At 70.1% G+C, this 115,343-nt stretch carries 88 protein-coding genes, 5 tRNA genes, 1 other RNA gene and 7 pseudogenes (1 of these 101 running past the window's edge); 41 read left to right on the forward strand and 60 right to left on the reverse strand.

What is annotated here, in order from left to right:
* Positions 1–129 precede the first annotated feature (129 nt).
* Entirely contained in the window at positions 130–1,062 is a 933-nt protein-coding gene (locus AB0M26_RS16135) for a metallophosphoesterase (protein WP_365260790.1), read from the forward strand.
* 176 nt (positions 1,063–1,238) lie between these two features.
* A tRNA-Pro gene (locus AB0M26_RS16140) sits at positions 1,239–1,312 on the forward strand.
* A 604-nt stretch (positions 1,313–1,916) separates the two neighbouring features.
* Here the strand turns inward: AB0M26_RS16140 and AB0M26_RS16145 are convergent.
* Positions 1,917–2,360, reverse strand: a pseudogene (locus tag AB0M26_RS16145) (globin domain-containing protein); the annotation flags it as partial.
* Positions 2,361–3,088: 728 nt separating this feature from the next.
* Between AB0M26_RS16145 and argG the strand changes: the two are divergent.
* The 3 genes from argG (at position 3,089) to AB0M26_RS16160 (ending at position 9,893) form a co-directional block, all read left to right on the forward strand.
* Positions 3,089–4,519, forward strand: a complete 1,431-nt coding sequence (argG, locus tag AB0M26_RS16150; RefSeq protein WP_365260793.1) for an argininosuccinate synthase — start codon at positions 3,089–3,091, stop codon at positions 4,517–4,519.
* A gap of 552 nt (positions 4,520–5,071) precedes the next feature.
* Positions 5,072–9,070 carry an AAA family ATPase gene (locus AB0M26_RS16155; RefSeq protein ID WP_365260796.1) on the forward strand — a complete coding sequence of 1,333 codons (3,999 nt, stop codon included), beginning with the start codon at positions 5,072–5,074 and terminating at the stop codon, positions 9,068–9,070.
* A 400-nt stretch (positions 9,071–9,470) separates the two neighbouring features.
* Positions 9,471–9,893 carry a VOC family protein gene (locus AB0M26_RS16160; RefSeq protein WP_365260799.1) on the forward strand — a complete coding sequence of 141 codons (423 nt, stop codon included), beginning with the start codon at positions 9,471–9,473 and terminating at the stop codon, positions 9,891–9,893.
* 305 nt (positions 9,894–10,198) lie between these two features.
* On the opposite strand, the gene dacB is transcribed toward AB0M26_RS16160, so the two are convergent.
* The 3 genes from dacB to AB0M26_RS16175 form a co-directional block, all read right to left on the reverse strand.
* Entirely contained in the window at positions 10,199–11,617 is a 1,419-nt protein-coding gene (gene dacB / locus AB0M26_RS16165; RefSeq protein WP_365260802.1) for a D-alanyl-D-alanine carboxypeptidase/D-alanyl-D-alanine-endopeptidase, read from the reverse strand.
* A 270-nt stretch (positions 11,618–11,887) separates the two neighbouring features.
* Positions 11,888–14,377, reverse strand: a complete 2,490-nt coding sequence (locus AB0M26_RS16170) for a SpoIIE family protein phosphatase (protein WP_365260804.1) — start codon at positions 14,375–14,377, stop codon at positions 11,888–11,890.
* Between the two features lie 216 nt (positions 14,378–14,593).
* A complete protein-coding gene (locus AB0M26_RS16175; RefSeq protein WP_365260807.1) occupies positions 14,594–17,077 on the reverse strand; it encodes a SpoIIE family protein phosphatase in 2,484 nt (827 codons plus the stop codon).
* Between the two features lie 336 nt (positions 17,078–17,413).
* Between AB0M26_RS16175 and AB0M26_RS16180 the strand changes: the two genes are divergently transcribed.
* Complete coding sequence (locus tag AB0M26_RS16180) at positions 17,414–18,601, forward strand: amidase (protein ID WP_365260809.1); 1,188 nt, start codon at positions 17,414–17,416, stop codon at positions 18,599–18,601.
* A 348-nt stretch (positions 18,602–18,949) separates the two neighbouring features.
* On the opposite strand, the gene AB0M26_RS16185 is transcribed toward AB0M26_RS16180, so the two are convergent.
* Both AB0M26_RS16185 and AB0M26_RS16190 read right to left on the reverse strand, forming a co-directional pair.
* Positions 18,950–19,180 carry a hypothetical protein gene (locus AB0M26_RS16185; RefSeq protein ID WP_365260812.1) on the reverse strand — a complete coding sequence of 77 codons (231 nt, stop codon included), beginning with the start codon at positions 19,178–19,180 and terminating at the stop codon, positions 18,950–18,952.
* A gap of 121 nt (positions 19,181–19,301) precedes the next feature.
* A complete protein-coding gene (locus tag AB0M26_RS16190) occupies positions 19,302–20,150 on the reverse strand; it encodes a methyltransferase (protein WP_365260815.1) in 849 nt (282 codons plus the stop codon).
* Between the two features lie 203 nt (positions 20,151–20,353).
* Here AB0M26_RS16190 and AB0M26_RS16195 point away from each other — a divergent pair, with 203 nt between their 5' ends.
* A complete protein-coding gene (locus AB0M26_RS16195) occupies positions 20,354–22,267 on the forward strand; it encodes a prolyl oligopeptidase family serine peptidase (RefSeq protein ID WP_365261048.1) in 1,914 nt (637 codons plus the stop codon).
* A 501-nt stretch (positions 22,268–22,768) separates the two neighbouring features.
* On the opposite strand, the gene AB0M26_RS16200 is transcribed toward AB0M26_RS16195, so the two are convergent.
* The 10 genes from AB0M26_RS16200 to ffs all read right to left on the reverse strand — a co-directional run bounded on the left by AB0M26_RS16200 (position 22,769) and on the right by ffs (position 33,146).
* The gene (locus AB0M26_RS16200) at positions 22,769–23,656 is read right to left on the reverse strand and encodes an SURF1 family protein (RefSeq protein WP_365260817.1); all 888 of its coding nucleotides are present in this window, start codon (positions 23,654–23,656) and stop codon (positions 22,769–22,771) included.
* Positions 23,657–23,893: 237 nt separating this feature from the next.
* On the reverse strand, positions 23,894–25,033 hold the full coding sequence (locus tag AB0M26_RS16205; RefSeq protein WP_365260820.1) for a hypothetical protein: 1,140 nt from the start codon (positions 25,031–25,033) through the stop codon (positions 23,894–23,896).
* On the reverse strand, positions 25,030–25,671 hold the full coding sequence (locus AB0M26_RS16210) for a SigE family RNA polymerase sigma factor (RefSeq protein WP_365260823.1): 642 nt from the start codon (positions 25,669–25,671) through the stop codon (positions 25,030–25,032). Before AB0M26_RS16210 ends, AB0M26_RS16205 begins: the two co-directional genes overlap by 4 nt.
* Positions 25,672–25,982: 311 nt before the next feature.
* Complete coding sequence (locus AB0M26_RS16215) at positions 25,983–27,056, reverse strand: aspartate-semialdehyde dehydrogenase (RefSeq protein WP_365260826.1); 1,074 nt, start codon at positions 27,054–27,056, stop codon at positions 25,983–25,985.
* A complete protein-coding gene (locus AB0M26_RS16220; protein WP_365260829.1) occupies positions 27,053–28,339 on the reverse strand; it encodes an aspartate kinase in 1,287 nt (428 codons plus the stop codon). The genes AB0M26_RS16215 and AB0M26_RS16220 overlap by 4 nt, the downstream gene beginning before the upstream one ends.
* 236 nt (positions 28,340–28,575) lie before the next feature.
* Positions 28,576–29,244: a DUF5063 domain-containing protein gene (locus AB0M26_RS16225; protein WP_365260832.1), complete on the reverse strand. Its 669-nt coding sequence runs from the start codon at positions 29,242–29,244 to the stop codon at positions 28,576–28,578.
* On the reverse strand, positions 29,237–29,836 hold the full coding sequence (gene recR / locus AB0M26_RS16230; RefSeq protein WP_365260835.1) for a recombination mediator RecR: 600 nt from the start codon (positions 29,834–29,836) through the stop codon (positions 29,237–29,239). The genes AB0M26_RS16225 and recR overlap by 8 nt, the downstream gene beginning before the upstream one ends.
* A gap of 120 nt (positions 29,837–29,956) precedes the next feature.
* Positions 29,957–30,292, reverse strand: coding sequence for a YbaB/EbfC family nucleoid-associated protein (locus tag AB0M26_RS16235; protein WP_365260837.1), 336 nt, complete (start codon positions 30,290–30,292; stop codon positions 29,957–29,959).
* Positions 30,293–30,453: 161 nt separating this feature from the next.
* A complete protein-coding gene (locus tag AB0M26_RS16240) occupies positions 30,454–32,889 on the reverse strand; it encodes a DNA polymerase III subunit gamma and tau (protein WP_365260840.1) in 2,436 nt (811 codons plus the stop codon).
* Positions 32,890–33,051: 162 nt separating this feature from the next.
* Positions 33,052–33,146, reverse strand: an RNA gene (ffs, locus tag AB0M26_RS16245) — signal recognition particle sRNA small type.
* 119 nt (positions 33,147–33,265) lie between these two features.
* Between ffs and AB0M26_RS16250 the strand changes: the two genes are divergently transcribed.
* Positions 33,266–33,350 (forward strand) — tRNA-Ser (locus tag AB0M26_RS16250).
* Positions 33,351–33,430: 80 nt separating this feature from the next.
* On the opposite strand, the gene AB0M26_RS16255 is transcribed toward AB0M26_RS16250, so the two are convergent.
* The 10 genes and pseudogenes from AB0M26_RS16255 to AB0M26_RS16300 form a co-directional block, all read right to left on the reverse strand.
* On the reverse strand, positions 33,431–34,669 hold the full coding sequence (locus tag AB0M26_RS16255) for a tyrosine-type recombinase/integrase (protein ID WP_365260843.1): 1,239 nt from the start codon (positions 34,667–34,669) through the stop codon (positions 33,431–33,433).
* 10 nt (positions 34,670–34,679) lie between these two features.
* Entirely contained in the window at positions 34,680–34,916 is a 237-nt protein-coding gene (locus tag AB0M26_RS16260; protein WP_365260847.1) for an excisionase family DNA-binding protein, read from the reverse strand.
* A pseudogene (locus AB0M26_RS16265) lies at positions 34,909–36,203 on the reverse strand (replication initiator). The gene AB0M26_RS16260 and the pseudogene AB0M26_RS16265 overlap by 8 nt, the downstream one beginning before the upstream one ends.
* Positions 36,204–36,357: 154 nt before the next feature.
* Entirely contained in the window at positions 36,358–36,600 is a 243-nt protein-coding gene (locus AB0M26_RS16270) for a SpdD protein (protein WP_365260850.1), read from the reverse strand.
* 25 nt (positions 36,601–36,625) lie between these two features.
* Positions 36,626–36,820 (reverse strand): hypothetical protein, encoded by a 195-nt coding sequence (locus tag AB0M26_RS16275; RefSeq protein ID WP_365260853.1) that lies wholly within the window; start codon positions 36,818–36,820, stop codon positions 36,626–36,628.
* Between the two features lie 13 nt (positions 36,821–36,833).
* Positions 36,834–37,025, reverse strand: coding sequence for a mobile element transfer protein (locus AB0M26_RS16280; protein ID WP_365260856.1), 192 nt, complete (start codon positions 37,023–37,025; stop codon positions 36,834–36,836).
* 12 nt (positions 37,026–37,037) lie between these two features.
* Positions 37,038–37,661, reverse strand: coding sequence for a DUF2637 domain-containing protein (locus AB0M26_RS16285; RefSeq protein ID WP_365260859.1), 624 nt, complete (start codon positions 37,659–37,661; stop codon positions 37,038–37,040).
* 84 nt (positions 37,662–37,745) lie between these two features.
* Positions 37,746–39,122, reverse strand: a complete 1,377-nt coding sequence (locus AB0M26_RS16290; RefSeq protein ID WP_365260862.1) for an FtsK/SpoIIIE domain-containing protein — start codon at positions 39,120–39,122, stop codon at positions 37,746–37,748.
* Positions 39,122–39,478, reverse strand: coding sequence for a hypothetical protein (locus AB0M26_RS16295; protein WP_365260865.1), 357 nt, complete (start codon positions 39,476–39,478; stop codon positions 39,122–39,124). Before AB0M26_RS16295 ends, AB0M26_RS16290 begins: the two co-directional genes overlap by 1 nt.
* Before the next feature lie 154 nt (positions 39,479–39,632).
* Positions 39,633–40,418: a GntR family transcriptional regulator gene (locus AB0M26_RS16300; protein WP_365260868.1), complete on the reverse strand. Its 786-nt coding sequence runs from the start codon at positions 40,416–40,418 to the stop codon at positions 39,633–39,635.
* Positions 40,419–40,525: 107 nt separating this feature from the next.
* On the opposite strand from AB0M26_RS16300, the gene AB0M26_RS16305 reads away from it, so the two are divergent.
* Positions 40,526–40,933, forward strand: coding sequence for an NUDIX hydrolase (locus tag AB0M26_RS16305; protein ID WP_365260871.1), 408 nt, complete (start codon positions 40,526–40,528; stop codon positions 40,931–40,933).
* A 45-nt stretch (positions 40,934–40,978) separates the two neighbouring features.
* A complete protein-coding gene (locus tag AB0M26_RS16310) occupies positions 40,979–41,407 on the forward strand; it encodes an ATP-binding protein (protein WP_365260874.1) in 429 nt (142 codons plus the stop codon).
* A gap of 767 nt (positions 41,408–42,174) precedes the next feature.
* Here AB0M26_RS16310 and AB0M26_RS16315 read toward each other — a convergent pair.
* The 3 genes from AB0M26_RS16315 to AB0M26_RS16325 form a co-directional block, all read right to left on the reverse strand.
* Positions 42,175–43,995, reverse strand: a complete 1,821-nt coding sequence (locus AB0M26_RS16315) for an IS481 family transposase (RefSeq protein WP_365260877.1) — start codon at positions 43,993–43,995, stop codon at positions 42,175–42,177.
* Between the two features lie 605 nt (positions 43,996–44,600).
* Positions 44,601–46,652 (reverse strand): hypothetical protein, encoded by a 2,052-nt coding sequence (locus AB0M26_RS16320; protein ID WP_365260880.1) that lies wholly within the window; start codon positions 46,650–46,652, stop codon positions 44,601–44,603.
* A gap of 519 nt (positions 46,653–47,171) precedes the next feature.
* Positions 47,172–47,693, reverse strand: a complete 522-nt coding sequence (locus AB0M26_RS16325) for a toll/interleukin-1 receptor domain-containing protein (protein ID WP_365260882.1) — start codon at positions 47,691–47,693, stop codon at positions 47,172–47,174.
* 852 nt (positions 47,694–48,545) lie between these two features.
* On the opposite strand from AB0M26_RS16325, the gene AB0M26_RS16330 reads away from it, so the two are divergent.
* The gene (locus AB0M26_RS16330) at positions 48,546–49,070 is read left to right on the forward strand and encodes a hypothetical protein (protein WP_365260885.1); all 525 of its coding nucleotides are present in this window, start codon (positions 48,546–48,548) and stop codon (positions 49,068–49,070) included.
* 588 nt (positions 49,071–49,658) lie between these two features.
* On the opposite strand, the gene AB0M26_RS16335 is transcribed toward AB0M26_RS16330, so the two are convergent.
* Entirely contained in the window at positions 49,659–50,579 is a 921-nt protein-coding gene (locus AB0M26_RS16335; RefSeq protein ID WP_365260888.1) for a hypothetical protein, read from the reverse strand.
* A 480-nt stretch (positions 50,580–51,059) separates the two neighbouring features.
* Entirely contained in the window at positions 51,060–52,097 is a 1,038-nt protein-coding gene (locus AB0M26_RS16340) for a hypothetical protein (protein ID WP_365260890.1), read from the reverse strand.
* Positions 52,098–52,828: 731 nt separating this feature from the next.
* Between AB0M26_RS16340 and AB0M26_RS16345 the strand changes: the two genes are divergently transcribed.
* Entirely contained in the window at positions 52,829–53,650 is an 822-nt protein-coding gene (locus tag AB0M26_RS16345) for a MerR family transcriptional regulator (protein ID WP_365260893.1), read from the forward strand.
* A gap of 34 nt (positions 53,651–53,684) precedes the next feature.
* Here the strand turns inward: AB0M26_RS16345 and AB0M26_RS16350 are convergent, their stop codons facing one another.
* From AB0M26_RS16350 to AB0M26_RS16370, 5 genes are all read right to left on the reverse strand, one after another.
* Positions 53,685–55,193 carry an SDR family oxidoreductase gene (locus AB0M26_RS16350; protein ID WP_365260895.1) on the reverse strand — a complete coding sequence of 503 codons (1,509 nt, stop codon included), beginning with the start codon at positions 55,191–55,193 and terminating at the stop codon, positions 53,685–53,687.
* Positions 55,194–55,430: 237 nt separating this feature from the next.
* Positions 55,431–55,745, reverse strand: coding sequence for a hypothetical protein (locus AB0M26_RS16355; RefSeq protein WP_365260898.1), 315 nt, complete (start codon positions 55,743–55,745; stop codon positions 55,431–55,433).
* A 267-nt stretch (positions 55,746–56,012) separates the two neighbouring features.
* On the reverse strand, positions 56,013–56,381 hold the full coding sequence (locus AB0M26_RS16360) for a molybdenum ABC transporter substrate-binding protein (protein ID WP_365260901.1): 369 nt from the start codon (positions 56,379–56,381) through the stop codon (positions 56,013–56,015).
* Between the two features lie 87 nt (positions 56,382–56,468).
* A complete protein-coding gene (locus AB0M26_RS16365) occupies positions 56,469–57,371 on the reverse strand; it encodes an adenylate/guanylate cyclase (protein WP_365260904.1) in 903 nt (300 codons plus the stop codon).
* Positions 57,368–58,057 carry a hypothetical protein gene (locus AB0M26_RS16370; RefSeq protein ID WP_365260907.1) on the reverse strand — a complete coding sequence of 230 codons (690 nt, stop codon included), beginning with the start codon at positions 58,055–58,057 and terminating at the stop codon, positions 57,368–57,370. Before AB0M26_RS16370 ends, AB0M26_RS16365 begins: the two co-directional genes overlap by 4 nt.
* A 113-nt stretch (positions 58,058–58,170) precedes the next feature.
* Here AB0M26_RS16370 and AB0M26_RS16375 point away from each other — a divergent pair, with 113 nt between their 5' ends.
* From AB0M26_RS16375 to AB0M26_RS16390, 4 genes are all read left to right on the forward strand, one after another.
* Positions 58,171–58,854: a cyclic nucleotide-binding domain-containing protein gene (locus tag AB0M26_RS16375; RefSeq protein WP_365260910.1), complete on the forward strand. Its 684-nt coding sequence runs from the start codon at positions 58,171–58,173 to the stop codon at positions 58,852–58,854.
* A gap of 699 nt (positions 58,855–59,553) precedes the next feature.
* The gene (locus tag AB0M26_RS16380; RefSeq protein WP_365261051.1) at positions 59,554–61,092 is read left to right on the forward strand and encodes a M28 family metallopeptidase; all 1,539 of its coding nucleotides are present in this window, start codon (positions 59,554–59,556) and stop codon (positions 61,090–61,092) included.
* 231 nt (positions 61,093–61,323) lie between these two features.
* Positions 61,324–61,620, forward strand: a complete 297-nt coding sequence (locus tag AB0M26_RS16385) for a type II toxin-antitoxin system VapB family antitoxin (protein ID WP_003986294.1) — start codon at positions 61,324–61,326, stop codon at positions 61,618–61,620.
* A gap of 127 nt (positions 61,621–61,747) precedes the next feature.
* Positions 61,748–62,395 (forward strand): LytR C-terminal domain-containing protein, encoded by a 648-nt coding sequence (locus tag AB0M26_RS16390; RefSeq protein ID WP_365260913.1) that lies wholly within the window; start codon positions 61,748–61,750, stop codon positions 62,393–62,395.
* 253 nt (positions 62,396–62,648) lie between these two features.
* Here AB0M26_RS16390 and upp read toward each other — a convergent pair whose 3' ends face one another.
* Positions 62,649–63,284 (reverse strand): uracil phosphoribosyltransferase, encoded by a 636-nt coding sequence (upp, locus tag AB0M26_RS16395; RefSeq protein WP_365260916.1) that lies wholly within the window; start codon positions 63,282–63,284, stop codon positions 62,649–62,651.
* Between the two features lie 173 nt (positions 63,285–63,457).
* On the opposite strand from upp, the gene AB0M26_RS16400 reads away from it, so the two are divergent.
* The 10 genes from AB0M26_RS16400 (at position 63,458) to AB0M26_RS16445 (ending at position 71,961) form a co-directional block, all read left to right on the forward strand.
* On the forward strand, positions 63,458–63,655 hold the full coding sequence (locus AB0M26_RS16400) for a hypothetical protein (protein ID WP_365260919.1): 198 nt from the start codon (positions 63,458–63,460) through the stop codon (positions 63,653–63,655).
* A gap of 170 nt (positions 63,656–63,825) precedes the next feature.
* Entirely contained in the window at positions 63,826–64,347 is a 522-nt protein-coding gene (locus tag AB0M26_RS16405) for a hypothetical protein (RefSeq protein ID WP_365261054.1), read from the forward strand.
* A 79-nt stretch (positions 64,348–64,426) separates the two neighbouring features.
* Positions 64,427–64,948, forward strand: a complete 522-nt coding sequence (tadA, locus tag AB0M26_RS16410) for a tRNA adenosine(34) deaminase TadA (protein ID WP_365260922.1) — start codon at positions 64,427–64,429, stop codon at positions 64,946–64,948.
* A gap of 10 nt (positions 64,949–64,958) precedes the next feature.
* Positions 64,959–65,045, forward strand: a tRNA-Ser gene (locus AB0M26_RS16415).
* A 583-nt stretch (positions 65,046–65,628) separates the two neighbouring features.
* Positions 65,629–67,848 carry a hypothetical protein gene (locus tag AB0M26_RS16420; RefSeq protein WP_365260925.1) on the forward strand — a complete coding sequence of 740 codons (2,220 nt, stop codon included), beginning with the start codon at positions 65,629–65,631 and terminating at the stop codon, positions 67,846–67,848.
* A gap of 674 nt (positions 67,849–68,522) precedes the next feature.
* On the forward strand, positions 68,523–68,687 hold the full coding sequence (locus AB0M26_RS16425) for a hypothetical protein (protein WP_365260928.1): 165 nt from the start codon (positions 68,523–68,525) through the stop codon (positions 68,685–68,687).
* Between the two features lie 29 nt (positions 68,688–68,716).
* Positions 68,717–69,010 (forward strand): Dabb family protein, encoded by a 294-nt coding sequence (locus AB0M26_RS16430; protein WP_365260931.1) that lies wholly within the window; start codon positions 68,717–68,719, stop codon positions 69,008–69,010.
* 190 nt (positions 69,011–69,200) lie between these two features.
* Positions 69,201–70,037, forward strand: a complete 837-nt coding sequence (locus AB0M26_RS16435; protein ID WP_365260934.1) for an RNA polymerase sigma factor SigF — start codon at positions 69,201–69,203, stop codon at positions 70,035–70,037.
* 177 nt (positions 70,038–70,214) lie between these two features.
* On the forward strand, positions 70,215–71,045 hold the full coding sequence (locus tag AB0M26_RS16440; RefSeq protein ID WP_365260937.1) for an RNA polymerase sigma factor SigF: 831 nt from the start codon (positions 70,215–70,217) through the stop codon (positions 71,043–71,045).
* Positions 71,046–71,112: 67 nt separating this feature from the next.
* Complete coding sequence (locus AB0M26_RS16445) at positions 71,113–71,961, forward strand: hypothetical protein (RefSeq protein ID WP_365260940.1); 849 nt, start codon at positions 71,113–71,115, stop codon at positions 71,959–71,961.
* Between the two features lie 146 nt (positions 71,962–72,107).
* Here the strand turns inward: AB0M26_RS16445 and AB0M26_RS16450 are convergent, their stop codons facing one another.
* The gene (locus AB0M26_RS16450) at positions 72,108–72,299 is read right to left on the reverse strand and encodes a hypothetical protein (protein WP_365260943.1); all 192 of its coding nucleotides are present in this window, start codon (positions 72,297–72,299) and stop codon (positions 72,108–72,110) included.
* A gap of 147 nt (positions 72,300–72,446) precedes the next feature.
* Here AB0M26_RS16450 and AB0M26_RS16455 point away from each other — a divergent pair, with 147 nt between their 5' ends.
* The 3 genes from AB0M26_RS16455 (at position 72,447) to AB0M26_RS16465 (ending at position 76,594) form a co-directional block, all read left to right on the forward strand.
* Positions 72,447–72,896 carry a MarR family transcriptional regulator gene (locus tag AB0M26_RS16455; RefSeq protein WP_365260946.1) on the forward strand — a complete coding sequence of 150 codons (450 nt, stop codon included), beginning with the start codon at positions 72,447–72,449 and terminating at the stop codon, positions 72,894–72,896.
* Between the two features lie 127 nt (positions 72,897–73,023).
* The gene (locus AB0M26_RS16460) at positions 73,024–75,642 is read left to right on the forward strand and encodes an MFS transporter (protein WP_365260949.1); all 2,619 of its coding nucleotides are present in this window, start codon (positions 73,024–73,026) and stop codon (positions 75,640–75,642) included.
* A 103-nt stretch (positions 75,643–75,745) separates the two neighbouring features.
* Positions 75,746–76,594, forward strand: coding sequence for a YceI family protein (locus AB0M26_RS16465; protein WP_365260952.1), 849 nt, complete (start codon positions 75,746–75,748; stop codon positions 76,592–76,594).
* 188 nt (positions 76,595–76,782) lie between these two features.
* Here the strand turns inward: AB0M26_RS16465 and AB0M26_RS16470 are convergent, their stop codons facing one another.
* Together AB0M26_RS16470 and AB0M26_RS16475 are read right to left on the reverse strand one after the other, a co-directional pair.
* Entirely contained in the window at positions 76,783–77,610 is an 828-nt protein-coding gene (locus AB0M26_RS16470) for a TetR/AcrR family transcriptional regulator (protein ID WP_365260955.1), read from the reverse strand.
* A gap of 68 nt (positions 77,611–77,678) precedes the next feature.
* Positions 77,679–78,032: pseudogene (locus tag AB0M26_RS16475) on the reverse strand (MFS transporter); the annotation flags it as partial.
* A gap of 186 nt (positions 78,033–78,218) precedes the next feature.
* Between AB0M26_RS16475 and AB0M26_RS16480 the strand changes: the two are divergent.
* On the forward strand, positions 78,219–79,094 hold the full coding sequence (locus AB0M26_RS16480; RefSeq protein WP_365260958.1) for an endonuclease/exonuclease/phosphatase family protein: 876 nt from the start codon (positions 78,219–78,221) through the stop codon (positions 79,092–79,094).
* Between the two features lie 460 nt (positions 79,095–79,554).
* Here AB0M26_RS16480 and AB0M26_RS16485 read toward each other — a convergent pair whose 3' ends face one another.
* From AB0M26_RS16485 to AB0M26_RS16505, 5 genes are all read right to left on the reverse strand, one after another.
* Positions 79,555–81,882 carry a glycosyltransferase family 39 protein gene (locus AB0M26_RS16485; RefSeq protein ID WP_365260961.1) on the reverse strand — a complete coding sequence of 776 codons (2,328 nt, stop codon included), beginning with the start codon at positions 81,880–81,882 and terminating at the stop codon, positions 79,555–79,557.
* Complete coding sequence (locus AB0M26_RS16490; RefSeq protein ID WP_365260964.1) at positions 81,879–83,561, reverse strand: bifunctional glycosyltransferase family 2/GtrA family protein; 1,683 nt, start codon at positions 83,559–83,561, stop codon at positions 81,879–81,881. The genes AB0M26_RS16485 and AB0M26_RS16490 overlap by 4 nt, the downstream gene beginning before the upstream one ends.
* Before the next feature lie 25 nt (positions 83,562–83,586).
* Positions 83,587–85,089 (reverse strand): ATP-binding protein, encoded by a 1,503-nt coding sequence (locus tag AB0M26_RS16495; protein WP_365261057.1) that lies wholly within the window; start codon positions 85,087–85,089, stop codon positions 83,587–83,589.
* Positions 85,090–85,359: 270 nt separating this feature from the next.
* A complete protein-coding gene (locus AB0M26_RS16500; RefSeq protein WP_365260966.1) occupies positions 85,360–86,097 on the reverse strand; it encodes a response regulator transcription factor in 738 nt (245 codons plus the stop codon).
* A 200-nt stretch (positions 86,098–86,297) separates the two neighbouring features.
* A complete protein-coding gene (locus AB0M26_RS16505; RefSeq protein WP_365260968.1) occupies positions 86,298–87,242 on the reverse strand; it encodes a DUF2797 domain-containing protein in 945 nt (314 codons plus the stop codon).
* A gap of 457 nt (positions 87,243–87,699) precedes the next feature.
* On the opposite strand from AB0M26_RS16505, the gene AB0M26_RS16510 reads away from it, so the two are divergent.
* A complete protein-coding gene (locus AB0M26_RS16510) occupies positions 87,700–88,254 on the forward strand; it encodes a GNAT family N-acetyltransferase (RefSeq protein ID WP_365260971.1) in 555 nt (184 codons plus the stop codon).
* A 39-nt stretch (positions 88,255–88,293) separates the two neighbouring features.
* Here AB0M26_RS16510 and AB0M26_RS16515 read toward each other — a convergent pair whose 3' ends face one another.
* Together AB0M26_RS16515 and AB0M26_RS16520 are read right to left on the reverse strand one after the other, a co-directional pair.
* Positions 88,294–88,707, reverse strand: coding sequence for an SSI family serine proteinase inhibitor (locus AB0M26_RS16515; protein ID WP_365261060.1), 414 nt, complete (start codon positions 88,705–88,707; stop codon positions 88,294–88,296).
* Between the two features lie 108 nt (positions 88,708–88,815).
* Positions 88,816–89,329: pseudogene (locus AB0M26_RS16520) on the reverse strand (hypothetical protein); the annotation flags it as partial.
* A 315-nt stretch (positions 89,330–89,644) separates the two neighbouring features.
* On the opposite strand from AB0M26_RS16520, the gene AB0M26_RS16525 reads away from it, so the two are divergent.
* The gene (locus tag AB0M26_RS16525; RefSeq protein ID WP_365260974.1) at positions 89,645–91,591 is read left to right on the forward strand and encodes a S53 family peptidase; all 1,947 of its coding nucleotides are present in this window, start codon (positions 89,645–89,647) and stop codon (positions 91,589–91,591) included.
* 847 nt (positions 91,592–92,438) lie between these two features.
* Here AB0M26_RS16525 and AB0M26_RS16530 read toward each other — a convergent pair.
* Positions 92,439–92,804, reverse strand: coding sequence for a hypothetical protein (locus tag AB0M26_RS16530; RefSeq protein ID WP_365260977.1), 366 nt, complete (start codon positions 92,802–92,804; stop codon positions 92,439–92,441).
* A gap of 2 nt (positions 92,805–92,806) precedes the next feature.
* The gene (locus AB0M26_RS16535) at positions 92,807–94,075 is read right to left on the reverse strand and encodes a helix-turn-helix transcriptional regulator (protein WP_365260980.1); all 1,269 of its coding nucleotides are present in this window, start codon (positions 94,073–94,075) and stop codon (positions 92,807–92,809) included.
* Positions 94,076–94,239: 164 nt separating this feature from the next.
* On the opposite strand from AB0M26_RS16535, the gene AB0M26_RS16540 reads away from it, so the two are divergent.
* Both AB0M26_RS16540 and AB0M26_RS16545 read left to right on the forward strand, forming a co-directional pair.
* The gene (locus tag AB0M26_RS16540) at positions 94,240–94,479 is read left to right on the forward strand and encodes a hypothetical protein (protein WP_365260983.1); all 240 of its coding nucleotides are present in this window, start codon (positions 94,240–94,242) and stop codon (positions 94,477–94,479) included.
* A gap of 25 nt (positions 94,480–94,504) precedes the next feature.
* Positions 94,505–95,147: pseudogene (locus tag AB0M26_RS16545) on the forward strand (transcriptional regulator); the annotation flags it as partial.
* Positions 95,148–96,052: 905 nt separating this feature from the next.
* Here the strand turns inward: AB0M26_RS16545 and AB0M26_RS16550 are convergent.
* A complete protein-coding gene (locus tag AB0M26_RS16550) occupies positions 96,053–97,126 on the reverse strand; it encodes a hypothetical protein (RefSeq protein ID WP_365260986.1) in 1,074 nt (357 codons plus the stop codon).
* Between the two features lie 474 nt (positions 97,127–97,600).
* On the opposite strand from AB0M26_RS16550, the pseudogene AB0M26_RS16555 reads away from it, so the two are divergent.
* From AB0M26_RS16555 to AB0M26_RS16565, 3 genes and pseudogenes are all read left to right on the forward strand, one after another.
* Positions 97,601–97,882, forward strand: a pseudogene (locus AB0M26_RS16555) (cell division protein FtsK); the annotation flags it as partial.
* Between the two features lie 353 nt (positions 97,883–98,235).
* A complete protein-coding gene (locus AB0M26_RS16560) occupies positions 98,236–98,559 on the forward strand; it encodes a helix-turn-helix domain-containing protein (protein WP_365260989.1) in 324 nt (107 codons plus the stop codon).
* Positions 98,511–99,603, forward strand: a pseudogene (locus tag AB0M26_RS16565) (site-specific integrase). The gene AB0M26_RS16560 and the pseudogene AB0M26_RS16565 overlap by 49 nt, the downstream one beginning before the upstream one ends.
* An 81-nt stretch (positions 99,604–99,684) precedes the next feature.
* Here AB0M26_RS16565 and AB0M26_RS16570 read toward each other — a convergent pair.
* Together AB0M26_RS16570 and AB0M26_RS16575 are read right to left on the reverse strand one after the other, a co-directional pair.
* Positions 99,685–99,757 (reverse strand) — tRNA-Arg (locus tag AB0M26_RS16570).
* A gap of 180 nt (positions 99,758–99,937) precedes the next feature.
* Positions 99,938–100,027, reverse strand: a tRNA-Ser gene (locus AB0M26_RS16575).
* 471 nt (positions 100,028–100,498) lie between these two features.
* Between AB0M26_RS16575 and AB0M26_RS16580 the strand changes: the two genes are divergently transcribed.
* Positions 100,499–100,984 (forward strand): SSI family serine proteinase inhibitor, encoded by a 486-nt coding sequence (locus AB0M26_RS16580; protein WP_365260992.1) that lies wholly within the window; start codon positions 100,499–100,501, stop codon positions 100,982–100,984.
* Positions 100,985–101,489: 505 nt separating this feature from the next.
* A complete protein-coding gene (locus AB0M26_RS16585) occupies positions 101,490–105,950 on the forward strand; it encodes a PAS domain-containing protein (protein WP_365260995.1) in 4,461 nt (1,486 codons plus the stop codon).
* Positions 105,951–106,089: 139 nt separating this feature from the next.
* Here AB0M26_RS16585 and AB0M26_RS16590 read toward each other — a convergent pair whose 3' ends face one another.
* The 7 genes from AB0M26_RS16590 to AB0M26_RS16620 all read right to left on the reverse strand — a co-directional run bounded on the left by AB0M26_RS16590 (position 106,090) and on the right by AB0M26_RS16620 (position 112,599).
* The gene (locus AB0M26_RS16590) at positions 106,090–107,739 is read right to left on the reverse strand and encodes a long-chain fatty acid--CoA ligase (protein WP_365260998.1); all 1,650 of its coding nucleotides are present in this window, start codon (positions 107,737–107,739) and stop codon (positions 106,090–106,092) included.
* Between the two features lie 127 nt (positions 107,740–107,866).
* Positions 107,867–108,397, reverse strand: a complete 531-nt coding sequence (locus AB0M26_RS16595; protein ID WP_365261001.1) for a SigE family RNA polymerase sigma factor — start codon at positions 108,395–108,397, stop codon at positions 107,867–107,869.
* 209 nt (positions 108,398–108,606) lie between these two features.
* A complete protein-coding gene (locus AB0M26_RS16600; RefSeq protein WP_365261004.1) occupies positions 108,607–109,473 on the reverse strand; it encodes a DUF1906 domain-containing protein in 867 nt (288 codons plus the stop codon).
* Positions 109,474–109,536: 63 nt separating this feature from the next.
* Entirely contained in the window at positions 109,537–110,703 is a 1,167-nt protein-coding gene (locus AB0M26_RS16605) for a lipid-transfer protein (protein WP_365261007.1), read from the reverse strand.
* Positions 110,700–111,197, reverse strand: a complete 498-nt coding sequence (locus tag AB0M26_RS16610) for a MaoC family dehydratase (protein ID WP_365261010.1) — start codon at positions 111,195–111,197, stop codon at positions 110,700–110,702. Before AB0M26_RS16610 ends, AB0M26_RS16605 begins: the two co-directional genes overlap by 4 nt.
* A gap of 4 nt (positions 111,198–111,201) precedes the next feature.
* Positions 111,202–112,110 carry a bifunctional MaoC family dehydratase N-terminal/OB-fold nucleic acid binding domain-containing protein gene (locus tag AB0M26_RS16615; protein ID WP_365261013.1) on the reverse strand — a complete coding sequence of 303 codons (909 nt, stop codon included), beginning with the start codon at positions 112,108–112,110 and terminating at the stop codon, positions 111,202–111,204.
* Positions 112,111–112,287: 177 nt separating this feature from the next.
* The gene (locus AB0M26_RS16620; RefSeq protein ID WP_365261016.1) at positions 112,288–112,599 is read right to left on the reverse strand and encodes a hypothetical protein; all 312 of its coding nucleotides are present in this window, start codon (positions 112,597–112,599) and stop codon (positions 112,288–112,290) included.
* A gap of 299 nt (positions 112,600–112,898) precedes the next feature.
* Here AB0M26_RS16620 and AB0M26_RS16625 point away from each other — a divergent pair, with 299 nt between their 5' ends.
* Positions 112,899–113,891: a bifunctional DNA primase/polymerase gene (locus tag AB0M26_RS16625; RefSeq protein ID WP_365261019.1), complete on the forward strand. Its 993-nt coding sequence runs from the start codon at positions 112,899–112,901 to the stop codon at positions 113,889–113,891.
* Positions 113,892–114,153: 262 nt separating this feature from the next.
* Here the strand turns inward: AB0M26_RS16625 and AB0M26_RS16630 are convergent, their stop codons facing one another.
* Positions 114,154–114,576 (reverse strand): MarR family transcriptional regulator, encoded by a 423-nt coding sequence (locus AB0M26_RS16630; protein ID WP_365261022.1) that lies wholly within the window; start codon positions 114,574–114,576, stop codon positions 114,154–114,156.
* Between the two features lie 128 nt (positions 114,577–114,704).
* Here AB0M26_RS16630 and AB0M26_RS16635 point away from each other — a divergent pair, with 128 nt between their 5' ends.
* Positions 114,705–115,343 carry the 5' portion of an aldo/keto reductase gene (locus AB0M26_RS16635; RefSeq protein ID WP_365261025.1) on the forward strand. It continues 345 nt past the right edge of the window, so 639 of the gene's 984 nt are visible here — the first part of the coding sequence; the start codon lies at positions 114,705–114,707; its stop codon lies beyond the right edge, outside the window.

Here is a 115,343-nt window from a genome sequence, read left to right on the forward strand (position 1 = left end):
TAAGTTGCACCTGCGTCATGCATGACGATCTACAGGAACCCGCCCCGCTGCGGGAGCGGAGCCCACAGATTGATCACAACTGGATACGCCCCCTAACGGCCTCGGCGCGGGTCTGCCACGATGGATGCCATGCGCGCGCGATACGCAGTACCCCTGGGCATCACGGCAGTCGGCGCGGCCGGCATCGGATACGCGGCGGGAATCGAGGCCCGCTCCTTCCGGCTGCGCCGGGTCACGGTGCCCGTACTGGCTCCCGGCATGCGGCCGCTGCGCCTGCTCCACGTGTCCGACGTCCACATGGTGTGCGGCCAGGACAAGAAGCGGCGCTGGCTGCAGTCCCTCGCCGGTCTGCGCCCCGACTTCGTCGTGAACACCGGGGACAATCTCTCCGACAAGAACGGCGTGCCCGAGGTCCTGGACGCGCTCGGCCCGCTGCTGGAGTTCCCCGGGGCTTACGTCTTCGGCTCGAACGACTACTACGCGCCCAAGCTCCGCAATCCTGCCCGCTACCTGCTGGAGAAGGTCCGGGGACAGCACGGCCTCAACGGCAAGAACGACCCGGCGATCGGCGTCGAGCGCAACCCCTGGGAAGGGCTGCGGGACGCTTTCGACGCGGCGGGCTGGGTCGGGCTCAGTAACACCCGGAGCCGCCTCAAGCTGGGCGACGGCACCGAGATCGCCCTCACGGGACTGGACGACCCGCACATCAAACGCGACCGGTACGCGCGCGTGGCGGGTGGGCCGGAAGCGGACGCGGACCTGTCCCTGGCGGTCGTCCACGCCCCGTACTTGCGCGCCCTCGACGCCTTCGCCGCCGATGGCTACCCGCTGATCCTGGCGGGCCACACGCACGGCGGCCAGCTCTGCATCCCGTTCTACGGTGCCCTGGTCACGAACTGCGACCTGGACACGGACCGTGTGAAGGGCCTGTCGACGCACCGGGCGAAGGGCCGTACCTCCTACCTCCACGTGTCGGCGGGCTGCGGCGCCAACCGCTACACCCCGGTCCGCTTCGCCTGCCCCCCGGAGGCGACGCTGATGACCATGGTCGCGCGGGACTGACCACGGCTGGTGGCCGGGCGGTCCGGTGGGACGGCCGACCGGGTCGAAGACCGCTCGGACGGGTGAGTCGGGAGGAGGGTCGGGACGACGGCCGGGACCGGTCGTACGGCCCTGTGAGGCCCCGCTAACCGATTTCGTCTGCGGCAGAGGGTCGGCTACAGTAGTCCTCGTTGCTTCGGGGTGTGGCGCAGCTTGGCAGCGCGCTTCGTTCGGGACGAAGAGGTCGTGGGTTCAAATCCCGCCACCCCGACTGAAGAAACACCAAGTCAGGCCCGGTGCTGAGGGATCAGCACCGGGCCTGAGTCGTTGTCCGGGGCGCTCCTGGGAGCTGTCCGGGAGAAGATCTTGGCATTCCTCTCCTGGAGGGCCCTCTGTCGACGCGCTCTGGGACGCTTTCGCAAGAGGTCATTGGGCAGAGCAACCGGTGACTTGGGACACATGGCCGGGCCGCGTCAACGGGTGCCTCCCACTGGGCAGTGAGGTGAGGCAACAGCTCGCATTTCTGTGCATCCCCCTGGCGACAATGGCCGCGAAATGGCAGGGAGTTGGTCGGTCCCGGGGGTCTTTCAGACCCCAAGCCCGCGCGTCTTCGCTTCTTCGGCGTCGGCTGACTGTTCAGCTTCGCGCTTCGAGCGAAGCTGATGGAGTTCCCGTTGTCACCAGCGACGGTGCCGTACTTGCCTGTTGAGATCGCGTATCGGCCACGCCAGTATGTGCGCGGTCTTCCGCGAAGCCCATGCCTCCTCCCGTTTGCGCCCGGGCGGGACGACGCGGCAAAGGTGCCTGCCTCGCGGCTCGGAAGGGAATTCCGGGCTGTTCTGCGACTACCGGTGCCGGATGCCGCCCGGCCGCACGCCCGCTTCGTAGTAGGCGTACGTCTCCCGGGCTATGAGTGCACGGGCCATCAGCCAGTAGACCTCGTCCCAGGCAGCCGCCACCTCGGGGGTGACCGCGTCCCCCAGCACCTGGCCGATCGCTTCGAAGAGGTACTTGTGGACGAGGGTGTACTGGTCCTCGGTCACCCCGACGGCGGTGTGCTTGTGGGCAATCCGGGACAACAACGCGTCGGGATCGGCGTCGGGATCGGCAAGCAGGGCCGTTGCGAAGCCCGCGATGGAGCCCGCCAGGGCTCGCTGCTGAGCCCCGTTCGCCTGATGGTCGCGGTCGAACATGCCGTCGAGCAGTTCCGGGTGGTCCTGGAACATTGCTCTGTAGAAACGCGTGGTGATCTCGTTGAGCGCCCCCTTCACCGCGGGCAGCGTGGCCCGTACAACAGCGGCGGACTCTGCGGACAGCATGAAGCCTCCCCAGGGATAGAAGCAGAACCTGGATGGAATTCGGCTGGCGCCCGGGACAGCACAAGAACCTGTATAGCAACCTGGGGCGGAATGGGTACAGCAATCGGACATCACTGTTTTTGTCGGAAACGCTAACGCTGCCCCGGCAAATCCATGTTTGAACGCCCGGTAGTGGCTTGTTCACCCTCGGGCAGGGGCCTTGTCAGCAGATCCTCGCCATCACGCAATGGCCGAGGAAGGGCCCGGCCGGCCCCTTTCCTCTCTCCGTTCGCTGAGCAATTCCAGGTTCTTGTAAGCAGCTTCGGGCATCGCGGGGAGGCTCCCGGGCACTATCGTGGCTGAACTCGCGGTAAAGCTGGGCGAGTTTCACCTCGATTGCCTTGCAGGACTCGGCACACCGCCTTTCGTCCGCAGCCGTTTCCGCGCATCACGGAACGAGAACGGCATCGGAGCCGCTCGCTGGAGATTTCGGCCCCCGGCACGGCACTTGGATCCGGGCGCGGGCATCGGTCGAGCACCCGGCGCTCCCGCGCCGTGACCCAACTGCCGCATCGGCCGGAGACTCGCCCCACGTCGGTACTGACGCGACGGCAACGCCGCGGATACCGCATGGCCATGCAGTGGCTTTGAGAGCTGCCACTCTCGGCCCACTGGCGGATCTGACCATCGAACGCCTGACAGGGCCCAGAAGTACGGTCATGGAGAGGGACGCCCGCTACAGTGAATACATGTCGAAAGTTCTGCATAAGCTTCCAGTAGGTGAGCGCGTCGGCATTGCCTTCTCCGGCGGGCTGGACACCTCGGTCGCGGTGGCGTGGATGCGCGAGCGCGGTGCGCTGGCCTACGCCTACACCGCCGACGTCGGCCAGTACGACGAGCCGGACCTGACGGACGTACCGGAGCGCGGCCTCGCCTACGGGGCGGAGCGCGCCCGGCTGATCGACTGCCGCGGCGCGCTGGTCGAGGAGGGCCTTGCCGCATTGGCCTGCGGCGCCTTCCACATTCGTTCCGCCGGGCAGGCGTACTTCAACACCACCCCGCTGGCCCGTGCGGTGGTGGGCACGTTGCTGGTGCGGGCGATGCGCGAGGACGACGTGTCCATCTGGGGCGACGGCTCCACCTACAAGGGCAACGACATCGAGCGCTTCTACCGCTACGGCCTGTTGGCCAACCCGGGGCTGCGCATCTACAAGCCCTGGCTGGACCAGGCGTTCGTGGCGGAGCTCGGCGGCCGGCACGAGATGTCCGCCTGGCTGGCGGAGCGCGATCTGCCCTACCGCGACTCCGCCGAGAAGGCGTATTCCACGGATGCGAACATCTGGGGCGCCACGCATGAGGCCAAGCGGCTCGAACACCTCGACACCCCACTGGAGATCGTCACTCCGATCATGGGCGTCCCGTTCTGGGACCCGGCGATCGACATCCCGGCCGAGGACGTCACCATCGACTTCGAGGAAGGACGTCCCGTACGGATCAACGGGCGGGCGTTCTCCTCCGACGTCGAGCTGGTGCGCGAGGCCAACGCCATCGGCGGCCGGCACGGCCTCGGCATGTCGGACCAGATCGAGAACCGCATCATCGAGGCCAAGAGCCGAGGCGTCTACGAGGCCCCCGGCATGGCCCTGTTGCACGTGGCCTACGAGCGCCTGCTCAACGCCATCCACAACGAGGACACCGTGGCGATGTACCACGTGGAGGGGCGCCGCCTGGGGCGGCTGCTCTATGAGGGGCGCTGGTTCGACCCGCAGGCGCTGATGCTCCGGGAGTCCCTGCAGCGCTGGGTGGGCTACCCGGTCACCGGCGGTGTCACGGTGCGCCTGCGCCGCGGGTGGGACTACACCATCCTGGACACCCGTGGGCCGCAGTTGAGTTACCACCCCGACAAGCTGTCCATGGAGCGCAGCCAGAACCAGGCGTTCGTCCCGGATGACCGCATCGGCCAGCTGACCTTGCGCAACCTCGACATCGCGGACTCGCGCGCCAAGCTCGAGCTGTACGCACGAGGGGGTCATGGCCGGCACACCGCGTGGGGCGGGCTCCTGGGCGAACTGCCGCAGGGCGGGGCAACGGCCATCGCCGCGGGGAGTGTTGAGAGCGAGGCCGTGCCGGTGGAGTCCGATGCCCTCGACCACGCGGCGATCGAGTCCGGCACGGACTGACTTCATGTCAGTCGGTGTGCACCATCCAGACCCACCGTCGACGCCGCGCGGCCGTGTCGAGGTGAGCGACGGCGCCGCGCGCACATCCGGCCGACGGCGGCTCCAGCTGCTGGTCACCGATTGCCCGCCTCCGCCCGCCGCATCGTTCGGCACCGGTCCCTCCCCTCGTGGGGACCGGTGCCGAGCGATGCGGGCGTGTCGATCCGCGCCGTACGGCGGGGACCGAAGTGGGCCGGACCCGTGGTCGATGCGATGGCGGTCCGGTGGGACCTCGCTCCACGGATCTCTCGCGCTCACGCACCGGGACCGCCGCCACCGTCTCGTGGATCCAGCGGAAGCCGACCGGGCTCGTGCGGCGTCATGCGTTGTCTCTCCATGCGCTGAGCTTGTGGCCGGCCGGGCGGGGCGCGGTTGATGCGCTGTTGCGTCATGATCCTGCCACCAGGAGCTCCCGCCGAGGAGGTTCCGGCCCCGGGTCAACGTCTAAGCCGCAGGTCAGCCGTATAGAGTGAGTTTTCCGGTCCGGACGTCCAGACGCGGGGGAAGTAAGGGGTGGAGACCTTGAGTTCCGACTCAGGGGCACGCACAGCCTTCGCGGAACGGCTCGCGCTGCTGTACAAGGAGGCCGGTAATCCTCCCCTCAAGCGCGTGGCCGAGGGGGTCGTCCAGCTTCAGAAGGTCGACGAACGAGGGCGGCCCGTACGGGTGTCCGCACAGCGGATCAGCGACTGGCGACGGGCCAAGAACGTACCTGCCCAGTTCACCGCCCTCGCGGCGGTCCTGCACATCCTGATCCCCCATGCACGGCGCCTCCGGCCCGCTCCGGTGGCCACGGGGCTGTACGACCTGGCCCAGTGGCAGCGCCTGTGGGAGCGCGCGGTGGCCGACCCGGTGGGCGACCGCACGGCTGCATCCACGGAAGAGGAGGAGGGTCTCCCGGTCGAAGCACCGGCAGTCCCCGGTGGGGTCTGCCCGTACCGGGGGCTGTCTCCGTACCGTCAGCGGGACGCCGGGTGGTTCTTCGGCCGGGAGCGGAGCACGGAAGCCCTGGTCGCTCAGCTCCGCGAAGTGGAGAAGACGGGTGGCCTGGTCATGCTCGTGGGGGCCTCGGGGGCGGGAAAGTCCTCCCTGCTGAACGCCGGCCTGGTGCCCGCATTGCGGGGCGGCGCACCGGGTGAGGAGGACAACCGGGCGAGAGAGGTGCTGCAACTCGTACCGGGAGGCGATCCTCTCGCGGAGCTGACCCGCCGGATCCCCGAACTCGCGGACGTGGTCTCCGCCGCTGAGGGGCCGGTCGAGGCCGGTCGATTCGCGCACCGGGTGAGGCAGGCGGTCACGGCATGGTCACACCGTCGGGCCTCCTCCCCCGCCCGTCCGGTCGTCATCGTGGATCAGTTCGAGGAGGCGTTCACGCTCGGCTCCGACGAGGCGACCAGGCGCACCTTCGTCCAGCTCCTCCACGCCGCGTGCACACCCGCCGCCCCGGGGGACCCGGCACCCGTACTCGTCGTCCTCGGCATACGCGCCGACTTCTACGATCAGTGCCTCCCGTATCCCGAACTGGCCGACGCGCTGCAGCACCGGCACATGGTCCTCGGACCGCTGACCACAACGGAGTTGAGGGAGGCGGTGACCGGCCCGGCGAAGGCCGTGGGCCTGGAACTCGAACCGGGCCTGGCGGAGCTGATCGTCCGCGAAGTGACCGCCGACGGCCCACGCGGGGCGCACGACGCGGGGGTGCTGCCGCTGCTCTCCCACGCCCTGCTCGCCACCTGGCAGCGGCGGAAGGGCGGGCGGCTGACCCTGGCCGGCTACCGTGCGGCGGGCGGAATCCAGGGAGCGGTTGCGGCGACCGCCGAGCGGGCCTGGTCCAGCCTCGACCCGGGAGCGCGCACAGCCGCGAGACTGCTCCTGCTCAGGCTGGTCCGGCTGGGCGAGGACACCCAGACCACCCGTCGGCGGGGGACGAGGCGTCAACTGGCGGAGGAGTCGAACGATCCCGACAAGACGGAGCAGTCGCTCGAAGCACTGGTTCGCGCCCGATTGGTGACACTCGACGCGGAGACTGTGGAGATCACCCATGAAGCGCTGCTGCACGCCTGGCCACGCCTGCGCGACTGGATCGACGAGGACAGGAACGACAACCTGCTGCGGCAGCGGCTGGAGGACGACGGCAGGGCATGGGAGGGCTCGAATCGCGATTCGTCGCTCCTCTACCGGGGTTCCCGCCTGGAACAGGCCCACGGCTGGGCACAGTCGGCGGGTAACACCTTTCTGACCCGGAGCGCGGTGGAGTTCCTGGCCGCTTCGGTCAGGCTTCGCAAGCGCACCGTGTGGATCAGCCGCGGTGCCGTGTCGGCTCTGGTCGTCCTGGCGATGCTGGCCGTCGGTTCGGCGGTGGTCGCGTGGCAGCAGCGGGACGACGCCGTGTTCGAGCAGGTGCTCGCAGAAGCCGATCGCGTCCAGCACACGGATCCGTCGTTGTCCGCTCAACTCGACCTGGTGGCACACGGCTTGCGGCCGGACGACGAAGGCACGAACAACCGGCTGGTGTCGATCGTCAACGCGCCGCTCGCCACGCCGCTTCTCGGCCACTCCGGCGCCGTCTACCTCACCTCCTTCAGCCCCGACGGCCGGATCCTGGCCACGGCCAGCTACGACCGGACCGTCCGGCTCTGGGACGTGTCACACCCGTCCCGCCCCGAAGCGCTGGGCAAACCCCTCACGGGTCATACGAGTTGGGTGAGCACCGCAGTCTTCGGTCCGGACGGCCGCACCCTCGCCACCGCTTCGGACGACGGCACGATCCGGCTGTGGGACGTGCGGGATCCACACCGCCCACGCCCGCTCGGCTCCCCTTTGACCGGCCATGACGGCACCATCTACTTGCTCGCCTTCAGCCCGGACGGACACACTCTGGCCTCCGCCACCGAGGACAGGACCGTCCGCCTGTGGGACGTACGCGACCCTGCTCGGCCGAGGGCGCTCGGCGGTCTGACCGGCCACCGTGCAGACGTGCGCTGCGTGGCGTTCAGCCCCGACGGACGGACACTGGCAACCGGTGGCGACGACGACACGATCAGGCTGTGGGACATGACCGATCGGCGTCACCCTGCGCCGATCGGCACCGTGCTCACCGGCCACAAGGACACGGTGCACTCCGTGGCGTTCAGCCCAGACGGCCGCACCCTCGCCAGCGGCAGCGCGGACGACACCATCCAGCTCTGGAACGTGGCCTCGCCACGTCGCGCGAGACCGCTCGGCGCGCCGCTCACCGGCCACACCGGTCCCGTGTGGTCGGTGGCCTTCAGCCCCGACGGAACCATGCTCGCCGCCGCCAGCGCGGACAGCACGGCGAGCCTGTGGAACGTCAGCGATCCGGCATACGCGTCGCAGGTCGGCGAGCCACTCGCGGGGAGCGGCGGCGAGATGTACGCCCTGGGCTTCAGCCCTGACGGCCGGACCCTCGCCACCGGGAGCGGGGACAACAAGGTCCGCCTGTGGTCGATCCCGACTTCGGACATGATCGGGCGGATCGGAGCGTTCCGCCCCGATGGGCGGGTACTCGCCACGGCCGCCCGCGACGGAAGGATCCGGTTGTGGAACGTGAGCACTCCCAACCGGCCTGTGTCGCTGGGCGAGCCGTTCACCCCTGGGGCGGGCGAGGTGCGTGCGCCGGCTTTCTCCCCCGACGGCCGCACGCTCGCGGTGCTGACCGGAAGTCGAGCGGTGCAGCTGTGGAACGTCACCGACCCGGCCCGGCCCGTCGCCCACGGCGCGCCCGTCCCGCTGCGGACACGGTTCGCGGCTGCGCTGGCCTTCAGCCCGGACGGACATACGCTGGCAACGGCCTACGACGACCGCACCATTCAGTTGTGGGACGTCAGCGACCCCTCCCGCCTTCGAAGGCTCGGCGCGCCCCTGACCGGCCACAAGGGATACGTCAACGCCCTCGTATTCAGCCCGGGCGGCCGCACCCTGGCCAGCGGCAGCGCCGACGGCTCCGTCCGGCTCTGGAACGTGGCCGACCCGCGTCATGCGGCCGGGCTCGGCGCACCTCTCAAGGGGCATCTGGGCCCCGTCAACACGCTGGCCTACAGCCCGGACGGCCATACGTTGGCCAGCGGCAGCGACGACAACACGGTCCGGCTCTGGAACGTCACCGACTCCCCCGGGGCAACGCGGCTGGGCTCCCCTCTCACCGGCCATACCGACGCCATCGTGTCGCTGACGTTCAGCCAGGACGGCCGCACCCTGGCGAGCGGCGGCAACGACAACACGGTCCGGCTCTGGAACGTCAGCCGCCCGTCCAAGGCCGCTCCCATCGGCCAATCGATGAGCCCCAACGCCAAGACGGGCAACTTCCTGTCCTTCAGTCCCGACAGCGACATGCTCGGAGTGTCGAGCGGCACCGATACCGTCCGGCTGTGGAATTTGGACGTCGACGCGGCGGTTCGCCGTATCTGCTCCATCACGCGAGGCGTTCTCACACCGGAGAAGTGGCACGAATACCTGCCCCGTCTTTCGTACGAGCCTCCATGCGACCGTTAGCGGAGCGGGGCCACGCTGCGTGATCCCGATCACAACTCCCTGTTGCAGCTGATCAGTTGTCCCGGTCGCCCGGGCAGCTTGTTAGGCTTGGCGGAAGCCCGATCGTTGGTGCATCCCCCGTCGCCAACGGTCGGGCATTCTCATGGCCGGGGCCGTCCGGGCCGCCGGCTCGCGCTTCCGCGTACGGCGGGAACGGACGCACATGCGGGGTGGTGCTCCTCGGCGTGCATCCGACGCGGTCCCGAGCTTGCATCCGACGCGGTCCTCGCCGGTGGACGGCCCGGGGCCGGAGCGGGCGTGCTCCCGCGCGGTTCTCAGCAATTGTCGGTACCGGGTGACACAGTCGTCCCGTGGGCCGCGGAACCGACCGAGCCGGGTCATCACAGGAGAAGAGGCCAGCATGGAGTACACGCTCGAGGTCCTGTCCGTCCCCGTCACGGATGTCGACCGGGCCAAGGAGTTCTACGCAGACAAGTGTGGCTTTCATGTCGACCTCGACACCGAGGTGGCGCCGGGGGTCCGCATCGTGCAGATCACCCCGCCGGGGTCGCGGTGCTCTATCGCGTTGGAGCAGGGCATGCCGCCCTCCCCGTCGCAGCGGGCCATGAAGCCGGGCACGCTGCACGGCGTGCAGGTCTGCGTGACCGACATCACCGCGGCCCACGAGGAGTTGTCCGGGCGCGGCGTCGACATCAGCCCGGTGCAGCACGTGGGTCCCTCGGGCTGGGAGGAGGGCAAGGGCGAGACGTGGAACTCGTTCGCCTTCTTCACCGACCCGGACGGCAACGGCTGGGTGCTTCAGGAGGCGCCGTCGCCGCTGTGAGAGCGCTAGGGCCGCGGAGTTCGGCCCAATGGACCAACGCGCCGGAGGGCCGGCAGAACAACAGCTGCAGCAACCCCAGCAACCTGGACCTGGATCTGGATCTGGACCTCTCCGGGTCCCGAAACACGCCCCACTGCCTCGCTGTTGACGCCTCGCGCAACATTGGATCGGTCAACCGGTAAGCAGGAGCCACCACCGGTCCTACTCCCCGCCGAACGAGCCGGCCCCCGGGGACCAGGGTCACGCCCCTCGTCCCCGGGCCCGGTTCGTACTCGGGGATCGGCGTATCCCGCAAGGGGATCGCTCTACGACCAGCAGCCGTTCACCGTCGCCGCCAGTCCGTCCATCGCGTCCTTGATGGCGGCCGGGTCGGCCGTGGAGTCGTTCTCCACGAACGAGAAGACCTTCCACCGGCCGTCTTCACTCTTGGTGAGGCCGCTGAGCGCGATACCGCCGGTCAGCGTCCCCGTCTTGGCGCTGACCTCGCCGACCGCGCACTGCGAGTGGGCGTCGTCGAAGCGGCCCCATTCGGGGCCGAGGGTGCTGCCCGCCTCGCCCGCGACCGGCAGGCCGTCCCGGACCGGTCCGAGCCTGTACGCGTGGCGGGGGTCGGTCGCCAGATCGAGGATGCGGGCGATGGTGACGGCTGGTATGCGGTCGGCGCGGGAGAGGCCGCTGCCGTCGAACTGCTCGAAGCCGTCGAGCGGGACGCCGTACCGCTCGGCCAGGATCTCGCGGACGGCCGCCGTGCCGCCTTCGAAGGTCGCCGGGCGACCGGTGGCGAGGGCCGTCATGCGGAACAGGGTCTCGGCGATGTTGTTGTCGCTCTTCTTGAGCATCCGGTGGACGGTCTCGGACAGCTTCGGCGAACGGTGCCGGGCCACCGGGACATCGGTCGGGCGGCTCTGCCCGCGCGTGACCTCGCCGTCGACGGTGACGCCCTGGTCGGCGAGCCGGTCGGCGAAGACCTTCCCCGCGTCGACGGAGGTGTCCATGACCGCGTGTCCGTCGACGACGAGTGGGCGGACGGGGGCGACGTCCTCCGGGAAGTACCCGTCGTTCCAGCCGTTGGCCAGGGACGGTTCCGGGAAGAGGCCGTCGTCGACTCGTACCTTGACGGTGCCGACACCCGCGTGGGACAGGCCCGCGGCGGCGGTCCTGGCCAGTTCGGCCACATCGTCACCGGTCAGCAGCCGGTCCCCGCCGCCCACGAGTGTCAGCGTGCCGTCGCCGTATACGACCCTCGTCGTGAACCGGTGGTCCGGGCCCATCGCGCCGAGGGCGGCCGTGGCGGTGGCCAGCTTGGCGTTGGAGGCGGGCATCAGCGCTCTCCCGGCGTTGTGCCCCCATATGACCTTGTCGGACTCGGCGTCCATGACGAATCCGCCGATGTTCGTGCCCAGGCGCGGGTCGTTGACACGGGAGTCGAGGTTTTCGGAGATCTCCTCGTCCGGGCTGCCGCTGTCCGCGTCGGGGGCGTCTGCGGCCGTCGCGACGGTGGCCCGGTCCGCCGCGAACGCCGACCCCGCGGCCGTGGCACCGACGGTGCCGGCGACCGGAACGGTGACGGCAAGGACGAGCGCGCGCCGAGCGGCCAGGCTCAGCGGAGCGGTCCGCGTTCCGTTCTTCCTTCTGTGTCGCGGTCCACGACTCTGGGGGCCGTGACTCTGCGGGGCGGCGGCGGGTGCGGGCGCCGGTGGAGGGATGGGCGATGCGTGGTCCATACGGGGACGTGCTCCACGGGGTGAGGTGGCGGGCGGCGGCGGTCACACTCGGTGCGACCACGACGGCCCTACGCGCCGTGGGGCAAGGCCGGTTCATCGTCGGGCGCACAGCGGCCAATCCTGCCACCCGCCGGTGCCGGGAAAACCCTCGGACCCTTCAGGGTACGCGGCAACGGCCGGGCAGTGCGGCCAAGTCGGGGCGGCGCGGCCTGGCGCCCTGCCTGAGGCCCGGCACGGCGCCCTGCCTGAGGCCCGGCCTGGGGCACGGCCTCAGAAGGTCTCTCCCGCACCGTCCCCGTTCTCCCCGTACCACGCGCCCAGTTCGCCCGTGGCGGTCTCGCCGCCCTCGGGGAGCGGCTGTTCGCACCAGATGGTCTTGCCGCCCGGGCTCGGGCGCGTGCCCCAGCGGCGGGTGAGCTGGACGACGAGCAGCAGGCCGCGTCCGCCCTCGTCCAGGGCCGGGGCGCGGCGCAGATGCGGGGCCGTGCTGCTGCCGTCGGAGACTTCGCAGATCAGGCTGGACTCCTTGATCAGCCGGAGCTGGATCGGTGGGGACCCGTAGCGCAGGGCGTTGGTGACCAGTTCGCTCACCACCAGCTCCGTGACGAAGCCGGCCTCCTCCAGCCCCCACAGCGCCAGCCGTTCGAGCGCCCACGTACGCGTCTCGGCAAGAGCGGCCGGGTCCATGGGCACGTCCTTGACGGCGACGCGGTCCGCGTGCAGGGCATGGGTGCGGGCCACCAGCAGGGCCGCGTCGTCGGCGGCCCGGTCGGGGATCATCGCCTCGATCACGGTGTCGCACATGGAGTCGAGCGAGTTAGAGGGCTTGGCGAGGACGGTACGCAAATGGTCCAGCCCCTCGTCGAGATCGCCGGCGCGCGAGCCGAGAAGGCCGTCGGTGTACAGGGCGAGCACGCTGTCCTCGGGGAGTTCCATCTCCCGCGATTCGAAGGGCAGTCCGCCGAGTCCGAGCGGCGGTCCGGGCGTAACGGGGACGAAGTCGACCTGGCCGTCCGGGGCGAGGACGGCGGGGGGCGGATGCCCGGCGGAGGCGAAGGAGAACATGCGGGTGACGGGGTCGTAGATCGCGTACAGGCACGTGGCCCAGTGCCCCGAGATCTGCGCGTCGACCGATTCGGCGCCGGACTCGGCGTCCTCCCCGGCCCCGAGGTGGGTGACGAGGTCGTCCAGGTGCGTGAGCAACTCGTCGGGCGGCAGGTCCACATCGGCGAGGGTGCGTACCGCCGTGCGCAAGCGCCCCATGGTGGCGGAGGCGTGGAGTCCGTGTCCGGCCACATCACCGACGGCCAGGGCCACGCGGGCTCCCGAGAGCGGGATGACGTCGAACCAGTCGCCGCCGACACCGAATTGGGAGTCGGCGGGCAGATAGCGGAAGGCGATGTCCAGCGCGGGCTGCCGGGGGAGCTCCTGCGGGAGCAGGCTGCGCTGGAGCGCGAGGGCGGTGGTGTGCTCGCGGGTGTAACGGCGGGCGTTGTCCAGGCAGATGCCGGCCCGCCGGACCAGGTCCTCGGCGAGGACCGCGTCGTCCTCTCCGAAGGGCTCCTTGCTTCCCGAGCGGATGAACATCGTCACACCCAGAGTGACGCCGCGTGCGCGGATGGGGGCCAGCATGAACGAGTGGAAGCCGTACCGTCGGGCGCTCTTTGCCCGCGCCGGATCGTCCTCGAACCACTGGACGACGCTGGGGTCCGTCACCTGGAGGACGACCGGGCGCCGCGCGGTCAGACTGCGGACGGGGGGCGCGCGGTACGGGTAGACGTCGACGTAGCCGACGTCGACCACCGACTCGGGGGCGCCCTCGTTGACGGAGCGGTGGGCGACGCGGCGCAGTTCCGCACCGCCGGTGGGCGGTCCCGGCTCATCGCCGTGGAGGAAGGGTTCGAGCAGGTCGACACTGGCGAAGTCGGCGACGCCGGGGACGGCGATGTCGGCGAGTTCCTGTGCGGTCCTGGCCACGTCGAGGGTGCTGCCGATACGGAGGCTGGCCTCGTTCAGGACGGCCAGCCGTTCCCGGGCGAAGTGCTGTGCGGTGACGTCGCCGACCGTGGCGCAGACGCCGAGGACACGCCCCGCGCGGTCCCGCAGCAGCGACGCGTCGGCCGAGAACACGTGGTCCTGGTCCGGGTCGGCGGGAGTGCGTCCGCGGATCCGGAAGCCGACGACCGATTCGCCGGTCCCCATCACCTCGCGCATGCGGTTCTCCCAAGCCAGGGTGTCGGGTCCGGTGAGGAAGTCGTCCACGCGGGCCCCCATGCGTTGCTCCTGCGTCACGCCCATCACCCGGCTCATCGCCTCGTTCTGACGCACGCAGCGCAGGTCCGTGTCGTAGACGGTCAGGGCGACCGGTGATTCGGTGAACAGCCAGTCCAGCAGGGCGTGTTCGTCCACCGGGGTGCCGCCTCCGGGGTGACCCAGCGTCAGGATCCGTTCGGTGCCGGCGCCATGTCGCGTGAAGTCGCTGACGCGCACCGGGAGACGCAGACGGCGGCCGTCCTCGTGGCGCATGGTGAGCTCACCGCGCCATCCGTCGCGGACCGCGGAGAACGAGGGGGAGGCGCTGGATGCGAGGAGGCCGGAAAGCGGACGGCCCATGACGGCGGCGGGGGCGTAGCCGAGGAGCCGGTGGGCGGCGGGGCTCCATCCGGTCACGATGCCGCGGCGGTCGATCATGATCGCGGCGTGGTGGGAGCCGGGGAGGCTGGGGAGCCGGTCGCGCGGTGTGGCATCGTCGGCGTCCATGTGCCAGCCCTCACTCGGCGGAATGGCCTGAATTCTCCGCTCGGTCTCTGGTCGACGGTTGATTCCTGTACCACGGTGATTCCCGCTCAGAACAGAACAAATCCGCCTATATCACCCTCGCTGGCCGTGGCGGTATGCGGAGCCGGTCCCACGGCCCGGTGACCCGGCCGGGTCCCTCGGCCGGGTCACCGCGGGATCATGGGGACACCAGCGCCGTCACGGCGCCGTACTCGTGAGGAGCAGGGCGATGTCGTCGGCGCGATAGGCGGAGCGGCGGGCCCCGACGAGCAGCCGGTCCGCCAGTTCGTCGAGCGAATCCGCACGGGCATGGGCCAGGGACGCCCGGAGCCGGTCCACCCCGAGATCGATGTCCGCGCCGCGCTCCTCCACCAGACCATCCGTGTAGAGGGCGAGAACCGAGCCGGGCGGAAGGCTGATCAGGGTCTCCGGATAGCCGCTCGCCCGGTCGACGCCGAGGAGCGGCCCGACCTCCAGATCCAGGACGTCGGCCGTCCCTTCGGGATGGCGCAGGAGCGGCGGGGGGTGACCGGCCCGTACGGCGTACGCATGGTGCTTGCCGGGTTCGAGACGGACGTAGCAGCAACTGGCGAGGAGGCCCGGGTCGAGGTCGATCAGGGTCTGGTTGGCACCGGCCACCACGTCGCCCGGCGTGTGCCCGACCGCGGTGAACGCCCGTACGGCGCTGCGGAGCTGGGCCATGGTGGCCGCGGCGCTGACGCTGTGCCCCTCCACATCCCCGACGACCAGGGACACCGCGCTCCCGGCGGGAATGACGTCGTACCAGTCGCCGCCGATCTCCATACCGCTCGTGCCGGGCAGGTACCGGGCGGTGCTGCTGAGGCCGGGAAGAACGGGCAGGCTGTGCGGCAGCAGCGCCTGCTGCAGACCGCGGGCGAGGGCGAACTCCGCATCGTAGAGACGGGCCCGTTCCAGGGCCTGCGCGATCAGACCGGCGAGGGCGGTGAGCACGCTCCGGTCTGTCGTCCCGAAACGGTGGGGCTCGTCGAAGCCGAGCACACACGTACCGACGGGGCGGCTGGAGGCGATGAGCGGCAGATACGCCCAGGAACCCACCTCGCCGGCGGGCACGCCCGGATAGATCTGCGCGAGGTCCTTCTGCGACTCGAGGAACAGCGGGACCCCCGAGGTCAACGCCTCCGTCCCGGGCAGATGCGCCTGGAGCCGCTCACCCTCCAGCCATTCCAGGAAGTCCTTGTGGCGGCCGGCCCTGCAGAGCAGGTGCATCTTGCCCTCCCGGGCCACGAAGACCGCAAGCTCCTGGCCGCCGAACGCCGGGAGCAACTGCTCGGCGACGGCCGTACAGACCTCCCGTACGGTGACGGCTTCGGTGAGTGCACTCCCGAGCTGCAATACGTGGTACATCACGCCCAGCCGCGCCGGTGCGGTGACGGCGGGGGCGGTCGCCGCGGCCGCCGTCTCCGCCGACGCGGCGGGTGCCGTCGCGGCCGCCGGCAGCCGCCCCACGGGGACGGCCCGGCCCGTCACCCCGTTCGCGTCGGGGTGGAAGGAGAAGGCGATCCACTGGTCGGGCGGACGGCGGGCCAGGAACGAGGCAGGCTGCTGGGTGACCATCGCGGAGCGGTGACGGAACTCGAAGGCGGGGTCGGACAGCCACGGCAGGACGTCCCACAGGCTCCGGCCGAGCAGGTCCTCGACCCCGACGCCGAGCAGATTGACAAGGCTCGGGTTGGCGTAAGTGACCCGGCCGTCCGGGGTGAGCGAGAAGAGCCCGTCCCGCAACCGCTCGACGGCCGCGACGGCGGCGGTCCCGACCCTCGCGTCGACGATCGCCCCCACCACATGGGCACGCCCGCCCGCGTCGGGCGGATCCGGTGTACGGCCCCACAGCTCGATGACCCGGTACGTCTCGCCCCCGGGGCCGCCGCCTCCGGTGTCCCGGACGCGCAGGCGCTGCGCGACGACCCGGCCCTCGGCCGCGGCCCTGCGGCCCGCGGCACGGAAGGCGGCCAGGTCGCCGGGGTGGAGGTGGGCGGAGAGGGTGTCGAGGCGTCCGTCGAAGGACGCGGGGTCGATACCGAAGATGGAGCAGAGCTCTTCGTCCGCCACGAGAGTTCCCTTTGCGAGGTCCCAGTCGAAGATGCCGACCCGGACCGCGGGCGCCGAGACCGCGGGAGCCTCGACAGGGGTCGTCGACGCGTCGCACTCGACGGGATCTCCCGTACGGTCGCTCAGTTCGGCGAGGGAGACCCCGAGCCGGAAGGCGATGGTGCGCAGCTGGCGGCGCCGGACCTTGGGGAGACCCCGGCTGCCATTCGGAGCCGACCAGACGACCGCCATCGCGCCGAAGGTCTCCTCGTCCGTGCCCACGGGCACCGAGCACGAACCGAACGCGTACGGCAGGGCCACCGCCAGCTGCGGATAGCGGCGCATCGTCTCGTCGCCGTCGGCCAGGTGGATCGTGCGGCGGGAACTGTAGGCGGCGGCAACGGGGATGGGGCTGCCGACCGCGATGAGGTGCCAGCCCCCGAGCTGGGACGGCGGCATCCCGCAGGTGGCGGCCAGCACGATCGAGCGGCGGTCCCGCGAGCGCAGGAAGATGCTGCCGGAGTACGCACCGGACACCTCCACAGCCCTCACGACGGCCGTGGACAGCAGGTCCTCGCGCTCACCGGCCCCGCTGACGATCGCACCGGTCATACACCCAGTGTGCGCGGCCCGGCCCGTACTGCCCAGCACTCCCGAGACCTGGCAGGACATCACGCGGCAGATCGGAGGGCGCGGGGCGTGGGCCGGGGAGTTCGCGGGAAGGAAAACCCGCGTCGCACGGGTGATCACGAGCGCCTGGGACCCATTGCGGACGGTGCCGCCGGGGAGACAGCCGGGTGGGGCGAGTCGACGAGTGAAGGCGGGCCGACGAGCAGGGGACGGGCCGAGGAATGAAAGCGGGCCGACGGGTGGGGCGGGCCGACGAATGAAAGCGGGCCGACGGGTGGGGCGGGCCGCTTGCGGAGAGGTGCCGAGAAGGGAGTCACCATGCGACCGACCCCGGCCGGTGAGCCGGACACCGCGATCTGGCGGGTTCGAGGTGCACCTCTGGTGCCCGGATCCGGCAGTGGACCACTCCGCGGCGTACGTCTGGCGGTCAAGGACCTGTTCGCCGTGGCCGAGCACCGGATCGGCGCCGGAAACCCGGCATGGCTGGCCGAGGCGGCCCCGGAGCAGGAACACGCCTGGGCCGTACGCGCCTTGCTCGAGGCGGGCGCCGACATCACCGGCATCGCGCAGACCGACGAGTTCGCCTACAGCCTCAACGGCACCAATGCGCACTACGGCACTCCGCCCAACCCCGCCGCCCCCGGCCGGATGCCCGGCGGCTCCTCCAACGGTCCGGCGAGCGCGGTGGCGCTCGGGCAGGCGGACGCCGGTCTGGGCAGCGACACGGCGGGCTCCATCCGCGTACCCGCCTCGTACTGCGGGCTCCACGGCATGCGGCCCACGCACGGGGCCATCCCCGTCGGCGGCCTGCTGCCGTTGGCCCCGGCCTTCGACACGGTCGGGTGGCTGGCACGGGACGCCGAGCTGCTCGGGCGGCTGGGCGATGTACTGCTGCCCCCCGCACCGGACATGCCCCCGCTACGCGTCGCGCGCATGGTGACGGACCTGGTGGGCCTGGCGCGTGAACCGGTACGCGAGGCCTTCCGCCCGGAGGCCTCTGCGCTGGCCGCCCGGACAGGACTGCGGATCGAGGAGACGCCCGCTCTGCACGGGGACCATACGGCGTGGGCGGTGGCGTTCACCACGGTTCAGCTCACGCAGGCCTGGGAGTCCGACGGCGCGTGGGTCAGCGCCCACCCCGGCGCACTCGGGCCCGGAGTGGCCACGCGCTTCGAGCGCGCGGCGGCGGTGACCGCGGAGGAACGGGCCGCGGCCCAGAAGGTCCTGGACGGTGCCACGCGCACACTGCTGGACGCCGTGCCGCCGGACACCGTGCTCCTGCTGCCCACCACCAGCGCCCCCGCCCCGCGGGCAGACGCCGACCGCGAGGGTATGACCGCCACCCGGCAGGCGACCGTGCGGCTCACCTGCCTGGCCTCCCTCTCAGGGCTGCCCTGTGTGTCCATGCCCTTGATGACGGTGGGCGGCCTGCCGGTGGGGCTGTGCGCGATCGGGGCACCCGGCAGCGACCGTGCCCTGCTCCGGCTCGCACTCGCGTCGGCCTGATCGCGTCGATGTGAACGAACCGGCAGGTGCCCGGCTTGATGCGGTCGCCCAGCACCGAGGTCGTGGCCCTGACCACCTCCGGCAGCTCGTCGTGGAAGGCCTGATGGTTCTGCTCGAACGCGACGCGGGTGACGGAGGCGTAGGCCTTGCGGGCGCCTCGGCGCGTTGGACTCGTCGGGCGCGGCCCGTCGAAGAGATCGCAGACCGCGAAGCGCTCACCGGCACCCTCGAGGGTGCCGGTGAAGATCTCACAGGTCCGCGGGAACAGGGCGGGGATCCGCGATCATGCGTCCGCCGGGAAGTACGGGGGTGTCCACCACAGGGCCGCAGGGAAGCGGCGGGAAGCGGTCATTCCTCGGGCAGGCTCTCCCACGCCTCGCCCTCGCCGAACAGCTCGTAGCCCTTGTCGGCGGCGATCTCCGCCGCGTGGGCCCGGCTGCGGACGGGCACCTCGTGCCTGCGGCTCCTCACCGCGGGCTCCGGTCCGTCCGCCTTCTCCATCGCCACGATCTTGTATGTCTCGTAGACGACCTGGCCGGGCTCCTTCTTACTCCAGACCACATGCATGCTGGTTCCCATCGGGATCACTCCCAACCGGACGAGTCCCCTCACATCAGGTTCTCACCTGGAGGAGTGATCGGCGCGGGAGAGGACACCGGTAGTCTTCCCGGCACGGTGCGTCACCAGCGGCTGTGCAGGATCAAGGGCGAAATGCGCGCACGCTGTACATGAGCGGGATCCGCGGGCGGTCCTGCGGGCGGCGGAACAGGCCGTCGCCGCCGCGCGAGGACGTCAACCGCTGGAAGACCGTCGCGTCGTGCTCGTGCACGAAGTCGATCCGCAGCCCGGCCGCCGCCAGCGCGGAGACCAGCTCGCCGACCGGGTGCCCCCACCCGGCACCGTCAGCGGGCACAACTGGGGCGTCGAGACCGGCGTACGGGTCCGGCGACTCGTCGGCCCAGGCGTCGGCGCCGAAAGAGTCGCGGACGAGGCGGGCACCGGTCTCGTCGTCGAGAGTGTCCGCGAGGGGATGGATCTCGGCGAGATGGAGGAAGCCGCCCGGAGCGACGAGGGCGGCGGCGATCTCGGCCCAGCGCGGGATGTCGGGCAGCCGGGACAGGGCGCCCGGGCCCGCGACGACGATGTCGTACGAGGCGTCGGGAACGGCTTCGGCGGCGTCGTAGAGATCGGCGGCGACGAATGCGGCGCGATCGGCCGTGAACCCGGATTCGGCGGCCAGTTCGCGGGCGGCGTCCACGGCCGGCTCGGAGATGTCGAGGCCGACGACCGGGTGCGCGCCGCGCCGGGCCCAGGAAAGGGTCTCCACACCGATGTGGCACTGGAGGTGGAGCAGGGACTTACCTGTGACGTCCCCCACCTCGGCGGCCACGAAGTCGCGGATGGTGTCCTCGCCCCGGCGGAAAGCGCCGAGGGCGGCGAGGGCATGATCCTCGCCCGCCCTGTCCATTGCGCCCCTTTCGCCCCACACGGCGCGGTTGGACTGGAGCCAGTCGTCGCCGGGAGAGTCCGGGCCGTCGGATTTCTGCATGGGGTCGGAGGTTATCCACAGGCTGAGGGCTTCGCCACCGCGTTGTCCGCAGGTCTGCGCAGAATGGGGTCATGACTGATGAGAGCACCGGGCCCGCGGGGTCCGCCGGGCCCACGGGGGCCACCCAGTCCACCGGGTCCACGGGAACCACGAAGTCCACCGGGTCCACGGGGTACACCGGGTACACGGGAGCCACGGGATCCATGCCGGACTGGGAGAAGCGCTTCAGGGCACCGCGGGTGGGGCTGCCGGACTGGGCAGAGGACGCCCCCGACCGGTCGCTGTTCGTGTCGAACGCCACGGGGACGTACGAGTTGTACGCCTGGGACCGCACGACCGGCGAGCAGCGGCAGGCCACGGACCGGCCGAACGGCACGACGGACGGCGCCCTTTCCCCCGACGGGGCGTGGCTGTGGTGGTTCAGCGACACAGACGGCGACGAGTTCGGGGTGTGGATGCGGCAGCCCTTCGGGGGCGGTGAGGACGAGCCCGCGACACCCGGGCTCGACCCCTCCTACCCGGCGGGCCTGGCGCTCGGGCGGGACGGCACGGTGGTCGTCGGCCGGTCCACGGACGAAGACGGCTCGACGATCCATGTCCTTCGTACGGCGATTGGCACCGCCGCCGAGCCGACAGGAGCCGTGACGTCGGCGGAGACCTCGAAGCCGGCCGAAACCCCGAAGCCGGTCGAAACCCCGAAGCCGGTCGAAACCCCGAAGCCGGTCGAAACCCCGAAGCCGGTCGAAACCCCGAAGCCGGTCGAGATCTACCGGCACCGCGAGTCGGCGGGTGTCGGCGATCTGTCCTACGACTCCTCGCTGATCGCGATCGAGCACACCGAGCACGGCGACGCTATGCACTCCGCGCTGCGCGTGGTCCGCCTGGACGGCTCGGTCGTGGCTGAGCTGGACGACACGAAGGGAGGCACCAAGGAACTGGGCCTGGCGTGCCTCGGTTTCGCACCTGTCGACGGCGACTCCCGGATGCTCGTGGGACACCAGCGCGGCGGGCGCTGGGAGCCGATGATCTGGGACCCGGTGACGGACGAGGAAACCGCCCTGGCCATCGACCTGCCCGGCGATGTCGGCGCGGATTGGTATCCGGACGGGTCGGCGCTGCTCATCGACCACAGCTACCAGGCACGCAGCGAGCTGTTCCGCTACGACCTCGCCACCTCCGCGCTGATACGGCTGGAGACCCCCGCGGGCACGGTGTCGGGGGCGACGGCGCGCCCCGACGGGTCGGTGGAATACCTCTGGTCGTCCGCCGAACAACCCCCTGCCGTCAGGGCGACGACGGGGCGGACGGTTCTCGACCCGCCCGGCATGCGGGCCCCGGGATCCGTACCGGTCACGGACGGGTGGGTGGACGGCCCCGGCGGCAGGGTGCACGCGCTGGTGCAGAAGCCGGAGGGCGCAGGCCCTTTCCCCACGGTCTTCGACATTCACGGCGGACCGACCTGGCACGACAGTGACGCCTTCGCCGCGGGTCCCGCAGCCTGGGTCGACCACGGCTTCGCCGTCGTACGGGTCAACTACCGCGGTTCGACAGGCTATGGGCGGGAGTGGACGGACGCGCTCAAGCACCGCGTCGGGCTCATCGAACTCGAGGACATCGACGTGGTGCGGGTGTGGGCCGTGGAGTCCGGCCTCGCGGACCCCGCCCGGCTGGTGCTCGCGGGCGGTTCGTGGGGCGGCTATCTGACACTGCTCGGACTCGGCACGCAGCCGGATGTGTGGGCCGTGGGCCTGGCCGCGGTGCCGGTCGCCGACTACGTCACCGCGTACCAGGACGAGATGGAAGCGCTGAAGGCGATGGACCGCACCCTGCTGGGCGGCACACCGGAAGAGGTACCGGAGCGGTTCAAGGCCTCGTCGCCGCTGACGTACGTGGACCAGGTGCGAGCGCCCGTGCACATCTCGGCGGGCATGAACGACCCGCGCTGCCCGATCCGCCAGGTCGAGAACTACGTCCGCAGGCTGGAGGAGCGGGGCGCCCAGCACGAGGTGTACCGGTACGACGCGGGGCACGGCTCCCTCGTCGTGGAGGAGCGCATCAAGCAGCTGCGGATGGAGATCGACTTCAGCGAGCGGCATCTGCCGGCGGCGACCGGCTGAGGCGGCTGCCCGGGACGAACTCGGGCGGCCACGCACTGCCGGCCGGCCCGAAGGACTGCGTGGCCGGGAAGGAGACGTGGCAGAGAAGGAGACGTGGCAGGGGAGGTCGGTACGGCGGGAAATTCGGTGCGGCAGGGCTGAGGTCGGTCCCGCGGGGGGAAGTCGGTGCGGCAGAGCTGAGGTCGGTCCGACCGGGGAAGTCGGTGCGGCCAGGGGAGGTCGGTACGGTTCGGGAAGTCGGTGTGGCCAAAGGCGGTGGGTGCGCCAGGGGGAGACCAACGCTGCCGATGAGGTTGGTGCGGCCGGGCTGATGCGCTGCCGCGCAGCACCGTCGCCGGGCCCGTCGGCGTGGGCAGCTTGTGGGCGCGCGGGCCCGGAGCGGAGGGCGCCCGAGCGGGGGGCTCCGTGGGGTGGGGGGTGGGGGTGGGGGAGGCCCCCCGGAGCCCCGCCGAACTCAGCGCGATCAGCACAGCCGTAGCCCACCCGCCCGCCACCTGACCGTCAGGGACGGGCACCCGTGGAGTCTGCCTGCTCCTGCGGCGGTTCGGTCCGTTCCTGTGCCGGTTCCGTCTGCTGCTGTGGCGGCGCCGACGCCGACGATTCGGTCTGCTCCGGCAGGAGGCCCAGAGCGATGTCACGCTGGGCCTCCACCTCACGGCGGAGGAGGCGGAACCACATGAAGAGGAAGAAGCCCGCGAAGACGAACCACTCACCGGTGTAGCCGAGGTTCTGGAACGCCTTGACGTCGAGGCCGGTGCCCTCGACAGCGGCTGGGGGCACGGCTCGCAGGGCGCCCGGGGTCTCGCCTTCGGGAAGGGTGATCCAGGCGTTGTGCACGGGGTAGGGCACGAGGTTGACCAGAGACGCGGCGCTGATCATGCCGACTTGGCCCTGACGCAGGCCGCCGGCCGCATGTGCGCCGTCGGTGCCCTGGTTCTCCGAAGCCTGGAGCGCTCCGGTCACAGTGACCTCGCCGCGCGTCGGCGCGGGCACGCGGGCGCGGTCGGCCGCGGTGTCCGCATCGCCGGGCAGCCAGCCGCGGACGACGGGAAGCGCCTTGCCCCCGTCCGTACGGAGGAGGGTGAGGACGTAGAAGCCGGTCTTGTCGTCCAGCCGCCGGTCCGGGACGAGCAGTTGGTCGTTCTCGTAGTGGCCGGTCGCGGTGGCGAGCCGGCCCGAGGTTTCCTTGGTGACGGGCAGCAGGCGCTCCAGCGGTTCGGCGGCCTGCGAGGCGTGAGCGTCCTCGTCCCGCTGCTGTTCCTGGTGCGATTCGACGCGCGCCTCGAAGCGACCGAGCTGCCAGCTCCCCATGAGCAGGCAGAAGGGCACGCCCAGCGCGACGAACACGTTGATGCCCCACCAGCGGGGCGTCAGCAGGAATCGGTACACACCGCCACGGTACGGGCCTGCGGCCGGGGTGCCCGCGTCGGGGTGCCTGCGGCCGGGCCGCCCGCGTCGGGGTGCCCGCCGGACGCCGCGGGTGCGTCAACAGCCTTGCGGAGTCAGTCCCCGGCCGTCCGGCGGGGCGGACCTGAGACAGGCCCGCCCCGCTCTCCTCCCCTCCCGAGGTCTTTGCCGGGTGCGTTGAAGAATTCATCCGGCGCCCTGCGCGGAACGTGCCGCGCGTCAGGACGCCTCCAGCGCTCCCGTGCGATAGATCGTTCCGGCACAGGCGTTGGTGATCGTGGCGCTCGACGCGGCCGGATCGCCCGCCTGGGGCGTGTGGCTGAGTTCGACGCTGCCCGTGGACGGCGCCGGGTCGTCGGCGGACCCGTCGGCCGCGGGCTGTCCGCCCGGGTCGCCCGTGCCGCCCGGGTCCGGCGAGTTGCCCGGGGCGGGGCAGCCGCCCGAGCCCCCGTCCGCCGGAATCCAGGCGAACTTGACCTCGTACGCGACTCCGGGCTTGAGGATCACCCTCTGCGGCTCGGTGGCCGGGTCGGGCAGGCCAGTGGCCGCGTCGCCGGCCGTGTGGTCGATGACACTGATCCGGCTACCGTCGGCGCCTCCCTGCGCCGATGCGAGCACGAGCCCGCCGCCGTCGATCGCGCATGCACTCTCGGAGGTGTTGGAGACGCGGAAAGAGCCGTAGACCGTGCTCGCGCCGTCGAGCGTGCCGGGCGTGGCCGCGCCGTTGGTGAGCTGGTCACGGGTGCAGACGGGCGAGGTGGCCGCCATGGTCTCGGACGGCCCGGCTCCGGCGCCGGCCGTGTTTCCGCCCGGCTCCTGGGAGTCGTCGCCCGTGCCTGCGTTCTTGCCGTCCTTGTCGCTGTCTCCGGTGGCTTTGTCGGACGGCTTCAGGTCACCGGCGCCGTCTCCGCCGCCGGCGTCGGAGCCGTTGGTCGTGCCGCCCTGGGCGACTTCGCTGTGCCCGGCGTTGGCGGGGCGGTCGTCGTTGCCGTCGCTCAGGGCGGCGTGCATCAGTGCCGGGACGGCGGTGCCGACGAGCAGCACGGCGGCGGCGGCGCCGACGAGTACCTGCCGCTTGCGGGCGCGGCGGACGGGGACGGCACGCCGGAGGTGTTCGAGTGCGTCGGGCGAGGGCTCGAGTTCGTCGACGGCGGTGTGGAGCAGCCGCCGCAGCGCATCCTCGTCCGGCCTCAGTTCATTCTCGGCCGGGCGCAGCGCATCCTCGTGCGGGCGGGGTGAATCCTCGTGCGGGCTCGGACCGCCCTCCGGCTCGTCCTTGGGGCCGGTGCGCTTCCGCAGGTCGTGCATCAGACCGTCCAGCCCTTTCCGGCTGTCGGGTCCGTCGTGCTGGTTGCTCATGCCGGGGCCTCCATGGCGACGCGCAGCGCCGCGATCCCCCGTGAACCGTACGCTTTGACGGAGCCAAGAGATATGCCGAGCGTGTCGGCGACCTGTGCTTCGGTCATGTCGGCGAAGTACCGCAGTACGAGTACTTCGCGCTGCCTGCGCTGCAGTCCGCGCATCGCCTGGATCAACTGGTCGCGTTCGAGCTGCTCGTACGCCCCCTCCTCCGCGCTCGCCATGTCGGGCATCGGCTTGGAGAGCAGCTTCAGTCCGAGGATGCGGCGGCGCAGGGCGGAACGGGAGAGGTTGACGACGGTCTGCCGCAGATAGGCGAGGGTCTTCGCCGGGTCGCGGACCCTGTTGCGCGCGGAGTGCACGCGGATGAAGGCTTCCTGGACGACGTCCTCGCAGGAGGCGGTGTCGTCCAGGAGCAGGGCCGCGAGACCGAGCAGCGACCGGTAGTGGGCGCGGTAGGTCTCGGTCAGGTGGTCGACTGTGGTGCCCGCTGTCATCGCCCCGTCAGAATCCTCGCGCTGTGACGGGATGCGGGCGGGAGGCACGGCGGGCACGGGCGCGATCACCGGCATGCCGCCGGTCGCGCGGGGACCGACCGGACGCAGTACCGCCGCGCCGGCCCCATGTGTCGCTGCCATGCCGAAGACCTCTGCCACGCCTGTTGGACACGCTGCCCCCCGTCAGGGTTGTACGCGTGAGCCACCGCTTCTGCCGACGGACCCGCTTTTACCGACGGACCGAATGCCCTCATGCGCACCATTCTTTCCTGAATGCCCCATTCACCGCAGCGACTCGGAAGGACGACCACAAAGACGCTCCCCGCCCAACTGCCGGTTGCAGTGAGCGGGGAGCGAATTCTCGAACAGGTCCATCGCCCGTATCAAGCAGTACGGACCATGCACTTGCTCACTCAATCTTCACAAGTCCAACACGACTGCTGCGCATGGTTTTACGCCGCGGCCAGCTCCGCTGCAACAAGTTCCGCGATCTGGGCGGTGTTGAGCGCGGCCCCCTTGCGGAGGTTGTCGCCGCAGACGAAGAGCTCGAGCGCGTTGGGGTCGTCCAGCGAGCGCCGCACCCGGCCCACCCAGGTCGGATCCGTGCCCACGACGTCCGCCGGCGTCGGGTATTCGCCCTCGGCCGGGTTGTCGCACACCACAACACCCGGCGCCGCGCTGAGGATCTCGTGCGCCTGGGCCACCGTGACCGGGTTCTCGAACCGCGCGTGCACGGTCAGCGAGTGCGTCGTGATCACGGGGACGCGGACACAGGTCGCAGTGACCCGCAGATCCGGCAGCCCCAGGATCTTGCGCGACTCGTTGCGGACCTTGAGCTCCTCGGATGACCAGCCGTCGTCCTTGAGCGAGCCCGCGAACGGCACGACGTTGTACGCGATCGGCGCCGGGTACGGGCCCAGTTCGCCGACAACACGCCGTACGTCACCGGGCTGCGCACCCAGTTCCGTACCGGCGACCTTGGCGATCTGTTCGCGGAGGGTGTCGATGCCCTCCTTCCCCGAACCCGAGACGGCCTGGTACGAGGAGACGATCAGCTCGGTCAGCTCGAACTCGGCATGCAGCGCGCCCAGCGCGACGATCATCGAGAGCGTCGTGCAGTTGGGGTTGGAGATGATGCCGCGCGGACGGCTCCGCGCGGCATGCGCGTTCACCTCGGGCACCACCAGCGGCACATCCGGGTCCATCCGGAAGGCGCCCGAATTGTCCACGGCAACCGCGCCCTTGGCGGCGGCGACCGGAGCCCACTGGTCCGAGACCTCGTCGGGCACGTCGAACATCGCGACGTCCACGCCCTCGAAGGCCTCCTCGCTCAGCGCGACGACCTCGACCTCCTCACCGCGCACGGTGAGCTTCTTGCCGGCCGAGCGCGGCGAGGCGATGAGCCTGATCTCGCCCCAGATGTCGGCACGTTCGGAGAGGATGCCGAGCATCACCGTGCCGACGGCGCCGGTGGCGCCGACGACGGCGAGAGTGGGCTTTGCGCCCGCGGCCCGGGCCGTTGTCATCGGCCTGTCCCTCCGTACACGACGGCCTCGTCGGACTCGCTGTCGAGCCCGAAAGCCGTGTGCACGGCGCGGACGGCCTCGTTGACGTCGTCGGCGCGGGTCACCACGGAGATCCGGATCTCCGAGGTGGAGATCAGCTCGATGTTGACCCCGGCGTTCGACAGCGCCTCGAAAAAGGTTGCGGTGACGCCCGGGTTGGTCTTCATGCCCGCGCCGACGAGCGAGATCTTCGCGATCTGGTCGTCGTAGCGGAGCGATTCGAAGCCGATGGCGGTCTTCGCGCGCTCCAGGGCACCGATGGCCTTCTTGCCCTCGGTCTTCGGCAGGGTGAAGGAGATGTCGGTGAGACCGGTGGATGCCGCCGACACGTTCTGCACGACCATGTCGATGTTGATCTCGGCGTCCGCGATCGCCCGGAAGATGGTCGCCGCCTCGCCCGGCTTGTCCGGAACGCCGACCACCGTGATCTTGGCCTCGGATGTGTCGTGGGCAACCCCCGAGATGATCGCCTGCTCCATCGGTAGTTCCCCTTGCTTGTGCGGCTCGTGCGACTCGTTGCTGACCCAGGTGCCCTTCAGCCCGGAGAAGGACGACCGGACGTGGATCGGGATGTTGTAGCGGCGCGCGTACTCCACGCAGCGGTGCAGCAGCACCTTGGAGCCGGAGGCGGCGAGCTCCAGCATGTCCTCGAAGGAGATCCGGTCGATCTTGCGGGCCTTCTTCACGACCCGCGGGTCGGCGGTGAAGACACCGTCCACATCGGTGTAGATCTCGCACACCTCGGCGTTCAGCGCGGCGGCCAGCGCCACGGCCGTGGTGTCGGAACCTCCGCGGCCGAGGGTGGTGATGTCCTTCTTGTCCTGGGACACACCCTGGAAACCGGCGACGATGGCGATGTTGCCCTCGTCCACGGACGCCTGGATACGGCCCGGCGTCACATCGATGATCCGCGCTTTGTTGTGGACCGAGTCGGTGATGACTCCTGCCTGACTGCCGGTGAACGACTGCGCCTCGTGGCCGAGGTTTTTGATCGCCATCGCCAGCAGCGCCATGGAGATTCGCTCTCCGGCGGTCAGCAGCATGTCGAACTCACGCCCGGCAGGCATCGGAGATACCTCCTGGGCGAGATCGATCAGCTCGTCCGTCGTGTCACCCATCGCCGAGACCACGACGACCACCTGGTGGCCGGTCCGCTTGGCTTCGACGATCCGCTTGGCGACGCGCTTGATGCCCTCGGCATCCGCAACGGAGGAGCCGCCGTACTTCTGCACGACAAGGCCCACGTGCGCTCCTCGCAACTCTGTCTTCCCGGGACCCCGAATCAGGATCCTTCGGTCGGCTCAGTCTAACGAGCAGGAGGAACCGCCCACCTCGGTATCACATCGCGAGACGCCGTCCCATTCAGTGATCATCGAGAGGACCCGCGACCCGCCGTGCCCGCTCCGCGAGAGCACCTGCCCGTCCCCGGGCAGAACACACGGAAACGTAACTCAGTTCACACGGACCGAAGTGCCGGCGATCAGCGGCGCGCGGACTTCAGTCCCAGCGGCGCCGCGATCTCCTCGGCCATCACGCGGCCCGCCTCCTCCTCCAGCGAGCCGTCCTCCGCCGCGGCGGCGTCCGTGTCCAGGCCGTCGAGCTCGTCCAGCGGGCTCTCCGTACGGATGTGGGCCAGCAGCGACTGCAGCGCGCGCAGCGTGGCCGATGCCGTGGGACCCCAGTTGGAGAAGTACGAGAACTGCCACCACCACAGCGCCTCGGTCACACGCCCCGCGCGGTAGTGGGCCATACCGTGCCGCAGGTCCGTGATGATGTCCGCGAGGTCGTCCGAGATACGGCACGCGACCGGCTCGCTGCGCGGCACGTACGGGTCGAAGACCTCGGAGTAGACGTCCGCGGGGTCGAGCAGCACGGCGAACCGCTCGCGCAGTTCGTCGACGTCGTCCGGCTCCGGGCCGGTGTCCGCCTCGTAGCGCTCTTCGGGGACGATGTCCTCGTGCGCGCCGAGCCGCCCGCCCGCGAGCAGGAGCTGCGACACCTCCAGCAGGAGATACGGGATCGCGCTTCCGGGTTCGTCGCCCTTCGCCACTTCGGTGACGGCGACGATGAAGCTCTCGACCTGGTCGGCGATCTGTACCGCGAAGTCGTCCGGGTCCTGCTTGGCATCGTGGAGCGTGGCGTCAGACATCGAGAAGTCGTCTCCCTTCGAAGGCACGGCCCAGCGTGACCTCGTCGGCGTACTCCAGGTCCCCCCCGACAGGGAGCCCGCTGGCCAGTCGCGTGACCTTGAGCCCCATGGGCTTGACCATGCGGGCGAGGTAGGTGGCCGTTGCCTCCCCCTCGAGGTTCGGGTCGGTGGCCAGGATCAGCTCGGTGACGGTGCCGTCGGCGAGCCTGGCCAGCAGTTCCCTGATCCGCAGATCGTCCGGGCCCACGCCCTCGATGGGGCTGATCGCCCCGCCGAGCACGTGGTAGCGGCCCCGGAACTCACGGGTGCGTTCGATCGCGACGACGTCCTTGGGCTCCTCGACGACGCAGATGATCGCAGGGTCGCGGCGCGGGTCCTGGCAGACCCGGCACTGCTCCTCCTGGGCCACGTTGCCGCACACACCGCAGAACCGGACCTTGTCCTTGACCTCGGTCAGCGCGTGGGCGAGCCGACGGACGTCGGCCGGCTCGGCCTGGAGAATGTGAAAGGCGATCCGCTGCGCGCTCTTCGGACCGACGCCGGGCAGCCTGCCCAACTCGTCGATGAGGTCCTGGACCACGCCTTCATACACGGGCCGCCGTCTCCAATCTTCTTCCTGCTGCGTACGCTAGTTGATCCGTTCTAAGGACCGGATCAGCTCTGTGGTGCCCGGTCCGGGCGCCTGTGCACGCCCCCCGTACGAGCGCCCCGTTCAGAAGGGCATCCCCGGCATGCCGCCGAGACCCTGCGCGAGCGGTCCGAGCTTCTGCTGCTGAAGTTCCTGCGCGGCCCCGGTCGCGTCCCGTACGGCGGCGAGAACCAGATCCGCGAGGGTCTCCGTGTCCTCAGGATCCACGGCCTTCGGGTCGATGACCAGGCCCTTGAGCTCTCCCGTGCCGGTCACCGTGGCCGTGACGAGACCGCCGCCCGAGGAACCCTCGATGGGCGTCTCGGCCAGTTCCTGCTGGGCCGCGGCGAGGTCCTGCTGCATCTTCTGCGCCTGCTGCAGCAGCTGCTGCATATCGGGCTGCCCACCACCGGGAATCACGGCTTCGCTCCTGGCATTTCGACGACGTTGTTCAACTAGCCCGAGCCTACGTGCTGCGGCGCCACCGCGCCGTACGCCGTGGGGAGGAGTCGGCCGGGCAGGGCCGACTGCTATGAGCCGTGCCGGTGGGCGAGTTGTGGTGACGCACCGTTGGTCGGCGGTTACTCGTTCGAGTACTCCTCGAGGACCGTGGCACCCAGCTCGCGGACGATGAGGTCGTGGCCGCTGAGTGCCGTGTCATCGAGATCCGGATCGTCCTCCGCGGGCATGTCGTCCTCGAGGGCCGTGGGCGGCGGCCCGGACTCACGGGGCGGCCCCTCCTCGGAGCGCGACGGGGGCTCGGGGGCTGGCGGCCGCTGGGCGGGTGCCTGCTGTGCCGGCGCGGACGGACGGGAGGGCGGCGACTGTGGGGGCGGCGCCGACGGCCGCGGGCCGGCGGGCGCACCGCCCTGCATGGCCGAGCCGCCGGACGGGTCGACGATCGCCTCGACCCTCCACTGGACGCCGAGCGCATCGGCTAGCGCCTGCCGCAGGACGTCCTCGCTGCCGCCGGTCACAAAGCTGTCGCGGGCACCGGCGTTGGAGAACGCGATCTGCAAGGTGGTCCCGTCGAACCCGGCCACCTGCGCGTTCTGGCTCAGCAGGATCCACGTGAAGCGCCGGCGGTTCTTGACCGCCTCCAGGATGTCCGGCCACATCTGGCGGATCTGTACGGCGCCCTGCGCGGATCCGGAGGCGGAACCTCCGGCGGGAGCCTGGGCGGCTGCCTGGACGGATGCCGCCTGGGGGCCGGGAGGCGATGGTGCGGCCTGGCCGGGGGCTTGCCGCCCCTGGGGGCCGTCCGAACCGCGGGCACCGGGCCAGGCCCCGGGCTGCCGGCCACCGGCGGCCTCAGGCGCGCCAGTGGATCCGGCTGAGCCCTCCTCCTGAGATGGGCCACCGGCGGCTTGCCCCGCGGTGGGCCAGGCGCCGGGCCGCTGCCCCGGCGTCTCGGGTGCGGCGGTGCCGTTCTCCTCGGGGCCCGGTCCACCGGACTGCGCGCCTGCGGGCCATGCCTCGGGCCTGCCGCTTCGGTCGGGCGCGTCCCCCGCGTCCCCTGCGCCACTCGCATCGCTCTGACCGCCCGCTCCGGCGTTGACCGCCGGGGAGCGCCCCGGCTGCTGGGCTTCCGGCGCGGCCTGAGGCTGCTGAGGCGGTTGCTGCGCGGCTTGCGGCTGCTGAGGTGATTGCTGAGGACGCTGCTGCGCGGACTGCACCTGCTCTGCCCCCGCCCCGCCGGAGCCGCCGGCCGCGGAGCCACGGCCCGGCAGCGCCGCGCGGGCAGCGGCCGGACCCGTCGGCCCCCCGCCGGTCTGCGGCTGAGCCGTGTGGGCGTCGGGCCCCGGTACGTATCCCATGGCGGGCCCGGTGCCTGCCGCGCCCGGACCGCCGCCGAGGGCCACGCCGCGCTCCAGCCGGTCGAGCCGGGCCTGCACGGAACGCTCGTCCCCGAACGCGCCCGGCAGCAGGACGCGTGCGCAGATCAACTCGAGCTGGAGCCGCGGCGACGTGGCCCCGCGCATCTCGGTCAGCCCCTCGTTGACGAGGTCGGCCGCGCGGCTCAGCTCAGCCGCGCCGAACACCGAGGCCTGGCCCTGCATCCGCTCCACGACATCCGCCGGGGCATCGATCAGCCCCTTTTCCGCGGCGTTCGGTACCGCGGCGAGGATCACCAGATCGCGCAGCCGCTCCAGCAGGTCGGCGACGAAGCGCCGCGGGTCGTTACCGCCCTCGATCACGCGGTCCACGACCTCGAAGGCCGCACCGCCGTCACCCGCGGCGAACGCGTCGACGACACCGTCGAGCAGCGACCCCTCGGTGTATCCGAGCAGGGCCGTGGCCATCGCGTACGTCACACCGTCGTCGCCGGCGCCCGCCAGGAGCTGGTCCATCACGGACATCGAGTCACGCACGGACCCGGCTCCGGCGCGGACGACGAGCGGCAGCACACCGTCCTCGACGGCGATCTTCTCCTGGCCGCACACGGCGACCAGATACTCCCGCAACGTGCCGGGCGGGACGAGGCGGAACGGGTAGTGGTGCGTGCGCGAGCGGATCGTGCCGATGACCTTCTCGGGCTCGGTCGTCGCGAAGATGAACTTGAGATGCTCCGGGGGCTCCTCGACCACCTTCAGCAGGGCGTTGAACCCCGCCGAGGTGACCATGTGCGCCTCGTCGATGATGTAGATCTTGTACCGGCTCGAGGCGGGCCCGAAGAACGCCTTCTCGCGAAGCTCGCGGGCGTCGTCCACGCCGCCGTGGGACGCCGCGTCGATCTCGATCACATCGATGGACCCCGGCCCGTTGCGCGCGAGATCGCGGCAGGACCGGCACTCGCCGCAAGGCGTCGGCGTCGGCCCCTGCTCGCAGTTCAGACAGCGCGCGAGGATGCGGGCGCTCGTCGTCTTCCCGCAGCCGCGCGGGCCGCTGAACAGATACGCGTGGTTGACCCGGTTGTTCCGCAGCGCCTGCTGCAGCGGACCGGTCACGTGCTCCTGCCCGATGACCTCGGAGAAGGTCTCGGGGCGATAGCGGCGGTACAGCGCGAGGGACGACACGCCTCCGACGATATCGGCCCCCGCCGACAACCGGTCTCGCCCGCCCGAACCCAACGGAACGCAAGGCCCCGCACGCGCACCCTCTCCTCGTACGCGCGCCCGTCACCACCTACGCGGACGAGCCCGCACGCGGACCGCGCACACGGAGAGGACGTGTGACACAGAAGGGCCCCCCACGCACCCACCAGAGCTCACTTACCCTTGCTGCCTTCCGGCCCTGGGGGAGTTCGGTGAGATGGCGCCGCGTGAGGGGCTGACCCCACCCTAGCGGATCGCCGGGGGTGCTCGTGCCCGGGGCCTGCCGCTCGGCCCGCCCGGGGACAGCCCCGGGCAACGGGTTCGCGAGCACTGCTTTCGGTCTTGTATTGTTTCCGGCGGAGGATTCGCCTAGAGGCCTAGGGCGCACGCTTGGAAAGCGTGTTGGGGGCAACCCCTCACGAGTTCGAATCTCGTATCCTCCGCACCCGCCCGCCAGGGCAGACCGAAGGCCCCGACCGATCATGGTCGGGGCCTTCGGCGTTGATCCGTCTCAGTTTCCGTCTCAGTTGGCCTTCGGCGGCTCCCAGATCGCCTCGCCGACTTGCTGCGCGACCTTCCGCAGGATGGTTCCGGTGACGTGCATGTACCGGGCGCGCATCTTCGCCGCTCCCCCGGGCTCCCATCCCATGATCGCGTCAACCACCACATCCGGTACCCCGAGAAGCAGAAGCACCGTCGCCGCGGTGTGACGGGCGTCATGCAGCCGTCCGTCCCGTACACCCGCGTCCCGAAGCAGCCGCTTCCACACGTGGTAGTCGGTGTTCGGGCTCAGCGGCCCACCAACGGGAGACGCGAAGACGTAACCCTTGTCCTCCCAGTCCGTGCCCGCCTCCAGCCGTTCCCGCTCCTGCTCCTCCTGGTGCTGCCGGAGGAGCTTGATCAGCGGATCGGGCAAACCGACCGTGCGCCGCCCTGCGCGTGACTTGGTGCTCTTGTGCTCGCGGCGGACCTGCTGGCGCTGCGGGCAGTAGCCGGCCTTCCTGCCGCACGGGCCGTCACCGCAGCCGTGCGCGTACTTGGGACGGAGACGATTCTTGCGGATACGGAGGTACCCCGCGTCCAGGTCGACGTCTTCCCAGTGGAGCCCGAGCGCTTCGCCCTGCCGCAGTCCGAGGGCGAGAGCGATGACCCACCGAGCGCTGTTGCGGAGCTTCGAGGCCTCGACGAGCAGGCTCTGAACCTCCTCGATCGTGTACGGCTCGATGTCCTCCTCTTCGAGCCGCGGTGCTTTCGCAATCTCGGCCGCATTGGTGGGGACGTGACCGCGTCGTACTGCCTCGCCGAGGGCCACTCGGATCGTCCGGTGGACATGGTGGGCGGTCCCGGCCGAGCTACCGGCCGTCTGCATCTTCCGGTAGAGGCGCTCCAGGTGTTCGGGCTCCAGGCGCTCAAGCTTGTGCGCACCCAGCCCGGGCACCAGGTGCACGCGGACGTCGACTTCGTACCCGTCGAATGTGTTCTCGGAGACGTACGGCTTGGCGATGTTCTCGACCCAGTGCTCGAGCCAACCCTTCAACGTCCAGCTCTTGCCGAGCTTCTTGAGGGACTTGTCGTCCCGCGCCCGCTCCATTGCACGGACGGCTTTGGTCACCTCGGCTTTGGTCTTCCGCTCGATGTGCCGACGATCCGGCCTGCCGTCGTCCCTGACACCGACCGTGACGCGGCCGTGCCACTTCCCGTCGTTGCCGAGATAGATCGTTGACGCGCCGTTGGGCTGCCGAGTGCGCTTCTTCTCAGTCATGGCCGCTCCCTCAGGCTGCCAACGCGGAGGGACGGTGGCGCAGCTTGGCGACGTAGGCGCGCAGGGCATCCGGCGGAACGCGGCGAAGCCGGCCGACCATTACGGATTCGATCTCACCTGTGCTCACGAGCTTGAAGCAGGTCGTACGCCCGATGCGGAGGCGTCGAGCGGCTTCCTCAACGGTCAGGAGAACCAAGGAGCCATCAACGGCTTCGAGGACTGGGGAGGTGACCAGCGGATCAGCCATGAGTTGGTTCTCCTTCGGTTCCGAGGGCGGGTTCGAGAGTGGAGGCGAGCCAGGCCTCTGCCGACGACAGGCCCGTCCCGGCGAAGACCCAGTGCGCGAGGACGTAGGTGGTGTCCTGTTCGGCCTCGGTGCCTGCGGCGGTCTGGGCGCGGCGCCATTCGGCGCGGGCGTTGCGGAGGGCGCCAAGGGTGGTGGAGTAGCGGCGGGACTTGGTGGAGAAGTGGCCGCGGAAGCCGAGCATGTGAGCCCAGGCGCGGAGCTTGAGGTCTTCCAGGTCCTTGCGGGCGCCGAGCGACCAGGCGGTGCGGATCAGTCGGCGTGCGTGCTCGCTGATGTCGAGTTGGGCGAGTTCGGCGACGAACTTCAGGCGGCGGTCGAGGGCGCCGGTCGCTGTCTCAGCACCTTTGGTGGCGTACTTGGCGATGTAGGCCGCGACGGCGCGTTCGGTCAGCTCCTGGCCATTGTCGAAGTCGGCGCTGCGGATGGTGCGGACGTCGAGCTGGCGCCCGAAGGTGAAGGTGTGGGCCCGTCCGTCGATGACGGGCCCGTCCACTCGGACATCGGCAGCCACCGCGTCGATGGCATCCGTCAGCAGCTCGGCGGTCGCCCATGCGGGAGGAGTGGTCTCTCCGCCGTCGGGGCCATCGATGCGGATGACGGCGTGGAAGTGGACGGCGCCGCGCTTCTGGTACTCGGCGACCTTGGCGAAGGACACCCGTGCGTGGTGCTTGAAGGCGCGTTGTGTGAGTCCGGCTCGCTTGGCGACTTCGCGGCGCAGGTACGTGGAGAAGCGGCGCCACAGAGCTCCTGCGTGGGCGTTCCACAGCACCGCCGCTTCGTAGTCGTAGGTGTCGGGGTCGAGTGGGGTACCGAGCGCTTCGTCCTCTTGGTCGTGGAGCACGCCGCACCGGCACCGGCGGACTGAACCGGTCGGCCCCGAGGGGCGGTTGTGGACCGGGCCGAAGCTCGGCGCGGTGAATGTCGCGAAGACGCGCGGGTGTGTGGCGACGTGTTCGGGAACGCCTTTGCCGCCGCGGAGCCCGGAGGTGATCAGGTGGAAGGTGTCGCGGCGGTAGACCTCGGCGCAGGCCTGGCAGCGGGTCGTACGGCGGTTGTTGCACCGGACGAGGAGGTGGCCGGCCGGGAGGTGGTGGAGTCGATTCGGTGGATGACGTTGCCGATTTCGCCGGTCCGGGTGTCGACGTCGTACTCGGTGCGGTGGCCGTCGAGGCGGATCGGGTGGGTGCAGCCGCCGAGGCCGGAGAGCTGGCGGAGCAGGCCGGGCATGGTGCCGAATGAGGCAAGTTGCCCGAATTCGGGAAGCGGGGGCGGGGTGGCGCGGGTGATGATGGCTTCTCCTTCGGGCTCTGGTCGGAAGGAAGTGGGCCTCCGGGGCGGCGGGATGCTTGGCGGTATCGAGGCCGCCCCGGAGGTCGGGCGTTCAGCGGCGGGTGTCGCGGAGCAGGGAGCGCAGGACAACGGCGGCGACGGCCACGGAGATGGCCGAGACGGCGACTGCGGTCAGGAGCGCGGTGAGGACGACTCCGCCGACGAGCACGGTGGCTACGGCCCCGCTGCTGACGTTGAGTTGGGGCATGGCCCGGGTTGTGGGCATCGGAGCGTTGGGCGCGCGTGTGTGCTCGGCGGGCGGGGTCGGGTTGTCGGGGTACTTCGGCAGGAACACGGCGAAGTTCTCCTTACCTACTCGTCTAGTCGTGTGAGCCGTTGACGATGTCCACCCCGGAGCGCGTGCCGGACTCGATGGCCGGGGCCATGAAGGTGTGTGAGAGCCAGAAGCCGAAGAGCGCGATGAGGACGACGACCCAGGTGCGGACGCCGAGGAACTTGACCGCCCCCCAGGCGAAGAAGCCGAGGACGACGACGAGCGGAAGGCTGACAGTCACAGGGCGAGTCCTTTCAGCGGATGGGGCAACGGTGGGTGCGGGCGGCCAACTCGGCGGCGGCGCGGCTGTCGTAGTCCGAGGAGAAGCCGCAACGCGGAGCGGTGCAGGCGGCGGTGTGCTTCTCCCGGCCACGGCCGTCGTAGGAGGTGCCGACCCGGACGGGGCCGATGCGAATGACAGCGCGGAAGCGGCGTTGGTCGGTCATGCGGATCTCCTGTCAGAGGTGGGCTGCGACGGCGTCCGCCATCGGTACGGGGACCCCGAGCCGGGCGCGGAGTGTGGGTGTGTCGATGGGAGTGCCTGTGCGGCTCAGGTGGTCGGCAGCGACCTTGCGGGCGTGCTCGACGAGCGCGGCCGGGACGGACACCGCAGGCGGAACGGGAGCTGGCGTGGGCGCCGGTTCCTCGGTGTGCTCGGCGGGCAGTTCGAGGGTGGCCTCGGTGGTGTCTTGCCGCTCAGGCTCGTCCTCCACCGGCGCCGGGGCGGAGTGCGCCAGCAGCATGCCGCCGAGGAAGGCGACGGCGGGCCAGCCCGCGACGAGGATGCGGAGCCAGGCCGGCACCGCGTTCATGTCGAGGAGTCCGGCGGTGGCGACGTTGGCACCGAGCGATGCGGCGAGCGCGATGACGAACCAGCACCATGCGACCGCTTTATCCTCGCCGGACCGCAGTCGCCGCCAGGCGGCCACGAGCAGCAGGTCGACCGAGACGGGGTAGGCCCAGGCCTTCCACCCGTCCTGTCCCGCGGCGGAGGCGATGTCGTGCAGGTGGGCGAAGGACAGGGCAGCGGCGATGACCGCTTGGACGAGCACCGCGTCGACGCGGGCCAGTTGGGCACGCATGCTGCGGCTCCTTCCGGATTCAGGCATGGGAGGGGTAGGGACGTGGCGTGAGGCGGTCACGCCGACCGTGGAGGGTTGCGCAGCTCAGTCGGTGACCGGGCGCGGTCGCATGACCGGGGCCGGGGAATCGACGGGCTGAGCGGGCACGTCGGGCTGGAAGGGCCTGAGCGCGGCGAGATCGGGCACCAAGTGGTCCATCTCCTGGCAGATTTCGGCGGCGTCGCTGAGGGAGAGGTACGGCGTACGGATGCGGGACCAGCCGCCGGAAGTGTCATCGGCGACGGCCAGGCCGGGGCGTTCGGGCGCGATGGCGCAAGCCGCGGAGACCGCCTCGGGGGCGATGTCGCCAAGCGCCATCTTCGCCGATGCTTCGTCGTTCACGCGGTGGCAGACGCGTCCGGTGAGCTGGGCTCGCAACATTGTCGCTCCCTTGCCCAGCTCGGCACCGAAGCGCTGTCCGCAGACTTCCAGGTAGATGCCTGCGGCGCGACCGAGCTGGGCGAGGCGGATGAGCTGGGTGACCATCTCATCCCGTCGTTCCTCGTCCTTGCGTGAAGCGACGAGGAACAGTTCGGCGACCTCGTCGACGAACAGCACGATGGGGACGGGACGTTGCTTCTCGGGCAGTCCCCAGATGTCGGAGGTGATCTCCTCGTTCGGGGTGCCCGGTGCTATGCCCTCACGGGCCCTGATCAGGTCGTACCGGTGCTCCATGGTTTGCACCAGGACGGGAAGCAGCTCGGCTGCCTGATCTGGGTCGGTTGCCAGCCCGGAGAGGCGCGAGGCGAAGGGAGCCAGCTCTACTCCGCGCTTGCAGTCGATGCCGACGAGGGCGACCGGCTGCCGGGCGAGTCCGGTGATGAGGTGGCGCAGGTACATGGACTTGCCGGAGAGCGTTGCTCCGAGGGTCAGTTGATGCGGGATGGTGCGGTAGTCGCGGACGAAGGGTGTGGCGTCCTCCCGCATCGCCACGGGCACCTTGAGGAAGTCGCCGGTGAGCTTGCGCGGCATACGGACCCGCCGCAGGACGTCGAAGCCGACAAGTCGCAGTTCGACCACACCCGGCTTCACGGTGGTGACGTACACGGCGTGAACTCCCCAGGCATGGCGGAGCCGTTCGGCCGATGCCGCGACGTCGGCGGGTTCCTGTCCGGGAGCGAGCCGGAGACGGAGGCGCAGCCCGGTCGAGGTGGGCCGGATGAGGCCCCGGCGAGGCGGTACGGGACGGACTTCCCGGCGAGTGGTCGCCTTGACGGCGAGTGCGCGTAACCGAGAGGGGGCCATGGTCAGCCCACAAGCCTCCATGACGGAGCTGTACGAGCTGAGTATGCGCACGGTCGACAGCGGCAGGCCGACCGTGGACCAGTAGACGCCGGAGTGTTGGGCCCGGGCGTAGGCGGCCCCGCCGCCGAGCGCGGCGACAGGACCACCCACCTCCAGAAGCGTCGAGAGCTCGGTCATCAGGCCGTGGCCCCCATGGCAGTCGGGAACTCGGCGGGAGTCACGGCCGCAGCGCGGTACGCGATGCCGTGACGCTGCTGCCCGTTGAAGACGCTCTCCCACGGCCGGGCGGCCAGGCCGGGCAGCGAGACCGGCGCACCGAGCGCCAGGCCGTCCGACACCCCGCTCTCCGGCACGGTGACCTTGATCAGGGACGACTCCCCCTCTTCGATGTAGACGACACCGAGCGTCATCAGCGACTCACCGCTCACGGCGTCCTTTGCGACCTCGCCCGTCTGACGGTCACGGACCTTCGGCTCAGGAGCCTCGGTCAGCAGGATCGTCGCGGCCGAAGTCTCCACACGGATGGTGCGCAAGGCACTCTCCTATCTACTCGTCTATACAAGATGCGATCCACGAGCGCGGCGCCCGGGAACGGTGACCACCCTGCCACATAACTTGCCCACTCGTCTATACGAGTATGCCTGTCGGCGTGTACGAGTCCGCAGAAGTGGCCTCGCGCACCGCCGGTCAGGTCGCCGGGAGCTGGTACGACAGGACGTACGCGTCCGCCGCCATGACGGTGTCGCAGACCTCCACGGCTCGCCGCTCGGTGTCGTATGCCGTGCGGATCAGGTGGATGACCGGGACGCCGGAAGCCAGACGCAGCGTCTTGATCTCGGACGGCGAAGGCATGCGCGCACGGATCTCCTCCTCGAAGTGATCCAGGTGGTGGCCCAGCTCCTCGAGGCGGGCGTAGATGCCGCCGGGACCGGGGTTGGGCTCGGCGATCTGCGTGCCCCGTGCGATGTCGAGCGGGAGGTACGACGTCGCGAACTCGACCGGCCGACCGTCGAGCAGATACCGCCGCCGACGAGCGAGCACCCGCCGCACCGAACCCAGGCGCGTGGAGATGTCCTGGCTCGCCTTTTCCTCCTTGACCTCCAGACTGTCAACCTGCGGATGGCTGCCCGCAGCGTCCGCTTCGACGATGAAAGCGGACTTCCCCTGCTCGCGGTGGCGCCTGGCGAATCGGTCCGATGCGAGCCGTCGTACGGGAGGGCGCGGCCGGACGAATACGCCCTTCCCGTGCTCGGCGTGGACCAGGCCCTCACCCTGAAGGACGGAGACGGAGTTCCGGACCGTCATCCGGGAGACCCCGTAGTGTTCGACGAGTTCAGCCTCTGAGGGAAGCTTTTCGCCCTCCTTGAATCGCCCACGGTCGATGGCCTCGCGCAGCTGATCGGCGATCTGCCGGAAGACCGCACGATCACTCGTGGGGTCGAGGTCACCGAGAAGGCTCGGGAGTGAAGTCACGGGTACTCCTTTAGGTATCTAGACGTGTGGGCGAGTTCACTTGCTACGGTGGAGAGCCTAGTCAGCCGAGAGGGCCGAGGAACGTGAGCACTGACCGTCCGCACTCCGTGAGCGTTGCCGGAGTCATCGTCGACGACCAGGGCCGTGCTCTCTTGATCAAGCGCCGCGACAACGGCCACTGGGAGCCGCCGGGCGGAGTCCTTGAACGCGAGGAAACCCTCCCCGAAGCCCTCCAGCGCGAAGTTCTCGAAGAGACCGGCATCAAGATCGCGCTCCCCGCGACGCTCACCGGCGTCTACAAGAACATGAAGGGCCTGATCGTCTCCCTGGTCTTCCGCTGCCAGGCAGCTGACGGCACCCCGACCACCGGGGACGAGACCCGCGCACTGCGCTGGGTCACCCGCGAAGAAGTGATCGAACTCGCCGACGAGGCATACGCGATCCGTGTCCTGGACGCCTTGGACGCGACATCCCCGCCGGCCATACGCGCCCACGACGGCGTGAAACTCGTCTAGCCCGAACCCGCTGCACATGGCGCCTACCAGCATGAAGGAACTTGTATGCACGAGTATACGAGCACTACTCGGGTCTGGGGACTCACTTGCCCAGGTTTTCCGGAAGAGGTCAGCCGGGCCCGCCGCTGGACGCGGGACATCCTGAGCAGATCGCCGCTGGCCGAGGACGCGGAACTGATCGTGAGCGAGCTGAGCGCGAACGCAATCCTCCACACCGCCAGCGGCAGGGAATCCGGCAGCTTCCACCTGGCCCTTGCCGTCTCCTCTCAGGTGATCGCCCTATCGATCACGGACGACGGGGGCACGGGAAGTGCCCCGAAGGTCGAGGACCCAGAGGAGGACGCCGTAAACGGCCGGGGCCTGGGCCTGGTCAGTGTGATCGCCCACCGAGTCGTGGTCCACGACAGCCATGGCGGCCACACGGTCACCGCGGAGCTCTTCATGGACGCTTGGCCCGGAGGCGAGCCGTGCTGACGTCCCCCGGCACCGAAGGCTTATCCACGGGCAACGAGCGCCCCAACTATCGCTGCTGGGCTGCCGCCTACCCATTCCGTGGGGCCAGCCCGATTCCTCTCGGGGGACACAGAGCAGCGAGCCCCCGCCTCGCACTGCGCTGGCTCCGCGAACGAGCCGGGCACATCACTGACCAGCTCGACGCCCCGTACGCACGGCCAGGCCGTCATTGGCTGAAAGACGTAGCCGAACACGAGCGTGCGCTTACGTACCTAGCAGCGTGCACGCCTTACCAACTCACCCTGTACGACGAGCACGCGCGCTACGTACTCGTAGCCAGCCCGCCAGGAGCACGGTCATGACGGAACTCGTCCGCGGCTACTGGTGCGAGTGTTGGACCCAAGACCTCGCCCGAGACCAACGGCCCTCTCTCCTTGGTTGCTTCGACGCCACATCAGCCACACAGGCGGACCGATGGATTGCCGTCGCACTCCGCACACTCACACCTGCACTCGACTCGCAGGCCTCCGAAGAGGCATGGAACTGGCTCGGAGCGGGCCGCATCAAGACGAGAAGAACCCTCATGCGCCCAGAGGCATGCTCGGTGTCCATCACCCAGGCGAGGACACGAATCACGTGGACAGCCCGCCCAGTGCTCTACCTGCCACTTGCACACCGCCAGGGCGTAGAACTTCCAGCCTGCGTAGACGACTTCAAGCCCTACGCCGCGGTGTCGGATCCCAAGTGATGCCTGACGTTCTGGTCCCACGTGATGCTTGACGGTGGGCCTAGACAACATAGGGGGCCCCGTGGGGCTTGTTCGCTTTCACGTTACGGACCGGGAGGTCGGTCGTGCGGCGGATCACCCGGACCTGGCCGTCCAGGTCGATGGTGATCGTGGAATCCGACACGTGCACGGTCACGGTCTGCCCTGCGTACGGGCGGCCGAGGGACACGACCTGCCGGCAGACCATGACCGTGCCCACCGCGCTGACCCGCCGCTGCACCCGCACGGGTTCGATGCCTGGACGCGGCGGCGGTCCGGCTGGACGAAGGCCCCGCAGCCTGCGGACTTCGTCGCTGGTCAGCGGGTTGGGCCGCACCCTCAGCAGTTCCCGGGAGGATGGATCGAAGAACGACAGCGTCTCGTCATCGATGCGGATACCTACCTGGCGGCCTGCGAGGATCTCCGCCGCCAGCATCTGGTGCCCGCCCAGACCCACCAGGCCGCTGTTGTTCACGACCCGATCCACCTCGAACACCGCCCCGTCGCCGACCGGAAGCGGGGCCGGCCCAGCACCACGCCCGCCCCGGGCGGCCAGCCGCCCCAGATCCGCCACCGACAAGTGCGACCGCACGGTCTTGATCCGTGCTCCCGCGATCAGCAGATGGATCACCGAGGTGTCGGCCCAGAAGGTCACCGTCAGTCCTGAGCGGGCCGGACCGAGCCAGAACTGCTTGCCCGCGACCTGCAGATTCCCACTCGCAGGCACCACCCGCTCGAACTCCACCGGCCCACCGGGCTCCAGTTGAACCACTGCCGGGACCGGCTCAGGCAGGCAGGCCGGCACGGGCGACACTTCGGCCGGATCCGGCTCCGCAGGAGGCATCCGCTGCTGCGGCACCAACGCGAGCACTCCGGGCACCCTCAGGCCCAGTACGTCCCTCTCCTGCTCGGGAACCGGCGTGAACCGGTCGCCCGGAGACTGCATGTCCAGCGCCTGATGCGGACGCATGGAGTTGTATTCCTCAACCCACGCGTCCAATGCCGCCTGAGCCGCCCCGATACCCTCGAACGCACCGCAGCCGTCCAGGAGTTCACGCCGCAGCGTCTGATGGAACCGCTCGACCTTGCCCGTCGTGGTCGGCGAGGCCGGCTGGGTGAGACGGTGCGCGATCCCGTTCTCCCGGCAGATCTGGTCGAACAGCACCTCCCCGCCCTGCCCGAACCGGTCGGTGAACTGTTTGCCGTTGTCGGTCAGCACCTCCTCCGGCACCCCGAACCTCTGCAAGGCCCGGGCGAAGGCGGCGCAGACGGCCCGCCCGGTCGCCCGCTCGACCACCGATGCGATCACGCAGTACCGGGAATGGTCATCTACCCCGGTCACGACCTTGGCCTCGGTCAGCTCGCCGGTGACCGGGTTGACCAGCATCACACCGCCGACGATGTCCATCTGCCACAGCTGCGTCGGCCGGTCCCGCTGCCAGCGCTTGTAATCCGACCGCTTCCGGCGCCGCACCCCCGGTTCCACCAAGCCGTGACGGACCAGGATCCGATACACGGTCATCCGCGACGGCACCGGGCTCACCGTCCCGGACCGCTCCAGCACGTGAGCGATCCGCCGCGGACCCCACTTCGGGTGCTTGCGCCGCAGCTCGCACACCGCCGCCTCCACCTCGGCAGAAGCCTGATGTGGACACGACGCCGGCCTACGAGAACGATCCGCCAACCCGGCCAGACCCGAAGCGGCATACCGGGACTTCCACCCGCTGACCGTCTGCCGTGACACCCCCAGCGACTCAGCGACCTCGGTCACGGTCGCACCCGCCAGCACCGCCAGGACAGCCCGGTATCTCTGCTCAACAACCGACAACTCCACCAGCGCCAATCCCGGCCTCCTGCCACGCGCCGCAACGACGCGCACAGAAAAGCCGATCACGGCCACTGTCAACCATCAGCTGGGACCGAACTGTCAAGCATCTCCCGGGATCGGACAGCCCTACGCCGCGGACTGAGTTACAACTTTCTCTACTGGTTCAAGGGCTCGCTTCGCTCGCCAACCATCCGGCCTCCCGAAGCTGCAAGCAGTGATCCATATGGGATCAGGGCCGCGCCACAGGCGCGGCGGCGCCGGGCGGGCGAAAAGACCAGGCCGGACGTGGGGGCGGTCGGCTCCACGGCTTTAGGCACCTCCCCGGTCCGGGTCCCGCGTCGAGCAAGACCAGGGGGCCACTCGTTCAAATTCCGGGCAGGTCCAAAGACTGCCCGAGTTGCCAACCAGCGTACGGCCCCCTGATCATGCTCGACCCCAAACCAGGCAGGCCACCGCCCAAACCCGCTCCACCGACCTCTGGCTCAGCAACCGCCTGCCACTCTCACCAGAGACCCGCGCCGCATCTCGGGCGAGCGGCTGACCAACCGAGGCGAACCCCGGGGACGGTCGCACCGGGGGTTCGCATGGACGACGGCTTCGGGGCGCGGGCTGGTCCGGACTCACCGGCTGACCGTGCCGATATTGGTGGAACGGTCGACAGCGACGCAGTGGGCCTGTGTGCGGCTGTCGGTGGCGGTGAAGGTGAGGTTGTTGGTGTTACCGCAGCTGTTGTTCTGCCGGCCCTCCTGCGCGGTGTTCTGCTGGAACAGGTCGGCCGTAGCCGAACCGCCCTCGGCCTTGGCTCCTCCACCGATATCCGCAGTGTGGACGTTGGCCGAGCCGTCCACCGTCTTACAACCCACCTCGTACCGGGTTCCGGTCAGATCGAAATCCCCGCTGATGTGGTTGTTGCAGCTATTGTTCTGCCGACCCTCCTGGGCAACGTTCTGCTGGAACACGCCGCCGCCGGTGCTGGACCCGCCTTCGACGCGTGCCCCACCGCCCTTGATCAGGGTGTCCTTGCTGAACGAGAGATCTTGGTTCCCGCACCGGCCGACCGCACGCCCCCCCTCCACGGTGAATTCCGTGTCGTTGAGGTTGTTGCAGTTGTTGTTCTGCCGCCCCTCCTGCGCGACATTCTGCTGCTCCACGTCAGCCGCTGCGCTGGAGCCGCCTTCGACGCGGGCCCCGCCGCCCTTGATCAGGGTGTGCTTGCTGAAGGAGTGGTCCCGGTTGCGGCACCGGTCCTGCGTCCGCCCACCCCCGATCGCCTCGATGTCGCCCGAGCGGTTGGGGTTGTTGCAGGCGTTGTTCTGCCGGCCTTCCTGCGCAATGTTCTGCTGTCGCACTTGGCCGCCGGTGCTGGAGCCGCCTTCGACGCGGGCCCCGCCGCCCTTGATCAGGGTGTGCTTGCTGAAGGAGTGGTCCCGGTTGCGGCACCGGTCCTGCGTCCGCCCACCCCCGGTCGCCTCGATGTCGCCCGAGGACTCGGGGTTGCTGCAGGCGTTGTTCTGCCGTCCCTCCTGGGCGATGTTCTGCTGGTCCACGGTGTCGACGGTGCTGGAGCCGCCTTCAGCACGAGCCCCGCCACCCTTGATCAGGGTGTGCTTGCTGAAGGAGTGGTCCCGGTTGTAGCACCGGTCCTGCGTCCGCCCACCCCCAGTCACCTCGATGTTGCCCGTGGACTCGGGGTTGTTGCAGGCGTTGTTCTGCCGGCCTTCCTGCGCAATGTTCTGCTGCTCCACGCTGTCGACAGTGCTGGAGCCGCCTTCAGCACGAGCCCCGCCACCCTTGATCAGGGTGTCCTTGCTGAGTGACTGGTCCCAGTTCTTGCAGTGATCCTCCGTCCGCCCCCCAGTCACAGTGAAGTCGCCCGTGCCGTTGGGGTTGTTGCAGGCGTTGTTCTGCCGTCCCTCCTGCGCAATGTTCTGCTGGTTAAGGGTGCCTGCGCTGGAGCCACCTTCAGCGCGGGCCCGGCCGCCCTTGACAAGGGTGTGCTTGCTGAACGAGCGGTCCCAGTTCTTGCAGCGATCCTCCGTCCGCCCCTCAGTCACAGTGACGGTGGCAAAGCTATTGGGGTTGTTGCAGGCGTTGTTCTGCCGTCCCTCTTGCGCAGTGTTCTGCTGTCGCACCGTGCCGTCGGTCGTGGAGCCGCCTTCTGCGCTGGCCCCGCCGCCCTTGACGAGGGTGTGCTTGCTGAAGGAGAAATCCTGGTCCGAGCAGTGGCTCTCCACCCGGCTGCTTTCCACCGTGATGTCCGACTCGTTTTGGTTGTTGCAGGTGTTGTTCTGTCTGCCACGCTGGGCCGTGTTCTGCTGAATCAGGCTTGCGGTCGACGAGCCGCCTTCAGCCTCTGCGGGCCCATTGTGGATGCGGGAGAACGCAGTGAAGGAACCGTCAGTGGTCACACACCGGCCAGTTACCCGGCTGCCGGTGAGCTCCAGCTCCTCATCCTCTGTATTGGGGTTGTTGCAGTTGTTGTTCTGCCGGGCGGACTGCGCAACGTCCTGCTGGAAGACATCCCCGCCCGTGGAGGAACCCCCGGTCGCCCTGGCCTTCGCCTTCGTCTCAGCGGGGCCGGCATCGGCGAAAGCCGTCACAGACCCTGCTGCCGTCCATCCGCTGACAGCCAGAACCAGCATCGTCGCTGTCGCGACCTTGTGCACCCGCATCCCGTGGCCTCCATGCATCCATCTGTGATCCCAGCCCCTACCCCTTCCTCAACTCCACCCCAGCCCTCCCGGTCATGGACCCACTCCCTCCTCCACCCCAACGGCCCAACCCCTTCCTCCGGGATACCCAAGAGACCCTTGAGGGTTCCCCGCCACCCTGACAGCCGAGGCCGCGCAGGTACCTCCACACGAGGAACCCAGGATTTTCCGATCGCGGACGAACGCCCGACACTCTGACATCACCAATTGACATCAATAGCGCCGGACATCGACGTACGCCGACGAGCCTGGTCGGACTCGGCGGCCCACACAGAGGGCCAGAGCGCAAGCCATCCGTCTGGGCCGAAGATCGAACTCCTAAGGCGGGTGTCGCAGGTTCGAATCCTGCAGGGGCACCAGAGCAAAAGCTCGGACCGATCTTGGTCTGAAGCCTTTGTGTAGCAGCGCGTGCCACCGACTCGCGTGCCTTGGGCTTGGCGCCAGTGATGGGGAGCGGCGCCCAGGCAGACCACCGGACGGCTAGTTGGCCGGTGTGGGCGGTGCGGTCAGGTCGTCGTCTACGGCGACCAGCTCAGCGATCTTGGCGGCAACTACTGCCATCGAATCTTCCGCCGTGTCCAACCCGTTTCGGGATGCAAGCAGGGGGCTGACGTTCCGGAGTTCGCCGTAGGTCGTCTCGTGCACGACAGGGAGCAGCAGGTCACGTGCAAGGAGCTCCGAGAGCTCCTTGTCAGAGACGCCACCGCGCTCAAGGCGCGTCAGTAGCGCAGGGGTGACCAGGACGAGACCCGTACGCGACTTCGCGAGGCCCCTGTCGATTTCCCGCATGAACGGTAGGCCGAGGGCGATGTCCTTCTCGCTGAACCAGACCGACACGCCCTCTGCTTCCAGCAGGCCGCACAACTCCTTGGCAGCACCGCGCCGGTCATCCCATGCGTGGCAGAGAAAGACATCGCGAAGGTCTGGCTGTTGACGCGCACGCAACGCGGCGGCGTCTCGAACAGGAGTCAGCCCCTTCACCTCAGCAGGCGTGTAAGTCACGGACGAGGTGCTAGGTGACCAAGGCGCCCGCGTTCTGCCGTCACTGGAGCTGCCCCTACTGGTCGCACCGCCTCCGCCACTGCTCCGCGACGTGTAAACCGGCGGCGGGTAGTAAGACCGGGACGATGAGTACCCGTAGCCTCCGCCGCTGCACGCAGGGCACGCCGCAGCTCCGCTGGCGGTCCGATGACCCTGAACCGGGGCTGTGCAACGACTCATAACTACACGGTAGTCCACGCGGCCCTTGGACCCATCTCGTTTACGCATAGCCCGGGTCGGTGGCACATGCCGGCAGGTTGCGATTCCCCTAGAGACGAGCGAGGCCGCTTACATGCAGCGTGACTGTCTACTCGCCTGCGGCCAACGGACCTCGGTGTGGGACGGCGTCGATGCCGGAGGCTCCACAGCGTCCTAAGGCAGAAGTCCCCCAAATTGCTTCGAGAAACCGCATTCGATGCCCCTGGGGCCACCCCATAGTTGGAAGGCGTGCGCGCCACAGAAGCTTAGAGCGTCATGCCCTCGATCGCTGACTGGCAGGCCTCCGTCATTGTCACTGAGCTCCGCGCCACGCGAGGCGTCCCACCTCGGAGCGATGTCCCAAGGAGCGACGCCAAGCACTGCCAGGTCAATCAGGCCGTAGCGGCCTTCAAGGTCGTGGCTCGGGCGGCCCTTGACGCTCCGGACACCGTTGGCCAGGCGTGAGGGCGGTGAGAATTCTGCGCAGTGGAGAGCCTCTGAGTCGCAAGGTTGCTGGCCGAAACGGTAGGCAGCGAGGAACGCGCGGGTGTACAGCGGCCTCCCCCGCACCTGACCATCATCGAGGATGATTCCAGAGCCTGGGGAGGAGAGCGCATGGCGGACAAGGTTGCGGCAATCCGTGCTGTGGCACGCCACGCTGACCACGTGTACTGGGTACGGGAGTGGCCCGACAAGCCGACCTGGCGGGACCGGCTTCGCCGATGGATGGACCCCGCCTCGTACCGCTTCGACGGGACCGCCACCCCACCCAAACCCTGGGTCGACCGGGCCGCGGGCTACTACGAGCGGACAGGCTGGCGCATCCGCGCGGCATACGTCAGATCCGACCTGGCTTTCGAGGTCGAGTACGTGGTCTGCCAGCCGTGCAAAACCGGCTGGGTGGAAGCGCCTCACTCCTACGAGGGTTACCAACGCTGCGGCCTCGCCTCAGCCGCTCTGCGATCCCTCCGTCACGCCTACCCCGGAGTCCAGTGGCACACCGCCGGCGGGCACTTCCGCGAGGCTGAGCCCTTCTGGAGTTCCGTCAGCGTGGGCGTTCCTGGCGGCTACACCCAACAGAGAAGATGCCACCACGTGTGGAACCTCGGTGTGCAGGACAACGTGGTACAAGGCGCGTGACCAGGCCAACTTGTGATGCCCTCCGTCTCAGTTTCCGTCTCATTCAGCCCCGTTCACGGCCGTTCAGGCGAGTCCAGATGCCGGGTGCAGCCCATCAGCGGGCCGTCCATGAGCCCAGGTGAACGCCCCTGCACGCGCGCCATCACCCCACCAACACAGTTGGAAAGCGTGTTGGGGGCAACCCCCTCACGAGTTCGAATCTCGTATCCTCCGCACCCGCCCGGGCAGACCGAAGGCCCCGACCGATCATGGTCGGGGCCTTCGGCGTTGATCCGTCTCGGTTTCCGCCCAGTCGGCCTTCGGCGGCTCCCAGATCGCCTCGCCGACTTGCTGCGCGACCTTCCGCAGGATGGTTCCGGTGACGTGCATGTACCGGGCGCGCATCCTCGCCGCTCCCCCGGGCTCCCCTCCCATGATCGCGTCAACGACCACATCGGGTACGGCGAGGAGCAGAGGCCCGGTGGGAGGGGGCCTCGGTCAGCCCGCTGTCAGCTGTCAGCCCGCACGCCTCCATGACGGAGCTCTACGAGCTGAACAGGCGGGCCGTCGAGAGCGGCGGGCTCACCGTGGATGCCTGCTGGTCCGAACTCACCGGTTGACCGTGCCGATGTTGGTGGACCGGTCGGCGGCGACGCAGTGGGCCTGCGTGCGGCTGCCGGTGGCGGTCAGGGGGAGGTTGTTGGGGTTGCCGCAGCTGTTGTTCTGCCGACCCTCCTGGGCGGTGTTCTGCTGGAGCACCTCGAGTGTGCCCGAGCCGCCGGTGGCCCGGGCTCCTCCGCCGAAGTCGGCGGTGCGGACGTTGGCGGAGCCGTCCTCGGTTTTGCACCTCACCTCGTACCGGCTTCCGGTCACGGTGAAATTACCGCCGTTGGGGTTGTTGCAGTTGTTGTTCTGCCGCCCTTCCTGCGCAACGTTCTGCTGGTGCACGGAGCCGCCTGTGCTCGAGCCGCCTTCGACTCGGGCGCCGCCGCCCTTGACGAAGGCCTTGTGATTGAACGAGACGTCCTTGTTCTTGCAACGCGCTTCCACCCGGCCCCCCGACACCGTGAAGTCCGCATCGTCGTTGCCACTGCTGCAGAAGTTGTTCTGCCTGCCCTCCTGCGCAGCGTTCTGCTGACCCACATGCTGGGTGCTGGAGCCGCCCTCGGCTCGGGCGCCGCCACCCTTGACAACGGTGTGCTTACTGAACGAGCCGTCCTTGTTCCAGCAACTCTCGTCCACCCGTCCCCCCGTCAGGGCGATGCCCGTAGCGTCGTTCGGGCTGGCGCAGTTGTTGTTCTGCCGACCCTCCTGAGCAAGGTTCTGCTGTCGCAAGCTGCCGCCTGTGCTGGAGCCGCCCTCGGCTCGGGCCCCGCCGCCCTTGACAAGGGTGCCCTTGTTGAACGACGCGTCCTTGTTCCAGCAACGCTCGTCCACCCGGCCCCCGTTCAGCGAGATGCCCGAGTCGTCATTGCCGCTGCTGCAGAAGTTGTTCTGCCTGTCTTCCTGAGCAACGTTCTGCTGGGACACCTCGCCGCCTGTGCTGGAGCCGCCTTCGGCTCGGGCCCCGCCGCCCTTGACAAGGGTGTGCTTGTTGAACGAGGCGTCCTTGTTCCCACAACGCGCCCCTACCCGGCCCCCGTCACCGTGATGACCGAGAGGTCGCTGGGGTTGTTGTTCTGCCGACCCTCCTGGGCAATGCTCTGCTGGACAAAATCGGCTTCAGGTGTGGGGGTGGAGCCGCCTTCGGCTCGAGCGCCGCCGCCCTTGACAAGGGTGTGCTTGTTGAACGAGGCGTCCTTGTTCCCACAACGCGCCCCTACCCGGCCCCCGTCACCGTGATGACCGAGAGGTCGCTGGGGTTGTTGTTCTGCCGACCCTCCTGGGCAATGCTCTGCTGGACAAAATCGGCTTCAGGTGTGGGGGTGGAGCCGCCTTCGGCTCGAGCGCCGCCGCCCTTGACAAGGGTGTGCTTGTTGAACGAGGCGTCCTTGTTCCCACAACGCGCCCCTACCCGGCCCCCGTCACCGTGATGTCCGAGTCGTCGTTGGGGTTGTTGCAGTTGTTGTTCTGCCGACCCACCTGAGCGATGTTCTGCTCGATCGCGTTGGCGTTTGCGCTGCCGCCTTGAGCTCGGGCCCCGCCGCCCCTGACACGGGTGTGTTTATTGAACGAGGCGTCCTTGTTCCCGCAACGGCCCTCAATTCGCCCCGCCATCACCTCGGGTTCCGCGTCATGGTTGGGGTTGTTGCAGTTGTTGTTCTGCCGGCCTTCCTGAGCAACGTTGTGCTGGTTCACACTCTCCATCGCGCTGGAGCCGCCTTCGGCTCGGGCACCGCCGGCCTTGACGAAGGTCTTGTGGTTGAACGAGGCGTCCTTGTTCCCGCAACGGCCCTCAATCCGGCCGCCGTCCACATCGATGCCTTCAAAGAGGTCGTTGGGGCTGTTGCAGTTGTTGTTCTGCCGACCCACCTGAGCGGTGTTGTGCTGGTTCACGGATGCTGCTGCGCTACCGCCTTCGGCTCGGGCACCGCTGCCCTTGACGAACGTCTTGTGGTTGAACGAGAAGTCCAGGTCCGCGCAGCGGCCCGCAATACTGCCGCCGTCCACATCGATGGCCGCGTTGTTGGTGTTGTTGCAATTGTTGTTCTGCCTGCCGCGCTGGGCGGTGTTCTGCTGACCCAGGCTGGTGGTCGCCGAACCGCCTTCGGCTTCTGCTGGGCCGTTGTGGATACGGGAGAACGCGTTCACGGAGCCGTCGCTGGTCACACAACGGCCCGCTGCCCGGGCGCCGGTGAGCGTCACCCCTTCTTCCTCCTCCGCACCCTCCGCCGTGTTGGAGTTGTTGCAGTTGTTGTTCTGCCGGGCGGACTGCGCAACGTTCTGCTGGAATACATCCCCGCCCGTGGACGACCCTCCGCCCGCTCTGGCCTTCGCCTTCCCACCCGCGGGGCCAGTCCCGGCGAAGGCCGTCCCGGACCCCGCTGCCCCCAACCCGCTCACTGCCAGAACCAGCATCGTGGCTGTCGAGATCCTGTGCACCCGCATTCCGGAGCCTCCTCGTCCTCATCGGCCATCAGGCCGTTACCCCTCCTTCAACACCGCTCCAATTTTCCCCGTAGTGGCCGAACGCCCACTTTCCACCCCAACAGCCCAGAACTCTTCCCCCCGGAATGGCCAAAGAGCTTTGAGGATCCTGCGACCGGCCCCGGCGGCCGAGGACTCGGCTACCTCCGCCCGAGGAATTCTGGGTTCCCAGTGACGGATGAGCGTCCGACGGTCCGACACCATCAATTCTTCTCAACCGCGCCGAACGAGGACGTACGCCGACGAGCCTGGTCGGCCCAAGGCCCGCACAGGGTGCCCGAGCGCAATCCATCCGCAGTACGCATCGGGTGGCGTACCGACCGGCCGACGACTTTTCTCGGCCATTGCGACTCCACCGACCTGAGGCTCCGGAATCCTGCTTGCATGGAGATTCCTTCGAATAACGCAGCACCCAAGCGCAAGAGTTTGCGAAATGAGACGAACCGAGCGCGGAGTGTTAAACACGCTGCGCGCTTTCCCGGAGAACGAAGAATGCACAGTGCAGGAAGCTGACGACTTTCATCGCCGCGTCGCTGGTGAGCGGGTCCGGCGCGACGCCACTGCTTTTCGCCCGGGCAGCGGCCCCCCGGTGCTGGCACCATCCGGCCCGCCCGTGACCGTGCGGCGGAGAGCCCGGTACGTACGGTTACGGCTTGACCTTCGAGGCGGGTCGAAGGTTTACCGTCCGAGGTATGAGTGCATGGCGCATCTCCCAGCTCGCCGAGATCACCGGCGTCCCCGCGACGACGCTGCGGTTCTACGAGACGGCCGGGCTGCTGCCGGCCGACCGGACGCCCGCCGGGTACCGCGTGTACGGCGAGGAGGCGGTGCAGCGGCTGGCCCTCATCGGGACCGCCAAGCACCTCGGGCTGCCGCTGGGCGAGATCGGCGAACTGCTCGCTGTCCGGGACGCGGGCACGTGCGCGGACGTGAAGGCCGACCTGCTGCCGCGCGTCACCGCCCGCCTGGACAAGGCCGAACGGCAGCACGGAGGGTTGATCTCCTTCATCGATTCGCTGCGCTCCGCGCTCACCCGCCTTGAAGCCCTGCCTGACCGGGCCGGGCCCTGCGGCTCCGCGTGCGGTTTCCCCGACACCGATACGGCACGGCCCGACACGAACACGGCACGGCCCGACACGAACACGGCACGGCCCGACACGGATACGGCACCGCCTGACACGGATACGTCACGGCCCGACGCCGCGGTAGCGGAAGAGCACTGGCGTACCGCTCCCGTTGCCTGCTCGTTGTCCGCCGACGGCCTGAAGCAGCGGGCCGGCCAGTGGCGTACGGCCGTTGACGGCGCCGTACGGGCCTGGATCCCCGGCGGCGTACGTCTGACGCTGCCCTCGGAACGGGCCGGAGCGATCGCCGCGCTGGCCGCCGCGGAGCAACAGTGCTGCCCGTTCCTCGACTTCCGCCTGCACTTGGACGGACGGGTGCTGCACGTGGAGGTACGTGCCCCTTCCGACGGCGCCGCCCTGTTCCACGAGTTGTTCAGCCCAACTACCTGATCATCGCGGGCCTTTGGCCGCTGCCACGGCCGGGTCACGGGAGGGTTGGGGCTTGGCTCCGCGTCTCCGCCGCCGTTGCGATGTTGCGGGCCATCCCTCCGAACACCGCGGCGTGGAACGGCGACACGCCCCACCAGTACGCGTGTCCGGCAAGGCCGTGCGGATGGAACAGGGCCCGCTGCCGGTACACCGAACCGCCGTCCACCCTCCCTTCGACACTCATCTCCAGCCACGCCAGGCCCGGCAGCCGCATCTCCGCCCTCAGCCTCAGCAACCGCCCCGGTTCGATCTCCTCGACCCTCCAGAAGTCGAGGCAGTCCCCGACCCGCAGCCGCGTTGCGTCACGGCGCCCGCGGCGCAGGCCGACGCCGCCCACCAACGTGTCGAGCCATCCCCTCAGCGACCAGGCCAGCGGTGAGGAGTACCAGCCGTTCTCGCCGCCGATCTCCTCGACCACCCGCCACAGCGCCTCGGGCGGTGCCGCCACCTCGCGCTCTCGGCGGTCCGTATAGAGGGATCCGCCCGCCCAGTCCGGGTCCGTCGGCAGCGGGTCGCTCGGCGCGCGGGGAGCGGTTGCGGACGACCAGCGGGTGGCCACGTCGGCGTCGCGCACGCGCTGGAGGGCCAGTTCGATCGCACGGTCCAGGGCCAGACATCCCGGGGGCGGGGTCAGTGCATAGCGTTCGATGTCCGTCTCTGTGCGCACCACTTCGTGCCGGAGCGACTCGACCAGGGGGCGCGCGGTGGAGTTCGGCACCGGGGTGACCAGGCCCACCCAGAGGCTGGACAGCCGGGGCGTGAGGACGTGGACGGGGATGATGAGCCGCCGGGGCAGACCGGCGAGCGCGGCGTAGCGCTGCATCATGTCCCGGTACGTGACGACGTCCGGGCCGCCGATGTCGAACGTCCGGTTGACGTCGTCCGGCAGGCGCGCACAGGCCACGAGCAGACGTAGCACGTCGCGGATGGCGATCGGCTGCGTGCGGGTGCGCACCCAGCTCGGGGCGACCATCGCCGGAAGCCGTTCGGTCAGATAGCGCAGCATCTCGAACGACGCCGAGCCCGAGCCGATGATGACAGCGGCTCTGAGCACGGCGGTCGGCACTCCGGAGCCGAGCAGGATGCGGCCCACTTCGGCGCGGGACCGCAGATGCGGCGACAGCTCGTGTTCGGGCACTCCGGGCGGGGTCAGCCCGCCGAGGTAGACGATGCGTCGGACGCCCGCGGCCCGGGCCCGCTCGCCGAAGATCCGGGCCGCGCGCCGGTCGGTCTCCTCGAAGTCCGAGCCGGTGCCGAGGGCGTGCACCAGGTAGTACGCGACGTCGATGCCCTCCATCGCCGTACGGACGGATTCCTCGTCCGTCACGTCGCCGCGTACCGCCGCGGCCTCGCCGGCCCAGGGGTGGTCGCGCAGTTTTTCGGGGGAACGGGCCAGGCAGCGTACGGTGTGGCCCGCGGCCAGCAGCTCCGGCACCAGCCTGCCGCCGATGTAGCCCGTGGCGCCGGTGACCAGGCAGCGCGGCGACCCGTCGTCGTCGGCCATGCCGGTCCTCCCGAACCCGGTCGCGGTTCCTTCGCTCCGTCCAGCGCAGGCAGGTTTCCGCTACGGCCATGCTTGGACCTGCGCCGGGACGCCGCAACCGCGGGTCCGCCGCAAACGCCACGCCGCAGGGCTGCGGGTGACGGGGGTGGTGCGTACGCGCAGGGACCCGGCTCGTACGCGGAGGGGCCCCGGCTCGTACGCGCCGAGGCCCCTCCGTGAAGCGCGGATCCGGTCCGTTCAGTCGTCCCGCGAGGCGAGATCCCGCTGCCGCGGCTCCGCGCTGCCCGGCCGGGAGCCGGAGGGCTCGTCGCGCAGGAATCTGGCGACGACCAGATACAGCACCGCGCCGAACGGAATGATGAAGATGATGACCGGGAATTCCCAAGTGCCGCTGGTCTGGTTGGCGACATAGATGCCGTAGCCGACGAAGAAGATGCCGCCGAGTACCGACCAGGCCCTGTCCTTGATGGAAAGGCCGGGAAAGGCGATGCCGCACAGGATGAGCACGACCCCCGAAATGACGGAGAAGACCTCGTAGACACTCCAGTTCATGGATACCTCCAGTGGTGATGGCCGCGAATGAGCGGTGCGGGTGATTGGTGCGCGTTGATTGCTGCGCGATGAGCGGCGCGCGATGAGCGGCGCGGAGCGAGTCGTACGCGGCGAGCGGTGCCGGCGGAATGCCGGAATCGGCCGATTCCCACAGGGCGATCAGCGCGCCGCACGGACCGGGCGAACGGGCCGGACTCTACGGACCGTGCGGACAGGCGGCACCGTCCGGCGGCGGGCCCGTCCGCACGGCGAACGTCCCCGGGTCGTCTACTGGCCGCCGCCGAAACCGATGCTCAGCGGATGCCCGCACAGAGCGGCCACCTGCTGGGTCGCGTCGATGAGTTCGACGTTGGTCGTGGAATCCGCGTCGGCGATGCCGTGCAGCCGGTCCGCGTCCTGGGCGAGGTCGGCCGTGCCTTCGTAGTGCTCGGCCAAGTCCCCCAGCTCGTCCGCCTCGTGGAACAGCGGATTGCCGATGATGCCGTTGCCCTCGAGGAGTTGCCGTCCGAGTTCGTCGAACCCCTTGCACACCTCCGCCTTGGACGACGGTCCGGCGACCTTTTCACAGCCGACCGCGGCGAGCATCAGACATCCGGCCGCTGCGGCCGCGATGAATACCCCGTGTCGTCGAGCCACGGAACGCTCCTTCCCCCTGAATCGATCATGAGCAATGCGCCCGGCGCTGGGTGCGGGCCGGGATGTTGCGGCCGAGCCGTGTCCGCGTCAGGAACGCCTCCACCGGGGCCGTCGCCGCTCCTCCCCCGTGGAGATGTCGCGACCGGCGATCATGCTGTCGCGCTCGATCGTGAGGTCGCCGCCGGCCCGAAGGGAGATGCCGCCCGTCGGGTCGGCGGTACGGTCGCCGTCGCCCTCCCGCCCCGATCCCCAGCCGGATTCACTCCCGCGTTCCGGGCTCCGTTCCCGCCCCGGTTCGCGTTCGCCCGAGCCGTCCTCCGCGGCCGTCCCCCGCCCGGCCGCCGCAGCCGTCTCCCGTGCGACCCGGACCGCCGCCTCGTCGTCCCCCGCCACATGCAGCCACGCCCGGGTCCTGGTCTCCTTGACGCTCACGTCCACGGCGTGGAAGGAGGCGGCGGAGATGTTCTCGTAGCCGCCCCGTACGACGTTGTCGTGGATCGCGTCCGAGACGAGCAGCGCGCTGTCGCTGCGAGCCGTACGGATCGCGGCCCGGAGCGGCGCGCTGTCGCAGAGCCGGAAGGCCTGGTTCACCGCGTGCCCGCCCAGCCCGTGCTCGTCGAAGTGAACGTCCCCCGCGTGCACGGCGATCCGTATGCGCAGGAGGGGGTCGCCGCGCCGCCGGTCCGCCAGCGCCCGTTCGAGCCGCGGCAGAAACGTGCCCAGCACCATCGCCTTGGGAATGCGGGGCGGAACGACGATCAGCAGTCCGTCACCCCGGTCCTCGCGCAGGCAAAGCGCCCAGAGCTCTTCGCCGAAAGCCGCGCGGAACTCCTCGTACAGGGCCTCGCGGGTTCGCATCTGGTCGGTGTCCGTACGTGAGGAGAACGCCTCGACGTCCGCGACGAGCACCGTCACATGCTGCGGTGCGCGCATCCCGCGGAGGGCCGCCGGAAGCGGCTCCGGGGAGCGGAAGGAGTCCGGGCGGCTCATGACGGCACCGGGATTCCGCCGACCTTCAACTGCCCCGACCTGGAGTCGACCAGGGACAGGAAGACACCGCCGGCCAGCTTGACGAAGGCGTAGTCGGTGGAGCGCATCTGCCAGCGGTCGCCGGACCGCACGAGGGGCACCGTGCCCTGCTTCACGCCGTCCCAGCTCAGGGTGACGGCCGTGACGGCGTCCGTCCTCTCCGCCTTGCCGATCTCGACCCGGTCGACGCGGTCCCGGTACGACGGGGACCTGCGCGCGAACTCACCCTTCATCGACTCGGCGCAGCCGGCGTCGCTCGGGGCGACGATCGCGCACCAGGCGGCACCGTCACCGATCTTCTCGGCCTTGCGGATCTGCTCGACCGTACGGATCGCGCCCTTGCTGCCGCTCTCCTCGACCACCGAGAGGTCGACCTCGTCGCCGCCGTCCGAGAACACGGCGGAGCCGCCGCCGTAGAGGACGGCTGTCATCGCCGCGAGCACGGCGACGGACATCACGGGGTGCCGGTGGACGGTCTTCTTGATCTCCTTGACGTTGTTGACGATGTTGTTGCCGGCGACCTGCGCGTTGGCGCCGATCGTCACGTCCCGGCCGCCCTGCATGTTGATGCGGTAGTCCCCGTCACCGGTCCCGAAAGACCGTCTGCGCGAGGGGGGTTCGGACTTCTGTTCTGGTTGATCGGTCACGAGCGTCTCCTGGAACTGCAATCTTCAACAGTTCGCAGTATCAGAACAGCTCAAGTTCAGACGACAAGCGTCATTTGACGCATTAGCGGTCTTCTCCCGGACAGACTTTCCCCATGCCACCCGTAAGGTTCTGGGACATCCTCAGCGATGCCGAGCGCGCGGAGCTGATGAAGTCCGGTCGCAGCCGCCGCTTCCGTGCCGGCGACAGGATCTTCTCCGAGACCGACGACGACAGTGGCTGGGCCGGTGTCATCACGGAAGGCAAGTGCCGGGTCGTGGCCAGCCACGAGGACGGCACGGGCACCTATCTGGCGCTCCGTCAGGCGGGCGACATCATCGGCGAGATGGCCGCGATCCGGCGCGGGCGCCGCAGTGCGACCGTGACCGCGGTGACGACGCTCGGGTTGCATGTGGTCGCCCGTACGACGTTCCAGACGCTGCTGAGTTCGCATCCGAGCCTGATGAAGCACCTGCTCGTCGTCATGATCGAGCGCTTGCGGGAGGCGGATCAGTGCCAGGCCGATCTCGCCGTCGCCGCCACGGAGTTACGGCTGAGCCGGCTGCTCTTCCGGCTGGCCAACGCCGAAGGAGTGGCGACGGAGGAGGGCATCGAGCTCACCGGGTTCACCCAACTCGAACTCGCGGGATGGTGCGGAATCAGCCGCGAATCGGTCGTCCGGCACATGCGGAAGCTGGAGGCGATGGGCATCCTGGGCTCCAGTCAGAAGCGCCAACGGCGGCTTCTCGTCCGCGACATCGAACGGCTCGGCGAGCACGCCCTGCAGGCGCCGTCCTGACTCCTGGGCCGCCGCGCAGCCCGCCGGGGCGGAGGGGCTGCGCCCGGGCCGGGGCGGTCGCCGACGGGCGGCGGGCGGGGCGTATGCGTACGGCGGGCGTGAACGGAACGGGTCCGGTGCATGGTCATCCTCGATCCGGTCACTTGCCGCGTCCTCGGTATTGAGCAGACGGCCACCCAGGACCAGGACGACTACCGGTGAAGGCGGCGGACGTCATGCCCTACGAAGCGTGGATGAGCTGAGAGCGTGGCCGGGGGCCGGGGGCGCATCGTCACCACGCGGGGCGCACCCCAAGCGGGTTACGCCGGAAGGCCGATTTCCCGCCCATGCCGACCGAAACCGCACGCCTACCGCCCCGCCCGCCTACCCGTACGGCCCACCGAACCGCATGCCCACCCCTCCCGCCTGCCGAGCCGCACGCCTACCCCTCCCGCCCGGCCCCGGGCCATGCACCCCCGGCCCGTATCGCCTCGCACAGGCCCGGCGTTCGCCGCCGCCGGATCTCCGTGAGACCCGCTGGCGCGAAATATCCGGGAGGCACAAGTCGTCCGTGCCGCATACGTTCCCCCTAGCCCCACCGATCGCTAGTTTCCCTTCCATCACGTCCGTTGCGCGGACGCTCGTTCCCGCGACCCGGACACCCGTCCCGACCGCTCTGCCGGAAGGACTCCTGTGGACATACGACACCCACGCCGCGCGATAGCCGCCCTGGCCGCCGTGGCGCTGACCGCACCGCTCCTCCTCGCCTCCGCCTCCCCGGCCACCGCGGCGCGCAGCGCCGGCGCTCCGGCGAAGAAGGCCGAGAAGGCGGCCGAGAAGCTCGCGCGCAAGCTGGTGGCGAGGTCGTCGGCGAAGGACGCGCACGACCACCTGAAGAGATTCCAGGCCATCGCCGACTCGGCCGGGGGCCACCGGGCCGCGGGCTCGTTGGGGCACGACGCGTCCGCCGCGTACGTGTACCGCCAGCTCCGGAAGGCCGGGTACGACGTCTCGTACGACGCCTTCGAGTTCACCTACACGGAGACGCTCGCCGAGAAGCTGGGGGTCGTCTCGCCCACCCCGCAGGACATCGCCATCGAGGCGATGACCTACACCAAGAGCACTCCGGAGGGCGGCATCGAGGCGTCGGTCGCGGCCGTGCCGGTGGACGCCACGTCCGGGTGCGAGGCCGAGGACTACGCCTCCGGCTCCTTCACGGGGAAGATCGCGCTCATCCAGCGCGGCGGCTGCACCTTCGCAGAGAAGCAGGCCGCGGCGGCCGGTGCGGGCGCGGTGGGCGCGATCATCTACAACAACACCGACGGCGCGCTGTCCGGGACGATCGGCGATCCTGCCGCAGGGAAGATACCCACCGGTGGCATCACCCGGAAGGACGGCCAGGCGCTGACCGCCGAAGTGGCCAAGGGCGAGGTCAAGGTCTCGTTCGAGATCCGCGAACTGCAGGAGAAGCGGACCACCCGCAATGTCATCGCCGAGACCCCCGGCGGGAACCCCGACCGTACGGTGATGCTCGGCTCCCACCTCGACTCCGTCTCCGAGGGCCCGGGCATCAACGACAACGGCTCGGGCTCGGCGGGCCTGCTGGAGGTGGCCCTGGAGCTGGCCAAGACCCACCAGAAGCCCACGAACAAGATCCGCTTCGCCTGGTGGTCGGCGGAGGAGCTGGGCCTGGTCGGCTCGGAGGATTACGTCGCCCGCCTGACCGAGCAGCAGCGGAAGCAGATCGCGCTCTACCTCAACTTCGACATGATCGCGTCACCCAACTACGGCCAGTTCGTGTACGACGGCGACGACTCGGACGGCACGGGCGCGGGCCCTGGTCCCGAGGGGTCGGCGCAGATCGAGAAGCAGATCAACGACTACCTCGACCGCACGGGCAAGCCCCACGAGGGCACGGACTTCACCGGCCGCTCGGACTACGGCCCGTTCATCGAGGTCGGCATCCCGTCGGGCGGCACGTTCACGGGTGCCGAGGGCATCAAGACCGAGGAGCAGGCGAAGAAGTTCGGCGGGGAGGCGGGGGTCGCGTACGACGCCTGCTACCACGCGGCCTGCGACAACCTCTCCAACATCGACATGGCCGCCTTCGACACCAACATCGATGTGATCGCCCACGCCGTCGGCACGTACGCGCACGACCTCGGCTCACTGACGGAGCCGGTGGCGAGCACGTCCACCACGGGCGACGCCGGCAGCGGCGGCGGGCTGCACGACGAGTACGAGCGCGTCACGGAGTAGGGACCACGGGAGCCCGGCCGACACGCCCGGGACCCACGCCGACTGGCGCCGAGCGGCCCACCGCTCGGCGCCGGCCGGCGTACGGGCCCTGGCCTCGCGGTGATCAGCGCTGAGGCGCTTGCGGAGCGCTCACCTCCGGCCAGAGCCGCCTGGCGGTTTGATCGTTTTCGCGGCCTTTCCACTCCTGCGCCATGGCTGCGCCCGGAGCGCCGGGACCGGTAGGCTTTCCGTGTGATCTTCAAGCGCATCGGAAACGGGCGGCCGTACCCGGACCACGGCCGGGAGAGCACCCGCCAGTGGGCGGACGTCGCTCCACGCCCGGTACGCCTCGACCAGCTTGTCACCACCAAGCAGCAGCTCGATCTCGAGACCCTGCTGGCCGAGGACTCGACGTTCTACGGAGACCTCTTCGCCCATGTCGTGAAATGGCAGGGCGACCTCTATCTGGAGGACGGGCTGCACCGGGCGGTCCGGGCGGCGCTCCAGCAGCGTCAGGTGCTGCACGCGCGGGTCCTGGAATTGGGCTGACACCACCCCACCCCAACCCGGAGCACTTCACCCATAATTAGGCGCATTGCCCCTTTCGGGTTGGGCTCTGCGCCACGCATTGATCATCTAGTAGGCAGAGAGGCCCGGCCGCACTACGCTGCGCTTCATGAGCATGCTGACTCCCCCCGGCATGGGCGGTAAGTACCGCATCACGGGGGACAGGTACCCGCGGATGCGCAGGCCGCGCAACCGCCGCCGCATCGTGGTCGCCATGATCGGAGCCGTCGCAGCCCTCGGGTTGTCCGGGTGGGGGACGTTGCAGCTCATCGACGTGTTCACGGGAAGCGGCGGAAAGGCGCGCGCGGCCGGCAAGGCGGACTGCGGTACGCCGGAGAGCCACCCGAGCGCCACGGCCGCGGCCCTGCCGGAACCGGGCGAGATCACGGTGAACGTCTACAACGCGACGCAGCGCTCCGGCCTTGCCAAGCAGACCGCCGACGAGCTGAAGAAGCGCGGCTTCAAGGTCGGCAAGGTGGGCAACGCCCCGGCCGCCTACGACAAGAAGGTCAAGGGCACCGGCGTACTGCTGGGCGCCCCGAACGCGGCCGACGGGCCGTTCAAGGTGCTCGGTACGCAGCTCGCAGGGGCCGCGTCGGAGGCCGACAAGCGCACCGGCAAGGACGTCGACCTGATCATCGGCGACGCCTTCAAGTCCCTTGCCGAGAAGCAGGCGGCGGACGATGCGCTCGTCGCGCTGACCAGCCCGTCACCGAAGCCCGCCGCCTCAGCGACCCGGGCCACCGCGAAGTGCTGACCCGGCGGCGTCCCGACCGCGCCCCGGCTCCCGGGCCGCCCGGACGCCGGCCGTGTGACGGCTGCGCGGTTGACATCTGACGGAACCCGCCGTACGGCATCGCCCGACGCCTGCCCCGGGCCCCCACGCGACATCTCACCGGACGCCTGGAGCGACGGGTCGGTGGGGCGGCCGCTCCTGGCGTCCGGCGCGACGAGGCCCCCTCTCCGAAGTCCCGTCTCCCCTCCGGGCGGACGACGCTCCTTCGAAGGCCCTAGTCGGCCGTGCCGTACATCCGGTCCCCGGCGTCGCCGAGACCCGGCACGATGTAGCCCTGCTCGTTGAGGCGTTCGTCCACCGCGGCCGTCACGACGGTCACCGGCGTCCCCTCCAGCTCGCGCTCCATGTACTCCACGCCCTCCGGCGCGGCCAGCAGGCACAGGGCGGTGACATCGTCGGCGCCGCGGCCGATCAGCTCGTTGATCGCCGCGACGAGCGTGCCGCCCGTCGCCAGCATCGGGTCCAGGACGTAGACCTGGCGCCCCGAGAGGTCCTCCGGCATCCGCGTCGCATACGTGGAGGCCTGCAGCGTCTCCTCGTCCCGGATCATCCCGAGGAAGCCGACCTCGGCCGTCGGCAGCAGCCGCACCATGCCGTCGAGCATGCCCAGGCCCGCCCGGAGGATCGGCACCACCAGCGGACGCGGACGGGCCAGCCGCACACCCGTCGTGGCCGTCACGGGCGTGGTGACGTCGACCTGCTCGGTGCGCACGTCACGGGTCGCCTCGTAGGCCAGCAGCGTGACCAGTTCGTCGGCCAGGCGCCGGAACGTCGGGGAGTCGGTGCGCTCATCGCGCAGCGTGGTGAGTTTGTGGGCCACCAGCGGGTGGTCGACGACGTGGATCCGCATGCCGAAGACAGTAGCCGAGCGGTTCCGCGGCTCCCATGGCGCCTTCGCTCCCCACCGACGACGCCTCCGGTGGCATCAAAGCACCTGTCCGGGGGAAGGTGGGCACGTATGGCCGTACGGGCACTACCGCCCGGTACGGACGCGCGGGACAACAGACCCAGCTTGGGGGAGGTGTGGCAGTCGTGCCGGACCGGAACCAGCCCAGTGGCGAGCCCGCGCTGGCGGAGAACGACGCGGAGAGGCGCAGGCGACGCGCCCAATTCCTTCGAGAACTCAACGAGGCGAAAGCACTGCGTGAACGCGTCCAACCGCGGCGTGCCCGAGTCGCCAGGATGCGCCAACAGATGCGGATGCGGACCTTCCGCTGGTAGCCCGGGCAGCCCCCGGATCACCGTCCGGTTGCAGGACTGGTGCACGACGCACAGCGGAAGACCTCTCGCGATGGCCTCGTTTCTGCCACGATTCCGAGTGGGCGGGCCAAGGTGAGATATTCCTGATCCCGCCGGACCCGGCAAACGCTATGACCAGTGGGAGAGTCACGGTGTACTTCGCCGCACTGCTCGCGCGCACCGAAGACGGGTGGGAAGCGAGCGACACAGAGCTCGACGATGTGGAAACCCTGGCCGATCTGACGGATCTGGCCCGGCAGGCATCGGTCGACGATGACACGGTGCTCGCCTTCATCGAGCAGGAGGACGCGTGGTTCGGCGTCGTTCGGGTGGACGGCGAGGAGGACCCCCGCATCTACGTATCGGATGCGGCAGCCGCGGCCCGTAGCTCGTACGGCGAGATTCTGCTCACGGACGAACTGCTCGGCCGTGAGCCCGAAGATGATCTCGACAGTCTGGTGGACCTCGACGGCACCGAGGACGGCGAGCCGGAAGGCGACGGCGAGGAGTCGGCCACCGACGACGACGCCGTGCCGCCCGGCCCGATCGGCGACTCGGAGATCCTCGAGGACCTCGGGATGTCGAGCAAGGAGCTGATGGCCCTGGGCGGTGATGCGCTGAGCGAGATCGCCGACGTGCTGGGCTGCGGGGAGGTTCTCGAGGCGGTCCGCTGACCCGGGCCGCTCTCACCGCGGCGCCACCGGCACCGGCCGGCGTGCGCCGCGGGGCACGGCTGTGACCGACACTGTCCCCATGACCGCACCCGACACCCCGGATCCCCTGCGCGGCCCCTGGCACGCGCCGATGCGCCTTGCCCTGGCCGAGGCCGTACGCGCCCCGGAGGCGGGGGACGTGCCGGTGGGTGCGGTCGTCCTCGGTCCGGACGGCGGGGTGCTCGGCCGCGGTCGCAACGAGCGCGAGGCGACCGGTGACCCCACGGCGCACGCCGAGGTCTTGGCGCTGCGCGAGGCGGCGCGGGCCGTCGGTCAGTGGCGGCTGTCGGGCTGCACGCTCGTCGTGACACTGGAGCCGTGCACGATGTGCGCCGGTGCCGCCGTGCTCTCCCGGGTCGAGCGGGTGGTCTACGGCGCCGTCGACGAGAAGGCGGGCGCGGCCGGTTCCCTGTGGGACGTCGTACGGGACCGGCGGCTCAATCACCGGCCCGAGGTCATCCACGGTGTGCTGGCCGAGGAGTGCGGGGAACTGCTCACGCGTTTCTTCCGCCGAACCGGACGGATCGATACCGATTTCGGAGCACGGCCACCCGTCCGCTAAGCTCTCTCCCGGTAGCGTGTCCGAGCGGCCTAAGGAGCACGCCTCGAAAGCGTGTGAGGGGGCAACTCCTCCGTGGGTTCAAATCCCACCGCTACCGCAGGTAGACGAAGGGGCGGTCCCAGCTGGGACCGCCCCTTCGTGATCTTCCCAGCCCGAACTCCGGCCGGCTCAGCCGCCGCACACGAGCATCAGCACATCCTGGACGCCCCGGTTGCACAGCTCGATGAGACGGTCTGCCAGTACTTGGCGCGTTCGCCGCCGTCACCGGCCCACAGGGAGAGGATCGCGGTAGCCGTCGGTGATGACGCCGAGGGCGACGTCGTGGCGCGGGTTGACCACATGCCCATGGCGGACCTTCACGAACACACAGGCGAAGATCACCGCACACGTCCGTTGGGCGACGTCTTCCTCGTTCTCCCGTAGGCACCGCCAACGTCCGCAGCTACGGACGCCGCTACGGACGCAACTGACGCTCCGTCGGCGCCCTCGTCAGGCGACCGTCGTGGCGGGTGCTGCTCCCCCTTCTCGGCTGGGCGTCGCCGGTAGAGCAGGCCGGGCTCCGGAGAGGACGAAGTTGCGCTGTTGGGGTGGGAGGCGGAGCGGGGCCATGTCAAGGAAGGGCGGGCCGGCGTTGAGGAGGGGAAATGGATTGGTTGCTGCATTGACGCAAGGAGGTTCGGGTGCGGGGACACAGGATCGCGACGGCCACGATGGTGGTTCTGGTCGTGAGCGGGTGGGCGGGACTGGGGCACGGGGCTGCGTTCGCGGAGACCGGCCCCGATGGGACGAAGGCGAGGGCGACCGGCGGATCCTCCACGGGCGGGGAGGTCTTCCAGCAGAACACCGCGCAGTCCTCCCGGCAGAACAACCACTGCAACAACCCCAACATGCAGGAGGGGGATGTGGTGCTCTCCGGTAGTCGGGCAGCGGGACGGTGTGTGTCCAGTGACGAGTCCCTCACCGCGTTCTCCCGGGTCCGGGCCGGCCACGCAGACGTAGAAGGCGGCTCCTCGTCGGCGAGTCTGGGTCAGCAGAACACCTCCCAGCGCGGCAGACAGAACAATATCTGCAACAACCCCAACGACCCGTTGGTCGATGTGGACGGTGGCCGGGTGGAAGGCCGCTGCGCGGACCAGGACCGCTCATTCAGCAAATACACCCATGTCAGCGGCGGCGGCGTCCGCGCCGAAGGCGGCTCCAGCACGAGCCTCAATACGTTCCAGCAGAATGCGGCGCAGGAGGGGCGGCAGAACAACCACTGCAACAACCCGAAGGGATTCTCGAACATCACCGTGACGGGGGGCCGGCTAGGGGTGCGTTGCGGGAACGAGGACGGCTCGCTCAGCAAACACACCCATGTCAAAGGCGGCGGGGCCCGGGCTGACGGCGGCTCCAGCACAGAGGCCTTCGTGTTCCAGCAGAACACGGCGCAGGAGGGGCGGCAGAACAACCACTGCAGCAACCCCAACGTACTGTCGGACCTCGCCGTGACCGGGGGCCGGATGGAGGACCGCTGCATGCAGCAAGACTTCTCGTTCAGCAAGCACGCCCTAGTCAAGGGCGACGGGGCCCGCGCCGAAGGCGGCTCCAGCACAATCACCAGCGTGATCCAGCAGAACACGGCGCAGGAGGGGCGACAGAACAACCACTGCAACGTCCGCAACCGGACGGACATCACCGTGACCGGAGGCCGGGCGGTGGCGCATTGCGGGAACAAGGACGGCTCATTCAGCAAACACACCCATGTCAAAGGCGGCGGGGCTCACGCCGAAGGCGGCTTCGCCACAGGCGTGGACGAGCAGAATGTGGCTCAGGAGGGCCGGCAGAACAACAACTGCAACAGCCCCAACGGAAGTGGCCTCACGGTTGACGGCGGCCGGTCGGAGGACCGCTGTACGCAGCAGGACTTCTCGTTCAGCAAGCACACCCATGTCAAGGGCGATGGCGCGAGAGCCGAAGGGGGCAGCACAGGCGGCGACGTGTCCCAGCAGAATGCGGCCCAGGAGGGTCGACAGAACAACTACTGCAACAACCTCGGCACAACGCCCATCGCGCTGATGGGGAGCCAGGCTGAGGCGCGTTGCGGCAACAAGGACCACTCGTTCAGCAAGCACACCCATCTCAAGGGCGGCGGCGCCCGCGCCGAAGGCGGCTCCACCACAGGCAGCGTCATTGAACAGCAGAATGTGGCGCAGGAAGGCCGGCAGAACAACAGCTGCAACAACCCCAACGCATTCTCGTCCTTCTTTGTGCCGGGGGGCCGGGTGGGGGCGCGGTGTGCGAACAAGGACGACTCGTTCAGCAAGCACACCCATGTCAAGGGCGGCGGCGCCCGCGTCGAAGGCGGCTCCGCCACAGTCGCAGACATGCGTCAGCAGAACATCGCGCAGGAGGGCCGGCAGAACAACAACTGCAACAACCCCAACTTGTCGAGCATCACGCTGACGGGGGGCCGGGTAGGAGCGCGTTGCGGGAACAAGGACGCGTCGTTCAACAAGGGCACCCTTGTCAAGGGTGGCGGGGCCCGCGCCGAAGGCGGCTCCACCACAGGCAGCGACATGTTCCAGCAGAATGTGGCGCAGGAAGGCCGGCAGAACAACAACTGCAACAACCCCAACAACTCGCCCGTCACGGTCACGGGGGGCCGGGCGGCGGCGCTTTGCGGCAACCAGGACCACTCGTTCAGCAAGCACACCCATCTCAAGGGCGGCGGCGCCCGCGCCGAAGGCGGCTCCACCACAGGCGGCGGGATTTTCCAGCAGAACACGGCGCAAGAGGGCCGGCAGAACAACAACTGCAACAACCCCAACAACCTGACCCTCACCGCTGCGGGCTCCGATAGGACCTACCAGTGCCGGACCGTCGACAACTCCCGCACCATCGGCACCATCTACCAATAGCCAGAACGTCGCGCAGGAAGGGCGGCAGAAGAACGCGTCCGCAACCCCACCAACGCCGAGCCGACCGTCTCCGGTCCTGTTGCCACATCTCAGTTCCAGGTCGTCGACACCTCCGGCAGCATCGATTCGGCTTACCGGTAATCGCACCCCTGCCTGCCGGGGCGACCCAGCATCGCGTCGAGTGGTCGCGCGTCATCCGAAAAGATCTGCTCGGTGCGGCGGAGGGAGCCGGGGCCATCGAGGACGCACGATCGGCCGGCGCCCGGCGATCCTCAGGACGTCCAAGGGCTGGTCGGGTCACCGTCCTCGGCATCCCGCTCCGGTGCCGCGATCGCAGCTCAGGCCAAGCGTCGCGGCACCGAGGTTCTGTGGTGCCTGCCGAGCACGGCTGAGCGAATCCCGATCGCCAGTTCCCGGGTTGTTGCCCGTCCTCCGTCCATCCGCCCTCAGGCAGCACCCCGCACCGGGCCGAAGCCACATCGAAGAGCGCCCGGGACGGCTCCCGGGCCCCTGCCGCATCAAAGATGCACACCGAGTGGAGGACGAGGGCGAGCGCCGTCCCCTCCGGGCGTGCCCGCAAGCCCATCGCTTCGACCGTTTGTGTGGTTAGACTCTCGCGATCCCCACCAGGGGGCAGGCGGAGCGGACAGCGCGGCGAGGGAAGCGGGCACGGCATGGTGCAAACGAAGAAGATCGCGCTCTACCTGGTCATCGTCTTCGTGCTGTACACGATCATCACGTCGCCGGACCGGGCAGCGGATCTCGTCCAGGTAGGGTTCGAGGGCATATCGAGCGCCGCCAGAGGTGTCGGCGAGTTCATGACCGCGCTGGTGCAGTGACGGCGGCGCGTCGTCCGAGGAGTCTTCGCATGATCCGCCACCTGGTGCTGTTCAAGCTCAACGACGGCGTACGGCGCGACGAACCGCGCGTGACCGCCGGCGAGCGGGCCTTCCGCGAGCTCGGCGGGCTGGTCCCCGAGCTCGAGTTCTGGGAGTGCGGCTGGAACGTCTCGGACCGCCCGATCGCCTATGACTTCGCCATCACCTCGGCCGTGGCCGACGCGTCCGCGCTGCAGCGGTATCTGGAGCACCCCGCGCATCAGGCGGGGGTGGCGCAGTGGCGGGAATTCGCCACCTGGGTGATCGCGGACTACGAGTTCTGACCCGTCCGTGTTCCGGGCCCTCGCCCCCTTGGGCGGGGGCCTTTCTGCATGGTGCACATGGCCTCAACTTGCCGCCAACACGGGGATATACGGTGCTTGCACACAGTGCACATGTCTTGTGATGCTATGACCGCTTTTGCCGGATGAGTGGACCGAGAAGAACGTTCAGCGAGAAACCTGAAGGGGTGGCATGACCGCGTCGGCCAGTACTGCGTCCGAAGCACCGCCTCCCCAGGGCGAGGGCGCCGGAAAGTCCCGCGAGAGCCGAGGTGCGGACACACGCGCCCTGACCCAGGTGCTCTTCAAGGAGCTGTCCTCCCTCGAGCAGGGAACGCCGGAGCACACGCGCGTGCGCGCGGCTCTCATCGAGGCGAACCTGCCACTGGTGCGCTACGCCGCCGCACGCTTCCGCAGTCGCAACGAGCCGATGGAGGACGTGATCCAGGTCGGCACGATCGGCCTGATCAACGCGATCGACCGGTTCGACCCGGAGCGAGGCGTGCAGTTCCCGACGTTCGCGATGCCCACCGTGGTCGGCGAGATCAAACGTTACTTCCGGGACAACGTACGGACTGTCCACGTCCCGCGGCGGCTCCACGAGCTTTGGGTCCAGGTGAACGGCGCCACCGAGGATCTGACGGTGCAGAACGGCCGCACCCCCACCACCGCGGAGATCGCCGAACGGCTCAAGATCGCCGAGGAGGACGTGCTCGCCTGCATCGAGGCCGGCCGCTCGTACCACGCGACCTCCCTCGAAGCGGCGCAGGAGGGCGACGGTCTGCCGGGGCTGCTCGACCGGCTCGGCTACGAGGACCCGGCCCTGGCCGGAGTCGAGCACCGCGACCTCGTACGCCACCTGCTGGTGCAGCTTCCCGAGCGCGAACAGCGCATCCTTCTACTGCGCTACTACAACAATCTGACGCAGTCACAGATCAGTGCTGAGCTGGGCGTATCGCAGATGCATGTGTCCCGGCTGCTGTCCCGGAGCTTCGCCCGCCTGAGATCCGCAAATCGGATCGAGTCCTAACCAGGACGAGGTACCTTTCCAGCGCCGATATGTCGACTTGGCACTACAGCGCGTTGCCGACATGTGACATTCTGCAGGAACCGCGTTTGCCGCAGCGCTGCCGCCGGTATTCACGTGAAGGCTGCGTCCTTCGCCGACGAGGGCGCTGTGACCCGTCCGCGACCTCAAGGGGGTGGCATGTCCGTAGAACTGGGCAGCTCGAAGGTGCTCGCCAATGAGGCACCGCCCGTGCCCGAACACTGCGACGCCATCAACACCCGGACCCTCTCCCGCTCCCTGTTCATGCGGCTGGCCACGCTCGAGGAGGACAGCGCCGAGCGCGCGTACGTCCGCGACACCCTCATCGAGCTCAACCTGCCCCTAGTGCGCTACGCGGCGGCCAGATTCCGCAGCCGCAACGAGCCGATGGAGGACATCGTCCAGGTCGGGACGATCGGTCTCATCAAGGCGATCGACCGTTTCGACTGCGAACGGGGCGTGGAATTCCCGACGTTCGCGATGCCCACCGTCGTCGGGGAGATCAAGCGCTTCTTCCGGGACACGAGTTGGTCGGTGCGCGTACCGCGCCGGCTGCAGGAGCTGCGCCTCGCCCTCACCAAGGCGAGCGACGAGCTCGCCCAGCAGCTCGATCGCTCGCCCACCGTCCCGGAACTCGCCGCGGCGCTCGGGGTGTCGGAGGAGGACGTGGTCGACGGCCTCGCGGTCGGCAACGCGTACACCGCGAGTTCCCTGGACTCCCCCTCGCCCGAGGACGACGGCGGCGAGGGCTCACTGGCCGACCGCCTCGGCTACGAGGACTCGGCGCTCGAGGGTGTGGAGTACCGCGAGTCGCTCAAGCCCCTGCTGGCCAAACTCCCGCCCCGGGAGCGGCAGATCATCATGCTCCGGTTCTTCGCGAACATGACACAGTCGCAGATCGGCGAGGAGGTCGGCATCTCCCAGATGCATGTCTCCCGGCTGCTCACCCGCACGCTCGCGCAGCTCCGGGAAGGGCTCATCGCCGACTGAGCCTCCGGTCCGCCCGCCTCGGCCCAGCGGTCTTCACACCTGACGTACCGTCAGCGACACTGGGCCGATGCGACGGACGAGGCGAGACCCCGAAGTCCCCGTGGGTGGCCGGGCGTGCCATGGCGTACGCCTGCGGGCGCGGCGCCGTGGCCTGCCCCTGGGCAGCCACGGGGCGGCGTTCGTCTCCTCGGCGGCCGTGCTGTGCCTGGGCGCGCTGCTCGCGGGGTGCGGGAGCGGCGGGGACGACGGCTACGTGGCGGTCGGCGCGGTCGGGCCGGGCGGCCCGGGCGGCCCGGCGAAGGCGGTACCACCCGATGACGAGGTGTCACTGACTCCGCTGGACCGTCCAGAACCCGGCGCCCGCAAGCAGGGTGACGATACGTCGGAGCGCAGACCGGAAGGCGCCGTGGCGCCTGCGGGAGACGGGAGCACCGGCCCGGCGGACCGGACAGAGGACGCGCACTCCGGCGACGGGCCGGGCGGTCCCGGTGGCGGGCCGGACGATGGCCGCGGTCCGTCCACGGGCGGCAGCGATTCCGGCGGTGGTTCCGGCGGTGGTTCCACGGACCCCGGGTCCCCCTCCGAGGAGCCGGATCCGGAGCCGCAGCGCCCGGCCGCGCTCTCCGTCGGGCCGATCCAGCGCACACCGACCGACAAGCGCTGGTGCGAGAAAGTGACGCTGGAACTGCGCAACACCGGTGAGAAGCCCGTCACTTCGGGCACGGCCACCTTCGCGACCCACATCATCGGCGTACTCGGCATCGACTGGGACACGATCGAGTCGGGCCGGAAGCTGCCCGTACCGGTCGAGGGAGGGGCGCGCACCGAGAAGAGCTGGACGGTCTGCGTGGACGAGTGGCGGGTCCCGCCGGGCATGCACATAGAGACCCAGGACGTCACCGTCGACTGGAAGTGACCGGGCCCACCACACGCTCACGGCACGCGTGGCCACACCTCAACACGTACGCACGTACACACGTACGCACGTCAACGAGTCAGCGAGTCAGCCCGTACGTACCTCAGCGGGTGTGTCTCGCCGGCGCCTGCACCCGCCGACCCGGGTCAGACCAGCGCCAGCCATACCACGGCGCCGATGACCGCGATCGCCGCGATGACGCCGACGATCGCGCCGGCACCCGGACCGGACCGGGCGGGCGCCGCCTGCTGCGGCCCCTCGTCCACGAAGGCGCGGAACATCTGGGTGGAACCGGCGGAGTCGTGGCCGCCCTGGGGACCCTGGGGGTTGTTCGTCATGAGCCAGGACCCTAGCGAACGGCCGGTGACCGCCCAACCCTCGGGCTTGTGCGGTATCGGTGGGGCAACTGTGAACATTCATTTGCCTTCAGCAACCAACAGTATTATGGTTGCTCGAAGCAACTTGGCAGATCTCAGGAGTCCCCCATGGCCGCACAGAGTCAGTACGAGGAGCTGACCCGGCAGCTCGGCGCACTCGGCGTCGTCAAGCGCGGACTCGCACGCAATCTGCCGCACCAGTGCCAGGCCGGTTCGGCCGTCGTGCTCTCGCTGCTTCACCGCCACGGCGAGATGCGGCTCAGCAGGCTGGCCGAGCTGCTCTCCCTCGACATGTCCGTGACCAGCAGGCATGTCGCCCACCTCGCAGAGCGCGGCTGGCTCGATCGGCAGCCGGACCCGGTCGACAAGCGGTCGCGGCTGCTCCGGATCAACGCCGACGGCGAGAGCGTCCTCCGCGACATCTCCGACCGCTATGCGGCGACGCTCGCCGAGGCGCTGCACGACTGGTCCGACGAGGACGTCGGCCTGCTCATCGAGCTGCTGGACCGGCTGCGGGCCGGCTTCGACGACTGCCGGCCGGCGCGTACGGCGCCGTAACAGCCACCCACCCGGCCACCGCACCCCGGTCCGTACGGCACCGGACCCGACAATCGCACCCCCACCGACGCCCGACCGCGCACGACGCCCCCGAGCGATCCGAAAGCGACGCAAGAGAAGGAAGAGCATGGCAACGACCACGCCGGCCGGTGTGCAACGAGACGCCGCGCGCCCGCCCCACCACAGGCACGCCGCGCCGATGACGCACCGGCAGATCATGGAGGCGCTGTCCGGGCTGCTGCTCGGCATGTTCGTCGCGATCCTGTCGTCGACGATCGTCTCGAATGCACTGCCCGAGATCATCTCCGACCTGGGGGGCGGGCAGAGCGCGTACACCTGGGTCGTCACGGCCGCGCTGCTCGCCATGACCGCCTCGACCCCGCTCTGGGGCAAGCTGGCCGACCTGATCAGCAAGAAGACCCTGGTCCAACTGGCCCTGGTCCTCTACGTGCTGGCCTCCGCGGGCGCCGGTCTCGCGCAGAGCCCGGGCATGCTCATCACCTTCCGGGTCTTCCAGGGCATAGGTGTCGGCGGCCTGACCGCGCTCGCCCAGATCGTGATGGCCGCGATGATCTCCCCGCGCGAGCGCGGTCGGTACAGCGGCTACCTCGGAGCGACCTTCGCCGTCGCCACCGTCGGCGGCCCGCTGCTCGGCGGTGTCATCACGGACACCTCGTGGCTCGGCTGGCGCTGGTGCTTCTACGTCGGTGTGCCGTTCGCCGTCATCGCACTGATCGTGCTCCAGAAGACGCTGAAGCTCCCCGTGGTGAAGCGGCAGGTGAAGGTCGACTGGGCCGGCGCCTTCTTCGTGTCCGCCGCGGTCTCCCTGCTGCTGGTCTGGGTCACCCTGGCCGGGGACAAGTACGACTGGCTGTCCTGGCAGACCTACGCCATGGTCGGCGGCGCCGTCGTGCTCGGTCTGGTCTTCCTCCTCGTCGAGGCGAAGACGAGCGAACCGATCATCCCGCTGCGGCTGTTCCGCAACCGGACGATCACCCTGACCTCGCTCGCGAGCCTCTTCGTCGGTGTCGCGATGTTCGCCTCCACGGTCTTCCTGAGCCAGTACTTCCAGCTGGCACGTGGCAAGTCGCCCACGATGTCCGGGGTCATGACGATCCCGCTGATCACCGGGCTCTTCGTCTCCTCGACCCTCTCCGGGCAGGTCATCACCAGGACGGGCCGCTGGAAGGCCTGGCTGGTCTCCGGCGGCGCGCTCGTCACGGCGGGCATCGGCCTGCTCGGCACGATGCGCTACGACACCCCGTACTGGAGGATCGCGGTCTTCATGGCCGTCATGGGCCTGGGCCTCGGCATGATGATGCAGAACCTCGTGCTGGCCACCCAGAACCAGGTCGCACCCGAGGATCTCGGCGCGGCCAGCTCGGTCGTCACCTTCTTCCGCTCGCTGGGCGGGGCCGTCGGTGTCTCAGCGCTGGGCGCCGTGCTCGCGCACCGCATCACCGACTACGTCAAGGACGGCTTCGCCGAGCTGGGCCCGAAGGCCGCCGCGGCGAGCGGCGGGTCGTTGGACGGCGGCCCGGGCAGCGCCATCCCGGACGTGAGCGAACTGCCCGCGCCCATCCGCACGGTCGTCGAGAGCGCCTACGGGCACGGGGTCGCGGACATCTACCTCTACGCGGCCCCGATCGCGCTGGTCTCCCTGCTGACGGTGCTGTTCATCAAGGAGGTCCCGCTGAAGACCCGGGCCGCGACCGGGGCGGAGGCGGCCGCGGAGGCCGGGGCCACGGCCGCGGCGGTCCCGGGCGTGGAGGCACTGCCCGAGGCCGTGGAGAACGAACCGGAACCCTCGCCGCTGGCCGCCGTCACGGCCCCGGCCCCCGCCTCCGGCTCCGCCCCGGCCGCCGCCGAACCGCGCATACCGTCCTGGGTCGCCGCGCAGAGCGCCGCCACCGTCTCGGCGAGCGCGCAGAACGCCGCCACCGTCTCGGCGAGCGCGGGGGACGGCGCGGCCGGAGGGCGCCCCGGCACCGCGGTACGGGGCTTCGTACGGAGCGGGGACGGAACTCCCGTTCCGCGCGCGGCCGTCACCCTCATCTCCCTGGACGGACGCCAGCTCGGCAGGTCGGTGGCGCACGCCGACGGCGGGTACGCCCTGGACGCTCCGGGCCCCGGCTCGTACGTCCTGATCGCGTCGGCCGACGGGCACCAGCCGCAGGCCGCGACGATCGTCGTCGGCGACGAGCCCCTCGGCTACGACCTGGCGCTGTCCGGCACCAGCGGTCTGGCCGGGACCGTGCGCTCCGCCTCCGGCGGCGGGCCGGTCGCGGGCGCCATGGTCGTCGTGACCGATGTGCGCGGCGAGGTCATGGCCACCGAACGGACCGGCGAGGGCGGCGAGTTCGGCTTCGCCGAGCTGGTGCCCGGGACCTTCACCGTGGCCGTCAACGCCTCCGGCTTCCGGCCGCTCGCACTGCCCGTCGAGGTCGGCGGCCAGGGCGTCACCCGGATCGAGGCCCGGTTGCGATCGGGCTCCGTGGTGCGGGGCACCGTACGGGCCGCCGCCGGACGCCCGCTGGCGGACGCGCGCGTCACGCTGCTCGACGCCGCGGGGAACGTGGTCGCGACGTCCACGACCGGGGAGGACGGGGCGTACGCATTCACCGACCTGGACGAGGGCGAGTACACGCTCATTGCGACCGGATACCCGCCCGCCGCCTCGCCGGTCACGGTCTCCGGCCCGGGCCCGGACGACCACGACATCGAACTCGCCCACCCCGGCGAATGAAGGACCTCCGGGCGCGGGGACGGGGCCGGGGCCGGGCCGCCGACCGGGCAGGAGGCGCGCGATCGGGTCCCGGGGGCGATACGTACGAGGAGCAGGAGCATTGATGACCAGGGGCGGGACAGGCGGCGCGGGCACGGGGCTGCGGGCGCGGGTCCGTACACGGGACGGCTGGGCCGTGCAGCACGCGGTGCTGACCCTCACCGACATGACGGGCGCGCAGGTGCTGCGCGCAACTGCGGACGACGAGGGCATGGTCAGGACGGGTGACCCTTTGCCGGGCGGCTCCTACACGGTGATCGTCACCGCCATCGGCTATGCACCGGCCGCCTCGACGCTGATCGTCACCGCCTCGGGGCGGGCGGACGCCGGCACGGTGGTGCTGGCCAGGCAGGGCGGCGCGGAGCTGCCCCCGCCCGGCACCTGGTCGCTCGACCCCGCGCACTCGTCGGTGAGCGCGGTCGCGCAGCATCTGGGAATCTCCAGCGTGCACGGGCGGTTCACGGACGTCGCCGCCCGGATCGAGATCGCGGAGGACGTGGCCGCGTCGCGCGTCGAGGCGGTGATCGGGGCCGCGAGCATCGATACGGGGAACCGGTTGCGCGACGGCCACCTGCGGTCGCCGGACTTCCTGGACGTCGAGCGCTTCCCGGAGATCGGCTACCGCAGTACGGGCCTGAGCGAGGCCGGGACCGACCGCTGGACCGTGCACGGCGAGCTGTCGATGCATGGAGTCGTGCGCGAAGTCGACCTGAATCTTGCGTACTTGGGGACCGGGCCCGACCCGTGGGGCGGGGTGCGGGCCGCGTTCCGCGCGACCGCGGAGCTGCGGCGCGAGGACTTCGCCATGACGTACAACCAGGTCGTCTCGGCCGGGATCGCGGCGATCGGCACGACGCTCCGCGTCGAACTGGACATCCAGGCGGTGCAGGGGGAGCGGCTGCCGGAGCTGTGACGGGAGCCGTGCGGGGCTCGGAGGAGATCTCCCGGCCCGGTCGGCTCCGCAGGACTGACCTCACAGGATGCCGACCGGCCCCCGGGAGACCGCTCAACAGGACGGGGCGGAATCAGTGGGCGAAGGCAGTGGGGCGAAAGCAGTGGGCGAGAGCACTGGGCGGGGCCGTCCCGTGGGCGGACCCGTCGTCAGCCCGCCTTGCTGTGCCGGTTCTCCTCGCGCGCGGACGCCTCCTCCGCGCCCGTCCCGTCGTTGCCCCGCGCTCCTCCCGCGGCGCGGTCGCGCAGGGCCTCGATCCCGGCGATCGCGCACTCCAGCGCGAACTCCCAGTCGCGTGCCCGCATCTCCCTGACCGATGCACCGCGCCGGGCTTCCATGAGGTTCCTGGAGTCGTCGAACTCAGGACGCCCCTCGACCGTGCCCATCACTTGCCGAAAGAACTCGTCCTGGCTGACGCCCGCCTCCTGGCACCGCTCGTTGAACCGGCCTTCGATCGTGCCGAAGCCGTAGGCGAACTGGAAGACCAGGGAGAGGGCGCCGGGCAGCTGCTCCGGGGAGAGCCCGCTGCTGCCCAGGATGCGCCGGGCTGCACTCGACACGGCCAGGGCGTTGGGGCCGACGTTGAGGTGCTCGCCGACGAGCCGCGACACCCAGGGGTGGTTGACGAAGAGATTACGGTACTGCAGGGCGAGTTGGCCGAGCTGTGTGCGCCAGTCGCCCTCGTCCTCGTGGGGCAGCGCGATCTCGCCCGAGACGGCGTCGAGGGCGAGTTCGAGCAGATCGTCCTTGGTGTTCACGTACCAGTAGACGGACATGGCCGTGACGCCCAGCTCGGCCGCCAGCCGGCGCATCGAGAACTTGCCCGGCCCTTCGGAGTCGAGCAGCCGTACCGTCGCCGCAACGATCTTGTCGCGGTCCAGTCCCTCGGGCTGCTCGCTCCGGCGTTTGGGAGCCGGGCGGCTCGCCAGCCACACACTGGTCCGCGGGCGACCCGCTCCGCGGTCGGCACCTGCCATGGCGCACCCTCCTCCAGCTCGTACGGGCAAACGGACCGAGTCGGTCCGGTCGCCCGCCTGCACCGATGCTATGCCGCCTGGACGGGTGAGTGTGCCCCGTCGGCCCGACGCAGCAGCACCGCCGCGAGCACCCCCCGGCCAGCACCGCGGCGGAACCGACGAGCCGACCGGTCTCCAGGCCCGCCGCGAAGGCGTCCCGGATCGCCTGCCCTGTCCCCGCCACCGCGGGCGGCCGCAAGCCAGGCGTGAAGCGAACGGCGCGATACCGTTCCGACGGAGGGTGAAACGAGCACGGCGAAGCGGGAGTTCAGCACGGCGCTCGGAACGGCGACGCCCAGGCCGTTGCCGACCTCGGTGAGCGTGCCGTTCACCGCCGCGCCCACCTCGGCCTGCTCCGGCGGGATGGCGCTCATGAAGGACGAGCCCGGCGGCCGAGCAGCCGCTTGCGGCCGTATCGGTCCGCGGGGCAGCCCGTCGTGAGCAGCAGACCCGAGTGGCCGAAGGCCATTCCCGTACACCGCGCACCACACTCTTTTACGCCGTACAGCGAGACTTTCCACGGCCCCTCGGTTACCGTCGAACGCACCGTAGCGATCAAGGAGGCCCGGATGCCAGTGTGCCGACACATCGCTCAACTGCTCTTCGCCGCAGGCCTGTTGAGCCTGACGACCGCTCCGCCCGCGCATCCCGCCGGACCGATCGACGACAGCAGATACGTGCGGATGAGGATCGCCTCGTACAACATTCATTCGGGCATCGGGAGCGACCGGGTGTTCGACGTACGGCGGACGGCGGAGGCGATCCGCTCCCTCGATGCCGACGTCATCGGACTCCAGGAGGTCGACGTCCACTGGGACGCGCGCAGCGAGTGGCGCGACCTGGGCCGCGAGCTGGCGGACCTCCTGGGCATGCAGCTCTACTTCGCCCCCATCTACAGCCTGGATCCGCCCGCGGCGGGCCAGCCGCGGCGGGAGTTCGGCGTCGCGGTGCTCTCCCGCTTCCCGATGGTGAGCACCACGAACCACGAGATCACCCGACTCTCGACGCAGGACCCGAACCCGGAGCCGGCGCCGGCCCCCGGCTTCGGCGAGGCGGTCGTACGGACACGTGGTGTGGACGTCCATGTCTACAGCACGCATCTGGACTACCGAGGGGACCCGTCCGTGCGGAAGCTGCAGGTCGCCGACACCCGGCGGATCATGGCCGAGGACTGCGACAGCCGCGGCCGGTGCCCGCGGCAGGTGCTGGTCGGGGACTTCAACGCGGAGCCGGGGGCGCCGGAACTGGAGCCGCTGTGGAACGAACTCACCGACGCCGTACCGGACCTGGGCGGCCCGACGTTCCCGGCCAAGGACCCCGTGAAGCGCATCGACTACGTCACGGTGTCGGAGGGGGTCGGCCTGCGGTCGTCGGTGGTGCACGAGACACTGGCCTCGGACCACCGGCCCGTGGTTGCGGGTGTGACGATGCGGCGCGGGAACTGACGGACCGCCGCGTCGCGCGGCGACACGGTGGCCTGCGGACTGGGTGCCGCGGACGGCGTGGATGGCGCGGGGCGGCCTACGGGGGCGGCGCGGCGGTGATGGCGCGGCGGCTCGAGGCTGTGCGGCGCGGATGGCGCGGCGGCTTGCGGACCGGGTGCCGCGCGGCACGGCGGCGTACGGGCGGCGCGGCGCGGATGGCGTAGCGGCCCGAGGCTGCGCGGCACGGATGGCACGGCGGCTTGCGGACCGGGTGCCGCGCGGCACGGCGGCGTACGGGCGGCGCGGCGGATGGCGCAGCGGCCCGAGGCTGCGCGGCACGGATGGCGCAGCGGCGTACGGGCGGGGCGGCGGGCTGCTCGTCGATGCTGGGCGGGGCGGCTTGCGCCCGGCTGGGCGGGGCGGGCCCGGCATTGCGCCCGGTCCGCCCCGCCGTCCGCTGGTGTCCTCCTCCGCGGTGCTCCTACGCCTCGTCCTCCTCGTCGGATACAGGGTCGGTCAGGTCGTAGAGCGTGGTGCCGTCCACGGTGACCTGGGTGAAGGTCTCCTCCACCCATGAAGTGATGACGGAGGAGGCGGAGTTGGGGGACCGGCCACCGGGCGCTGCGCCGCCGCCCTGGCCACCGCCCGGACCCGGCTGACCACCGGTGCCGCCCTGACCACCGGTGCCTCTCGGGCCGCCTCCGGCGCCCGGCCCCGTGCCGCCGGTGGTCGAGATGAAGTAGTGGATCCTCCCGTGCTCCACGTACTCCTTGAACTGTGCGAGCGTCGGGGAAGGATCGCTACCGTTGAAGCCGCCGAGGGGCATCACCGGTTCCTCGGTGGCGAGTTGGTAACTCGCCGCGTTCTGCGCGCCGACCGCCGCGGCGATCCAGGTGTACGCGCCGGCGTCCTGCTCCAGCTCGGCAGCGAGTTCGGCGCTGACCATCTGGCCGTTGAGGAGTCCGTTCATGCCGCCGCGACCCGCGCCGCCCTGTGCGCCGTTCTGCCCCGTACGACCCTGCGGACCCTGTTGGCTTCCGCCGCCACCGGGTCCGCCCTGGCCACCGGCCGCGCCCTGCTGACCGGGCAGGCCCTGCTGACCGCCCTGGCCCTGCTGCCCGGGCTGCTGCTGCGTCCCGCCGCCCTGTCCAGGACCGCCGCCGGGACCACCCTGCCCAGGAGCAGCGCTCTGTCCAGGGGCACCCTGCCCAGGGCCGCCCGGCCCACCGGCTCGGCCCGCGCCGCCCGACACCTGCGGCCCCGCTGTCACGATCCCGCCGGAGTGCGGGCTGTCGATGGTGCTGAGGGTGTACGCGAAAGGTCCCGCCAGAGAGGCCGCCAGCCCCAACCCGGCCGCGCCCAGGGCGAGTCCGCGGCCGGTCCGCCCCCCGCCGAGCATCAGTCCGGCGGCCGCGACGAGTCCCCCGACCAGCACCACCCAGCGCAGCCACGGCAGCCAGTCGGCGCTGCGTCCCAGCAGGACGTACGACCAGACCGCCGTCACGGCGACCGCACCACCCAGCACCGCGGACACCGCGGGGCTCTTCCGCCGCTCCCACAGCACCACGGCGCCGATCCCGACGAGCGCGGCGATGTACGGGGCCAGGGCGACGGTGTAGTACTCGTGGAAGATCCCCGCCATGAAGCTGAAGACCGCGGCGGTCATCAGCAGCGCCCCGCCCCAGGCCAGGAATGCCGCGCGCCGCACGTCCGTACGCTCGTCCCGCCGCAGCAGCACGAGACACGCGACCAGAAGGATCAGTGCCGCGGGCAGCAGCCACGAGATCTGGCCGCCGACGGAGTCGTTGAACATCCGCCCGATACCGGTCTCACCCCATCGGCCGCCCCCTCCCGGGCCGCCGCCACCGCCGACGCTGCCGGTCTCCTCGCCGTTGATCCGGCCGAGGCCGTTGTAGCCGAACGTCAGCTCCAGGAAGCTGTTGTTCTGCGAACCGCCGATGTAAGGCCGGGAGTCCGCCGGCCACAGCTCGACGATCGCGACCCACCAGCCGCCGGAGACCACCATCGCCAGTCCGGCGAGGGCGAGTTGGCGGATCCGCTTGCCCATGGCCGTGGGAGCGCACACCGCGTACAGCAGCACCAGCGGCGGCAGGATCACCAATGCCTGCAACGTCTTGACCAGGAATGCCAAGCCGAGCGTGACGCCCGCCAGGACCAGCCACTTCGTCCGCGCGGCCTCCAGCGCGCGCAGCACGCAGGCCACGGCACAGGTCATGAGCAGGGCGAGCAGCGCGTCCGGGTTGTTGAACCGGAACATCAGCGCCGCGGCCGGCGTCAGCGCGAGCACGCCGCCCGCGATCAGTCCGGCCGCCGGTCCGAAGCGTCGTTTCACCGACGCGTACAGCACGCCGACGGCTCCGACACCCATCAGTGCTTCGGGGACGAGGACCGCCCACGAGTTGAGCCCGAAGGTCTTCACGGACAGGGCCATCGGCCACAGCGCGGCCGGAGGCTTGTCGACCGTGATCGAGCTCGGGGCGTCCGACGCCCCGAAGAAGAACGCCTTCCAGCTCTCGCTCCCGGCCTGGGCCGCCGCCGAATAGAAGGAGTTCGCGTAGCCGGAGACGCTGAGGTTCCACAGGTACAGCAGCGCTGTCGCGAGGAGCAGCGCCGCGAGCGCCGGCCGCGCCCAGCGGGGGTCGGCCGACCGGGCCGGGTGGCTCGGCCCCGCCGGGCCCACCGTTCCAGGTGGGGGCGGATACCCGGTCCCTCCGGAGCCCGCTTGCCGGGCGTGGGCGCCTGGCTGGTTTCCGGCCCCGGGGTGGGACTCGTGGCTGGGCCGTGTCATCGAACGCTCCTGGAGTCGTGGCCGTGGAAGCCGTGGCCGTGGAAGCCGTGGCCTTGGGAGCCGTGGCCGTGGAAGCCGTGGCCGTGGAAGCCGTGGCCGTGGAAGCCGTCGCGGTGGGAACCGTGCCCGTCGGGACCGTGGCCGTTGAAGGCCGCCGAGTCCGCCGGTTCCACGACATAGGGATCGCCGTCGCCGTACCGGCCGTCGCCGTACCGGCCGTCGCCGTACCGGCCGTCGCCGTATCGGCCCTCGCCGTACGGGCTGCCGTCGCCGTACCGGTCGTTCGGGTGCGGGTCCCCAACCTGCGGTGCCAGCGTCTCCGCTCCGGCGGAAACGTCCCCGTCGGCCGCGAAGCCCGCGTACACCGGCATGGACGCGTGGCCGTACGCCCGGTCGTACGAGGTCGCCGCCTCCGCGTCGACCGTCTTCCGCCCGGCCGGGAAGACCCAGGAACGCAGCAGGAGGAAGCGCAGCACCGTCGCTGCCAGGTTCGCGGCGATCAGGACCGAGAGTTCCGCCCCGCGCGAGGGACTGCCGCCGCCGACATGGAGTGCCGCGAGCGACCCGCTGGTCAGGGCCAGCCCGATGCCGAACACCAGGAGCCCTTGGGCCTGGTGGCGCACGGCCCGCTCCCGCCCCCGTACCCCGAAGGTGAACCTCCGGTTCGCGGCGGTGTTGCCGACGGCGGACAGCAGCAGGGCCAGGGCGTTGGCGACCTGGGCCCCGGTGCCGAGCCGCAGCACGGAGTAGAGCACGAGATAGACCAGCGTGCTCAGCGCACCGACCGCGCAGAAGCCCAGCATCTGCCGCGCCAACCCCTGGGGCACGCCCTGCAGTTCACGGTCGCGCGGATCGTCGCCGAAGGGACGGCGCGCCCGCGCGAGCGGCAGCGCACCCGTGCCGAGCGCGCGCCCCACACGCCATACGCCCTTGAGGTCCTCGACCGCCGTCCGGACGATGTCCACCCGGCTGTCCGGGTCGTCCACCCAGTCGACCGGCACCTCGTGGATCCGCAGGCCCGCGCGCTCCGCGAGCACCAGCATCTCGGTGTCGAAGAACCAGCCCGTGTCCTCGACCATCGGCAGCAGCCGCCGCGCCACGTCCTGCCGTATGGCCTTGAACCCGCACTGCGCGTCGCTGAACCGTGCCGCCAGGCTGCCCTTCAGGAGAAGGTTGTAGGCGCGCGAGACGAACTCCCGCTTGGTGCCGCGGACCACGCGCGAACTCCGGGCGAGGCGCGAGCCGATCGCCAGGTCGGAGTGGCCGGAGATCAGCGGGGCGACAAGCGGGAGCAGCGCGTTGAGATCGGTGGAGAGGTCGACGTCCATGTAGGCGAGCACGGGCGCCGGGGACATGGACCAGACGGTGCGCAGCGCGCGCCCGCGGCCCTTCTCCTCCAGCCGTACGGCCGTGACCTCGTCGAGCCGGTCATCGAGCCACGCCGCCACTTCCGGCGTGCGGTCGGAGCTCGCGTTGTCGGCGATGGTGATCCGGAAGGGGTACGGGAAGGTGCGGCTGAGGTGGTCGTGGAGGCGGCGGACGCAGGGGCCGAGATCCGTCTCCTCGTTGAACACGGGGACGACGACGTCGAGGACGAGTGCGTCGCCGCGTTCCCGGCGCTGCACGGTCGGCAGAGGTTCGCGTGCGGGCAGTGCGCCCGGTGAGGTTGGAGTTCGCATGCTCCGACACTCGGCGGCCGCCCTGTCACGGCTGTGTGATCCGCCTGTGCCCTGCCTGTGAGTCGTACGGGGCGGCGCTCCCCGTGGGCCGCCCCGCCCGCGGCAGGTGGACTGCGAAGACCGTACGGCCCGGCACGCTCGCCACCTCGACGTGGCCGCCGTGCGCGCTCACCACGGCCTGCACGATCGCCAGGCCCAGCCCCGTGCTTCCGGCGGCGCGAGTGCGGGAGGCGTCGCCGCGCGCGAAGCGCTCGAAGACGTGCGGCAGCAGGGCGGGCGGGATCCCGGGGCCGTCGTCGGCGACCTCCAGCCGGACGGCGGCCGCGCCCGCACCCGTGCCGCCTCCCGGTGCCCGCGTCACGCGCGCCGTGACTCTCGTCCCCGCGGGCGTGTGCGTACGGGCGTTGGCCAGCAGATTCACCAGTACCTGGTGGAGCCGCTCCGGATCACCCCGTACGAGCGCGGGCTCGTCGGGGAGTTCGAGCCGCCAGTCGTGGCCCGTACCTGCGGCGCGGGCATCGCTCACGGCGTCCACCACCAGCGGCGAAAGATCGGTCTCGGCAAGGCTGAGCGGCCTCCCGGCGTCGAGGCGGGCGAGCAGCAGCAGATCTTCCACGAGTGCGGTCATCCGGCCCGCCTCCGACTCGATGCGGCCGAGCGCGTACCGGGTGTCCGGGCCGGTCTCCTCGCGTCCGCGGCGGGTCAGTTCGGCGTAGCCGCGGATCGAGGCGAGCGGAGTGCGCAACTCGTGACTGGCGTCGGCGACGAACTGCCGCACCTGCGTCTCACTGGCCTGGCGCGCCGCGAGAGCCGAACCCACGTGCCCCAGCAGCCGGTTGAGCGCCGCGCCCACCTGTCCCACTTCCGTGTGGGGATCGGTGTCGTGGTCCGGTACACGCTCGTGCAGCGCCACCTCGCCGCGGTCCAGACGGAGTTCGGACACGCGGGCGGCGGTCGCGGCGACCAGGCGCATCGGACGCAGGGAGATGCGGATCATCGCCGTACCGGCCAGACCCGCGGCGGCCAGCCCCGCCGCCGCCACGCACAGCTCGGCCACCACGAGTGTGCCGACGGTGTCCTCCACGGCGCGCAGGGGCAGTCCGATGACGATGCTGCCGCCCCGCGCCTCGCGGTCGGGCACGGCCTGCAGCCGGTAGCTGCCGAGGCCCGGGACGTCGATCGTGTGCGGCTTGCCGTCGAGCTCCAACGACGCGACCGCATTGGCCTGTTGAGCAGTGAGTTCCTCGGTCTCGCCGCGGTCGGTGCTGCGTTCGGCCGAAACCGCACCCCCACCGGCGAGCACGGCGCCCAGGGTGCCGGGCGGCTGTCCGGGGCCGACGAGGAAGCCGAGCCGGTTGCCGTCGATCTCCTTCGGCGGCGGTTGCAGGACACGCTTCGCGATCCCTTGGAGCTGCCCGTCCGACTGACCGATCAGGTACGAGCGCAGGGTGATGGTGGTGACGCTGCCGATGATCGCGGAGACGACCGCGATCAGCGCCACACACGAGACGACGAGCCGCGTGCGCAGCGACCACCGGCGCCGGCCCGCACGCGCGCGCCGCGGAGGCGAGGGGGAGGCGGCGGCGTCCGGGGGCGAGGCGGACGCGTACGGCGCGCGGACGCCGGGAGCGGGACGCGCGTGCCCCGGAACGGGATGCGAGGGGCCGCCCGGCCAGGGAGTCGAATGGGCGGGCCCCGCGGATGAGTTGCCGCCCCGAGCGTGGGGCGATCCATTGTCCGGGGTGCTGGGCGGCCCGTCGCCCGGAGCACGCGGCTGCCGCGGCGGGATGTGCACGGCTCACTCCCCCGGCTTGATCAGGTACCCGGCCCCCCGCCGGGTGTGGATCATCGGCGCCCGTCCGGCGTCGATCTTCCGCCGCAGATACGAGATGTAGAGCTCGACGACATTGGCCTGGCCGCCGAAGTCGTAGTTCCAGACCCGGTCGAGGATCTGCGCCTTGCTGAGCACCCGCCGCGGATTGCGCATCAGATAGCGGAGCAGTTCGAACTCGGTCGCGGTGAGGTGGATCGACACCCCGCCCCGCCGGACCTCGTGGCTGTCCTCGTCGAGCACCAGATCGCCCACCACCAGCAGGGACTCCGTCCTGGCCGCGGAAGCACCGGCTCGCCGGAGCAGCCCGCGCAGCCGGGCCACGACCTCCTCCAGGCTGAAGGGCTTGGTGACGTAGTCATCACCGCCCGCCGTCAGCCCCGCGATGCGGTCCTCCACGGCGTCCCGCGCGGTGAGGAACAGCACCGGCACGTCCGGGATCACCTGGCGCAACCGCCGCAGGACGGCGAGACCGTCGAGGTCGGGCAGCATGATGTCGAGCACGACGGCGTCCGGCCTGAACTCCCGTGCGGTACGGAGGGCTTCGCCACCGTCCCCGGCGCTGCGCACCTCCCACCCCTCGTAGCGCAGGGCCATGGACAGCAGGTCGGCGAGGGCGGTCTCGTCGTCGACGACGAGTACGCGGACGGGCGTGCCGTCCGGACGGAGCAAGGGGGAGCGCTCGTGAGGCGAGGTCCTGGTCATGCTCCCGACCATCGGGCCGACGCCTGAGAGTCCGCTTTCGCCCGCCTGTGAATTCCCTGAGAATCACGGCCGCGCTCAGTGGCGAGGACAGGCCCGACGGATACGTGCACCCGACCTGCCGGTGAGGAGCGGGAGGCCGAGAGGAAGGCCAACGAGCGGCACGGTTTGGCGACCCCCTTGAGCAGCCTCGCGGATACCCGTCAGAAGAGCCCGTCCTGTACCCCGGCGTCCCGCGCCCGACCGCCGGCGCCGCATTCCCGTACGGACGCCGTCGTCGGCACCCCCGCGGCCGCGGGCCGCAGCCGGCGGCCCGCCAGGAGGCGTCCGTCGAGCACGAGCGCTCCGCCGTTCCCCGTGGCGAGATGGAGGTCCGGCCCGGCCGCGCCAAGCAGTCCGCCTGCCACCACGTCGCTGTCACCCAGCTCCGTGACCTCCTCCACCCGCCCCTCCACCGCCCGGGCGGCCAGCGCGTCGAGGCCGAAGGCGGCCGTGTGGTCGACCGGGACGAACGGCTCCCGCTCCAGCGACTCGGGCCACTCCGGCAGCGCCGCCACGCGCGCCTGCAGCGCGGCCAGTTCGGCGAACCTCTCCGCGACGGGCGGCAGTCTCGTGCGCGCGGCGCGCTTCACCCCGTACGGGACACGGTCCTTCACGCCCAGTGCCGCCCCGAGCAGTTCCTCCGTCCGGCGTGCGGCCATGAGCGGACCGCGGCCCAGCCAGCCGTACGCCACGGCGCCCTGCTCCAGGAGGCGTGCCGCGCCGCGCGCCGCCGCCGTGATCCCGACCTTCAGCAGACCGGGGCCGAACCAGGCGAGATAAACACGGTAGGGCCGGGAGTCGTCGGCCCGGGTGTCGGCCGCGACCGACTGCGACCGGTCGAGCCGCGCGCAGTCCGGGCACTGCCCTCCCGTGCTGCGGGCGGGCACGGGCGCAGCAGCCGGGCACAGCGTACGGCGGCCGCCACGCAGCACACCGGTGCAGACGCGTCCGCCCTCCACGACGAACGCCACTGACTCACCGGGGGACGGGACGCTGACACGCTCGACGACCCGGCCGCCCGGGGCCGCCCGGTACCAGCCGAGCCGCGCGCCCTCCGGGCGCCAGACCACCCCGGCGCACCGCCAGCCGTCATCCGCTGCTGTCACGGGGTCCCCTCGGAGCGCATGCCGTACGAGCAGACACCGTCCGTGTCCGCCGTCCTCTCCATCCTGGTACATGGGTCCGACATCGGCCGGACAAGGCCACGGCCCTGCCCCCGTACCTGGGCGAGGAGTTCGTTCCCGACCGGGAAGGCCGCCTCCTCCGGCCGCAGGTCTGCCGCGACGTCCGAGCCCCTGCGCACACGTGCGCATGGATCTCCCGGACGGGCAAGGGCATTGCGTTCCTCGGCTTCCGGCGCATTTCCACGCCGGGTCGGCGAGACTGGGCACGGCCGTCCGCACGGACAAGCACGAACAGCAGGGCCGTACGGACAGCACGCACAGCACGCACAGCAGGACCGTACGGACAGCACGGACAGCACCGACCCACACGTAACCCACCGACCACGGCGCCCGCACCGAACTCCCGCTCCGGGCCAGGGCACACGACCACGGAGGACCCATGCACGTCACGTCGTTACCCGTCACGACCGACCGCCTCGTCCTGAGGCTGTTCACGCCGGACGACGTCGACGACATGTACGCGTACCAGGGCCTGGAGAGCGTGGCCCGCTACCTCTACCGGCCGCCGCGCACCCGCGAGGGCTGCGAGGAGGCCGTCGCCCGGAACGCGGCCGCGACCCGGTGGGAGGAGGACGGCGACGCACTGACCCTGGCGATGTGCCGCCGTACGGAGCCGGGCGTCATCGGCGAGGTCGTCGTCAAGTGCGCCAGCGCGTACGCCCGTCAGGCGGAGATCGGCTGGATCCTGAACCCCGAGCACGAGGGCCGGGGCTATGCGACGGAAGCCGCCCGCGCGCTGGCGGTGATGGCCTTCGACGACCTGGGGGTGCACCGTCTCTTCGCCCGCATCGACGTCGAGAACACCGGCTCGACGCGGCTGTGCGAGCGCCTGGGGATGCGCCGTGAGGCCCACCTCATCGAGAACGACCTCGACGGCACACGCTGGGGCAGCGAATACATCTACGCGTCGCTCTCCCACGAACTCAAGCGCTGAGCCCGGCACTTCGCCGTCCCCGTCCGCCGCCGGGACCCGTCAGAAGCGGAAGACGTTCCCGGTGGCGGCGGACAATTGGCAGGCATTGGCATACGTCTTACGCCAGGCGACCGACTTGCCCTGGTACGTCCCCTTGGCCGAGGCCGTAACAGGGTCGAACTCGTCCGAGCAGACGCCCGGTTCCCCGGGCAGCCGGTCCAGGTCGCCCCGGGCCCGCCCCAATTCGGCACATGCCTCGGCGGCCCGGGGGTGCAAGCCGTCCGGCTCGGGGGGGCACCGCAGCAGTACACCGCGGATCCAGGTCTCGCTGCTCCCGCTCACCGTCAGGACCAGGCCCTTTGACGGTGTGGGGTCGAGCGGCCGGTGCAGCGCCGCGGCCGGCCCGGCGTGGGCGGTTCCGGCGAGTCCGGTGCTCAGGAGTACCGCCGCGACCGCGGCGCCGATCTTTCTCATGACGGGCCAACGAGCCCGCCCCGCTGACGTCACCGTGGGCAACTCTCGGGGGCGCTTCTCGGGTCGGCAGTCACGCAGTTGGCCCCGCAGCAGGACCGGAGAGCCGTTGAGGACCGAGGAGAGGGCCTCCTCCCCGGAGTCGACGGTCAGGCCGTAGTAGTACTTCACCTGGACCTGGGCGCGGGCGTACGTGCAGCGGTACGACGTGCGGCTCGGCCACCAAGTGGTCGGATCCTGGCCGCCCTTGGCCTGGAGGACGTTGTCCATCACCGCGAGCGGCTGGGTGTGGGTGAGGTCGTTGGCGAGTTGCTGCCACTTGGTCGGGGTCCAGTTGTAGCCCGCCCGGCGCGGGCCGGCGGCCGAGTCCCACGCCTCCGCGAGCGGGACCAGGTGGTCGACGTCCACGTCCGCGGCGGGGGTCCAGGTGGCGCGTACGACGAGTACCAGGTGCCGCTGGTCGCGGCGCAGGAGGAGTCGTCGAAGCCGCCCGAGCCGTCGCGTTTGAGGAGAGTCTCGCGGGAGTTGCAGGGCCTCTGATGGTGATCCGGTGGGGGAACGCATCCCGACTGCAGCCGGTGCGGGAGTGCTCCGCCGTGACCCTGAGCGAGGAACGCCAGAGGCGCCGGGAATCCTGGGAACGCCCGGCCCACGAACGCCATGAAGGCCCGTCAGCGGTGCGCGGGTCGGCGGGAGCCGAGAACGTCTCCCGGGGGGCCGCGTTCGACGATGGCGCAGATCCAGCGCCGAGCACGGCTCGTCCCTCCGGACGGCCCGCTCTCCAGGGGGATTTGCACTTTATGCGGTCGCGCGCCGCATATGCGATGACCCGCCTTACGATTTCTTGGCATGCCCATTTCCCCCACCTAAGGCGATGGCCGCAAGAGTGACGCGGAACTGTGTGCCGTCACACCAGTGCCACCAGACCGCAGGGGGTTACATGAGATCCACCCGAACCACACGACGCGCCGGGCTGGCCTTGGCAGCGACGCTGCCGATGGTCGCCGCAGCGCTTGCCATGGGCGTTCCCGCCGCCGGCGCCGAGTCCGGGCCGCACGGCCGGGACTCGCTGCGCGGCACCCAGCCGCTGTGGGCCACCGCGAAGGCCGACCTCGGGCCGACCGCCGATGCTACGCGCGTCAACGCCCGCGTGTACCTCGCCGGGCGGGACGCCAAGGGGCTCGCCGCCTATGCGAGGGCAGTGTCCGACCCGCACTCGTCCTCGTACGGCAAGCACCTGACCGCACGTCAGACGAAGGCCCGCTTCGGTGCTACCGGCGAACAGATATCCAAGGTCACCGCCTGGCTGAAGTCCGCAGGACTCGAGGTGACCGGGCGCAGTGCCCGCTACATCACGGTCAGCGGTACCACCGCCGCCGCGGAGAAAGCTTTCGGCACCGAGTTGCACAACTACCGCAAGGGCTCGAAGACCTACCACGCCCCGTCGCGTACGGCCTCCGTCCCGGAGTCGCTGAACGGCGCGGTGCTGACGGTCGTCGGCCTGAACAACGCGCCGCGGCTCGTCAGGCACCACGCCCAACTGCCCCCGCCGCCCGCGGTGTTCCGCAACGCCGGGCCGTTCTCCTCGTACTACGGCTCCAACGTCGCCAAGGACCTGCCGTCCGCGTACGGCGAGAAGCAGCCTTACGCCGTCAAGGGCTACACCGGGGCACACCTGCGCGCGGCCTACGGTGCGGGCAGCCGGACCGGCAAGGGCGTCACCGTCGCGATCACCGACGCGTTCGCCTCGCCGACCATCACCGAGGACGCCCAGACCTACGCGGTCAAGCACGGCGACAAGCCGTACGGCCAGGGCCAGCTCTCGCAGGTACTGCCCAAGAAGTACAAGAACATCAAGGAGTGCGACGCCGCCGGCTGGTACGGCGAGGAGACCCTCGACGTCGAGGCCGTGCACGCCGTGGCGCCCGACTCCGACATCGTCTACGTCGGCGGAGCGTCCTGCACCGACGACGACCTGCTCGACTCGCTCGGCAAGATCGTCGACGGCCGGCTCGCGGATATCGTCTCCAACTCCTGGGGCGACATCGAGGCCAACCAGACTCCGGACCTCGCGGCCGCGTACGACCAGGTGTTCCAGATCGGCGCCGTCGAGGGCATCGGCTTCTACTTCTCCTCCGGTGACGACGGCGACGAGGTCGCCAATGCCGGTAAGAAGCAGGTCGACACCCCGGCGAACTCCGCGTGGGTGACGGCCGTCGGCGGCACCTCGCTCGCCGTCGGCAAGGACAACACGTACCAGTGGGAGACCGGGTGGGGAACGGAGAAGGCGGTGCTGTCGAAGGACGGCAACAGCTGGACCGACTTCCCCGGCGCCTTCACTTCGGGCGCGGGCGGCGGCACGAGCCGTACCGTGGCGCAGCCCTTCTACCAGCGTGGTGTCGTCCCGGCGAAGCTGGCGAAGGCCAACGGTACGACCCCGATGCGTACCGTTCCGGACATCGCCGCCGTGGGTGACCCGAACACCGGCTTCCTCGTCGGCCAGACCCAAGCGTTCCCGGACAAGTCGCTGAAGTACAGCGAGTACCGCATCGGCGGCACCTCGCTGGCGGCCCCGGTGATCGCGGGTGTGCAAGCACTGGCGCAGGAGGCCCGGCACGGTGTGCCGATCGGTTTCGCCAACCCGGCCATCTACCAACGGTACGGCACCCCGTCCTACCACGACGTCACCGACCACCCGCTGGGCGCGGGCAAGGGCCTGGGCGTCGTGCGGGTCGACTACACCAACGGCATCGACGACAGCGAGGGGGTCACCACCTCGTTCCGTACGCTGGGCGCCGACAGCTCGCTCAACGCGGTCGTGGGCTACGACCCGGTGACGGGCGTCGGCTCCCCGGCGCCGGGCTATGTGAACTCCTACCGCCACTGACGCGGTCCGAGAACGCAGCAGCTGACGGCGGGCACGATTCCCGGATGCTGTTGGTGAATCCGGGGTCTGCGTGACGACGGCCTGTGCGACCCCGTTGGGGTCGTGCAGGCCGTCGTCGTGTTTCTGGTGTGGGTTCGTGTCGTTGCATGGGATGGATCTGGCGGAGATCCCGGAGGAGACCGCGCGTGTGGCCGACGTGGTGTTCCCGAATGGGATGTCTGGCGATGCCGGGGCGTGATGCGCTTGGCCGGTGCGCCTACCGCCTCCAGCGGCAGGCCCTCCCTCATCGCACGCGGGCACTCGATCACGCGGTGAGGCACGGGGAGTTGAGGAGATGGCACAGCGTGAACCGAACGTCTCCCTCGCCGGTCTGCTCACAGAAAGCCGGTGGACACACCGTCAGTTCGCGCGGACGGTCAACCGCATCGGCGCGGAGACCGGCACCCCCTGCGCTACGACGAATCGGCCGTAAGCCACTGGCTCAGCGGCACGACCCCGCGCAGCCGCGCAGTGCCGTGCGCGCCTGCATCCTCGAAGCGTTCTCGCGTCGCCTCGCACCCCCATCACCCACACCGAGGCGGGCCTGCCAGTTCCCCACGGTCAGTCCCCCACGGGCACGGATACCGTGGAAGGTCTGATCGACCCGGGGAGGCAAGACATGGACCGGGGCAGTTCCTTGGGGCGGTCCTCCGCCTTGGCCCTGATGGAGCGCTGCTGGCGGTGATCACGGGCGGATGTGTGCCGCCGTTGCCGTCAGGGTTGCCGTCAACGGAGCGGTGCCCTCTAGCTCGCAAGGCACGGACTGCCCGTGCATGGTGTTGGCCGCCTCTCGCACGTCGGGCAGCGGTCAGCTCAGAGACTTTTCGATGGCCTCGAAGATGTCCGAGTCGGTTTCCTTCTGCCAGTCCGGAAGTTCAGGCCAGTCGGCCACGTAACCCGGCTTGGGGTCTTCGAAGTGACTGAACATCTGGGCTGTCCAGCAGGTTGCGACGAAGCGGCCCTTTTGCTCGCGTGTCAGCCGCGTGGCGTGGCGGTTGCTCACTTCGAGGAACTGGCGGACCTGTTCGTAGACGGCGCCCGCTGCCTGACGTTCCCATTCCGGCGTGTCTTCCCAGGGCGTCACGTAGCTGGGCTTGGGCTCGCCGGGGAAGTGTTCCTTCACCCCGGCGATCCAGGTTTCCCGGAACAGCCGTGCGCCCTCGGTCTGCGCCATGCCTACCCCTCTCCTCGCGCCGTGCTCAATGCGCCGATCTCGGCTCCCAGCTCTGCCACACGGCTGTCGCGGACCAAGGGACCGAAGTCGGCTCGTAGGTTCCGGAGTCTACGGGCGACGTAGCCCGAGGATGATTCTCTGGCGAGTTGTAGAGCCTCCCTGCCGAAGGTGACGACCTGCTCAGGGTCCCGCCGCTTCGCACCGATCGCTGCGAGGTCGGTCAGGACGGCCCCCCGGCGTCGGTACGACTGTCCCTCGGCGAGAGCACGATGCTCCAGCGCGCTCGTGAGCGTTTTCTCGGCGAGGTCGAGGCGCCCGAGCTGTACATAGCGGGCTCCTCGCTCCTCGGCCAGCCGTGACCCGTCGAAGCGCAGCCATCCTCCGTTTGTCCCCGGTCCGGTGAGGTCTTGCACCTTGTCAGCTTCGTCCAAGGCGCGTTCGCACGCGTTCAGATCGCCGAGGCCGGCGTGCGCTTCTGCCTGGACGGAGGCGACCCAATGGCGGGTGGACAGCGTGCCGTCTCCGCGCTTGGCGAGTCTCGCCGCGGCAGACAGGATGCTTACGGCCTCGTTGTGTCGTCCCTCGTGCACTTCGACGTATGCGTGTCGGACCAGCGCACAGGCCCACAGATCGAATGACTTTGCTTCCCTGCTCGCTGATGCAGCCAGCGTGTAGGAGGCAGCGGCGTTGGTGTAGTGGTTGCCGTCGAAGGCGAGTTCCCCGGCAAGCTGGAAGAGATCCCCGGCCACTCCGCACAGGGCACGGGTCGTTGCCTTCGAGCGACCATCCAAAGTCCGGCTGAGCGCGGTAAGTTGCTCGCGAACGATGGGATACAGGGAGCCCTTCGTGCGGGCAAGCTGGTACACCTGCCAGAGATGAGTGTTCATCCGCAGGAAGTCTTCGGACGACCCTCGACGGACTCCCTCTCCAAGTACTTCATCCTGGTCGACAGCCAGAGAAGCAAGGGCGCCGGATACCGCCATTGCCCGTAGGAATTCACGTCGGATCATGTCGTCAATGGCCCCCGAGCCGGAGTCGTTGCGTATGGGCGGCTCTACGAACTCTTGGACGGGGTTCCGTGGCTGCGCCACCAGAGAGTCGAGACCGGCAAGATCGACTTGCAGCACCTCCGCCAACTTCGGCCGTAACGGCGGCTGAGGCACGGTCCTGCCACTCTCCCAGCGACCGACCGTTGTGCGATCGACACCAAGAGCATGGGCAAGCCCTTCCTGACTGCAGCCCAGGACTTTTCGCCGGTCTGCAAGGCCCACAGCGGCCCCTTCCCCCGTATCGATCCGTCCCATGCAGGTGGCGTTTCTGTGCATCGCGTGTGCATCAAGAGTGCCGCATGGATGCCGTGGAGCCTGCCAACTCGACGCGGTTCCCTTGTTGTTGTCACCGAATGGAACGGCGGAACGGACGAAGGGGTGCGCACATGGAGGCGGGGAGAGTTGATGCGCTCGGGGGCGAGTCGTTCCAGTTGGGCGCCATCGTCAAGGACACGGGAGAGCGCAACGGTGTCGGCATCGTGATGGGCCAGGAAGGACCGTACGTCCAACTTCGGCCCGTGAGCGGGGGCAAGGAATGGGATGCCAACCCCAGAGACGTCCGACCCCTGACGGCCCGCGAGGAGCTGAGCGTTCGTCTCGCCGAGCGGAACGAAAGGTCCCGGTGAGACAGATGAGGCTATTGGCCGTTACCTGGAACTGGCCGGAGCAGCCGAGGACCACCTGACCTACTGCACAACTCTGCGCGGCATGAGCGTGCAGGCAGTAGACCTGCACCACGGGGCCAAAGCCGTGGAACTTGCCGACGCCGCTTCCACCTCCTCGCCAAAGGCCGGCCCGCGCATGCGGGCGTTTCTCGCAGGTCAACAAGCACACGCCGCTGCGCAGACAGGCGATCGTGCAAGCGCACTGCGGTACATCCGCGAGGCTGAGGCGGCCATGGACCGGGCGGAGTCCCGCGGCAAGGCCTTCGGCTCGTACGACTCCGCGGCGCTCAACTACCACATCAGCCAGGTCCGTTATGAACTCGGCGACGTTTCCGGCGCTGTCGAGGCCATGCAGGAGTCGAACAAGGTGCGCTACAGCGTCTACCGCCGTACCCGCGTGCGGCACCGCGCCACCCTGGCTGAACGCCAACTGGAAGTCGGCCACCTGGAAGCGGCATGCAGCCACCTGGCACCAGGCGCTCGACGACTACCCCATGGTCCAATCCGGCCGCGCCGACGACCGGATCAAGAGCATGTTCAGCCTCCTCCGACCCCACTTGAAGAACACCACCGCGCGCGACCTCTACGACCGCGCACGAACAGTGGCCCCACCATCACTGGTCGGCTGACCCGCGCAACCGAAGCACCGGCAAGAGCCGGCACATACGCGCAGGGTGCAGGCACACGAGCACCAAGCCTCCCGACGACCGAGGTTGAGGCGAAAACAGGGGGCCGGCCACTCGCCGACTCGGCCGTGATCGCGTGGCAGCAGCGCAACTCCATCCCATCCAGCGCCCGTCAACACGATCAAACGTCCCGAATCTCGGCCGGGCATCCACGGGCAAACCAAGAAGCCCTGTAGATCTCTCCACAGGGCTTCTGAGCTGGTGCGCGCTCGGCAGGATTCGAACCCTGCAACCTCTTGATCCGTAGGCAACCTAGAATGCCATTCGACCAGGTCACGCTCATGATCTGACGGGTGGCGCAAGTCTCCTGCAGTCCGTGGAAGTCCGTAGTCGTCCATCGTCGTTGTCACGCAGTTCGACACTCATGTTGCGCCAGCCTGGACGAACGGCCATCGCGGGCGTGGCCCGCGGCGCGAGGTCTTTCCAAGCCGTCGGGAGGGCGGCCCTGTAAGGCCTCGGTATCCCGTTCGGGGAGGTAAGGGGGCTTTGCCTCCGGGGGTTTCGACAAGCTTCTCCGTCAAGGCCGTTCACATGCGCCTGGGGGCGGGCGCAGAAGTCTTCGGGTGGGCCGTGAGCCTGGGCAGTTGGGCCTTGGCGATGTCGCCACCCCTCGGACAGCCCGCTTCATGAAAGCGGGAGGCTAGATCATGCTGAAGGTCGCCTTCCCGGCCGCGGTGCCCCAACGGATCCTTTGACCCGCGACGCTGACCAGCGACCGCCGCTCAGAAAGCTGCGGTCAGCTCAACCTCCTCAGGTATGGCCTCCATCTGATGAACGACGACAGATCACCTGAGCAGGGCCGGTACCGGCGCTCGGCGCCCAGGATACGGGCTCGGCAGTCTGGGGCGTCAGTCGGCGCAGTTGACGACCTCGCCGGTGCCTTCGGCGTCCGCGTTGCATCCTCCTGCGGCGATGGCGGTGTTCATACTGCTCGTGCCCAGGCTGCTGGCCGTCGCGGTGCTGTTGTCATTGTTGGCGACGGCGATGTTGTTGCCCCCGGCGCCCGCGAATGCGCTGGTGTTCGCTCCGACGGCGACGGCGGTGTTGGATCCGGCTCCTGGCGCGCCGGCGAGCGTGGCGGTGCTGTTGGGCCCGACGGCGATGGCGACGCCTGACCCCATGGGGCACCGCGCCGAGCCGCGCCCGATGAGCAGGATGCCGTTGACCCTGACGCAGATGTTGCCGACGCTCGGTGGTGTGCTGGTCGGCGGCTGCGTCCTATGGGGCTTGTTCTGATTTTGCTGCGAGGTCTGCTGAGCGCCGTCCTCGGGGCAGGTGACGAGGTTGTTGTTGCCGTCGGCGTGCGCCGTGCAGCCGACGGCGAGAGCGGTGTAGCCACCGAGGCCGCTGGCCGCGTTCCCGGTCGCGGTCGCGGTCGCGGTCGCGGTCGCAGGGTCTTTGGCGGCGGTTGCGATGTTGCCGTCGCCTTGGGTGGCATAGGCGGTGCTGCCAGTGCCGACGGCGACGGCGGTGCTGCTTTGACCGTTGAGCGCGTGGGCGATGCTCTGGGCGCCGACGGCGATGGCCGCACTTCCGGGTGCCGACTGGCACTGAGCGGTGCCCCTCCGTGCCACTACCCGAGCATTGATGCTGATGCAGTAGTCGGATTGTTGTGCCGGGGTGCCGGGGACCTCGGCACCCGGGCCGCTCGCGACGTTGCCTGCGCCCGCGACGTTGCCTGCGCCCGCGACGTTGCCTGTGCCCACGACGTGGCCGGTGCCTGCGGTGTGCCCGGAGCCGACCAGGTTGTCGCGCCGGCCAATGTTGTTGCCATGGCCGTACACGACCGTGTCGCCGTCTGCGTAGCTCGTGCTCGGCGCGGAGTCGTTGTACCGGTCGTCCGCTTGGGCGGTGGACATGCCCACACCCGCGGAGACCATGGCCACGACCGCCGCGACTCCAAGCCGCACTCTCTTATGCATACCGTCCTCTTTTTCGGATGAGTGGGTTGACCTGCTTTGCGTCGGAACATTAATTGCGCACAGATGTAACAGAATTTGATTGGCCCGATCGTGGGCCAAGCCTCGCAATGCGAACGGACAAGGAACGTTCGGAGCAACACCGGCAGGACTTCGCATCTCATACGTTGTTCTGAGTGCCGTGGACGCCGATGCCTGAATGGGCGCGTCCTGTCGGCGATACGCGGAACGTGCCACCTCCGGTTGAGTGAGGGATTGTCAGGGTCGCCAAGGTCGTTGCAGACCGGGCGAGTTGGGCGCCGGGATGCGGCATTGCCTCGTACCCCACCGGGAGCTGGGTGGTTGTCGTCGTTGACGGTCTTCATTGGTCGTCCTGGGCTTGCCTACAGGCGGCCCCGATAGAAACATCGGGGTCAATGTCGCGAGGTTGAGGACTCTGCCGCAGGGACGCAGTAGGCCCCCGGAAATACTCCGGGGCGCATGCGCGATGTCTCGGTGACGCTGATGTTCGCCTCGGTGGTGGTCGGCTCCATCTCGCGCATGGGCAAGACGTTCCTGATGCGCCTGTTCCTGCTCATCGCCGCCCTCGACCCCCGAACGGAGCTCTACGCGTTCGACTTCAAGGGCACCGGCGACTTCAGCGCCCTGGAACCGGTCTGCCACCGCTACCGCGCCGGTGAGGAAGACGAGGACATCCTCTATGTCCTCCACGCCCTGCGGGAGCTGAAGAAGGAACTGCGCCGCAGGGCGAAGGTCATCATTGACCCACCACACCCAACCGCGCACACGGTTCCAGCCGCAGAAACCGCAGAAACCCGCGCCCACACCCGCTGACCAGCAACAACGGCCCTCGGGCGTCCCAGCCGCAAAATCCCGGAAACTGCCGCACAAATCAGCGCGGTCCCCGTCCCGGCTCGATGCGCGGTGCCCGGCGCCTATTTCTGCGGAGATTCCCGCGAATTTTGCGGCAACCACCCCCACACCTCCAACACCGCAGGTCAGACCCCATATCCGCACCTTCTTGCGGATTCTGCGATTTCTGCGGCACACACCCTGCCCGCGACTCGACGGTCTCACTGCGACGGCCCGACCCCTGCGAAACGGAGGATGCCGTGACGCTGACCGCACCCGAGCATGACGCGCCTCTTCTCTACTGCGTGCCGGACGCCATGAGGTTCCTCAGCATCAAGTCAAAGAACACCATCTACGACCTGATGCGCACCGGTCGTCTGCGCTCCGTCAAGGAGGGGCGCGCACGCAAGATCCGCCTATCCGCACTTCACGAGTACGTCGCGCTGCTGGAGCGTGAGGCAGGAGAGCAGCAGGGAGCAAGCGCCGCAGCAGGGGCGACGGTGGGCTTCATTGGGACGACAAGCGTCAGCGCTGGATTGCCACAGCCAGCCTCGGCTATGACCCCAGCGGCAAGCGGATCGTGAAGCGCGGCAGCGGTCGGACGAAGACCGAGGCCAAGAACAAGCTGAAGGAAGTCCTTCGCGACTACGAAGACGGTCTCGCGATCGCACCCGCTGACTACACCGTCGAGAAGGCCGTGAACGCCTGGCTGACCTACGGCCTCACTGAAGTCGACGCGGCGACCGTGACCAACTACACCAACCTCTGAGAAAAGCACGTCATACCCGCTCTGGGCGCGCGGAAGCTGCGCGAGTTCAGCGCGGACGATGTGGACGAGTGGCTTGCGGCCAAGGCACCGTCGCTCAGCACCCGCACACTGCGGCTGCTGCATTCACTCCTCAACCGCTCCATCCGACGAGCCATGGCGCGGGACAAAGTGAAGCGCAATGTGGTGGAGCTGTGCTCGATCCCGAAAGGCCGAGAGGGGCGCCCTTCCAAGGCGCTGACCCTTGCCCAGGCCGAGGCCGTGCTGAACGTGGCGGAAGGCTCCCGGCTGCACGCGTACATCGTGGTCGCGCTGCTCACGGGTGCCCGCACCGAGGAGCTACGGCCGCTCACATGGGATCACGTGGACCCCGACGGAGCACCGGACGCCGTTCCAGGGATCCCCCCGCACATCGCCGTGTGGCGCTCTGTCCGAGCAGGAGGGGAGACGAAGACCCGGAAGTCCCGCAGGACTCTGGCGCTGCCCGGTCGGTGCATCGCTGCCCTGACAGCACATCGTGAACGGCAAGCCCGCCAGCGTGCAGCTGCAGGCGCGCGTTGGCAGGACCAGAACCTGGTGTTTCACCTCCGAGGTGGGAACCGCGCTGGACGCTGCGAACGTTCGTCTCCACTTCCGGCAGGTCCTCGGCGACGTCAAGGGTCTGGACCCCGAGGAATGGACCCCGCGTGAGCTGCGGCACAGCGTCGTCTCTCTGCTGTCGGACAGCGGCGTACCCCTCGAGGAGATCTCGCGGCTCGTGGGCCACTCCGGAACAGCCGTGACAGAGGAGGTCTACCGTAAGCAGATTCGTCCGGTGCTTCAGACTGGCGCGGTTGCTATGGATCGCATCTTCGAGGGCTGATCTCGGGCCGGCAGTCACGCAGTTAGTCACGCAGCAAAACCAGAGGGCCCCTTCCACGTGTGGAAGGGGCCCTCTGAGCTGCGCGCTCGGCAGGATTCGAACCTGCAACCTCTTGATCCGTAGTCAAGTGCTCTATCCGTTAAGCTACGAGCGCTTGCGTCCCGACGTTTTCCGGCCGGCCCGCGGTGCGGGAACAACATTACATGACCCGCCGCCGCACGTGAAATCCGTTAGCCATCCACCACCTGACCTGGGCAAACGCCACTTGACACGGTCAAGAACGGCTGAAGCCCCGGCCGTCGGGGCCGGGGCTTCGATGATCAAGGAGATCGAGCGGAGGCTCCGGGATTTGAACCCGGGATGGGGGGTCACCCCAAACCGCATTAGCAGTGCGGCGCCATAGACCAGACTAGGCGAAGCCTCCTCACACACCCGCGCGAGCGCGATGTGGTGTGTGCAGATGATGGCACAGCCGCGTGGGCTGTCACCAATCGCACCCTACGGTACTAGGCGCGCGGGCAGCAGAGCAAAGCCCTTCCTGGTCGCGCCGGGTCCGGAGGGGGCCCGGCCTCCCGGCGGGATCTCGGTGATCGGATGTCCGGCACAGGTGACACGCCAAGGCGAGGCGCCCGGCGGACCGGACGGCCGACCCGGGGTGCCGGTCGGGCGGTGACGGGACCGGTCGCAGCCGCCCACGGCCCGTTCTACCGGCGGGCGGTGACCGGACCGGTCGTAGCCGCCTCTCCACCCCGGTCACTCCTAGGGACCCCGGTGGCTTGCGCAACGCCTCGGCGGCCGGAGCGTTAGTAATGGCGGGCTCGCGCGAGCGGCCCCTGCCGCCCCCGACGCCCTGACGCCCGAGCCCCGTCTCCAGTCCGCACCCCAGGAGTTCCCGATGCTGCTCCGCCGCCTTGCGCTGGTCACCCTGACCGCTGCCGCCGCCCTTGCTGCCGCACCTGCCGCCGGAGCCGCCGCAGCTCCCATGCCGCACCCCATGCCCCTCCCGTTGCTCGGATCGTTCATGCCGCCGCCGTCCGTGGCCCCGGCCGGTGAGGACCGGCTCACCATCACCATCAGCAACAGCGGCAACCGGGCCGTCGACGGCCGCTACTCCCTCGACTGCCACCCCACGGGCGGTACGCACAGCCAGGCCCGGGCCGCGTGCGACCGGCTCGACGAGATGACCCGGTGGGGCGAGGACCCGTTCGGGCCCGGGGAGCCGCGCGGCAACTGCACGATGATGTACGGCGGTCCGACCACCGCGCGGATCACCGGCACCTGGGCCGGGCGCCCGGTCGATGCCCGCTTCGACCGTCACGACGGCTGCGCGATCGCCCGCTGGAACCGTCTCCGGCCCGTCCTTCCCGAGGCCGGCGTCTGAATCGGGTGCACACGCACCGGAGTGCGCCCGGCCCCGGTCCGCGCCCCCGCCCGGTTCGCCCCGGCCACCGCATGGCGTCCCGGTGAACCGGCACGCACGCCGCGCGAACCGGAGGGAGGGCCGCGCGAACCGCCACGCGCGCCGGGCGATCCGGGGCGACCCACCAGTCCGGTCCGCCACCGACCCGTTTCGTACGCATACCTGCAGAATCGGAACGCCCACCGACCGATCCTGTTCGAGCGCCGGGCGACACCCGTACCCAAGGGTGTCGCCCGGCGCTGTCCGGAACTGCTGGGAAGGGGCCCATTCCTATGCCGTCGCCGACGCCCAAGGCTTATGTCAGGCGTGCGGTAAGTCGCACAAACTCGTCGCTCGTCCTCCCCTCATCCGCCGTTGCCCCCGCAACGGGTGCCCGTAGACTCCCTCCAGTGACACGCCCCGGAGCGCGCGGCAGAATGGCCGGGGCCGTCAGGTAAGGAGCAGTGATCAGGGAGGAATGGTCGTCGTGAGCAGCAGGCCATCCCGGGGCGCTGCTCGGCTTGCAGCCATACTCGATGCGCTGCCCGACGCGCTGCTGCTGGTGAACTGCAACGGCACAGTCGTCAACGCCAACACCATCGCCCTGGAGACGTTCGAGGCACCGGGCACCGCCCTCGTGGGCCGGGGCCTGCTCGACCTGTTGCCGTCCTTCGACTCTCGCCGCATCCCGGGGTCGATGCGGCAGCCAGAGGCCGACGAGGGCCGGACGAAGCCGACCCGGATGGTGGCCCGGCGCACCGACGGGTCCGAGTTTCCCGTCGAGGTCACCAGCGCGCACCTGGAGGACGGCCGCACCCCGTACGCCGACCCGTCCCTGAACCACTTCACCGGTGACGAGCTGCTGATGCTGGTCGTCCGGGACCTGTCCGGAACGGTGGACACCGAGGCCGAGCTGGCGCGCCAGCAGCGCCAGACCGAGATGATCCTGCGCGCCGCGGCCGAGGGCGTCGTCGGTGTCGACACGGACGGCAAGGTCGTGCTCGTCAATCCGTCGGCCGCGCAGATCCTCGGGTACCGAGCCGGGGATCTCGGTGGCCAGGAACTGCACCCGCTGATCCACCACTCCCGCCCCGACGGCAGCCCGTTGCCGTACAACGAGACACCGCTCGCCGACTCCCTGCGGTCCGGCCGCAAGCACCGCGTCCGGGGCCAGGTGCTGTGGGCGAAGGACGGCCGCGCGGTCCCCGTCGACATGACGACCGCGCCCGTACGCGACGGGGAGCAGCTCGTCGGCGCGGTGATGACGTTCACCGACCGGCGGAAGTACAACGCGGTGGCCGCGCGGCACGCCCAGTTGCTGGCCGTACTGGACGAGGCACTGCGCGGGCCGCTCGACCAGCTCCGCTCCGAGCTGGGCACGCTCGCCTCGGACCCGGCCGGGCAGCTCTGGCCCGAGGCCAACCAGATCCTGCACTACCTGACCGCCGGTTACGCCCGGATGACCACCCTCATCGACAGCGTGCTGAGCTACCAGCGCCTCGACACCGGCAAGGAGCGGCTGGACCGCGCACCGGTGTCCCTCGATGGTGTGGTGTCCGCGGGTGTCGAGGGCGCTATCGAGCTCATCGGCCCCGGACGCGCACAGTTCGCCGTGCACGCCCCGCCGATCGAGGTCGAGGTGGACGCGAAGCGGCTGGCGCAGGCGCTGGCACATCTCATCGCGGATGTGGCGGGAGTCGATGCGACGGGTAACGCCCCGGCCGCCGGCGGCTCCGGTGACTCGACGATCGTGGTGGCGGCGGCGCAGCGCGGCGAGGTCGTACGGATCGAGGTGCGGGGACCGTATGCCGGAGGCGACCCGGTGCACGAGCCGATCGTGCGCGGCATCGTGGAGCGGCACGGAGGCGTCCTGCAGACCCACGAAGTGCCGGGAACGAGCGGCAATGCGTACGTCCTCGAGGTGCCGCTGAGCGCGGACGGCGACGCGGCCCCGGAGCGGACCGTCGACGCCCGGGACCGGGAGAACGCCACGACCGTGATGCCGGTGCCGACACAGCGGCAGCGGGGCACGGAGGTTCCCGGCGGGGCGGCGGCCGACCCGTCACAGGCGGCAGGGGGGACGGCGAGCCGTACGAACGGCGGTGTGCGGTCGGGCGCACCTGGCTCCGGCAGTGTGACCGTGCCCGCACAGTCGACCGGCTCCGAGCCCGCGCCGACGGGACGCCGCCGTGCGCGGCGGAGCCCGGAAGGCGACCCGATGGCGGGCGGCGGACAGGGGGTACCGGGCGCGCATCCGGCCGACGCGGCCGCGGGGGGTCCGGCATCCGGCCATGGCGGCCATGGCGGCCAGGAGGGCCCGGACGGCCAGGACGCGGGTGTGCCGGCGGGGCAGCCCAGGCCGACGGGGCGGCGGCGGGGCCGGCCGAGCTCTACCGAGGCACAGTCCGTACCGCCCGAGGGCATGCCGGGCGGCACGACCGGGGGCGACAGCACGCGGGCCGCCGCCGGTGCGGCCGGACCGCGGACGGGCCGGAGGGCCCGGCACGGAGGCCGCGACGCGTCGTCCGGCTCGCTGGCGACGGCCGCGGACGAGCGTCCGGACAGCGGCGAGGGCACCAACTCGCCCGTACAGAACGGGATGTATGCCGCGGGCGGGAACGGCACCGTTGGCGGACCGCAGCAGGGCACCGGCCGTGAACCGCAGTCGTCCGCCCTGCCCGCGCTCCCCGGACCGGCGGACCACGGCAGGCAGCAGGGGCTCCGGACCCCGGACACGCAGGGGCAGCAAGGTCTGAGCCCGGTCCCCTCCCAGCTGCGTCCGGCGGGCCTCAACGGCCCGAACGTACCCGTGCCGCCGCAGGGCAGCGGCCCTGAGGTGCAGGACACCACCATCGAGCCGGCAGCGCACCGCGGACGCCGGCTCGGCACACCCGCCGAGGGGACTCCTGCGGCGCCGGAAGCACAGCCCCAGGCCTACGGCGCGGGTGCCGAATCCGCGGAGCCCGCCGCGCCGCAGCAGGTTGAGGGCCCCCCGGACGGACGGCCAGGCGGCCGGCGGGTGCGCCGAGTGCTGGCCGACAGCGGCCGGGCGCTCCCCGCCGGAGCACAGGACCAGGCCGTGGACGATGAGGCGGGTGCGGACCGCCAGGCCCTGGCCCTGCCGCCCGCGGAGGGCGACCGACCGACCGGACCGACCGGACCGACCGGACCGGCTGGGCCGGGCCCTTGGGCCGGGGACGAGCAGAACCGTCACGACCCGATGGCCCCGGGCATCGACGCTGAACACACTCCGCCGCAGGCCCACCCCGTACCGGCGCCAACCGGCCGACGCCGTGCCCGGCGGGACCCGGCCGAGGAGCAGCAGAGCAGGCGCCTGTCGGCCGACGCGGGCGCGCCGGCGGCACCGCGGTCCACCCCGGCTCAGGGCTTCCCCAGCCAGGACCCCGGCCTCCCCGCGGAGGGCCCGGCCGGGCCGCCTGCGCAGCAGGAGTCCGGGGTCGCGGGGGCGTTGCCGGCGGCCGTGGACCAGGCCGGTCCCGGCGCTCCGGTCTCGGCCGGGCCGCCGGCCGACGCACAGCCGCAACCCGACGCACAGCCGCAACCCGACGCACAGCCGCAACCCGACGCGCAGCCCCAACCCGCCGCACAGCCGCAACCCGACGCGCAGCCACAGCCCGACGCGCAGCCGGGGCACGCGCCTCCGCCGCAGGCGGACCGCAACCGCGCCGCCCAGCCGCTGCCCGCCGAAGCCCCCGCCCCTCCGGCACGGACGGCGGCCGCGTCGGCGCAACCGGTACAGCCGCAACCGGCACAAGCGACCCCGCCGGGCCAGCACCCGGTCCGGCTCCAGCCACCGCCGGGGCAGCCGCCGGCTGCCGACGGTCCGGCGGCCGCACAGTCGCGCGCCATCAGCGTGCGGACGCTCGGCCAGGGCGTGCCGTTCGCGCAGCAGATCGCCGATCAGCAGCGACCGCCATCCCCGCCGGCCCAGCCGTCCGGCGGTTCCGGCAGGCGGCGCAGGCTCGCAGCGCCGCCGCAGGAGGGCGATCGGACGCCGCCGCCGTCAGGCCCGCCCGAGTCCGCCGCACGCCCCATCGAGCAGCAGCAGCCCCAGGCACCGCGGTTGCTGGACTCCACGGAGGGCAGGGCGTACGCGATCGGTGCGCCCGACGAGGGCAGCGAGGGTCCCGAGCCGCTGGACGGCCCGAACGGCGCCGTGGACGTCACGGACTCCCAGGTCGCTCCGCCGATGGATGACGAGCTGCCGCCCGAGCCCCTGGACAATCCGCGGCGGCTGCTGGTGTGGCCCGCTCCGGACGTCGCGACCCAGCAGGCGCTGAGCGACCGCGGCTACCGCCCGGTGATCGTCCACTCCCGCGAGGAGGTGGACGCCCAGATCGCGGCCTATCCGGCGGCGCTCTTCGTGGACCCGCTCACCGGGCCGATCACCCGGACCGCGCTGCAGTCGCTGCGTACGGCGGCGGTGGCGGCCGAGGTTCCCGTGCTGGTGACGGCCGGACTCGGGCAGGCGACTCGGGAAGCGGCGTACGGCGCCGACCCGGCGGTACTGCTGAAGGCGCTGGCACCGCGCGACAGCGAGCAACACCCGCCGCGGGTGCTGCTGATCGAGGCGCACGACCCGATCGCGGGCGCCCTGACAGCGACGCTGGAGCGGCGCGGCATGCAGGTCGGGCGTGCCGCTGCGGATGCGGACGCGGTGACGCTCGCGTCGCAGATGCGCCCGAACCTCGTGGTGATGGACCTCATGCAGGTGCGCCGCCGGCGCGCCGGAATCGTGGACTGGCTCCGGGCGAACGGTCTGCTCAACCGCACCCCGCTGGTCGTCTACACCTCCGCCGACATCGACCCGGCGGAGCTGCCGCGGCTCACCTCGGGCGAGACGGTTCTCTTCCTGGCGGAGCGCTCGACGAGCCCGGATGTGCAGAACCGGATCGTGGATCTCCTCGCGAAGATCGGGGCGAACTGACTCAAAACGCCCGGGCCCTGGGGCAAGACGGGCCGTCGATGGCGTGCGCGGGCGCGGGCCCACGCGTAACGGAGAAGGCCGGGGCGGTCACACCACCGCCCCGGCCTCCGTGTCCTTCCTCCCGCGGTGCCTGCGGCCGTCACATCTCGGTGACGTCGAGCTCCCCGTCCGCGTACTGCTTGCGCAGCACCTTCTTGTCGAACTTCCCGACGCTCGTCTTGGGAACGGCCGGGATCACGGCCCACCGCTCGGGCACCTGCCAGCGAGCGATCCGTTCCCCGAGCCAGGTCCTGAGCGACTCGTAGTCGGCGGTTGCGTCCTCCTTCAGGACGACGGTGGCGAGCGGCCGTTCGCCCCACTTGGTATCGGGTACGGCCACGACCGCGGCCTCGGCGACATCCGGGTGGGCCATCAGATGGTTCTCCAGCTCGACCGAGGAGATCCACTCACCGCCGGACTTGATGACATCCTTCGCGCGGTCGGTGATGTTGAGGTAGCCATTGGGAGTTATCGTCCCGACGTCACCGGTGCGCAACCAGCCGTCCTCGGTGAACTTGTCCTCGGGCCGCAGGGGGTCGGCGCCGGCGCCGCCGTAGTACGAGCCCGCGATCCAGGGACCCCGCACCTCCAGCTCACCGGCCGACTCGCCGTCCCATGGCAGGAGTCCGCCGTCGGGCCCGGACAGCCGGAGTTCGACGGAGGAGCACAGGCGGCCCTGGCTGAAGCGGTACGGCCACGCCTCCTCCTCGCTGACCCCGGCGGGCGGGTGCGAGACGGTACCGAGCGGCGAGGTCTCGGTCATGCCCCAGGCGTGGACGACGCGGATGGCGTGCCGCTCCCAGAAGGCCGTCATCAGTGTGGGCGGACACGTGGCCCCGCCGATGACGACCGTGCCGAGGCTGGACACGTCCCGCTTGTTGGCGTCGAGTTCGGCGAGCAAGCCCTGCCAGATGGTGGGTACGGCGGCGGCGACGGTGGGCCGTTCGGTCTCGATCATCTCGGCGAGCGGGGCCGGCTGCAGGAAGCGGTCGGGCATCAGCAGCGAGGTGCCCGCCAGGAAGGAGGCGTGCGCCAGGCCCCAGGCGTTGACGTGGAACATCGGCACGACGGGCAGGGCGGTGTCGCGTCCGGTGAGCCCGAACGCCTCGGCGCTGTTGACCTGCATCGAGTGCAGATAGAGCGAGCGCTGGCTGTAGAGGACGCCCTTGGGGTCGCCGGTCGTGCCGGAGGTGTAGCAGAGGGCGGCGGCCTCGCGCTCGTCGAGGTCGGGCCAGTCGAAGTCGGTGGGCCGGCCGGCGATCAGTTCCTCGTAGTCGTGGACACGGGCTCGGGCGCCGTCGAGGACGGCACGGTCGCCGGGCCCGGCGACGACGACGTGCTCGACCGACACCAGCCCGGACAGCAGCGGGGCGAGAAGCGGGAGCAGTGTGCCGTTGACGATGATCACGCGGTCGGCGGCGTGGTTGACGATCCAGGTGAGCTGGTCGGCCGGGAGGCGGAGGTTGAGGGTGTGCAGGACCGCACCCATGGAGGGGATGGCCAGATAGGCCTCGAGGTGGACGCTGTTGTTCCACATGAGTGTCGCGATGCGCTGGTCGCCGACGACCCCCAGCTCGTCACGGAGCGCATGCGCGAGCTGCGCGGCGCGGGCCCCGGTCTCGGCGAACGTACGACGCTCGGGTTCGCCCTCCCCGGTCCATGTGGTGACGAGCGAGCCGGCGTGAACGGTCGATCCGTGCCGCAGGATGCGGCTCACTGTCAGCGGTACATCCTGCATCGAGCTGTACACCGTGGCCTCCCGAGGTCGCGGTTACGCGAAGGTAGTGGTGAGCAGATTCTGCTTCCATACCAAGCGGTATGTCACTACTCCGCGCACAACCGTGCCGGTGTGGGGTGTCCCACGTCCGGAGGTCGGTTCAGGCGGCACAGCCCAGTTCGGGGTCCTCGCGCAGCTTGGAGAGGGCACGGGAGACGGCGCTCTTGACCGTGCCGACCGAGACACCGAGCACCTCGGCGGTCTGGGCCTCGCTCAGGTCCTCGTAGTACCGGAGGACGACCATCGCGCGCTGGCGGTCGGGAAGCCGGGATATCGCACGCCACATGGCGTCGTGGAGGAGCTGCTGTTCCGCGGGGTCCGGGGCCGGGGCGGCATAGGGCTCGGGCAGCTCGTCGCAGGCGAATTCGTCGACCTTGCGCTTGCGCCACTGCGAGGTGCGGGTGTTCACCAGGGCACGTCGCACGTACCCGTCGAGCGCCCGGTGGTCCTCGATCCGCTCCCAGGCCAGGTACGTCTTCGTCAGCGCGGTCTGCAGCAGGTCCTCGGCATCGCAGGGGTTCGCGGTGAGCGAGCGTGCGGTGCGCAGCAGGACGGGCCCGCGTGCCCGTACATAGGACGAGAACGACGGGAACAGTGCTGTGGTGGCGCTCGTGCAGACTGGCGTGGTCATGCGCCAAACCTAGGAGCGCGGAGGGTGCCGGGGGATCGCCCGCAGGTCCCTTTGAGGGGTCAGCCTCAGGTTGTACGCACGGTGCGAGCCCTACCTCCCTCAGGTGGAGCGGTCTCCGCCCCCGGGTCGGGGGTCGCGGTCGGAGTCGATGTGCGGGTGATCCGGTACGTACGGAGGCGTGTACGAAGGGTACGCGTCAACGTCCGTCTCTAGGCGGCGGGTTCGTCCCGGTCGACGACCGCGACGGGCGCGTCCACCAGATTCGGGTCGACCTTCATCGTCACGCCGCCGTACGTCTCAACGAGGTTGCCCTTGTACTGGTGGATGCGGCGATGCGGGGCCCACGCGGTGCGGTCCAGCACCGGTTCGTCGTAGAGCGACGGTGACACGTTCCAGCGGGCGAACCACATGATGTCGGGCAGGTCCCGCACTCCGCTGCGGCGCGCGCTCTCGACGTGCTCCACCCCCGAGGTGGAACTGCTGTAGAAGCCGGGGAAGTAGCCCTGGCGGCGCACCTCGCGGCTCCATGCGCGGATGAAGGAGAGGGTGTGCTCGGCGCATGCGGTGTCGCGCTGGTCGTACGCTTCGACGTCGAGGTAGAGGGCACTGCGCTCCAGCATGCCGAGTTCGGCGGCGCTCTCGACGGCGTCGCGCCCCTCCTCCGTGCCCAGGGTCCACGGGTCCCCGTCGATGGGCACCGTCTTCTTCTTCTCGTTCAGCACGCAGGGGGACTGCGAGCCGACGTAGAGCGGGAGGATGCTCCAGCCGGTTCTGTCCACCTCGTGGATCCAGCGGCGGCCCAGGTTGGCCTGCGTCTTGCAGGCGCGGCCCCGGCCGGCGAAGTAGACGCCGACGGCCCGGTAGTGGGATTTCCGCCAGGCGTTCATGGAACCGAGGGACGGGGCCTCGCAGGTGTCGAAGCCCAGCCCGGTGAAGACCTCCGCGCCCTTGGAGAGCGGGTCGCCGTCGCCCGGGTCCTTCGCCGCGGCTCCCCCGGCGAAGAGCCCGCCGAGCACTGCGGCCAGGGCCGCGAACAGCGCGACCACATATTGAATGATCTTCTTTCGTCGTTCCATAGGGCGAGTGAACGGTGCACGCAACCCGGAGAAGCGCCAGACACGCGACCTGGCTGATCGAAGTCAGCCGGAAGCACCAATGAGAAGCCCGGATGTCGGAACTCCGGTTCCCGCCGTCACCAGAACCGTGCTAGCTCCCGCAATCTGGTTCACGGCGCTGCCGCGCACCTGCCGCACGGCCTCGGCGATGCCGTTCATCCCGTGCAGATACGCCTCGCCGAGCTGGCCGCCGTGAGTGTTGAGCGGCAGGTCGCCGGCGGCGACGAAGGCACCGGCCTCACCACGGGGGCAGAAGCCGAACTCCTCGAGCTGCATCAGTACGAACGGGGTGAAGTGGTCGTAGAGGATCGCGACGTCGATGTCGCCCGGGCCCAGCCCGCTCCCGTTCCACAGACGGCGTGCGACGACGCCCGACTCGGGCAGGCCCGTGAGAGGGCCGTGGTAGAAGCCGGTCATCTGCTCCTGCGCCCGGCCGGCACCCTGGGCAGCGGCCGTGATGACGGCGGGTGGGTTGCGCAGGTCGCGTGCCCGCTCCATCGACGTCACGACGATCGCCTGCCCACCGTCCGTCTCCTGGCAGCAGTCGAGCAGCCGCAGCGGCTCGACGATCCAGCGGGAGGCGGCGTGGTCGTCGAGCGTGATCGGCTTCCCGTGGAAGTACGCGGCCGGGTTGGTGGCCGCGTACCTGCGGTCGGTGACAGCGACATGACCGAAAACCTCGGGTGTCAGCCCGTACGTGTGGAGATAGCGCTGCGCCGCCATGGCGACCCAGGAGGCGGGGGTGAGCAGACCGAAGGGCAGCGACCAGCCGAGCGCGGCGCCCTCGGCCGAGGGTTCACGATGCTGCACGCCCGAACCGAAACGGCGGCCGGACCGCTCGTTGAACGCGCGGTAGCAGACCACCACGTCCGCCTGGCCGGTGGCGACGGCCATGGCCGCCTGCAGCACGGTGGCGCAGGCCGCGCCACCGCCGTAGTGGATCCGGGAGAAGAATGAGAGTTCACCGATGCCGGCCGCCTGCGCCACGGTGATCTCGGGGCTGGTGTCCATGGTGAAGGTGACCATGCCGTCGACGTCGGCGGGGACGAGCCCGGCGTCGTCCAGGGCCGCATGCACCGCTTCGACCGCGAGCTTCAGCTCGCTGCGGCCGGAGTTCTTGGAGAACTCCGTGGCGCCGATGCCGGCGATGGCCGTCCTTCCGCCCAGGCTGTTCCGGCCGCGGACGCTCATGCCCTCGCCTCCGGGTTCTGCTGGTCCGCCATGTCCGGGGCACTGCGGGGGAGTTCCACGGTGACCGTGCCGGTGACGTGGTGGCCGAGGTTGTTGGTGCCGGTCACCCTGACCTCGGCGAACCCGTCGTCCACGGACGTGACGGTGCCGGTCAGCACCATTTCGTCGCCGGGGTGGTTGGGCACGCCCAGGCGGATGGCCACCTTGCGCAGCTGCGCCCGCGGCCCGAAGTGGTCGGTGATGTACCGGCCGACGAGGCCATTGGTGGTGAGGATGTTCATGAAGATGTCGGGGGAGCCCTTCGCCCGGGCCGCTTCCGCGTCGTGATGCACGTCCTGGTAGTCGCGGGAGGCGATGGCTCCGGCGACGATGAGCGTGCGGGTGACGGGGACGCGCAGGGGCGGGAGTTCTTCGCCGGGCCGCGTCGTACCGCGGGGGCCGGGCGACCGCGTCGTGCCGACGGGGCCGGGCGGGTTTCCGGGGGGGCGCGTCATGGGTTCAGCCCTCGCTTCCGCGGAAGACGGGAAGGGTCAACTCCTCGTCAGCGGCGTGGAATTCGAGCTCCACCGGCATGCCGATCCGGACCTTGTCGTACGGCACCCCGGTGACGTTGCTGATCATCCGGACACCCTCGGCCAGTTCGACCAGAGCCACCGCATAGGGAGGGTCGAAGGCGGGGAACGGCGGGTGGTGCATGACGACGTAGCTGTGGACGGTGCCGGAGCCGGAGGCGCGGACCGTGTCCCAGTCGGCCGACGCGCACGCGTTGCACCCGGGGAGCCAGGGGAAGCGGAGCGTCCCGCAGCGGGTGCAGCGCTGGAGGAGGAGTTCGTGGCGTGCGACGCCCTCCCAGAAGCCGGCGTTGTCGCGATTGATCACGGGCCGCGGCCGCCTGGCGGCCCGGTCCTGTGATCCGGCCTCTTCCGCACGGGACCTCCGCTGCGCGGGCGCGTACTTGAGGACGCGGAAGCGGTGGGTGCCCGCGGGCTCGCCGTCGGCCGTGATGTCCATGCGCGTGGTCACGAAGTGGCCCGGGCCGAGCTTCGTCGTCTTCCGCGGGGACACGGACTCGATCACGGCGTCGAAGCCGATGCGGTCGCCGGGGCGGAGCGGGCGCAGGTACTCCTGCTCGCAGTCGGTGGCCACGATGGAGGTGAATCCGGCCTCGTCCAGAAGCTCCAGCAGTTCGATGTACGCCCCGGTCCTCCGCGGCCCGGACAGCCCGGCCATGGTCCATGCCTGCAGCATCGTGGGCGGGGCGACGGCGGGGTAGGCGGGACTGGTGTCGCCCATGGCCTCGCACCAGTGCCTGATCATGGGCTCGTTGACCGGGTCGCGCCCCTGCCCTCCGGTCGCGGCGGGCTGCCCCTCGTACGCCGTGATCCGCTCGTACAGGCCGTCGTCCACTCCCACCCCACCCCCTGCGCCGTACCACCGGTCAATTTTCTGACTGTCCGTCAGATAAGGAGCGGTGTCAAGGTCGCGGACCGTACTGGCCGGAGCCGGACACGGCTGCGCGGCGGCACCTCGCAGGTACCGCCGCGCGAACCGTTCACCCTCCCCGGTGACCGTGAGACCCCCCGCTCACTTCAGTTTGCTGAAGTACACCGAGACATCGTGCGTGGACTGGTCGATGGTGGTGCCCTCCGCGTCCTTCACGCTCGCGGTGCTGTTCTGGTTCGAGGCGCCGGCGCCCGTCGAGACCTGCTGCACCGTGGTGGAGTTGCCCGCGTTGCCGCCCCTGGCCCCGCTGCCCACGACCGCGGCGGTACTCGCGTTCGATCCGTCGCCCGCGGACGGCCCGTTCTCGGCCTGCGCCACACCCGTGAACAGGGCGGCCGCCAGTGGCAGCGAGGCGACGGCGGCGAGGCCGCGGGCGGTACGGATGCTTGCCATGTGTGTCCTCCATGAGCGGAAGTCCTGGGTGCTACGCGGCAGTTGGCCGGCCGCCTTCGCGCTGCGACGACGTCGCGCAGCCCAGAGTTGCCCACGAAATGTGAGAAGAAAGCCCGGGACGACCCAATTCGCCCGCACGCGTGAGAGCGGGACGGCAAACCTCGCGCGCACCCGGAAGCCGCGGCTCGCACCGCGCGCCGGGCGGGCCCCAGGGGGAGCCCCACCACCGCACCCCTCCTTCGAGTGAGGAAGAGAAGGCACCCTTTCCAGACTCGAACATGTGAACGAAAATATGGGGTATGGCTTCGCCCGCCACGCCCTGGCCACCGTCAGGTACTCCTCCGGCCGGCCCGCGCCGCCACGCCCTCGCCGCGGCGGCGCTCGGCCTGCCCGTGATCCCCTTGACCCGCGGAAAGCTGCCGGCCGTGCGCTCCCCCCACCACGCGGACCCCGCACCCGTCCGGTGCACGGGCGAATGCGGTCGGGTCGGCCACGGCATCCACGACGCGACGACCGACCCAGAGACGGTCCTGGCTCTCTTCGCCGCCGCGCCGTGGGCGACGGGCTACGGCATCGCCTGCGGCCGCGCCCCGCACCACCTCATCGGGCTCGACCTGGACGTCAAGAACGGCACGGACAGCCTCGCCTCACTGCGGCGGCTCGCCTGCGAACACGGCTTCACCGTCCCCCGCACCGTCACCGTCCTCACGCCCAGCGGCGGCCGCCATCTGTGGCTGACCGGCCCGCCCGGCCGCCCCGTACCGAACTCGGCCGGCCGCCTCGCGCCCGGCATCGACGTGCGCGGAAGCGGCGGCTATCTGGTCGGCCCGGGCTCGTACACCACCTGGGGGGTCTACCGGCTCGCCCCGGGCCCGATCCGGCCGGCACCCGTGCCGGGCGCGCTGCTGCGCCTGCTCGTACCGCCGCCGCACCGCGCGCCACCGCGGCACCCGGATCCGTACGCGGCCGGGCACCTGGGCCCCTGCGCACCGGGCCCGGACGCAACCGCACTCATCCGATTCGTACGGGATTCGCAGCCGGGGCAGCGGAACGACCGGCTCTTCTGGGCGGCCTGCCGGGCCTACGAGAGCGGGCTCGGCGCGGACCTGGCCCGCGACCTGACCGACGCCGCCCGCAGCACGGGCCTCACCGGGCGCGAAGCCCGCGCCACCATCGCCTCGGCGGCCCGGCACACGCTCCGGGGGCGGCCGGAACAGGGGCAGCAGGAACAAGGACGGCCGGAACAGGGAGGCGGGAACAGCGGACGCCGTGCGGTCCGACGCCCGCTGTGACGGCAGACCCTAGGCAGGTCCCTAGTCCCGACGGTGCCATCCTCAGGACGACGAGCGAGTCAGGCGCCGGCCCGTCGCCGCGAGCCTCACGCGCCTCGTCGCCCCAGTGCTCCGGCTTGCCCTTGCGAGTGAGCCGGATCTCCCGCGTACCCCCGGAGCGGGAGTGGGGAGGGGGCGTCCGGCGGGTCCGGGCGCCCCTTCCGCTTGTTCCGTACGGTGTTCGCTCGAACTCCCCGCACCGGCGAACTCCATGAGGCGAACTCTATGAATCGGCCATGAGCCGCAGGAGATCCCGCAGTTCGCGCCGCTGGTCCTGCCCGAGGGCGACCAGCGGGTCGCTCGCGAAGCGCAGCCGTTCCTGAAGGTCCTTGGCCGTGGCCTTCCCTGCGTCGGTGGTGGCGAGCAGCTTGACCCTCCGGTCGTTCGGGTCGGGACGGCGCTCGACGAGGCCGCGGGCCTGGAGGCGGTCGATGACGCCGGTGAGGTTGGACGGCTCGGCGCCCACCCGCTCGGCGATCCGCCGCATCGGCAGCGGCGTCTCGTCCAGGGCGAGGAGCACTTTGACCTGCTGCGGCGTGATGTCGTGCTGGGCGGCGGCGGCCTCGTACTCCCGGCTGTAGCGCGTCGTGATCTTTGCGAAGAGGGCGATCACCTCGGAGGACAGCGGGTCGCGCGCAGAAGCCATGGTCACAGCCTAAGGGAACTGGTTGGGCACAACCAGAATTGACAATGATGGTTATGCATCATAACTTCTTCGTGTCAGCGAGGCGCGCACCCCACGCCCTCCTCACCCGACACAGCGGGAGCCGCACCATGAAGCAGCGCACTCTGGGCACCGGCGGACCGACGGTCCACCCTCTCGGCCTCGGCCTGATGGGCATGTCCGAGTTCTACGGCGCCACCGACGACACCCGGTCGATCGCCACCATCCACCGCGCTCTCGACCTGGGCGTGAACCTGCTCGACACCGCGGACGTCTACGGCTCCGGCCACAACGAGGAACTGCTCGGCCGTGCCCTGGCCGGCCGCCGGCGCGACGAGGCCGTCGTGGCCACCAAGTTCGGTGCCCGCCGGCAGGGCAACACCGTCACCGTCGACTCGACCCCCGGGTACGCCAAGTTGGCGGTCGACGCCTCGCTCACCCGCCTGGGCCTCGACCACATCGACCTGTACTACGTGCACCGCCGCGACCCGCAGGTACCGATCGAGGACACCGTCGGCGGCCTGGCCGAGCTCGTGGCCGCCGGAAAGGTCCGCCACATCGGGCTGTCCGAGGTCAGCGCCGACACCCTGCGCCGGGCCCACGCGGTCCACCCGGTCGCCGCCCTCCAGACCGAGTACTCGCTGTGGGAGCGCTCCGTCGAGGCGGACATCCTGCCCACCGCGCGTGAGCTGGGCATCGCCCTCGTCCCGTACTCCCCCGTGGGCCGCGGATTCCTCTCCGGCGCGGTC

It is taken from the genome of Streptomyces sp. NPDC051776 (assembly GCF_040681345.1).
GTDB lineage: Bacteria > Actinomycetota > Actinomycetes > Streptomycetales > Streptomycetaceae > Streptomyces.

Excerpts from the sequence above, each read along its gene's own strand:
- AB0M26_RS16135 (WP_365260790.1), top strand. The coding sequence starts at position 130 with ATGCGCGCGCGATACGCAGTACCCCTGGGCATCACGGCAGTCGGCGCG.
- argG (WP_365260793.1), top strand. The coding sequence starts at position 3,089 with ATGTCGAAAGTTCTGCATAAGCTTCCAGTAGGTGAGCGCGTCGGCATT.
- AB0M26_RS16160 (WP_365260799.1), top strand. The coding sequence starts at position 9,471 with ATGGAGTACACGCTCGAGGTCCTGTCCGTCCCCGTCACGGATGTCGAC.
- dacB (WP_365260802.1), bottom strand. The coding sequence starts at position 11,617 with ATGGACCACGCATCGCCCATCCCTCCACCGGCGCCCGCACCCGCCGCC.
- AB0M26_RS16170 (WP_365260804.1), bottom strand. The coding sequence starts at position 14,377 with ATGGACGCCGACGATGCCACACCGCGCGACCGGCTCCCCAGCCTCCCC.
- AB0M26_RS16175 (WP_365260807.1), bottom strand. The coding sequence starts at position 17,077 with ATGACCGGTGCGATCGTCAGCGGGGCCGGTGAGCGCGAGGACCTGCTG.
- AB0M26_RS16180 (WP_365260809.1), top strand. The coding sequence starts at position 17,414 with ATGCGACCGACCCCGGCCGGTGAGCCGGACACCGCGATCTGGCGGGTT.
- AB0M26_RS16185 (WP_365260812.1), bottom strand. The coding sequence starts at position 19,180 with ATGGGAACCAGCATGCATGTGGTCTGGAGTAAGAAGGAGCCCGGCCAG.
- AB0M26_RS16190 (WP_365260815.1), bottom strand. The coding sequence starts at position 20,150 with ATGCAGAAATCCGACGGCCCGGACTCTCCCGGCGACGACTGGCTCCAG.
- AB0M26_RS16195 (WP_365261048.1), top strand. The coding sequence starts at position 20,354 with ATGCCGGACTGGGAGAAGCGCTTCAGGGCACCGCGGGTGGGGCTGCCG.
- AB0M26_RS16205 (WP_365260820.1), bottom strand. The coding sequence starts at position 25,033 with ATGAGCAACCAGCACGACGGACCCGACAGCCGGAAAGGGCTGGACGGT.
- AB0M26_RS16210 (WP_365260823.1), bottom strand. The coding sequence starts at position 25,671 with ATGGCAGCGACACATGGGGCCGGCGCGGCGGTACTGCGTCCGGTCGGT.
- AB0M26_RS16215 (WP_365260826.1), bottom strand. The coding sequence starts at position 27,056 with ATGACAACGGCCCGGGCCGCGGGCGCAAAGCCCACTCTCGCCGTCGTC.
- AB0M26_RS16225 (WP_365260832.1), bottom strand. The coding sequence starts at position 29,244 with ATGTCTGACGCCACGCTCCACGATGCCAAGCAGGACCCGGACGACTTC.
- AB0M26_RS16255 (WP_365260843.1), bottom strand. The coding sequence starts at position 34,669 with ATGACTGAGAAGAAGCGCACTCGGCAGCCCAACGGCGCGTCAACGATC.
- AB0M26_RS16260 (WP_365260847.1), bottom strand. The coding sequence starts at position 34,916 with ATGGCTGATCCGCTGGTCACCTCCCCAGTCCTCGAAGCCGTTGATGGC.
- AB0M26_RS16280 (WP_365260856.1), bottom strand. The coding sequence starts at position 37,025 with ATGACCGACCAACGCCGCTTCCGCGCTGTCATTCGCATCGGCCCCGTC.
- AB0M26_RS16285 (WP_365260859.1), bottom strand. The coding sequence starts at position 37,661 with ATGCGTGCCCAACTGGCCCGCGTCGACGCGGTGCTCGTCCAAGCGGTC.
- AB0M26_RS16290 (WP_365260862.1), bottom strand. The coding sequence starts at position 39,122 with ATGACCGAGCTCTCGACGCTTCTGGAGGTGGGTGGTCCTGTCGCCGCG.
- AB0M26_RS16310 (WP_365260874.1), top strand. The coding sequence starts at position 40,979 with ATGCACGAGTATACGAGCACTACTCGGGTCTGGGGACTCACTTGCCCA.
- AB0M26_RS16320 (WP_365260880.1), bottom strand. The coding sequence starts at position 46,652 with ATGCGGGTGCACAAGGTCGCGACAGCGACGATGCTGGTTCTGGCTGTC.
- AB0M26_RS16330 (WP_365260885.1), top strand. The coding sequence starts at position 48,546 with ATGGCGGACAAGGTTGCGGCAATCCGTGCTGTGGCACGCCACGCTGAC.
- AB0M26_RS16340 (WP_365260890.1), bottom strand. The coding sequence starts at position 52,097 with ATGCGGGTGCACAGGATCTCGACAGCCACGATGCTGGTTCTGGCAGTG.
- AB0M26_RS16345 (WP_365260893.1), top strand. The coding sequence starts at position 52,829 with ATGAGTGCATGGCGCATCTCCCAGCTCGCCGAGATCACCGGCGTCCCC.
- AB0M26_RS16350 (WP_365260895.1), bottom strand. The coding sequence starts at position 55,193 with ATGGCCGACGACGACGGGTCGCCGCGCTGCCTGGTCACCGGCGCCACG.
- AB0M26_RS16355 (WP_365260898.1), bottom strand. The coding sequence starts at position 55,745 with ATGAACTGGAGTGTCTACGAGGTCTTCTCCGTCATTTCGGGGGTCGTG.
- AB0M26_RS16365 (WP_365260904.1), bottom strand. The coding sequence starts at position 57,371 with ATGAGCCGCCCGGACTCCTTCCGCTCCCCGGAGCCGCTTCCGGCGGCC.
- AB0M26_RS16375 (WP_365260910.1), top strand. The coding sequence starts at position 58,171 with ATGCCACCCGTAAGGTTCTGGGACATCCTCAGCGATGCCGAGCGCGCG.
- AB0M26_RS16390 (WP_365260913.1), top strand. The coding sequence starts at position 61,748 with ATGAGCATGCTGACTCCCCCCGGCATGGGCGGTAAGTACCGCATCACG.
- upp (WP_365260916.1), bottom strand. The coding sequence starts at position 63,284 with ATGCGGATCCACGTCGTCGACCACCCGCTGGTGGCCCACAAACTCACC.
- tadA (WP_365260922.1), top strand. The coding sequence starts at position 64,427 with ATGACCGCACCCGACACCCCGGATCCCCTGCGCGGCCCCTGGCACGCG.
- AB0M26_RS16425 (WP_365260928.1), top strand. The coding sequence starts at position 68,523 with ATGGTGCAAACGAAGAAGATCGCGCTCTACCTGGTCATCGTCTTCGTG.
- AB0M26_RS16430 (WP_365260931.1), top strand. The coding sequence starts at position 68,717 with ATGATCCGCCACCTGGTGCTGTTCAAGCTCAACGACGGCGTACGGCGC.
- AB0M26_RS16435 (WP_365260934.1), top strand. The coding sequence starts at position 69,201 with ATGACCGCGTCGGCCAGTACTGCGTCCGAAGCACCGCCTCCCCAGGGC.
- AB0M26_RS16440 (WP_365260937.1), top strand. The coding sequence starts at position 70,215 with ATGTCCGTAGAACTGGGCAGCTCGAAGGTGCTCGCCAATGAGGCACCG.
- AB0M26_RS16445 (WP_365260940.1), top strand. The coding sequence starts at position 71,113 with ATGCGACGGACGAGGCGAGACCCCGAAGTCCCCGTGGGTGGCCGGGCG.
- AB0M26_RS16450 (WP_365260943.1), bottom strand. The coding sequence starts at position 72,299 with ATGACGAACAACCCCCAGGGTCCCCAGGGCGGCCACGACTCCGCCGGT.
- AB0M26_RS16455 (WP_365260946.1), top strand. The coding sequence starts at position 72,447 with ATGGCCGCACAGAGTCAGTACGAGGAGCTGACCCGGCAGCTCGGCGCA.
- AB0M26_RS16460 (WP_365260949.1), top strand. The coding sequence starts at position 73,024 with ATGGCAACGACCACGCCGGCCGGTGTGCAACGAGACGCCGCGCGCCCG.
- AB0M26_RS16465 (WP_365260952.1), top strand. The coding sequence starts at position 75,746 with ATGACCAGGGGCGGGACAGGCGGCGCGGGCACGGGGCTGCGGGCGCGG.
- AB0M26_RS16470 (WP_365260955.1), bottom strand. The coding sequence starts at position 77,610 with ATGGCAGGTGCCGACCGCGGAGCGGGTCGCCCGCGGACCAGTGTGTGG.
- AB0M26_RS16480 (WP_365260958.1), top strand. The coding sequence starts at position 78,219 with ATGCCAGTGTGCCGACACATCGCTCAACTGCTCTTCGCCGCAGGCCTG.
- AB0M26_RS16485 (WP_365260961.1), bottom strand. The coding sequence starts at position 81,882 with ATGACACGGCCCAGCCACGAGTCCCACCCCGGGGCCGGAAACCAGCCA.
- AB0M26_RS16490 (WP_365260964.1), bottom strand. The coding sequence starts at position 83,561 with ATGCGAACTCCAACCTCACCGGGCGCACTGCCCGCACGCGAACCTCTG.
- AB0M26_RS16500 (WP_365260966.1), bottom strand. The coding sequence starts at position 86,097 with ATGACCAGGACCTCGCCTCACGAGCGCTCCCCCTTGCTCCGTCCGGAC.
- AB0M26_RS16510 (WP_365260971.1), top strand. The coding sequence starts at position 87,700 with ATGCACGTCACGTCGTTACCCGTCACGACCGACCGCCTCGTCCTGAGG.
- AB0M26_RS16515 (WP_365261060.1), bottom strand. The coding sequence starts at position 88,707 with ATGAGAAAGATCGGCGCCGCGGTCGCGGCGGTACTCCTGAGCACCGGA.
- AB0M26_RS16525 (WP_365260974.1), top strand. The coding sequence starts at position 89,645 with ATGAGATCCACCCGAACCACACGACGCGCCGGGCTGGCCTTGGCAGCG.
- AB0M26_RS16530 (WP_365260977.1), bottom strand. The coding sequence starts at position 92,804 with ATGGCGCAGACCGAGGGCGCACGGCTGTTCCGGGAAACCTGGATCGCC.
- AB0M26_RS16540 (WP_365260983.1), top strand. The coding sequence starts at position 94,240 with ATGGAGGCGGGGAGAGTTGATGCGCTCGGGGGCGAGTCGTTCCAGTTG.
- AB0M26_RS16550 (WP_365260986.1), bottom strand. The coding sequence starts at position 97,126 with ATGCATAAGAGAGTGCGGCTTGGAGTCGCGGCGGTCGTGGCCATGGTC.
- AB0M26_RS16580 (WP_365260992.1), top strand. The coding sequence starts at position 100,499 with ATGCTGCTCCGCCGCCTTGCGCTGGTCACCCTGACCGCTGCCGCCGCC.
- AB0M26_RS16595 (WP_365261001.1), bottom strand. The coding sequence starts at position 108,397 with ATGACCACGCCAGTCTGCACGAGCGCCACCACAGCACTGTTCCCGTCG.
- AB0M26_RS16600 (WP_365261004.1), bottom strand. The coding sequence starts at position 109,473 with ATGGAACGACGAAAGAAGATCATTCAATATGTGGTCGCGCTGTTCGCG.
- AB0M26_RS16605 (WP_365261007.1), bottom strand. The coding sequence starts at position 110,703 with ATGAGCGTCCGCGGCCGGAACAGCCTGGGCGGAAGGACGGCCATCGCC.
- AB0M26_RS16610 (WP_365261010.1), bottom strand. The coding sequence starts at position 111,197 with ATGACGCGCCCCCCCGGAAACCCGCCCGGCCCCGTCGGCACGACGCGG.
- AB0M26_RS16620 (WP_365261016.1), bottom strand. The coding sequence starts at position 112,599 with ATGGCAAGCATCCGTACCGCCCGCGGCCTCGCCGCCGTCGCCTCGCTG.
- AB0M26_RS16625 (WP_365261019.1), top strand. The coding sequence starts at position 112,899 with ATGGCTTCGCCCGCCACGCCCTGGCCACCGTCAGGTACTCCTCCGGCC.
- AB0M26_RS16630 (WP_365261022.1), bottom strand. The coding sequence starts at position 114,576 with ATGGCTTCTGCGCGCGACCCGCTGTCCTCCGAGGTGATCGCCCTCTTC.